Origin of the sequence: Bradyrhizobium sp. LA6.1 (assembly GCF_040547805.1) — a bacterium.
In the GTDB taxonomy this organism is placed as follows: Bacteria; Pseudomonadota; Alphaproteobacteria; order Rhizobiales; family Xanthobacteraceae; genus Bradyrhizobium; species Bradyrhizobium barranii.
Genome location: NZ_JBEPQK010000006.1, coordinates 337,169 through 451,427 on the forward strand (window position 1 = coordinate 337,169; position 114,259 = coordinate 451,427).

Annotated in this window: 104 protein-coding genes and 1 pseudogene (1 of these 105 only partly in view); 44 read left to right on the forward strand and 61 right to left on the reverse strand. The window is 63.2% G+C overall.

Annotated features, from left to right (window positions below):
• On the reverse strand, positions 1-824 hold the beginning of the coding sequence (locus tag ABIB99_RS18450) for a cache domain-containing protein (protein WP_354176938.1). It extends 940 nt beyond the left edge of the window; only the first 824 of its 1,764 coding nucleotides appear in the window; the start codon lies at positions 822-824; its stop codon lies off the left edge, out of view.
• Between the two features lie 465 nt (positions 825-1,289).
• Here ABIB99_RS18450 and ABIB99_RS18455 point away from each other — a divergent pair, with 465 nt between their 5' ends.
• The gene (locus tag ABIB99_RS18455) at positions 1,290-2,147 is read left to right on the forward strand and encodes a hypothetical protein (RefSeq protein ID WP_063984030.1); all 858 of its coding nucleotides are present in this window, start codon (positions 1,290-1,292) and stop codon (positions 2,145-2,147) included.
• A 76-nt stretch (positions 2,148-2,223) separates the two neighbouring features.
• Here ABIB99_RS18455 and ABIB99_RS18460 read toward each other — a convergent pair whose 3' ends face one another.
• The gene (locus ABIB99_RS18460; RefSeq protein WP_354176940.1) at positions 2,224-2,409 is read right to left on the reverse strand and encodes a hypothetical protein; all 186 of its coding nucleotides are present in this window, start codon (positions 2,407-2,409) and stop codon (positions 2,224-2,226) included.
• Positions 2,410-2,665: 256 nt separating this feature from the next.
• Here ABIB99_RS18460 and plsY point away from each other — a divergent pair, with 256 nt between their 5' ends.
• Both plsY and ABIB99_RS18470 read left to right on the forward strand, forming a co-directional pair.
• Positions 2,666-3,352: a glycerol-3-phosphate 1-O-acyltransferase PlsY gene (plsY, locus tag ABIB99_RS18465; protein WP_354176942.1), complete on the forward strand. Its 687-nt coding sequence runs from the start codon at positions 2,666-2,668 to the stop codon at positions 3,350-3,352.
• Positions 3,353-3,683: 331 nt separating this feature from the next.
• Positions 3,684-4,286, forward strand: coding sequence for a TrbC/VirB2 family protein (locus tag ABIB99_RS18470; RefSeq protein ID WP_354176944.1), 603 nt, complete (start codon positions 3,684-3,686; stop codon positions 4,284-4,286).
• Positions 4,287-4,411: 125 nt separating this feature from the next.
• Here the strand turns inward: ABIB99_RS18470 and ABIB99_RS18475 are convergent, their stop codons facing one another.
• From ABIB99_RS18475 to ABIB99_RS18490, 4 genes are all read right to left on the reverse strand, one after another.
• Positions 4,412-4,756 carry a YunG family protein gene (locus ABIB99_RS18475; RefSeq protein WP_354176945.1) on the reverse strand — a complete coding sequence of 115 codons (345 nt, stop codon included), beginning with the start codon at positions 4,754-4,756 and terminating at the stop codon, positions 4,412-4,414.
• A 524-nt stretch (positions 4,757-5,280) separates the two neighbouring features.
• A complete protein-coding gene (locus ABIB99_RS18480) occupies positions 5,281-6,372 on the reverse strand; it encodes a TRAP transporter substrate-binding protein (protein ID WP_014496209.1) in 1,092 nt (363 codons plus the stop codon).
• A gap of 193 nt (positions 6,373-6,565) precedes the next feature.
• A complete protein-coding gene (locus ABIB99_RS18485; RefSeq protein ID WP_166094096.1) occupies positions 6,566-7,708 on the reverse strand; it encodes an Mrp/NBP35 family ATP-binding protein in 1,143 nt (380 codons plus the stop codon).
• 108 nt (positions 7,709-7,816) lie between these two features.
• Positions 7,817-8,254: a VOC family protein gene (locus tag ABIB99_RS18490; protein WP_354176947.1), complete on the reverse strand. Its 438-nt coding sequence runs from the start codon at positions 8,252-8,254 to the stop codon at positions 7,817-7,819.
• A 205-nt stretch (positions 8,255-8,459) separates the two neighbouring features.
• Here ABIB99_RS18490 and ABIB99_RS18495 point away from each other — a divergent pair, with 205 nt between their 5' ends.
• The 6 genes from ABIB99_RS18495 (at position 8,460) to ABIB99_RS18520 (ending at position 14,216) form a co-directional block, all read left to right on the forward strand.
• Positions 8,460-9,332, forward strand: a complete 873-nt coding sequence (locus tag ABIB99_RS18495) for an NAD(P)-dependent oxidoreductase (protein WP_354117347.1) — start codon at positions 8,460-8,462, stop codon at positions 9,330-9,332.
• 22 nt (positions 9,333-9,354) lie between these two features.
• Positions 9,355-10,632, forward strand: coding sequence for a sodium:proton antiporter NhaD (gene nhaD / locus ABIB99_RS18500; RefSeq protein WP_071915184.1), 1,278 nt, complete (start codon positions 9,355-9,357; stop codon positions 10,630-10,632).
• Between the two features lie 137 nt (positions 10,633-10,769).
• Positions 10,770-12,365 (forward strand): sensor histidine kinase, encoded by a 1,596-nt coding sequence (locus ABIB99_RS18505; RefSeq protein WP_166352131.1) that lies wholly within the window; start codon positions 10,770-10,772, stop codon positions 12,363-12,365.
• A gap of 44 nt (positions 12,366-12,409) precedes the next feature.
• On the forward strand, positions 12,410-12,613 hold the full coding sequence (locus tag ABIB99_RS18510) for a DUF1289 domain-containing protein (protein ID WP_028146760.1): 204 nt from the start codon (positions 12,410-12,412) through the stop codon (positions 12,611-12,613).
• A 28-nt stretch (positions 12,614-12,641) separates the two neighbouring features.
• Complete coding sequence (locus ABIB99_RS18515; protein WP_063984038.1) at positions 12,642-13,181, forward strand: TIGR02281 family clan AA aspartic protease; 540 nt, start codon at positions 12,642-12,644, stop codon at positions 13,179-13,181.
• 366 nt (positions 13,182-13,547) lie between these two features.
• Entirely contained in the window at positions 13,548-14,216 is a 669-nt protein-coding gene (locus tag ABIB99_RS18520; RefSeq protein ID WP_038943855.1) for an outer membrane protein, read from the forward strand.
• Between the two features lie 53 nt (positions 14,217-14,269).
• Here the strand turns inward: ABIB99_RS18520 and dusA are convergent, their stop codons facing one another.
• Entirely contained in the window at positions 14,270-15,265 is a 996-nt protein-coding gene (dusA, locus tag ABIB99_RS18525) for a tRNA dihydrouridine(20/20a) synthase DusA (RefSeq protein WP_354176949.1), read from the reverse strand.
• 132 nt (positions 15,266-15,397) lie between these two features.
• On the opposite strand from dusA, the gene ABIB99_RS18530 reads away from it, so the two are divergent.
• The 3 genes from ABIB99_RS18530 to ABIB99_RS18540 all read left to right on the forward strand — a co-directional run bounded on the left by ABIB99_RS18530 (position 15,398) and on the right by ABIB99_RS18540 (position 17,195).
• Positions 15,398-15,973: a hypothetical protein gene (locus tag ABIB99_RS18530; protein ID WP_354176950.1), complete on the forward strand. Its 576-nt coding sequence runs from the start codon at positions 15,398-15,400 to the stop codon at positions 15,971-15,973.
• Positions 15,974-15,982: 9 nt separating this feature from the next.
• A complete protein-coding gene (locus ABIB99_RS18535; protein WP_354176952.1) occupies positions 15,983-16,492 on the forward strand; it encodes a site-specific integrase in 510 nt (169 codons plus the stop codon).
• 310 nt (positions 16,493-16,802) lie between these two features.
• Positions 16,803-17,195 carry a hypothetical protein gene (locus ABIB99_RS18540; RefSeq protein ID WP_354176953.1) on the forward strand — a complete coding sequence of 131 codons (393 nt, stop codon included), beginning with the start codon at positions 16,803-16,805 and terminating at the stop codon, positions 17,193-17,195.
• A 252-nt stretch (positions 17,196-17,447) separates the two neighbouring features.
• On the opposite strand, the pseudogene ABIB99_RS18545 reads toward ABIB99_RS18540, so the two are convergent.
• The 7 genes and pseudogenes from ABIB99_RS18545 to ABIB99_RS18575 form a co-directional block, all read right to left on the reverse strand.
• Positions 17,448-17,597 (reverse strand): annotated as a pseudogene (locus tag ABIB99_RS18545) (DUF3088 family protein); the annotation flags it as partial.
• Positions 17,598-17,625: 28 nt separating this feature from the next.
• Positions 17,626-17,946: a 4Fe-4S dicluster domain-containing protein gene (locus ABIB99_RS18550; protein WP_071915201.1), complete on the reverse strand. Its 321-nt coding sequence runs from the start codon at positions 17,944-17,946 to the stop codon at positions 17,626-17,628.
• Entirely contained in the window at positions 17,943-19,571 is a 1,629-nt protein-coding gene (locus ABIB99_RS18555) for an FAD-dependent oxidoreductase (RefSeq protein ID WP_354176954.1), read from the reverse strand. The genes ABIB99_RS18550 and ABIB99_RS18555 overlap by 4 nt, the downstream gene beginning before the upstream one ends.
• A 24-nt stretch (positions 19,572-19,595) precedes the next feature.
• On the reverse strand, positions 19,596-20,378 hold the full coding sequence (locus ABIB99_RS18560) for a MetQ/NlpA family ABC transporter substrate-binding protein (RefSeq protein WP_354176955.1): 783 nt from the start codon (positions 20,376-20,378) through the stop codon (positions 19,596-19,598).
• A gap of 41 nt (positions 20,379-20,419) precedes the next feature.
• Complete coding sequence (locus tag ABIB99_RS18565) at positions 20,420-20,665, reverse strand: hypothetical protein (protein WP_259257967.1); 246 nt, start codon at positions 20,663-20,665, stop codon at positions 20,420-20,422.
• 29 nt (positions 20,666-20,694) lie between these two features.
• Positions 20,695-21,492: a MetQ/NlpA family ABC transporter substrate-binding protein gene (locus ABIB99_RS18570; protein ID WP_354176957.1), complete on the reverse strand. Its 798-nt coding sequence runs from the start codon at positions 21,490-21,492 to the stop codon at positions 20,695-20,697.
• 35 nt (positions 21,493-21,527) lie between these two features.
• On the reverse strand, positions 21,528-22,847 hold the full coding sequence (locus tag ABIB99_RS18575; RefSeq protein ID WP_354176959.1) for an O-acetylhomoserine aminocarboxypropyltransferase/cysteine synthase family protein: 1,320 nt from the start codon (positions 22,845-22,847) through the stop codon (positions 21,528-21,530).
• A gap of 250 nt (positions 22,848-23,097) precedes the next feature.
• On the opposite strand from ABIB99_RS18575, the gene ABIB99_RS18580 reads away from it, so the two are divergent.
• A complete protein-coding gene (locus ABIB99_RS18580) occupies positions 23,098-24,504 on the forward strand; it encodes an LLM class flavin-dependent oxidoreductase (protein ID WP_354176961.1) in 1,407 nt (468 codons plus the stop codon).
• A gap of 12 nt (positions 24,505-24,516) precedes the next feature.
• Here the strand turns inward: ABIB99_RS18580 and ABIB99_RS18585 are convergent, their stop codons facing one another.
• Complete coding sequence (locus tag ABIB99_RS18585; RefSeq protein WP_354176963.1) at positions 24,517-25,371, reverse strand: LysR family transcriptional regulator; 855 nt, start codon at positions 25,369-25,371, stop codon at positions 24,517-24,519.
• 178 nt (positions 25,372-25,549) lie between these two features.
• On the opposite strand from ABIB99_RS18585, the gene ABIB99_RS18590 reads away from it, so the two are divergent.
• Together ABIB99_RS18590 and ABIB99_RS18595 are read left to right on the forward strand one after the other, a co-directional pair.
• Complete coding sequence (locus ABIB99_RS18590) at positions 25,550-27,181, forward strand: MFS transporter (protein ID WP_354176964.1); 1,632 nt, start codon at positions 25,550-25,552, stop codon at positions 27,179-27,181.
• Positions 27,182-27,340: 159 nt separating this feature from the next.
• Positions 27,341-28,306 carry an aliphatic sulfonate ABC transporter substrate-binding protein gene (locus ABIB99_RS18595; protein WP_354176965.1) on the forward strand — a complete coding sequence of 322 codons (966 nt, stop codon included), beginning with the start codon at positions 27,341-27,343 and terminating at the stop codon, positions 28,304-28,306.
• 8 nt (positions 28,307-28,314) lie between these two features.
• On the opposite strand, the gene nikE is transcribed toward ABIB99_RS18595, so the two are convergent.
• From nikE to ABIB99_RS18620, 5 genes are read right to left on the reverse strand one after another with little or no spacing between them, the layout of a single operon-like run.
• Positions 28,315-30,024, reverse strand: coding sequence for a nickel ABC transporter ATP-binding protein NikE (gene nikE / locus ABIB99_RS18600; RefSeq protein WP_354176967.1), 1,710 nt, complete (start codon positions 30,022-30,024; stop codon positions 28,315-28,317).
• Positions 30,021-30,935, reverse strand: coding sequence for an ABC transporter permease (locus ABIB99_RS18605; protein ID WP_084795211.1), 915 nt, complete (start codon positions 30,933-30,935; stop codon positions 30,021-30,023). Before ABIB99_RS18605 ends, nikE begins: the two co-directional genes overlap by 4 nt.
• The gene (locus tag ABIB99_RS18610) at positions 30,932-31,849 is read right to left on the reverse strand and encodes an ABC transporter permease (protein ID WP_063984167.1); all 918 of its coding nucleotides are present in this window, start codon (positions 31,847-31,849) and stop codon (positions 30,932-30,934) included. The genes ABIB99_RS18605 and ABIB99_RS18610 overlap by 4 nt, the downstream gene beginning before the upstream one ends.
• A gap of 3 nt (positions 31,850-31,852) precedes the next feature.
• A complete protein-coding gene (locus ABIB99_RS18615) occupies positions 31,853-33,463 on the reverse strand; it encodes an ABC transporter substrate-binding protein (RefSeq protein ID WP_354176969.1) in 1,611 nt (536 codons plus the stop codon).
• Positions 33,450-33,716, reverse strand: a complete 267-nt coding sequence (locus tag ABIB99_RS18620) for a hypothetical protein (protein ID WP_354176971.1) — start codon at positions 33,714-33,716, stop codon at positions 33,450-33,452. The genes ABIB99_RS18615 and ABIB99_RS18620 overlap by 14 nt, the downstream gene beginning before the upstream one ends.
• 69 nt (positions 33,717-33,785) lie before the next feature.
• Between ABIB99_RS18620 and ABIB99_RS18625 the strand changes: the two genes are divergently transcribed.
• Positions 33,786-35,126: an LLM class flavin-dependent oxidoreductase gene (locus ABIB99_RS18625; RefSeq protein ID WP_354176973.1), complete on the forward strand. Its 1,341-nt coding sequence runs from the start codon at positions 33,786-33,788 to the stop codon at positions 35,124-35,126.
• 13 nt (positions 35,127-35,139) lie between these two features.
• Here the strand turns inward: ABIB99_RS18625 and ABIB99_RS18630 are convergent, their stop codons facing one another.
• Positions 35,140-36,231, reverse strand: coding sequence for an LLM class flavin-dependent oxidoreductase (locus ABIB99_RS18630; protein WP_354176974.1), 1,092 nt, complete (start codon positions 36,229-36,231; stop codon positions 35,140-35,142).
• A 417-nt stretch (positions 36,232-36,648) separates the two neighbouring features.
• Between ABIB99_RS18630 and ABIB99_RS18635 the strand changes: the two genes are divergently transcribed.
• The 6 genes from ABIB99_RS18635 to epsC are packed head-to-tail and all read left to right on the forward strand — an operon-like array spanning position 36,649 to position 41,902.
• Entirely contained in the window at positions 36,649-37,374 is a 726-nt protein-coding gene (locus ABIB99_RS18635) for an ABC transporter permease subunit (protein ID WP_354177106.1), read from the forward strand.
• Positions 37,371-38,099: an ABC transporter ATP-binding protein gene (locus ABIB99_RS18640; RefSeq protein WP_354176975.1), complete on the forward strand. Its 729-nt coding sequence runs from the start codon at positions 37,371-37,373 to the stop codon at positions 38,097-38,099. The genes ABIB99_RS18635 and ABIB99_RS18640 overlap by 4 nt, the downstream gene beginning before the upstream one ends.
• Before the next feature lie 18 nt (positions 38,100-38,117).
• Positions 38,118-39,122 (forward strand): NrtA/SsuA/CpmA family ABC transporter substrate-binding protein, encoded by a 1,005-nt coding sequence (locus ABIB99_RS18645; RefSeq protein WP_354176977.1) that lies wholly within the window; start codon positions 38,118-38,120, stop codon positions 39,120-39,122.
• A 23-nt stretch (positions 39,123-39,145) separates the two neighbouring features.
• Entirely contained in the window at positions 39,146-40,378 is a 1,233-nt protein-coding gene (locus tag ABIB99_RS18650) for an acyl-CoA dehydrogenase family protein (protein ID WP_354176978.1), read from the forward strand.
• Positions 40,379-40,422: 44 nt separating this feature from the next.
• Positions 40,423-40,995 (forward strand): flavin reductase family protein, encoded by a 573-nt coding sequence (locus tag ABIB99_RS18655; protein ID WP_354176979.1) that lies wholly within the window; start codon positions 40,423-40,425, stop codon positions 40,993-40,995.
• A complete protein-coding gene (epsC, locus tag ABIB99_RS18660) occupies positions 40,985-41,902 on the forward strand; it encodes a serine O-acetyltransferase EpsC (protein WP_354176981.1) in 918 nt (305 codons plus the stop codon). Before ABIB99_RS18655 ends, epsC begins: the two co-directional genes overlap by 11 nt.
• Here epsC and ABIB99_RS18665 read toward each other — a convergent pair.
• From ABIB99_RS18665 to ABIB99_RS18690, 6 genes are all read right to left on the reverse strand, one after another.
• Positions 41,899-42,765, reverse strand: coding sequence for an ABC transporter permease (locus ABIB99_RS18665; protein WP_354176982.1), 867 nt, complete (start codon positions 42,763-42,765; stop codon positions 41,899-41,901). The two genes, epsC and ABIB99_RS18665, sit on opposite strands and share 4 nt — an antisense overlap.
• Positions 42,758-43,615 carry an ABC transporter ATP-binding protein gene (locus ABIB99_RS18670; protein WP_354176983.1) on the reverse strand — a complete coding sequence of 286 codons (858 nt, stop codon included), beginning with the start codon at positions 43,613-43,615 and terminating at the stop codon, positions 42,758-42,760. The genes ABIB99_RS18665 and ABIB99_RS18670 overlap by 8 nt, the downstream gene beginning before the upstream one ends.
• The gene (locus ABIB99_RS18675; protein ID WP_354176984.1) at positions 43,612-44,670 is read right to left on the reverse strand and encodes an ABC transporter substrate-binding protein; all 1,059 of its coding nucleotides are present in this window, start codon (positions 44,668-44,670) and stop codon (positions 43,612-43,614) included. Before ABIB99_RS18675 ends, ABIB99_RS18670 begins: the two co-directional genes overlap by 4 nt.
• Before the next feature lie 22 nt (positions 44,671-44,692).
• Positions 44,693-45,619 (reverse strand): TauD/TfdA dioxygenase family protein, encoded by a 927-nt coding sequence (locus ABIB99_RS18680; protein WP_354176986.1) that lies wholly within the window; start codon positions 45,617-45,619, stop codon positions 44,693-44,695.
• Positions 45,620-45,916: 297 nt separating this feature from the next.
• Complete coding sequence (locus tag ABIB99_RS18685; RefSeq protein WP_354176988.1) at positions 45,917-46,591, reverse strand: hypothetical protein; 675 nt, start codon at positions 46,589-46,591, stop codon at positions 45,917-45,919.
• Positions 46,588-47,391: an FAD-dependent oxidoreductase gene (locus ABIB99_RS18690; protein WP_354176989.1), complete on the reverse strand. Its 804-nt coding sequence runs from the start codon at positions 47,389-47,391 to the stop codon at positions 46,588-46,590. The genes ABIB99_RS18685 and ABIB99_RS18690 overlap by 4 nt, the downstream gene beginning before the upstream one ends.
• Before the next feature lie 335 nt (positions 47,392-47,726).
• Here ABIB99_RS18690 and ABIB99_RS18695 point away from each other — a divergent pair, with 335 nt between their 5' ends.
• The 6 genes from ABIB99_RS18695 (at position 47,727) to ABIB99_RS18720 (ending at position 52,058) form a co-directional block, all read left to right on the forward strand.
• Positions 47,727-48,563 (forward strand): class I SAM-dependent methyltransferase, encoded by an 837-nt coding sequence (locus ABIB99_RS18695; RefSeq protein WP_354176990.1) that lies wholly within the window; start codon positions 47,727-47,729, stop codon positions 48,561-48,563.
• A gap of 33 nt (positions 48,564-48,596) precedes the next feature.
• Positions 48,597-49,940 (forward strand): LLM class flavin-dependent oxidoreductase, encoded by a 1,344-nt coding sequence (locus tag ABIB99_RS18700; protein WP_354176992.1) that lies wholly within the window; start codon positions 48,597-48,599, stop codon positions 49,938-49,940.
• A gap of 45 nt (positions 49,941-49,985) precedes the next feature.
• Positions 49,986-50,801: a MetQ/NlpA family ABC transporter substrate-binding protein gene (locus ABIB99_RS18705; protein ID WP_354176993.1), complete on the forward strand. Its 816-nt coding sequence runs from the start codon at positions 49,986-49,988 to the stop codon at positions 50,799-50,801.
• A gap of 9 nt (positions 50,802-50,810) precedes the next feature.
• A complete protein-coding gene (locus ABIB99_RS18710; RefSeq protein WP_354176995.1) occupies positions 50,811-51,137 on the forward strand; it encodes a hypothetical protein in 327 nt (108 codons plus the stop codon).
• Between the two features lie 213 nt (positions 51,138-51,350).
• The gene (locus tag ABIB99_RS18715; RefSeq protein ID WP_155795282.1) at positions 51,351-51,503 is read left to right on the forward strand and encodes a hypothetical protein; all 153 of its coding nucleotides are present in this window, start codon (positions 51,351-51,353) and stop codon (positions 51,501-51,503) included.
• Between the two features lie 45 nt (positions 51,504-51,548).
• Positions 51,549-52,058, forward strand: coding sequence for an Lrp/AsnC family transcriptional regulator (locus ABIB99_RS18720; RefSeq protein WP_354176996.1), 510 nt, complete (start codon positions 51,549-51,551; stop codon positions 52,056-52,058).
• Between the two features lie 320 nt (positions 52,059-52,378).
• On the opposite strand, the gene ABIB99_RS18725 is transcribed toward ABIB99_RS18720, so the two are convergent.
• Entirely contained in the window at positions 52,379-53,149 is a 771-nt protein-coding gene (locus ABIB99_RS18725) for a hypothetical protein (RefSeq protein WP_354176997.1), read from the reverse strand.
• A 12-nt stretch (positions 53,150-53,161) separates the two neighbouring features.
• Here ABIB99_RS18725 and ABIB99_RS18730 point away from each other — a divergent pair, with 12 nt between their 5' ends.
• From ABIB99_RS18730 to ABIB99_RS18745, 4 genes are read left to right on the forward strand one after another with little or no spacing between them, the layout of a single operon-like run.
• Positions 53,162-54,814, forward strand: a complete 1,653-nt coding sequence (locus ABIB99_RS18730) for an ABC transporter substrate-binding protein (protein ID WP_354176998.1) — start codon at positions 53,162-53,164, stop codon at positions 54,812-54,814.
• A 38-nt stretch (positions 54,815-54,852) separates the two neighbouring features.
• Positions 54,853-55,863, forward strand: coding sequence for an ABC transporter permease (locus ABIB99_RS18735; RefSeq protein WP_354177000.1), 1,011 nt, complete (start codon positions 54,853-54,855; stop codon positions 55,861-55,863).
• Positions 55,860-56,708 (forward strand): ABC transporter permease, encoded by an 849-nt coding sequence (locus ABIB99_RS18740; RefSeq protein ID WP_354177001.1) that lies wholly within the window; start codon positions 55,860-55,862, stop codon positions 56,706-56,708. The genes ABIB99_RS18735 and ABIB99_RS18740 overlap by 4 nt, the downstream gene beginning before the upstream one ends.
• Positions 56,687-58,384 carry an ABC transporter ATP-binding protein gene (locus ABIB99_RS18745; RefSeq protein ID WP_354177003.1) on the forward strand — a complete coding sequence of 566 codons (1,698 nt, stop codon included), beginning with the start codon at positions 56,687-56,689 and terminating at the stop codon, positions 58,382-58,384. The genes ABIB99_RS18740 and ABIB99_RS18745 overlap by 22 nt, the downstream gene beginning before the upstream one ends.
• A gap of 43 nt (positions 58,385-58,427) precedes the next feature.
• Here the strand turns inward: ABIB99_RS18745 and ABIB99_RS18750 are convergent, their stop codons facing one another.
• Together ABIB99_RS18750 and ABIB99_RS18755 are read right to left on the reverse strand one after the other, a co-directional pair.
• On the reverse strand, positions 58,428-59,441 hold the full coding sequence (locus ABIB99_RS18750; RefSeq protein ID WP_354177004.1) for a DUF2891 domain-containing protein: 1,014 nt from the start codon (positions 59,439-59,441) through the stop codon (positions 58,428-58,430).
• A complete protein-coding gene (locus ABIB99_RS18755) occupies positions 59,438-60,361 on the reverse strand; it encodes a hypothetical protein (RefSeq protein WP_354177005.1) in 924 nt (307 codons plus the stop codon). Before ABIB99_RS18755 ends, ABIB99_RS18750 begins: the two co-directional genes overlap by 4 nt.
• A gap of 89 nt (positions 60,362-60,450) precedes the next feature.
• Here ABIB99_RS18755 and ABIB99_RS18760 point away from each other — a divergent pair, with 89 nt between their 5' ends.
• Positions 60,451-61,365, forward strand: coding sequence for a LysR family transcriptional regulator (locus ABIB99_RS18760; protein ID WP_354177006.1), 915 nt, complete (start codon positions 60,451-60,453; stop codon positions 61,363-61,365).
• Positions 61,366-61,390: 25 nt separating this feature from the next.
• On the opposite strand, the gene ABIB99_RS18765 is transcribed toward ABIB99_RS18760, so the two are convergent.
• The 13 genes from ABIB99_RS18765 to ABIB99_RS18825 all read right to left on the reverse strand — a co-directional run bounded on the left by ABIB99_RS18765 (position 61,391) and on the right by ABIB99_RS18825 (position 77,359).
• The gene (locus tag ABIB99_RS18765) at positions 61,391-61,792 is read right to left on the reverse strand and encodes a VOC family protein (protein ID WP_354177008.1); all 402 of its coding nucleotides are present in this window, start codon (positions 61,790-61,792) and stop codon (positions 61,391-61,393) included.
• Positions 61,793-61,926: 134 nt separating this feature from the next.
• Positions 61,927-62,709, reverse strand: a complete 783-nt coding sequence (locus ABIB99_RS18770; RefSeq protein ID WP_354177009.1) for a class II aldolase/adducin family protein — start codon at positions 62,707-62,709, stop codon at positions 61,927-61,929.
• A gap of 16 nt (positions 62,710-62,725) precedes the next feature.
• The gene (locus ABIB99_RS18775) at positions 62,726-63,718 is read right to left on the reverse strand and encodes an NAD(P)-dependent oxidoreductase (protein WP_354177011.1); all 993 of its coding nucleotides are present in this window, start codon (positions 63,716-63,718) and stop codon (positions 62,726-62,728) included.
• 600 nt (positions 63,719-64,318) lie between these two features.
• Positions 64,319-66,016 (reverse strand): GMC family oxidoreductase, encoded by a 1,698-nt coding sequence (locus tag ABIB99_RS18780; RefSeq protein WP_354177012.1) that lies wholly within the window; start codon positions 66,014-66,016, stop codon positions 64,319-64,321.
• A 63-nt stretch (positions 66,017-66,079) separates the two neighbouring features.
• Positions 66,080-67,411 (reverse strand): MFS transporter, encoded by a 1,332-nt coding sequence (locus ABIB99_RS18785; protein ID WP_354177013.1) that lies wholly within the window; start codon positions 67,409-67,411, stop codon positions 66,080-66,082.
• Positions 67,412-67,481: 70 nt separating this feature from the next.
• Positions 67,482-68,288 (reverse strand): enoyl-CoA hydratase/isomerase family protein, encoded by an 807-nt coding sequence (locus ABIB99_RS18790; protein WP_071915238.1) that lies wholly within the window; start codon positions 68,286-68,288, stop codon positions 67,482-67,484.
• 29 nt (positions 68,289-68,317) lie between these two features.
• Positions 68,318-69,862, reverse strand: coding sequence for an AMP-binding protein (locus ABIB99_RS18795; protein ID WP_354177015.1), 1,545 nt, complete (start codon positions 69,860-69,862; stop codon positions 68,318-68,320).
• Complete coding sequence (locus ABIB99_RS18800; RefSeq protein WP_354177016.1) at positions 69,855-70,373, reverse strand: (2Fe-2S)-binding protein; 519 nt, start codon at positions 70,371-70,373, stop codon at positions 69,855-69,857. Before ABIB99_RS18800 ends, ABIB99_RS18795 begins: the two co-directional genes overlap by 8 nt.
• Entirely contained in the window at positions 70,370-71,185 is an 816-nt protein-coding gene (locus ABIB99_RS18805) for an FAD binding domain-containing protein (RefSeq protein WP_354177018.1), read from the reverse strand. The genes ABIB99_RS18800 and ABIB99_RS18805 overlap by 4 nt, the downstream gene beginning before the upstream one ends.
• A complete protein-coding gene (locus ABIB99_RS18810) occupies positions 71,182-74,181 on the reverse strand; it encodes a xanthine dehydrogenase family protein molybdopterin-binding subunit (protein ID WP_354177020.1) in 3,000 nt (999 codons plus the stop codon). The genes ABIB99_RS18805 and ABIB99_RS18810 overlap by 4 nt, the downstream gene beginning before the upstream one ends.
• A gap of 143 nt (positions 74,182-74,324) precedes the next feature.
• Positions 74,325-75,164, reverse strand: coding sequence for a helix-turn-helix transcriptional regulator (locus ABIB99_RS18815; RefSeq protein ID WP_014496257.1), 840 nt, complete (start codon positions 75,162-75,164; stop codon positions 74,325-74,327).
• 127 nt (positions 75,165-75,291) lie between these two features.
• Positions 75,292-76,713, reverse strand: coding sequence for a UbiD family decarboxylase (locus ABIB99_RS18820; protein ID WP_354177107.1), 1,422 nt, complete (start codon positions 76,711-76,713; stop codon positions 75,292-75,294).
• A gap of 25 nt (positions 76,714-76,738) precedes the next feature.
• Positions 76,739-77,359 (reverse strand): UbiX family flavin prenyltransferase, encoded by a 621-nt coding sequence (locus ABIB99_RS18825; protein ID WP_071915243.1) that lies wholly within the window; start codon positions 77,357-77,359, stop codon positions 76,739-76,741.
• A gap of 173 nt (positions 77,360-77,532) precedes the next feature.
• Between ABIB99_RS18825 and ABIB99_RS18830 the strand changes: the two genes are divergently transcribed.
• Complete coding sequence (locus ABIB99_RS18830; protein ID WP_354177109.1) at positions 77,533-78,504, forward strand: LysR family transcriptional regulator; 972 nt, start codon at positions 77,533-77,535, stop codon at positions 78,502-78,504.
• Between the two features lie 212 nt (positions 78,505-78,716).
• Complete coding sequence (locus tag ABIB99_RS18835) at positions 78,717-79,757, forward strand: Bug family tripartite tricarboxylate transporter substrate binding protein (protein WP_354177021.1); 1,041 nt, start codon at positions 78,717-78,719, stop codon at positions 79,755-79,757.
• Between the two features lie 75 nt (positions 79,758-79,832).
• Here the strand turns inward: ABIB99_RS18835 and ABIB99_RS18840 are convergent, their stop codons facing one another.
• The 3 genes from ABIB99_RS18840 to ABIB99_RS18850 all read right to left on the reverse strand — a co-directional run bounded on the left by ABIB99_RS18840 (position 79,833) and on the right by ABIB99_RS18850 (position 82,600).
• Entirely contained in the window at positions 79,833-80,669 is an 837-nt protein-coding gene (locus tag ABIB99_RS18840) for a bifunctional allantoicase/(S)-ureidoglycine aminohydrolase (protein ID WP_063986500.1), read from the reverse strand.
• Between the two features lie 62 nt (positions 80,670-80,731).
• Positions 80,732-81,241, reverse strand: coding sequence for an ureidoglycolate lyase (locus tag ABIB99_RS18845; protein WP_063986501.1), 510 nt, complete (start codon positions 81,239-81,241; stop codon positions 80,732-80,734).
• Positions 81,242-81,268: 27 nt separating this feature from the next.
• Positions 81,269-82,600: a C4-dicarboxylate transporter DctA gene (locus ABIB99_RS18850; protein ID WP_063984202.1), complete on the reverse strand. Its 1,332-nt coding sequence runs from the start codon at positions 82,598-82,600 to the stop codon at positions 81,269-81,271.
• Positions 82,601-82,825: 225 nt separating this feature from the next.
• On the opposite strand from ABIB99_RS18850, the gene ABIB99_RS18855 reads away from it, so the two are divergent.
• On the forward strand, positions 82,826-83,731 hold the full coding sequence (locus ABIB99_RS18855; RefSeq protein WP_063984203.1) for a LysR substrate-binding domain-containing protein: 906 nt from the start codon (positions 82,826-82,828) through the stop codon (positions 83,729-83,731).
• A 178-nt stretch (positions 83,732-83,909) separates the two neighbouring features.
• Here the strand turns inward: ABIB99_RS18855 and ABIB99_RS18860 are convergent, their stop codons facing one another.
• On the reverse strand, positions 83,910-84,791 hold the full coding sequence (locus ABIB99_RS18860) for a LysR substrate-binding domain-containing protein (protein WP_063984204.1): 882 nt from the start codon (positions 84,789-84,791) through the stop codon (positions 83,910-83,912).
• A 181-nt stretch (positions 84,792-84,972) separates the two neighbouring features.
• On the opposite strand from ABIB99_RS18860, the gene ABIB99_RS18865 reads away from it, so the two are divergent.
• On the forward strand, positions 84,973-85,341 hold the full coding sequence (locus ABIB99_RS18865) for a nuclear transport factor 2 family protein (protein ID WP_063984205.1): 369 nt from the start codon (positions 84,973-84,975) through the stop codon (positions 85,339-85,341).
• A gap of 51 nt (positions 85,342-85,392) precedes the next feature.
• A complete protein-coding gene (locus ABIB99_RS18870; protein WP_354177111.1) occupies positions 85,393-86,202 on the forward strand; it encodes an MBL fold metallo-hydrolase in 810 nt (269 codons plus the stop codon).
• 38 nt (positions 86,203-86,240) lie between these two features.
• Here the strand turns inward: ABIB99_RS18870 and ABIB99_RS18875 are convergent, their stop codons facing one another.
• From ABIB99_RS18875 to ABIB99_RS18885, 3 genes are read right to left on the reverse strand one after another with little or no spacing between them, the layout of a single operon-like run.
• Positions 86,241-86,672 carry a RidA family protein gene (locus ABIB99_RS18875; RefSeq protein ID WP_354177024.1) on the reverse strand — a complete coding sequence of 144 codons (432 nt, stop codon included), beginning with the start codon at positions 86,670-86,672 and terminating at the stop codon, positions 86,241-86,243.
• Between the two features lie 18 nt (positions 86,673-86,690).
• Positions 86,691-87,869 carry an acyl-CoA dehydrogenase family protein gene (locus ABIB99_RS18880; protein ID WP_354177026.1) on the reverse strand — a complete coding sequence of 393 codons (1,179 nt, stop codon included), beginning with the start codon at positions 87,867-87,869 and terminating at the stop codon, positions 86,691-86,693.
• A 16-nt stretch (positions 87,870-87,885) separates the two neighbouring features.
• A complete protein-coding gene (locus ABIB99_RS18885; protein ID WP_354177028.1) occupies positions 87,886-90,204 on the reverse strand; it encodes a bifunctional salicylyl-CoA 5-hydroxylase/oxidoreductase in 2,319 nt (772 codons plus the stop codon).
• 290 nt (positions 90,205-90,494) lie between these two features.
• Here ABIB99_RS18885 and ABIB99_RS18890 point away from each other — a divergent pair, with 290 nt between their 5' ends.
• On the forward strand, positions 90,495-90,998 hold the full coding sequence (locus ABIB99_RS18890; protein WP_028149405.1) for a MarR family winged helix-turn-helix transcriptional regulator: 504 nt from the start codon (positions 90,495-90,497) through the stop codon (positions 90,996-90,998).
• 12 nt (positions 90,999-91,010) lie between these two features.
• On the opposite strand, the gene ABIB99_RS18895 is transcribed toward ABIB99_RS18890, so the two are convergent.
• From ABIB99_RS18895 to ABIB99_RS18925, 7 genes are read right to left on the reverse strand one after another with little or no spacing between them, the layout of a single operon-like run.
• Positions 91,011-92,672 carry an ATP-dependent acyl-CoA ligase gene (locus ABIB99_RS18895; RefSeq protein ID WP_354177030.1) on the reverse strand — a complete coding sequence of 554 codons (1,662 nt, stop codon included), beginning with the start codon at positions 92,670-92,672 and terminating at the stop codon, positions 91,011-91,013.
• Positions 92,673-92,681: 9 nt separating this feature from the next.
• The gene (locus tag ABIB99_RS18900; protein ID WP_354177032.1) at positions 92,682-93,839 is read right to left on the reverse strand and encodes an ABC transporter substrate-binding protein; all 1,158 of its coding nucleotides are present in this window, start codon (positions 93,837-93,839) and stop codon (positions 92,682-92,684) included.
• Positions 93,840-93,896: 57 nt separating this feature from the next.
• Complete coding sequence (locus ABIB99_RS18905; protein ID WP_354177033.1) at positions 93,897-94,679, reverse strand: cyclase family protein; 783 nt, start codon at positions 94,677-94,679, stop codon at positions 93,897-93,899.
• A 34-nt stretch (positions 94,680-94,713) separates the two neighbouring features.
• A complete protein-coding gene (locus tag ABIB99_RS18910) occupies positions 94,714-95,955 on the reverse strand; it encodes an SDR family NAD(P)-dependent oxidoreductase (RefSeq protein ID WP_354177034.1) in 1,242 nt (413 codons plus the stop codon).
• Positions 95,952-97,130: a thiolase family protein gene (locus tag ABIB99_RS18915; protein ID WP_354177035.1), complete on the reverse strand. Its 1,179-nt coding sequence runs from the start codon at positions 97,128-97,130 to the stop codon at positions 95,952-95,954. The genes ABIB99_RS18910 and ABIB99_RS18915 overlap by 4 nt, the downstream gene beginning before the upstream one ends.
• A 24-nt stretch (positions 97,131-97,154) precedes the next feature.
• Positions 97,155-97,583 carry an organic hydroperoxide resistance protein gene (locus tag ABIB99_RS18920; protein WP_354177112.1) on the reverse strand — a complete coding sequence of 143 codons (429 nt, stop codon included), beginning with the start codon at positions 97,581-97,583 and terminating at the stop codon, positions 97,155-97,157.
• Between the two features lie 16 nt (positions 97,584-97,599).
• A complete protein-coding gene (locus ABIB99_RS18925; protein ID WP_063984212.1) occupies positions 97,600-98,382 on the reverse strand; it encodes an aspartate/glutamate racemase family protein in 783 nt (260 codons plus the stop codon).
• A 619-nt stretch (positions 98,383-99,001) separates the two neighbouring features.
• Here ABIB99_RS18925 and ABIB99_RS18930 point away from each other — a divergent pair.
• From ABIB99_RS18930 to ABIB99_RS18950, 5 genes are all read left to right on the forward strand, one after another.
• Positions 99,002-100,150, forward strand: a complete 1,149-nt coding sequence (locus ABIB99_RS18930; protein ID WP_354177036.1) for an ABC transporter substrate-binding protein — start codon at positions 99,002-99,004, stop codon at positions 100,148-100,150.
• 43 nt (positions 100,151-100,193) lie between these two features.
• Positions 100,194-101,237: a branched-chain amino acid ABC transporter permease gene (locus ABIB99_RS18935; RefSeq protein WP_085404201.1), complete on the forward strand. Its 1,044-nt coding sequence runs from the start codon at positions 100,194-100,196 to the stop codon at positions 101,235-101,237.
• Positions 101,234-103,003, forward strand: coding sequence for a branched-chain amino acid ABC transporter ATP-binding protein/permease (locus ABIB99_RS18940; RefSeq protein WP_354177037.1), 1,770 nt, complete (start codon positions 101,234-101,236; stop codon positions 103,001-103,003). Before ABIB99_RS18935 ends, ABIB99_RS18940 begins: the two co-directional genes overlap by 4 nt.
• Positions 103,000-103,713, forward strand: coding sequence for an ABC transporter ATP-binding protein (locus tag ABIB99_RS18945; RefSeq protein ID WP_354177038.1), 714 nt, complete (start codon positions 103,000-103,002; stop codon positions 103,711-103,713). Before ABIB99_RS18940 ends, ABIB99_RS18945 begins: the two co-directional genes overlap by 4 nt.
• A 643-nt stretch (positions 103,714-104,356) precedes the next feature.
• Positions 104,357-107,716, forward strand: coding sequence for an AAA family ATPase (locus tag ABIB99_RS18950; RefSeq protein ID WP_354177039.1), 3,360 nt, complete (start codon positions 104,357-104,359; stop codon positions 107,714-107,716).
• Positions 107,717-107,779: 63 nt separating this feature from the next.
• Here the strand turns inward: ABIB99_RS18950 and ABIB99_RS18955 are convergent, their stop codons facing one another.
• From ABIB99_RS18955 to ABIB99_RS18970, 4 genes are all read right to left on the reverse strand, one after another.
• Entirely contained in the window at positions 107,780-109,042 is a 1,263-nt protein-coding gene (locus tag ABIB99_RS18955; RefSeq protein ID WP_354177041.1) for a patatin-like phospholipase family protein, read from the reverse strand.
• Between the two features lie 425 nt (positions 109,043-109,467).
• Complete coding sequence (locus ABIB99_RS18960; RefSeq protein ID WP_354177042.1) at positions 109,468-110,544, reverse strand: hypothetical protein; 1,077 nt, start codon at positions 110,542-110,544, stop codon at positions 109,468-109,470.
• 994 nt (positions 110,545-111,538) lie between these two features.
• The gene (locus tag ABIB99_RS18965) at positions 111,539-111,757 is read right to left on the reverse strand and encodes a DUF1127 domain-containing protein (RefSeq protein WP_479696458.1); all 219 of its coding nucleotides are present in this window, start codon (positions 111,755-111,757) and stop codon (positions 111,539-111,541) included.
• A 1,245-nt stretch (positions 111,758-113,002) separates the two neighbouring features.
• Positions 113,003-113,407: a nuclear transport factor 2 family protein gene (locus ABIB99_RS18970; protein ID WP_354177044.1), complete on the reverse strand. Its 405-nt coding sequence runs from the start codon at positions 113,405-113,407 to the stop codon at positions 113,003-113,005.
• Positions 113,408-114,259: the final 852 nt, after the last annotated feature.

The following is a 114,259-nucleotide window of genomic DNA, read 5'->3' on the forward strand; positions in this document are numbered from 1 at the left end:
GCTTCGGATAGCGGCTGCACGACCACGACTGTCCAGTCGGGGCCCTGTACGGGAGCAGCGCTGGCGGCAACATAGTGTCCTTGTGCATCCCGGCTCGTTGCGAAGCCCGCTTTCGACCCTATCGCGTCCCGCACGGCCCGAAATGGCTTTGAGGTTGCTTCCTCCGCCCCGCGGAGCACGAGGCTGATGTCGGGATGGGCGATCAGGCGACCCGATCGGTCCAGGACGAAGGCGGAGCCGGTCTTTCCGACCTTGATCGCCGAGATCACGTCCCAAATCAGCTTGAGGTTCACTTCGGCTATGGCTGCGCCGACAGCCGGTCGGTTGCCGGCAATCCCAACCGTCAAGTACGGTTCGGAGCCTCGATTGTAGCTGACGTCGCTGAACCAGATCTGAGCTGCGCGGGCGCCAACCAGGGCGGGATCGGCTGATCGGTCCGTGCGGCTCTCGATACGATTGAGGCCGATCCGCGAGATGTAGAGACGCTCCAGGCCATTGCCGTCGAGGAGTGTGAGACTGACGATGGCGGGCGCTTGTCGAAGCAGGCGCAACGCGTCGGTCCGCCGGCGTTCGTCGAACTCGTCACTCCATGGAAGCTGAACCAGCCAGCCAAGCTGACTCGTGATGCCGTGGATGAAATCGTGAATTTCGGCGGCTGCGGATGCGGACTGGAGGCTAAGCCACTGGTCGAGCCTCGCGCGCTGATCGCGATAGCCGAACCACGCTTCAATAACGCCGTTGAATGCAAGTGGGATCGCGACAGCCACGAAAAGCGCGAACAGATATTTATGAAAAAGGCCGCGAAACCGATCCTGAGGAATCATGATCCGGTCTCCTGATAATCACATAAATACAATGAGCCAGAATAACATGTCGCTCCGCCGTCGGGTGGAGTTCATTCGAACCCGAGCGTACCGGTGCACCCTTCGCGCTTTCTAGGGCGGACCAGCCACGCGGTCAGGCGACAAATTGGCGCCATGGCTGAATTGTCCGCCGATGTCAGCCTCCGGCTGACTGGCCTTCGCGCCGCACGCCGGCTTTTGACCACCCTAAACGGGCATTGCTGCCGGGCAGACGTAGCATGCGCCGCAGCCACGTTGATCTAGGTCAAGCATCACCCCCGCCTTTGGCCTCACGTCATGTCCAGCCCCATTCGAGGCGGCGACGTCGCCTTTCAGTTCGCTGGCGCCCGGCAAATTCCAGCTCGGCGTCGCATTCTTCCAGTGGCCTCCTCTCCCTCCTGATCCTGCAGCAGGCTTACTGGGGGTTCGTCGACGAGGACCTTGCTCATGATAACAATTCCAGAACTGACGTCCCAGGCGCTCGGTGCGTTCCTCATCTCGGAGACAAAAGGCCGCTTCGGCTCATCGCATGCCAGCTTGCCGGAATTGCTCCCTTACGCGGCGAAGCTGGCCCTGGAATGTATCGGCAACAGCGATGCATTGTATCACAACGTGGAGCACACCCTGTTGGTCACGCTGGTGGGGCACGACATCCTGATCGGCCGCTCACTTCTGAGGCAAACCACGGCCAGCGATTACGCTCACTTTATCCTGGCCTGTCTGATCCACGACATCGGCTACGTTCGGGGCGTCATCTACGGAGACCAGGAGGGCGCCTATGTCGTTGATGGTACCGGCCGAACGGTTGAGTTGCCGGTCGGCTCCTCCGATGCAGCGCTTGCGCCCTATCACGTCGATCGCTCAAAATTGTTCGCGGTGGAGCGCCTCGACGCAGTCGACCAGATCGACGCCGCGCGCGTTGCCCAAGCCATCGAATATACCCGCTTTCCCTATACAGACGCACCAACGAGCGAACTCAAGGATGATCTGGACGAGGAAGAAGGTTTGTTGCTGCGCGCCGCTGATCTGATCGGCCAGCTCGGCGATCCGAACTACATGAAGAAATCAAATGCGCTCTTCTATGAATTCGAAGAGATAGGGCTCAACAAATCGCTCGGATACGCCACACCCGCGGACGTGGTGCACAAATATCCGCAGTTCTACTGGACCAAGGTCGCACCGCAAGTCCCGACGGCGATCCGTTATTTGAACGTAACCTCGAGCGGAAGACAATGGATCAGCAACCTGTATGGCAATGTCTTCCGCGCCGAGCGAGAGGTTAGACTGTCTGGTCCGCAGCTGTAGATCGGCGTTCGCATCAGTGCGTAGAATGGTGGAGCGAAACGAAACCCACCCGCCAATGATCCGCGCGTATCGCGCATCAGGGCTGTTCGTCGGGACACCAGCGCGCGGTCAGGAACGAGCCACCCGCCGCTCCGGCAAACAGGAGCGCCACGGCGAGGATACTCGTGAACACCGAGATCAAACCGCGCTGATAGGCGTTGATCGTGGCGGCGCCAAACGTCAGCCAGCTCCCTGTCGCGACAACATTCGACACAGCCTGCAAGATCACACACCGCGTCACCGGCCTGTAGTTCAGGAACCTCCAAAGCAGCGGCCCGCCCGCGATTGCGAGCGTAGCGATCCATGCAAAGATCAGCGTTGGTATGTGAAAAAGGCCGGTCAAGCTGGGGGACAAGGCAAGCATCCTGAAGCGTCCAGAGTTTGACGTTCCTGGCCGAGATGAGGTTCAAGAGCATCCCCATGGCGGTCAAACAAACCCCGCGATAGAACACTGATTGTGGAAATTGGAAATCGAACCCATGGTCTTCTGGACAGCGAGCGCAGCCGGGTTGGTGGTCGCCTATCTTTTCGGCTCGATACCCACGGGCTATCTGGCGGGGAAATTCCTTAGGGGCATCGATATTCGAGAGCATGGCTCCAAATCCACCGGGGCGACGAATGTCTTGCGCACTCTTGGAAAATGGCCTGCGTTGGTGGTGCTCATCGCCGATGTGCTGAAAGGCGCGGCGGCCATCCTCGTTGCCCGCTCGTTCTGTCCCTGGCTCTCTACGGAGCTTTCACCGACGCCGCCGGCAGCGCTTGATCTGCAAGTTTGGGTGCCATGGGCTGTTGGCCTGGCCGGAATTGCCGCGCTGCTGGGGCATAGCCGCTCGATCTGGCTGAACTTTACAGGCGGCAAATCCGCCGCGACCGGGCTGGGCGTCTTGCTGGCGATGTCGTGGCCGGTGGGATTGGGTGCTGCGACGGCCTTTGGCATCGTGCTGGCGATGACCCGGATTGTTTCCCTTGGCTCGATCCTCGCTGCACTGACGGCGATCGCCCTCGTCTGCGGTTTCGAGCACCCGTTGCCCTATCGGCTGCTGGTGATCGGAGGCGGCATCTATGTGATCGTTCGCCATCGTGCCAACATCCAACGGCTGTTGGCAGGGACGGAGCCGCGCCTGGGTCGAACTGGCTCGGATACGAAAGCAGGCGCGCAGGTCTAGCCTATTGCGGCCCCAGGAGCCGCCAATCTCCGTTCCGATATTCGATGGAAGCCTGCACGTGTCTTTCCAGTGCTCCAAGTGCTGTCGCCGTCATCTTGACGCGGTCACTGCCGTCCCAGCCAGCAAATGCGTAGAGCCATTGGCTCTCATCCGGGTTGCGATAGTGCCACTCTTTGATGGCGGCATGCGCCCTGCACCCGCTTCATTCAAAATTGAGCATTCCGCGCATTATCGGTTGTGTCAATTTCCTGTACAACCTAATCACGCTTGAGCGGTTCATCATCGACGGGTGCCGCGCGGACGTCCGCTGCGGCACCTGGGGTCCAGTCACATGAAGCGAAAGCTGGTTTGGAGCAGCGCACTGAGCCGGATCGTTCTTGCTCTCGCCGCAACGATTTGCATCGCATCGAACAGCCATGCGCAGTCCGGACAATCGAATGCTGCCGCGATTTTGCCGGATGTCGCGATGCTCATTCATGGACCGTTCGGTGAGGATTCGTACAAGCTGACGAATACAGCGGATGATTCCGTCACACTCGAAGAGTTCGGCGACCGGCGCATGCGTCTTGAGATACGGCAGATTCCAGACAAGAAATGCGTCTTTCTTTCCACAAGTCAGGAGAAGGATGGCTTCAACGTTGTGCAATTGGATTTTACGATGTTCGACGGGACTTATCAGCTGTGGGAATCTTGCCGCGGGCCGGCCGATGCTCCGCCTGACAACAGATGCACCTATTCTCTTCATTTCGGTTCGCAGAAGCGGGCGTTCTGTAATTCGCAGCGTCTACAGCTGGACTCCGACGTGAGCAAGATGTCGTTTCCCGATGAGGCCTGCCAGCCTTACGCACTCGGTGCGCGGGCAAAGAAATCCTACACCAAATACATCGACGCCTTCGAGCGCATCAAGGAGCAGTGTGGGGGTGACAGCCGATGACCGACGACGAACAGAAGCGACACGTGGTCTGCCAAGACAACAATCGGGGTAGCATGTTTGATCACCCGGAGTGAGATGATGGGTTTCGCTGCGCTCTACCCATCTTACGGTCTGCTTACTCTACCTCACTTGCCGCGGTGCCTCTGAAACACCGCCCTGAGCTCAGCCAGTTGCTTACTCGTTGCGCCCAGCTCTGCGTCGGCTCGATCTGTGAGCAAGTCGACGTAGGCAATCGGCTGATCGAACTGGCTCGCTGTGAAGTCGTACCGCCGTCCTTCGATCCGATTGTAGAAATGATCGCCCGCCGGCAGAGGCGTCTTCAGCAGCTCGCCGCCGAAGAGTTCGTGAACGAGCAGCGCCGTGACGTTGCACTGCCCTGCCGCCGGATTGTTCGGCGTCCATTGGCTGGAAGTCGACAGCGACCATGCCTTGCGCAGCACGCTTTGAACCTCATCGGGATCGAAGCTCATCGTCACCTCGCGGAATCGGCACCGAAGCTGCAATTTCGGATTATACGATTCTAGCCTTTTGCCACTGTTTTGCCCGACGTGTCAAACGGGTTCGTTGCTGGGTTGAGCCCCAACTCCATCCACCCGTCATTGCGGGCGTAGCGACTTGTCCGCCGAAGCCTCGGCGAAGGCGGAAGCAATCCAGAGTCCATCCGCGGTGACAGTCTGGATTGCTTCTTCCCAAAGGCTCTTCGCAATGACGATGCGGGAACGGACGCGCGGCAAATGACGATGTCATTCCAGATGCCGCGATCAGGCAAAATCGCCGCGTTGGCCCCGGTCGCGCGACGATTGCCCCTTCCTGCTGATTTGCCCCAACGGTCCAGATGGTTGGCAGCATTCACAGGGCAACCTGCCCTCATCGCGCTTCTACTGTGCATGGGGTTGTTTTTCATATTTTTGTTTGGACGGCCGCTGGCTGCAAAAGAAAAAGCCCGGCCTCGCGAACGAGGCCGGGCTCTGTCGTCTTGCGACGTTTCGAAAGATCAGCCGCGGGTGCGCGAGCGGATCATGAAGCTGTCGTAGGTGTATTCGGCGACCTGCCACCACAGATATTCGTCGGAGCGGTAGGCCTGCATGGCGTCGATCGACTTCTTGAAGTCGGGGTTCTTGGCCGAGATCTCGCCCCACAGCTCGTTGGTCGACTTGAGGCAGGCCTCGAGCACTTCGTTGGTGAAGGGACGAAGCTGGGTGCCGCCGGCGACCAGACGCTTCAGCGCCGCCGGGTTCTGCATGTCGTAGCGCGCGGCCATCCAGCTGTTGGCGTTGGCCATCGCGTTGGTGAGGATCGCCTGGTAGTTCTTCGGCAGCGAATTCCACTTGTCCAAATTGGTGAAGGCGTGGACGGTCGGACCGCCTTCCCAGAAGCCGGGATAGTAGTAGTACTTGGCGACCTTGGCGAAGCCGAGCTTCTCGTCATCGTAGGGGCCGACCCACTCGGCGGCGTCGATGGTGCCCTTCTCCAGTGCCGGATAGATGTCGCCGCCGGCGAGCTGCTGCGGCACGACGCCGACCTTCTGGAGCACCTGGCCGGCGATGCCGCCGATGCGCATCTTGAGGCCGGAGAGGTCCGCAACGGTCTTGATCTCCTTGCGGAACCAACCGCCCATCTGGGTGCCGGTGTTGCCGCAGGGCTGACCGATCACGTTCGACTTCTTGAAGAACTCGTTGCCGAGTTGCTCGCCGCCGCCCTGGTACCACCAGGAGTTCTGCTGGCGCGCGTTGAGGCCGAACGGCACCGAGGCGTAGATCGCCCAGGTCGGGTCCTTGCCGACATAGTAGTAGGAGACGGTGTGGCACATCTCGACCGTGCCGTTCGAGGTCGCGTCGAGCGCCTGGAGGCCGGGGACGATTTCGCCGGCGGCGAACACCTGGATCTGGAATTTGTTGTCGGTCATCTCGGCGACGTACTTCGCCAGCTGCTCGCCACCGCCATAGATGGTGTCGAGCGACTTCGGGAAGCTCGACGTCAGGCGCCACTTGATCTCGGGCATGGACTGCGCGATCGCCGGCGAGGCCACCGCGGCGGTCGCCGCCGCGCCTGCTGCCGACACTTTCAGGAAATCACGACGCTTCATCTTCAGGTCTCTCCTTGTTGGGGCGTTTCCCCTAAACTTCCTCGTTGTCGCCGCTCGTTCCGGCGACGCGTTTTTGTCGCGTCGAACCGAAGGGGCTTGACTGCCGTGGCCTTTAACACGGAAGCCCCGCTTTCGGAACGCGACAATGGCATGACGGGGCTCTACGAAAGTCGCATGTCCCCAAAAGACCGGCTCAGGCCGCGGCGATAACGCCTTTGAGCTGGTCCCGGACCTGCCCCGCAATGGCGCGATAGATCGCCGCATGAGGGCCGTCCGGCTCGCTGTCGACCACGGGATTACCGGCATCCGAGGTGGCGCGAATCGCCATGTGCAGGGGGATCTCGCCCAGGAACGGTACCCCGAGCTTCTCGGCCTCGTGGCGCGCGCCGCCATGGCCGAAAATATCCGATTTCGTGCCGCAATGCGGGCACTGGAAGTAGCTCATGTTCTCGACGATGCCGAGAACGGGCACGTTGACCTTCCTGAACATCGCAAGCCCCCGCCTTGCATCGATCAGGGACAGGTCCTGCGGGGTCGAGACGATCACGGCGCCCTTGAGCGGCACGTTCTGCGCCAGCGTGAGCTGGGCATCGCCGGTGCCCGGCGGCATGTCGACCACGAGCACGTCGAGGCTCCCCCATGCGACGTCGCGCAGCATCTGCGTCACCGCCGACATCACCATCGGACCTCGCCAGATCATCGCGGTCTCTTCCTCCACCAGGAAGCCGATCGACATGATGGCGAGGCCGAAACGCTTGAGCGGAATCATCTTGCGCTCGCCGTCCAGCGCCGGCTTCTCGTGGAGGCCCGTCAGCCGCGGCACCGAGGGGCCGTAGATGTCGGCATCGAGCAGCCCGACCTTGAGGCCGAGGTCGCGCAGGCCCAGCGCCAGGTTGAGCGCGGTGGTCGACTTGCCGACGCCGCCCTTGCCCGAGGCAACAGCGATCACGGCAGCGACACCCGGAATCTCGGACTGGCGAGCCATCGGCGATTGGGCGCCGCCCTGCGGCGGTGGCTTGTGGGCGTGGACCGGCTGCACGCCCGGCGTGCCGCGGCTCGGCGTTGGCGGCGGAGGCGGTGCGGCACCCGGCTTGCGCTCGGCGGTCAGCGCCACCATCACGGTGGTGACGCCGGGAATGGCGCGCACCGCGGCCTCGGCCTCGGCCCGGACGGATTCCCAGGCCCGCGCCTCGGCGGCATCGACGTTGATCGAGAAGAACACCTTGCCGTCGGCCGCGCTGATCGCGCTCAGCACATTGGCATTGGTGAGCGCGACCCCGCGGGGCGACTTGATCCTGGCGAGGCTGTCGAGAACCTGTTGCTGCGTCACGCTCAAAGCGCATCTCCTGAACAGAGCATGATCCGGAAAAGTGTGGAGCGGCTTTCCGATCAGATCACGCTCAAGGCTTGAGGATGCCCCATTAGAGCGGAAACGGCCAAAAGGCTACTGCTTGCCGATATCGTCTGCCATCTCCGCGGGGGCAGCCCCCTGCTCCGCAGCGGCCTCGTAATTGAGCTCGATCATGACCCCGTTGGGGTCGTGGACGAAGATCTGCCAGAGGTCGCCGCCGGGCACCTGGCGGGAGTCGAATTTCATGCCCTTGGAGGCCAATCGCTGCTTCATGCCGTCGAAACCGCGGCTGACGAAGGCGACATGGTGGACAACGCCGGAATCCGGCTTTTGTGGCTCCGAGGTCGGGGAAATATCGACGAGGTGCACCACCGCCTTGCCCTCGCTGTACATCCAGGCCCCCGGGAAGGCGAAATCGGGCCGGGCGCCTTTTTCCAGGCCCAGCACGTCCTGATAGAAGCGGACCGTCTCGGCCAGATTCCGGGTCCGGATGTTGAAATGATCGAGGACACCAACGCTCACGCCGCCCATGCTTTCGCTCCCTTTTTTATGTAGGACCTTAATTTATGTAAGACCTTAAGTCCCGCCATCCTAGCACAGGCGGCTGCCAAACGAAGCCGTTGCCCTCTGGCCTCAAGGGTTTATGGTGCGCTCCTAATCCGCCCTCATAGCGGAACCAGGCGCCCCCTCGCCCGGCAAAAACCGTAAAACCCAAACTACGGACAAGGTACCACACATGGCTAAAGTCGCTTTCCTCGGTCTCGGCGTGATGGGCTTCCCCATGGCCGGACACCTCGTGAAAAAAGGGGGCCATGAGGTCACCGTCTACAACCGCACCGCGGCCAAGGCGAAGGAATGGGCGGACAAGTTCGGCGGCAAGACCGCGGCGACCCCGAAGGCCGCGGCCGAGGGCCAGGATTTCGTGATGTGCTGCGTCGGCAACGACAATGATCTGCGCGCGGTCACGATCGGCCCCGACGGCGCGTTTGCCGGCATGAAGAAGGGCGCGACCTTCGTCGATCACACCACCGCCTCCGCCGAGGTCGCACGCGAGCTCGACGCTGCCGCCACCAAGGCCGGCTTCAAATTCATCGACGCTCCCGTCTCGGGCGGCCAGGCCGGCGCCGAGAACGGCGTGCTGACGGTGATGTGCGGCGGCGCCGAGGGCGCCTATGCCGGCGCCGAGCCAATCATCACAGGCGCCTATGCGCGGATGTGCAAGCTGCTCGGGCCCGCCGGCTCCGGCCAGCTGACCAAGATGGTCAACCAGATCTGCATCGCGGGCCTGGTCCAGGGCCTCTCCGAGGGTATCCACTTCGCCAAGAAGAGTGGCCTCGACGTCGCCGCCGTGATCGAGACCATCTCCAAGGGCGCAGCGCAGTCCTGGCAGATGGAGAACCGCTACAAGACCATGAACGAGGACAAGTATGATTTCGGCTTCGCGGTCGAATGGATGCGCAAGGACCTCTCGATCTCGCTGGCCGAAGCCCGCCGCAACGGCGCCAATCTGCCGGTGACCGCGCTGGTCGACCAGTTCTACGCCGAGGTCGAGAAGATGGGCGGCAAGCGCTGGGATACGTCGAGCCTGCTCGCGCGCCTGAACCGCTGACACCTGTCGAACTGATCCCGCCTTGCTGATCGCGATCGCCGTCATCTTCGTTCTGGCCTATGCGGCGATCGCGCTCGAACACCCACTCCGGATCAGCAAGAGTGCCACGGCGCTGATCGGCGCCGGGCTGCTCTGGGCGATCTACGCGGCCACGATCGGCGACCACGCCATGGTCGGCCGGCAGATCGACGAATCCGTCGTTTCCACCGCGCAGATCGTGTTCTTCCTGATCGGCGCGATGACCATCGTCGAGGTGATCGACGCCCACGACGGTTTCGAGGTCATCACCTCCCGCATCAGCACGACGAGCCAGGTCCGCCTGATGTGGCTGATCGGCTTCGTGACCTTCTTCCTCAGCGCGATCCTGGACAATCTGACCACCACCATCGTGATGGTCTCGCTGATCCAGCGCCTGATCGCGAGGCGCGACGACCGCCTGCTGTTCGCCTCCCTGATCGTCATCGCCGCCAATGCCGGCGGCGCCTGGACCGTGATCGGCGACGTCACCACGACCATGCTGTGGATCGGCGGGCAGATCACGCCGCTGAAGATCATGGGCTCGGTGTTCCTGCCCTCGCTGGTCAATCTGCTCGTGCCGCTCGCCTTCATCAGCCTTCTGGTGAAGGGCAAGACCATCGCGCCGCCACCCAAGGACGACGGAGTTCAGCTCGTCGGGTCGTTCGAGCGCAACCTGATGTTCTATCTCGGGCTCGGCGTATTGATCGCCGTGCCCGCCTTCAAGGCGGTCACGCATCTGCCGCCCTTCATGGGCGTGCTGCTCGGGCTCGGCATCGTCTGGCTGGTCGGCGAGGTCGTTCACCGCGACAAGGACGAGCATGTTCGCCGTCCGCTGACGCTCGCGCATGCGCTGACGCGGATCGACATGAGCTCGATCGTGTTCTTCCTCGGCATTCTGCTGGCGGTCGCCTGCCTCGAACATGCGGGCCTCCTGTCGATGCTGGCGCGCTGGCTGGAGGCGACGATTGGCCGCCAGGACGTCATCGTCGTCGTGCTCGGCCTGCTCAGCGCCGTCATCGACAACGTGCCGCTGGTGGCGGCGACCATGGGCATGTACGACCTCGGCCACTACCCGACCGACAGCTTCCTCTGGGAGTTCATCGCCTATTGCGCCGGCACCGGGGGCTCGATCCTGATCATCGGCTCGGCCGCAGGCGTCGCCGCCATGGGGCTCGAGCGGATCGAGTTCCTCTGGTACGCCCGCCGCATCGCCATCCCCGCGCTCGCGGGCTATCTGGCGGGCGCGGTGGTCTACGTCGCCCAGCATGCGGCACTGCACTGACCGGCACTGCGCGCGTTCAAAATTAACGCCGGGTTAACGTAATTCTTTAGCTCCTTAAGTCACCTCTTAAGGATTTCTTGCCAGAGATAGACAATGCAGAAGGCCCGCCTTTGCGCAGGCAGGAATGTTGTTGTTCGATGAGTAAACCCGCTGAAAAGCCAGAGGTCGTACAGCTTCCGGCCGAGCCGGTGAGCGCGCCATCGGCGAGCAGCCGACGGGCTGCGTCGCAGCGGGTACGCGAGGCGCGCGACAAGTTAACGTCGACCAGCGGAACCCGGCCGGCTTTCGACGCCGAGATGCTGCGCCAATATGCCCAGACGCGGCTGTCGGCCTCCTATGTCGTGATGCTGCTGGTGGTCGCCACCGGCGTGCTGTTCGGGCTGTGGATGCAGCCGATCCCGGCCGCGGCCTGGACTGCCGGCATGCTCTGCATCCACGCCGCGATGATCCGCAGCTGCCACCGTTTCCTGGCTGAAGCCTCCTCGCCCGCGGCGACGCGCACATGGCGCACGCACTTCGTCGTGCTCGACCTGCTCTATGGCCTGTGCTGGATGGCGATCCTGATCCATCCCGTGCTCGACATGGTCACGGAAACGCTGATGATGTTCCTGATGCTGCTGGTGATCGCAGTGTCGAGCATGCTGGCCGCCAATCTGCCGATCGCCGCCCTTGCCGCCACGGCGCCGGTCGCGGTCGCGATGGCGCTGAGCTTTGCAATCACCGGCGCGCTCGACAATTACATCCTGGCGGCGCTCGCGCTCGCAGCCGAAGGCTATTTCGTGCTGCTGGCGCATCGCCTGCACTCCTCGACCTTCGCCACGCTCGAGGCACGCGCCGAGAAGGACGCGCTGATCGGCGAGCTCGAACAGGCCAAGGCGATCTCGGACGAAGCGCGCCACCGTGCCGAATCCGCCAACGTCGCAAAATCGCGCTTCCTCGCGCAGATGAGTCACGAGCTGCGCACGCCGCTGAACGCGATCCTCGGCTTCTCCGAGGTGATGAAGAGTGAAATTTTTGGTGCGCACGCGGTGCCGGTCTACAAGGAATATTCCGCCGACATCCATAATTCCGGCGTGCACCTGCTCAACCTCATCAACGAGATCCTCGATCTGTCGCGGATCGAGGCTGGCCGCTACGAGCTCAACGAGGAAGCGGTGTCGCTGGTCGGCATCGTCGCCGACTGCCATCATTTGATGAAGCTGCGCGCCTCGAGCCGCGGCATCACCATCCACGAGGTGTTCGAGCAGGCCATGCCGCGGCTCTGGGCCGACGAGCGGGCGATCCGCCAGGTCGTGCTCAACCTGCTCTCCAACTCGATCAAGTTCACCCCGCAAGGCGGCGAGATCTGGCTCAAGGCCGGCTGGACCGCTTCGGGCGGGCAATATCTCTCGGTGAAGGATTCCGGCTCCGGCATCCCCGAGGACGAGATCCCGATCGTGCTCGCCTCGTTCGGCCAGGGCTCCAACTCGATCAAGTCGGCGGAACAGGGCGCAGGGCTCGGCCTGCCCATCGCCAAGAACCTGATCGACCTGCATGGCGGCACATTCACGCTGAAATCGAAGCTGCGCATCGGCACCGAAGTGATCGTCACCTTCCCGCCGGAGCGCGTGATGAGTGCGCTGGCGCCGATGTCGGACGATTCTCCGCCGCTCCAGCCGGACAGTTCCGCGGTGCCCGACGAGAAGCGCCGGCCGCGCCACAAGCCGATCATGAGCGCAGGTACGGGCTCTTAACGAGATGCTTGCAGACATGCCCGACGATCCCCCACTATGGCCACATGAGCAAAGAAACGCCGTGCGTCGCCGTCTGCATGATCGATCCCAAGACCAGGCTGTGCTTCGGCTGCGGCCGGACCTTGCCGGAGATCGCGCGCTGGCACGCCATGGAGAGCACGGAACGGCTCGCGGTGATGGCGCTGTTGCCGGCACGCATGGCGGACGCGGGTTTGCAGCCGATCGCGGGATCGCCGAAACGCGCCTGACCGCCCTGCGTCGCCTCGGAGGCGCGCAATGATCCGCTTCCTGCTCGTTCTCGTCATGCTCGCCGGCACGGCCGGTGCCGTCGTCGCCTATGGCGATCCCGACCGGATCGCGCGCGCGAGCAACAAGGTCTCGCACATGTTTCGCGCGCAGATCGCCTCCCCGGCCCCGGCCGTGCAGATCCAGCGCGGCCAGGGCGGCGAATTCGCGCTACGTGCGAAGATCAACGGCGTCGCCGCACCGATGGTGATCGATACCGGTGCGACCTCCGTGGTCCTGACCTGGGAAACCGCGAAAGCGATCGGACTGCCGCTCGAGATGCTCGAATACGACGTCGATCTCGAAACCGCGGGTGGCCACACCAAGGCAGCCCGCCTTACGCTCGACCGTCTCTCCGTCGGCCACCTCGTCGAAAAGTCGGTGCCGGCCCTCGTCGTGCCGCGCGGGCAGATGAAGACCAATCTGCTCGGCATGAGCTTCCTCGACCGCCTGGAGAGCTGGGGTGTGCGCGCCGACAAGCTGATGCTCACAGGCTACCCGGAATTGCCCGATCGCCGCGCGCTCCGATAATTCGCTTCGCTGCGCGCCTCATGCGCACGATCAAGGCCCAATCAGCCGGGACTGCCTGAGCCGCACAACGCGATCGGCGCTTGTCAAATCGCTCCTTGGCCGCTCTGGCGCCAGTCAAACTGACGGAGCCGCTCCATTCAGGCAGCCCCGCTTGATCCAGTCCGCGAGGCCACCTTTGCGCCAGCGCGCTGCGCAACATCGGCGCGCCTGCCGGCCAACCGCCTAACCCCGAGCCCCGCGAACAATCCATCGATGTGGCATTTCCTCTATTTACAAACCGTCTAGTCGGTTTATAACGACCCCATTCCCGGATCGGGGTTGACAAGGCTGCTCCGTGAGGTGCGGCCAAGTGGGAGATTGAGAATCATGACTGCCAGAGCCGCCTTACGCCGCACGATGCGCGCCCTGCCCTTTGCCGCGGTGTTCGCCGCGAGCAGCGCCTGCGCTGCCGACCTGTCGCCGCGCTACGCCGCGCCCTCCTCGGCCTACACGGCACCGCAGCCGGTGTATTCGTGGACGGGTCTCTATGCGGGCTTCAACGCCGGCTACGCAGAGAGCGGCGACGACGCGTTCAATAATCTCGTCGGCATCAGCGGCGGCAAGGTCAAGGGCGCCGTCGGCGGCGTGCAGATTGGCTACAACTACCAGCTCTCGCCGATGTTCGTGGTCGGCATCGAGAATGACTTCGAGGGCGGCGACATCAAGAACCACGACGCGCTCAACAGCGCCGCGGTGAGCATCCCCTGGTACATGACCGGCCGCGCCCGCGCCGGCATCGCGACGATGGATTCACGGCTGCTGTTCTTCGGGACCGCGGGTCTTGCCACCGGCGAGTTGAAGGACGGGCCGATCAACAAGATGAAGATGGGCTGGACCGCGGGCGGCGGCGTCGAATGGGCGTTCCTGCCGAAATGGTCGGCCAAGGCCGAATATCTCTACACCGAATTCAAGCACGACGATCTGCCGGACTGGAACGCCGCCAAATTCCACACCTTCCGCGTCGGCGTGAACTATCATTTCGATCTGCTCCGCTGAGGCGGATCGACGAGGAGCCGGATTTTCACGATCCGGCTCTTCACCCGTTTGGGCTAGGCCGCGGCCTCCGCCGGCGCGCGCGCACCGACACGCGCGATCGCATCGCGCAGCACGTCCACACCGGCGCCCGGCTTCACCCCTTGCTCGGCAAGATGGCGGCGGAAGGCGCGCGCGCCGGGCACGGCGTGGAACGCCCCGACGAAATGCCGCGTGATCGCATGCAGCCGCGTGCCCCGCGCGAGCTGCTGCTCGATATAGGGCATCATCGCTTCGAGCGCGTCCTGCATCGTCGCATGCGGCGCCGCTTCGCCGAAGATGTCTTGATCGACGGAGAGCAGCCGCCATGGCTCCTGATAGGCGGCGCGGCCAAGCATCACGCCGTCGACGTGCTCGAGATGCGCTTTCGCCTCGTCGATGCCGGGGATGCCGCCGTTGATGATGATGGGCACATCAGGCATCGCGCGCTTGAGGCGATAGACGCGGTCATAGTCGAGCGGCGGGATGTCGCGGTTCTCCTTCGGCGACAGACCGTTGAGCCAGGCCTTGCGGGCATGCACGATCAGCGCGTCGCAGCCGGACGCGACCACTCCGCGCGCAAGCGTATCGAGCGCGACCTCCGGATCCTGATCGTCGATGCCGATGCGGCATTTGACGGTGACGGGAATGGAAACCGCGCCCTTCATCGCGTCGACACATCGCGCCACAAGCTCCGGCTCCGCCATGAGGCAGGCTCCAAAGCGGCCATCCTTCACACGATCCGACGGGCAGCCGACATTGAGGTTGATCTCGTCATAGCCGAACTCTTCGCCGATCCGCGCGGCCTGTGCGAGCTCGCGCGGATCCGACCCGCCAAGCTGAAGCGCCACCGGATGCTCGACCGCGTCGAACCCCAGCAGCCGCTCCCGGTCGCCATGAATGATGGCGCCGGTCGTCAACATCTCCGTATAGAGCAGCGCCCGCCGCGTCAGATGGCGATGGAACACCCGACAGCGGCTATCGGTCCAGTCCATCATGGGCGCCACAGAAAAGCGATAGTCTTGATATTTCAACAGTTTATCTTACTCTTCAATGGGATGAACCGCGAACGTGTGCACTCCAAACTAGACGAAATTGCACACGTTTGTACCCGTTTTGACCTCTCAGTGCACACATGGTGCACACGAAAGTCGGAGTGCACACGCGTGGCGACCTTCACACAAATGGCATCCGGAAACTGGCGCGTCCAGGTCCGCCGCAAGACCCGCTATGTGGCCGAGACATTCCGACGACGCAAGGACGGCGAAGAATGGGCGCTCGAGATGGAGCGCAACATCGACCGCAACGGATCGTCCAAGCCACGCGCAGCGCGGGACGTCCGCACGTTTGGCGATCTGATCGACCTGCACGATGAAGACATGCACGAAGTTGGAAAGCCCCCTCGCCGGTCAAAAGCAGCTGTGATGGCGTCGCTCAAGACTGCGCTCGGCAGCGTGAAGCTTTCCGCGCTCAATCGAGAACGGCTGATCGAGTTCGGAAGGAAGCGCGCCAAGGAAGGCGCTGGCCCCGCAACGTTGGCCATCGATTTGTCTTTCATTCGGACGATCATAACGCATGCGGCTGCGGTGCACGGCATCGAAATTTCAGCCGAGGAAGCCCGCCTCGCACGCGTCGCATTGAGCCACCTCAATTTGGTTGGAAAGGGCAAAGAGCGTGACCGACGGCCCACACAAGACGAACTCGACGAGCTAATCGAATACTTTGAGACGAACCCTCGGTAATTCATACCGATGGGACGGATCGTTAGGTACGCCGTCGCAACCACATTGCGCCAGGAAGAGATTTGCAAACCCGAGTGGCCACTGGTTGATATGAAGAAACGACTGGTGGTCATTCAAGACAGAAAGGATCCGAGGAATAAGGACGGAAATGACCAGAAGGTACCCCTGCTCAATCTAACGGGCTATGACGCGTGGGAGGTCGTGCTTCAGCAGCGGATTGTGACTCGAGGCTATGGACGCATCTTTCCCCATAACCACAGATCTGTAAGTGCAGCATTCACCCGGGCATGCGATGAACTCAAGATCGAAGACCTGCACTTCCACGATTTGCGTCACGAGGGGACGAGCCGTCTATTTGAGGCAGGACTTCCAATCGAAAAGGTAGCGTTGGTCACCGGCCACAAAGATTGGCGACAGCTTCAGCGCTATACCAATCTGAAGGTCGAAGATCTTCTTAAGCTCCAATACGCGCAGCAGCCGTCGATGGAAGAGTTCATAGAGACGTTAGCTGCCTCCTAGAGGTCCGCAATGTGCGAGATGGTCGCGAACATCCATCTGTAGGAGCGGACTCAGCCCGCTGCTCTCTGTCGAGAGTCCCGAAGCGTTCATAAAAGAATCGGAAGATCCGAATACCTCCGAGTGGACTGATAAGCTTTGCGACCAAAGCTTATCAGTCAACTAACCGAGCCCCACTCTTTGGGCCTTTACTCTCAATCGATGTCACCTTTGGCACTGGCACCGGACATTGCGCGCGGCCGTGATCGCGACGCTTATTTTCGATTCCGCGACGCCGTCGCCTCCAAATGTCTCGCGACGATCATTTCGCACATTGCCACTGCTCACCCATCTGTCGAATCTCAATCGCGCGATCGTCGCGGGCCGTGGTAGCGCCGAACTCTATCAGGCGCTGCGCCAGCGCGGCTTCACCCGAATTGGACTGCCCTCCATCTTCTTGCGTAAGCCGGCCTTTTCCGTCGGCCTCATCACCGTGCAAGACATGTTCAGTGAGTTCGAGATGGCGCTGTCCCAGATCGCACCATCTCTCGGCACGACCGCTGCAATCGCGGTGCTGATCAAGTCGAACGAGGCGGGCTTCGCGCTCAAGGTCCGCAAGAAGCTCGAACAGCTCGGCTTTCGAATCGAGGCCGGGGTCAGATGCCGTCAGGGCTTCGTCATGTCCGCCTATCGGCAGGATTCTGCCCAGATGAAACGGGCGGCCTGAAACGCGGAGCTGCGGCTGATTCCGTCTATATGAGTTTCCTACGCGGCGACGCCGCAGGCGCTCTCGCTTTCCTACATCCAGCACGTCATCCTGCCGCAGCAGGCACGTTGCGGCGAATGATCGCGATGTATTGGGAGCTTCATGACGTCGCCCTACTACCTCGCCATGGCCGCCTTGTTGGGCCTGGTGACAACGTCCTCCTCCCTGATCGGCGCCGCGATCGGACTTCACGCTCCCTTTTCAAAACGTCCCCAGGCGCAGCACCTCACTCTGTGTTGCCAGCCCTGGAAACGACGCCAGCACCCCCTCAATCGCATTGCAGTGCGAGCAGACGAAGAAGCGGCCCGGCTGCTCGGGATCCTCAAATCCGGGCCTCAACAGGAACAGGCGATCTCCAGTCATGTCCGTTCTCCCGAAGTCGTCGTAAACTTCAATGGCCGAACAGCCGGTAGCTCCGATCCGCATCGCGCAAGTGCCGGCTCTCATTGGTCCAGCCTACTGCACGCCGATAGCTGCCGAGCACTGCGGCTTCCTTCAACGCGGCGACGTCGACCTGTTGCGGCGCGTCGGCGAATGGCGAGACGAACAGCGCGTCCTCGGGGCAGTAGAGCTCGCACAGGAAGCAGGTCTGGCAATCGCTCTGGCGCGCGATCCTTGGAATGTCGTCGGTCTTGTCGAAGACATTGGTGGGGCACACGTTGACGCAGATGTCGCACGCCGTGCAGCGCTCGACATCGATGACCTCGATCATTCCGCGGCCTCCGCGTACTGAGAGGAACGCAGCGGGCGCGCCGAGGTCCAGACGTCGTCGAGCCCTCCGGTCGTCACGTAGTGGCGATAGCGGTCGTCCTGCTCGGGATAGTCGTCGCGGCGATGCATTCCCCGGCTCTCCTGACGCGCCAGCGCGCTCCGATACATCCAGCGCGCCGTTGCGAGCATGGCCGTGGCCTCACGTGCGCGAAGCAGATCCTGCTCGTCTGACGCGCCGGCATTCGATGCCTCAGACCAGAAGCCGTCCAGACGCCATAACGCCTCGCTGAGGCGCCCGGCTTCGCGGAAATAGTTCAGCTCGTACGGAAACACCTCGTCCTGAACGTTCCGGGCGAGCTTGTCAGCCTGAAGCGGTCGCCCACTGCCGGAGCGAAGCGCAACGCTGCCGCGCCGAAATGCCTGACGCCCGCTTGTGGTGCCCAGTTGATGCGCGAATTCGGCGGCACCCTGACCGGCCCAATACCCCGACGACATCGCCCAGGCCGCATTGTGGCTACCGCCCCCGGTGAAACCACCGCAGATCAGCTCGCGGGTTGCCGCGTCGCCCGCAGCGTAGAGACCTGGAACGGTAGTCGCGCAGCTGTCGTCAACGATCCGCAGGACCCCCGTGCCGCGGACGGTCCCCTCGAGGCGAAGCGTGATCGGAAAGCGCTGCGTGAACGGATCGAGGCCGGTCCGGTCGAACGGCAGGAAGAAGTTCGGCTGAGATACCCTCATATGCCGCTGGGTCTCGGCGTCGGCCTCGTCGAGCCGGGCGTACACCGGGCCCTTGCGCAACGCACGAGCAATAATCGAACGGCCGCCCTTGGATGACGCCCCTGGGATCACACTGCCTTCCTCGTCGGTGAAGCTCGACCAGCTGTAGAACAGGGTCTTGGTCACGGAGCCGAATGCCGGCGAGATAGCGTAGGCGTTGGAGAACTCCATGCTGGTGAATTCCGCGCCGGCCTCGGCCGCCAGGAGATAGCCATCGCCGGTCAGAACGTTCGAGCCCAACGTCTTGCTAAGGAAGGCGCATCCGCCGGTGGCGATCACCACAGCCTTCGCATTGAGCACCCAACGGTCGCCTTTCTGCCGTCGCAGGCCTGCGGCGCCGGCCACCACGCCGTTCTCATCCACCAAGAGCTCGAGCGCCGGCGAGTGATCCAGAATGGTGACGCCGGCTTGCTTCGTTCGCTTGCGCATCAGCCGCATGTATTCCGGACCCTGGAGCGAATTCCGCTGCGGCTTGCCGTCGTCATCCGAAGGATAAGGATAGCCCCAATCGGCGAGCTGGTTGCTCTGGGCGTAGGTCCGGTCCAGCACGCGCGCCATCCAGCGACGGTCCTGGAGGTGGCCACCGAGTTTCTCACGGCTGGCCATCGCGGCCTCGCGGCGCTCCGGAGCGGGGTCGACGTACCAGACACCGGTGCCGGCCGCCGCGGTCGCGCCTGAGGTGCCGCAAAACCCCTTGTCCGCCAGCACGACGCGCGCACCACGCTCGGCGGCGCTTATTGCGGCCCATGTGCCCGCGGGACCGCCACCGAGCACCAGCACATCCGCATCGAACACGACGGATCCTGCCGAACTCGATAGCTTCTCGGCACGGCCAGGTGGGTTTGTCATCGCTCGTCTCCGGATTGAATCTGTTCAGAACGCGGGTAACTGACCCGGCAGCTTGTCCTTGATGGTCTGGCGGACCGTATCGTTCTGATAGGCACGCACCAGCTTCGCGACCCAGGGAGCATCCTTGTCCTTCTCGCGAACGGCGATGAAGTTGTTGTAGGGATTGTTGACCGAGGATTCGATTGCGATGGAATCCTTGCCGGGAATGAGGCCGGCGGGGACGGCGTAATTGGTGTTGATGACCGCAGCATCGACGTCGTCCAGGCTGCGCGGCAGTTGGGCGGCGTCGAGTTCACGGATCCTGAGCTTCTTTGGATTCGCGGTCACATCGAGCGCGGTCGGCAGGATCCCCACGCCGTCCTTGAGCTCGATCAGCTTTTCGGCCTGAAGCAGCCGCAGGGCCCGGCCACCGTTCGACGGATCGTTGGGGATGCCGATCGACGCCCCCTCCTTGATCTCGGCAACCGACTTCGCCTTGCGGGAATAGAGCCCGATCGGTGCGACGATCGTCTCGCCGACGGCGACGATCTTGTATCCCCTGGTCTTGATCTGGTTGTCCAGGAACGGCTTGTGCTGGAAGGCATTCGCATCGAGATCGCCGACATCCAGCGCGGCATTGGGCACCAGATAATCGTTGAAGACGACGACCTGCACATCGAGGCCGTCCTTGGCCGCGATCTCCTTCACCTTCGCCCAGATGATTTCGGCATCGCCACCCGATATCCCGACCTTGATCTTCTGATCCGCGGAGGCCGGCGCGGTGAATAGTGCAAAGGCGGCCATCACGAGCAACAAGCGACGTCTCATGGTCTACGATCTCCTTATCGAGCGATTATCTGTTCCGACGTCTAGCCGACGCGGGCAACCAGGACGTCCGCCGTGGCATCCGCGAACTCAGACGACATGTCGTTGAAGAGAGCAAGTTCCTGAACCGTCGCAGCACGCGGACGATGGTTCGAACCCTTGGAGCCTTGAAGGAAGAAACGATCCAGAGCCTGCACAAACCCCGGCGAGCCTGCAATCTCCGATGCGTGCCTCTCACTTCCCGCCACGAAGGCAAAGCTCATCTGATTGACGTCGACGACATAGATCATGGTGCAGCTTCCCAACGGACGGCGCTCTCCTAGCTGCTGAACCCCGCCGGGATGAAGGCCGGGATCTTCTCTTCGATGAACTGCTTCACTTCCGGCGAGTTGAACACCTGGATAAATGCCTTCAGGCGCGGATCGTCCTTCTTGTCGGGCCGGGCCGTGAAGCGCAGCACGAGCCCGTCATCAACGGTGCGGTCGATGATGAGCGCAGATTTGGGATCCCCGCCGGCCGGAATGAGGTAGGTGATGTTGACGAGCGCCAACGTTACGTCGTCGAGCGACCGATAGGTTTGGGCGGGGTCGAGCTCGACGATCTTGAGGTTCTTTGGACTCTCGATGATGTCGAACTTGCTGACCGAGAAGCCCTTACCGGGCGCCAGCTTGATCAGCCCGGCCCGCTCGAGCAGGATTAGCCCGCGTGCGCCGTTGAGCGGCTCGTTCGGAATGGCGACGCTGTCGCCGGACTTGATGTCGTCGAGCTTCTTGATCTTCTTCGAGAACAGGCCGACCGGCGCAATGACGCCGACCTTGTCGACCTGCACAAGGTTGAAGCCGCGTTGCCTATTCTGAAGCGCGAGATAGGTTGCATGCTGGAACAGATTGGCGTCGACATCGCCGCTGTTCACGACCTCGTTCAATGCCACCCAGTCCGACAGCTCGACGATCTTGACGTCTTGCCCTTTCTCCTTGGCGAGCTTGGCGGCAAAGGACGCCAATTGCCCAACCGGGCCGGCGCTGGTCGCGATCTTCAGCGGCTCGCCGGCGAAGGCGGCCGCCGTGAGAGCAAGCCAGAGACCTGCGGCCTGGGCGGTGCGACGAAGAATTTTCATGATCTCAAGTCCCATTACGATTCAGATGATGTGCCTTACGCAGCCTTGCGCGCCCCAACGTCGGCCTGTGCGAGCGCCTGACCGAGATCCGCCAAGATGTCGTCGGGATGCTCGATCCCCACCGACAGGCGTACGTAGCCGGGCGTGACCCCGGCGGCGAGCTGCTCGGCTGCGGTCAGTTGCTGATGCGTCGTCGATGCAGGATGAATGGCTAACGACCTGGCATCGCCGATATTGGCGACGTGATAGAACAGCTTGAGCGCGTCGACGAAGCGACGGCCGGCCTCGACGCCCCCTTTCAGCTCGAAGCCGACCAGCCCGCCATAGCCGCCCTTCAGATAGGCGTCCGCCCTGCGCCGGTTCTCTCCGTTTTGCAGACCGGGGAAGATCACGTTCGAGACCGAGGCGTGTTTGGCGAGGAAGTTCGCGACCTTCACCGCATTCTCGTTGTGCTGGCGGATGCGCAGCGGCAGGGTTTCGAGGCCCTGGATGAACTGGAAGGCATTTTGCGGCGCGATCGATGCGCCGAGGTCGCGCAGCAGCTTGACGCGGGCTCGCAAGATGTAGGCGATCGGGCCAAGCGGCTTCGCGGCCTCAGTCCAGATCGCGCCGTGGTAGGCCTCGTCGGGCTTGTTCAGAAGCGGAAAGCGATCGGCATGCGCGGCCCAGTCGAAGTTGCCGCCGTCGACGATGGCGCCACCGATCGCGGTGCCGTGGCCTCCGATATACTTCGTGGTCGAATAGACCACCACCGCAGCGCCATGCTCAAACGGGCGTGCGATCAGCGGCGACGCCGTGTTGTCGAGGATCAGCGGCACGCCAAGCGAGCGGCCAATGTCCGCGACCTCCTTGATCGGGAATACGTGCAGCTTGGGATTCGGAAGCGTCTCGCCGAAATAGGCGCGCGTCTTGGCGTCGGTCGCACGACGGAAGTTTTCGGGATCGGCGGGATCGACAAAGCGCACTTCGATGCCGAACTGCTTCAGGGTCTGCGATAGCAGCGTCCAGGTGCCGCCGTAGAGATCGGTCGAGGACACGATATTGTCGCCGGCCTGGGCAATGTTGAAGATCGCGAAGGCGGAAGCCGTCTGTCCAGAGGCAACTGCGAGGGCGGCCGCCCCGCCCTCGAGTGCAGCAAGCCGATCCTCAAAGGCCTGCTGGGTAGGATTGCCGATACGGGTGTAGATCGGTCCGAGCTGCTCGAGTGCGAACAGGCGCGAGGCGTGATCGGCGTTCTCGAACTGGAACGACGTGGTCTGATAGATCGGAACCGCGACCGCGCCGGTGGCGGGGTCGGAGCGGTAGGATCCGCCATGCAACGCCAGCGTCTCGAAGTTCCGGGTCTCCAAGGTCATCTGCAATTCCCTTTCGATCTCGAGAGCGCGCCATGCGCGGCAAGCCGTGCTTGTCGACGAAAATGATGCGGTCGGATTCTGCTGCTGTCGAGCGTGTCTGAAAAATAGCGATGCGCGTGCTGCGTCATTGCAGCTTCGCAACGCGTTTGTTCCCGGTCCTTCGCTGAATTGGAAACAAACTCGCTGGCGCAAAATGTTAAAAATGCTCACGCGAAGAGATGTTCTTTGCGATTGACGATTGGGCCCGACCATGACGAGACCGCGCGAGCTGCGCTTTAACGCTTTCAACATGACTGCGCCCAGCCACAATTGGGCGGGCCTGTGGTCTCATCCGCGCGATGCGTCCATCGACTACAACACGCTCGATTATTGGGTCGACTACGCCAGGACCGCGGAACGCGGACTGCTCGATGGCATCTTCCTGGCAGATGTGTTCGGCGTTTACGACGTCTATGGCGGCACGGCCGATACCGCCGCCCTGCATGCCGTGCAGCTTCCGAACGCGGATCCGACGCTGCTCGTATCCGCCATGGCGCTCGTCACCAGCCATCTCGGCTTCGGCATCACATCGAACCTTACCTTCGAGCATCCCTATCAACTCGCACGTACGTTTTCGACGCTCGACCATCTCACCAAGGGCAGGATCGGTTGGAACATCGTCACGGGCTATCTCGACAGCGGCGCGCGTGGGATGGGCCTTCCGGCTGGCCGCGCCCATGACGAGCGCTATGACGCGGCCGAGGACTTTCTGACCGCGGCTTACAAGCTATGGGAGGGAAGCTGGGAGGACGATGCGGTTCGCCGCGACCGCGGCAGCCGCGTCTTCACGGATCCCGCTAAGCTCCACCGGGTTCTGCATGATGGTCCCTACTTCAAGGTTGACGGCATCCATCTCGCCGAGCCCTCGCCGCAGCGAACGCCGTTGCTGTATCAGGCCGGCACCTCGAAGCGCGGCCGCGCCTTCGCCGCCCGGCACTCGGAAGCGATCTTTCTCAACGGTCAGACCAAGCCAATCCTCGCACGCGCTGTCCGCGAGATTCGAGAAGCGGCCAAGACCTATGGCCGCGATCCCTACGACATCCGCCTGTTTGCCGGCGCGACCGTGATCGTGGCGCCGACGCGGTCCGAGGCGAATGATCTGCTCGAGGACTACGCACGGCATGTCGATCAAACCGGCCAGCTCGCCTTGTTGTCGGGCTGGACCGGCATCGACTTCTCGACCTACCGGCCCGACCAACCGATCGAATATGTCGAGAGCAACGCCATCCAGTCGATGGTCGAGAATTTCACGGTGCGGAGCGACCGGCCGGTCAATGTCGGCGACCTCGCCAGATTGAGCCGCGCCGGCGCCCGCTCGCCCTTCGTGGTCGGCTCGCCGCAGGACGTCGCCGACGAGCTGATCGCCTGGGCTGACGAGACCGACGTCGACGGGTTCAACCTGTTCCGCCTGGTCGCGCCGGAGTCGCTGAACGCCTTCGTCGACCTCGTGGTGCCGGAGCTGCAATCGCGCGGCGTCTACAAGACCGCCTATCGCGACGGCACGCTACGCGAAAAGCTGTTCCCGGGACGCGGCCCGCGGTTGCACACGACACATCCCGGCGCGAGCTTCCGGCCCGCGCCTTCGACGACTGCGCTCCAATCCGACGCCGCCGAATAGCAAGGACGGAGCTCACGCCTGCGTCCGATGCTCGCGGAACGCGGCTGCCAGCGCCCCCAAGGCGGCCCGTGACCGCCGATCGGTCAAGGACGAATGAAGCACGACCTCGGACGGCGGCAGCTTGGGAAGCCCAAGCTTCTCGCCGATGTCGATCGTGCCACTCGGCGCGATCCGATACGACAGCGGCGCGATGGCGAGCCCCGCCACGACGGCGGCGTGAACCGCCGAAGAGCCGCCTCCCAGGAACACCTCGATCCATTTGATGCCGACCGCATCCAGCGCCTGCGTGGCTACGTTGCGCACGCCGCAGGTCGGAGCCAGCGCAGCCAGACGTAAGGGCTCCCCCGGCCTCTGCTCGAACCCCTGCGCCGCAAACCAGCCGAAGCGCTCACGCGTCAGCGTCTCGCCATCACGACGATCGTCCTCGCGCTGGACGATGGCCGCATCGAGCCGTCCCTGGTCGAACAGGTCGAGGAGGTTGCGCGAATTGTCGAGCTGGACCTCGATGGTCAAGTTCGGATCGTGCGCGTGGAGACGTGACAGCAGGGCTGGGACTTCCGGCCCGGCGACATGCGCAGCGATACCGAGTCCGAAGTGACGCGGAGACGCATTGAGCCCCGCGATCGCGCGTTCGTGAGCAACGATCAGCTCCCGCGCGCCCTGCAGAAAGGCCGTCCCTTGCGCAGACAGCCGGACCGATCGCGGCGTCCGCTCGAGCAACCGATGCCCGATGCGATCCTCGAGCCGCTTCAGCTTGACGCTGATCGCGCCTTGCGTCGTCCCCAAAGCCTTGGCGGCACGCGTGAAGCTGTGAAGGTCGGCCACCATCACAAAGGCTCTGACGGCATCGACATCGAGCGAGAGCATTCCATCATCCGGCTTTGTTGTCTCTGAAATCTATATCGATCGGATTTTGTTGTGGTCAAGGGCCCCCTATGTTCGCTCAGCCTGACGCGGGCCTAAGCGCACGGGACGCCAATCCCTCCCGGAGCGAGCGATCGCGCATGCGTGCTGGCAATCGACACCATGATTGGAGGTCACGGCCTTGACGGTCTTATCATCACGACGAAACACGATCGCCCTGGCTGCAGCGTGCCTCGCGTCCCTCATGTTCGGCCTGGAGATATCCAGCGTACCGACGATCCTGCCGACGCTCGAGACGGTGCTGCACGCCAGCTTCCAGCAGCTGCAGTGGATCATGAATGCCTACACCATCGCGGTCACGACGGTGCTGATGGCAACCGGCACGCTGGCAGATCGCTATGGCAGAAAGCTTGTATTCGTGGTCAGCATCGCCGTGTTCGGTCTCGCCTCCCTGATCTGCGGTCTGGCGGAAGACGCGCTCCTCCTCATCGTCAGCCGCTTCTTCCAGGGCATGAGCGGTGGTGCAATGCTGATCTGTCAGGTCGCGGTTCTCTCCCATCAATTCCGGGAAGGCCCCGAGCGCGCACGCGCCTTCGCCGCCTGGGGGATCATCTTCGGCATCGGTCTTGGTTTCGGACCGATCATCGGCGCGACGATCGTCGCGGTCTCCGGCTGGCAATGGGTGTTCCTGATCCACGCATTCATCGCAATCGTCACGATCGCGCTCGCCGTGACCGGCGTGCGGGAGTCGCGCGATCCTGAGGCAAAGCACCTCGACATCGCAGGCATTGCGACGCTCTCGACGTCGGTGTTCTGCGTCGCCTTCTATATCACGGAAGGCCCCGACTTCGGCTTCACTGGCCCAACCGGCCTTACGGTCGCCGCGACGGCCGTTCTGAGCTTCATCGCCTTCGTGTTGGCGGAGTTGCATAGCGCCCGCCCGATGTTCGACTTCTCCGTGTTCCGGATACGCGCCTTTTCGGGCGCGCTGCTCGGATCGGCCGGCATGAATTTCAGCTTCTGGCCCTTCATGATCTACCTACCGATCTTCTTTCGCAGCGCCCTCGGTTACGACAACGTCGCAGCTGGCCTTGCGCTTCTCACTTACACGCTTCCGGCGCTTGTGATTCCGCCGCTCGGCGAACGGATATTGCTGAGGTTCGGCGGCGGCATCGCCATTCCGGTCGGCCTGTTCGTCATCGGACTTGGCTTCATGCTGATGTGGGCCGGTAGCGGCGTTGAGCATGTTACCTGGTTGACACTGGCGCCAGGATGTCTGCTTGCGGGCGCTGGCCTTGCCCTCACCAACACACCGGTGACCAACGTCACGACGGGAGCAGTGTCGAGCACGCGAGCCGGCATGGCATCGGGCATCGACATGAGCGCCCGCATGATCGCGCTCGCCATCAACATCGCCTTGATGGGCTCCATCCTGATCGCCGGCATTTCCTCCCGGCTGAGCAGCGCGCTTCCCGGTGCGCTCGATGCCAGCCATCTGCAACACCTTGCGGAGCGGATCGCCGGCGGCACCGCAGGCATCTCCGATTTCCCCGAGCTGAGCCTCCTGCCGGCAGCGGAAACTGCCGTGCAAGATGCGCTGATCCACGGCTTCAGGCTGATGATGCTCTATGGCGGACTGTCCGTCTGGATCATGGCGCTGGTAAGCTTCGCGATTTCCGGCGAGAGCTACGCCGCACGGAAGCGCTCCGCGCAGAACAGCGATGAGCCAAGCTGTGTTCCCCGCTCATCGCCCTCGCCCTGCTCGGATGCGTCCAGGCAGTGCGCCACGACAGCATCCTTTCCGCGCCGATAACTCCATTCTCAATTCCGAACGCACGAGAGAATGTTCGTTCCCTTCTGCGCCCGACTGCGAAATTGCCACGCGGACCCGTTTGCCGTCAAAGTGAGCCGTCCAATCTCCCCAAACAGAGGTCGAGACGGCAAGGCAGTTTCGTTGAACAGGATACCCGAAATGCATCATTTCACGTTCCGCCTGCGAGCCCTTGCCGTGGTTGCGCTCGGCTTCCTGGCCGTGGCGTCCGTTCAGCCCGCGAGGTCCGATGAGATCCGCATCGGCTATCAAAAGTCCTCGACACTAACGGCGATCCTGAAGACGAACGGGGAGCTGGAGAAGGCGCTGGCTCCGCTCGGCATCACCATCTCCTGGCACGAATTCACCAGCGGCCTGCCGCTGCTGGAAGCCATCAACATCGGCAGCATCGACTTCGGCGCCGACGTCGCCGACACCGTGCCGATCTTCGCGCAAGCCGCGGGCGCCAAGCTCGCCTATATCGCGGAGGAAGCAGCCTCGCCGGCTGCGCAGGCGATCGTCGTTCCACAGTCTTCAACTATCAAGACCATTGCTGAGCTCAAGGGCAAGAAGATCGCCGTCACCAAGGGCGCCGGCAGCCACTATCTGCTGCTTGCGGCGCTGGCGAAATCCGGGCTCAACTTCAAGGACATCACGCCCGCTTATCTGACACCCGCCGACGGCCGCGCTGCGTTCGTTAGCAACAACGTCGATGCCTGGGTGGCCTGGGATCCGTTCCTGACCAGCGCCTTGCACCAAACCAAGGGCCGAATCTTGTCCGACGGCAGCAATGGCCTTGCAAGCTACAAGCGATACTATCTCGCCTCGGCCGCTTATGCGGACAAGCATGCCGAAGTCCTCGACGTGATCTTCGCCAAGCTCTCGGTGACCGGCAAATGGGTGAAGGCGCAGCCGAAAGACGCGGCCACGTTGCTGGCGGGCCTCTGGGGGATTGACGCGGCGACCGTCGAAGAGGCCAACAGCCACCGTTCCTATCAGGTTGGCGCGGTGACCGGCCCGGGCCTGTCCGAGCAGCAGCGCATTGCGGATGCATTCCACGCCGAGGGCCTGATCCCCGTGAAGATCGATACCACGGCGATCAAGATCTGGGCGCCGAAGGGGTCCTGACTTCCGGCTTAGGCCGCGCTCAAGCCACGCTGGATGTCCGGCACGGATGCCAGCAGGCTCTTTGTGTAGGCGTGCTGCGGTTGCCTGAGCACGGCCTCGGCGCCACCCTGCTCGACGATGCGGCCGTTCTGGAACACCAGCACGCGGTCGCACAGATGCTCGATGACGCCGAGATCATGCGAGATGAACAGCAGCGCCGTTCCGAGCCGCGATTGGAGCTCGGCCAGGAGATCGAGCACCTGGGCCTGGATGCAGATGTCGAGCGCCGAGACCGGCTCGTCGCAGACGATGATGGCGGGTTCAGCCGCTAGCGCCCGCGCGATCGACACCCGCTGACGCTGGCCGCCGGACAATGATCGCGGCACCCGATCGAGATGATCGGCACTCAGGCCGACCAGTTCGAGCAGCGACACGATCCGGTCCAGGCGCGCCATGCGGCTATCGGCGCCCGGAAGATTTTCCGCAATGATGTTCCTGACGCGATAGCGCGGATCGAAGCTGCTAAGTGCGTCCTGCGGGATGTATTGCAGCTTGCGACGAAGCCGGCGGCGCCCGGCTTCCGCGACCGAGGACCAGGGCTCTCCGAGCAATGTTACCTCACCGTCATCCGGGTGAAGCAGCCCGAGCACGATCTTGGCACAGGTGGATTTTCCCGAGCCGGATTCGCCGACGATGCCGACGACCTCGGCGGCCCTGACATCGAAGCTGATGTCCTGCAGGACCACCGACTTCGCCCGTCCGGCGGCTTTCGGCGCAATGAAACTCTTCGAGATCTCCTTGACTTCGAGCACGACCTCGCCTGCCGCCTGTCGCTGCGGCAAGGGCTCCCGCACGATGGAGACCGCCGTCGCATCACCCGCACCGGGCTCGAACCTCGCCGACGCGAGCCTGGACCCGCGCGACCGCCCCGACGGAACCGCCGCGATCAACTGCCGCGTATAGGGATGGCGCGGATGGGTAAGGACATCGCGAGTCGGCCCGCTGTCGACCACCCTGCCGTCACGCATCACGATGACACGGTCGGCGATGCCGGCGACCACCGCGAGATCGTGACTGATGAGCAGGAGACCCGCCCCCTCCCGGATTCGCTCCGCCAAGACCTGGAGCACCTGCGCCTGGACGGTGACGTCGAGCGAGGTCGTCGGCTCGTCCGCGATAATGAGATCGGGGTCAGCCGCGATCGCCGACGCGATCAGCGCACGCTGGCGCAGGCCACCGGACAATTGATGCGCATATTGCAGGGCACGATCAGCGGGGTTGGGAATGCCGACCTTGCCGAGCGTCTGCAGCGTCCGATCCCGGATAGCGCCTGCATCGGTCAGAATGCGATGGCTCGAAATGACCTCGGCAACCTCCTGGCCGATCGTGCGCAAGGGATCGAGCGAGACCAGAGCATCCTGCATGACGAGCCCGGTCACGGTCCCGCGCAGCTTGCGCCAGTCGGCTTCGCCGAAGCTGCGAGCGTCGCGTCCCTTGATCTCGAACCGGTGCGCGGCGGTCTTCGCACCGTCGCCGGCGAGATTGAGCAGGCTTCGCGCGGTGATGCTCTTGCCCGAGCCGGATTCACCGACCAGGGCAACGCATTCGCCGGGCCCGATCGTCAGATCGAAATCAACAACGATCGGCTTGCCACCATTGGCGCCGGCAAAGCCGATGCTCAGTCCCTGCACCTCGACGATCGGCGCTGCCAGATCTATCTGCGAACCTACGCTGCTCATGCGAGCCGCCCTTCAAATCTCTGTTGTAGGTGATTGCCGATCACGCTGAAGGCGATCACCGTCGCGGTGATGGCGAGGCCCGGGAAGACTCCAGGCCACCAGGCGACGCGCAGCACATCCCGGCTCTCCGCCAGCATCACGCCCCATTCCGGCGTCGGCGGCTGCGGTCCGAGCCCGAGGAAGCTCAGGCCGGATACGATCAGGATCGTCGAGCCGATATAGACGGTGGCGATGATCGGGATGGCAACAAGGACGTTGGGCAGGACGTGCCGGATGAACACTTGGCAGCGGCTCAACCCGTAGATCGCGGCCTGCGTCACGTAATCGGCATCGCGTATCAGCTGGGTCTGCGCCCGCACCACGCGACCAAATTTCGGGATGCCGGCGATGCCGACCGCGATGGCGATGTTGAGCATGCCTTGGCCGAGGAAGGTCACGATCAGCATGGCGAGCAGCACGCCGGGAAATGACGACAGCATATCGAACAGGCGCGACACGGCCTCATCCAGAATGCGATTGCGCTGGCCCGCGATGATGCCGAGGACAATGCCTGATCCGAGTCCGACCGCAACACCGCCGAACCCGATCAGGAGCGAGTAGCGCGTGCCGAAGACGGTCCGCGCGAAGACGTCGCGGCCGAGCCGATCGGTCCCGAACAGATGCGCCCAGCCCGGCGGCTTCAGGCCCTCGCTGAAATCGCCGACGAGCGGATCGAAGTGCGTGAACAGCGAAGGCGCGATCGACGCCGCGATCAGGAACGCGACGAAGACGAAGGACAGGACGAGCCCGAACGGCAGACGGCGCCGAACAGCGATTGCAGCCAGAGAATGTGACGCCTCAAAGCCAACGAGGTCTTGCGGGGCCTCGAGCGGTACGGCCGTGTCGAAGGAGCGATGCGACGGCGCGGTCATTGGGCCCTCAATCTCGGGTCGATCAGCACATAGAGGATGTCGAGCAGCGTGGACGCGGCGACGTGGATGAAGGCTGCGAGCAGCACGACGGTGAGCACGACCGGCACGTCGTGGGTCAGCACCGCGCCCAACGTTACCGTGCCGAGGCCTGGCCGGCCGAACACCTTCTCGGTGATGACCGCACCGCCGAGCAGGCCGCCGATCAGCCAACCGCCTAGCGTCACCGCCGGCAAAAGAGCGTGCCGCAACACGTGACGCCAGCGAATGACGAGTTCGCCGACGCCGCGCGACCGCACGGTCGTCACGAAAGGCTGGTCGAGCGTCTTCTCCATGGCTTCACGCAGAACCTGCGTCAGCAGGCCGGCGGTCGGCAATGCCAGGGTGATCGCCGGCAGCACGAGGGAATTCCACCCCTCCGCACCCGACACGGGAAACCAGCGCAGATTGAACGAGAATGCCATCAGCAGGAGGATGCCGAGCCAGAAGACGGGCGTCGAGGCGAACACCAGTTCGACGAACGAGGCCAGCTCGCGCGAGAACCGCCCTCGCCCCGCAGTCAGCAGCGCGATAAAGCCGGCAATCACGATCGCAAGCACGCCGGCCGTGAGCGCAAGCTCGACGGTCGGCAGAAGCTGCGATCCGACGACCTCGATCACCGGCTGGCGCAGCACATAGGACGTGCCGAAATCGCCGCGGAGGATGCGCGACAAGAACTCGACGTACTGCTCGGGCAACGAGCGATCTAGGCCCCATTCGGCTGCGATCGCCTCACGGAGGCCGGGATATTCGACGTCACCGGCGAGGATGTCCTGAATGCGGCCCGGCAGCGCATGCAACGCGAGAAACGTTGCTGTCACGCTCGCCCAGGCCACCACCAGGCTGGTGAACAGCCTTGAGACGATGCGGGACCACATGGCCTACTTCTTCGCGATCCAGAAATCGTAGGCGCTGGACGGCGAGTCGAGGCCGGCCTCGAAGCCCAGACCGTTGACGTTGCTCTTCGCCGCCAGGAACCAGCTCGGCGCGAACAACGGCACGATGAAGGCCTGGTCCACACCCCGCTTCTGAATCGCGTCGGTGAGCTGCCGCTTGCGGACCGGATCGGTCGTCCGCAACGACTCGTCGATTTGGCTCGTGATCTCCTGGTCTGGATTGGGAATGTTGGAATAGAGGAAGCCCTTCGATCCCAGCATGTCCCAGAGCTCGCGGGCAGGATCGGACGGATTGTCCGTATTGGGATAGATCACCCAGGTGCCGTTGGCGTTGTTTTTGGCGTATTCGCCCGCCGTGATCAGGCGCAGGTTGAGATCGAGGCCGACATTCTTGCGCAACGCCGCCTGGACGCCCTGGATAAGGATGTCGCGATTGTCGCGCACATAGGGCTGCGGATAGCCGACCTCGATCGAGAGGCGCTTGCCGTCCTTGGTGCGGAAGCCTTCGGAATCGCGGCCAGTCCAGCCGGCTTCGTCGAGCAGCTTGTTGGCGCCAGCAATGTCGTTGCCCCAGGAACCGACCAGTGCCTTGTTATAGGCGGGATTGGCCGGGCCGATGATCGACCAGGCGCGCGGCACGGTGCCGAGATAGACCTGCTTCACGATCGGCTCCAGATCGAAACCGTCGCGCAGCGCGCGGCGCACGCGAACATCGTCCGCCGGCGGGCGCGTGTAGTTGATGTTGAAGGTGAAGGACGTGCTGGCGCCGGACGGGCCGGTCAGCAGCTTGAAGCCCGGCTGCTCCGCGAACAGCGGCGCATCGGTCGGCTGCACGCCCTCGATCAGATCCACCTGCCCCGAGGTCAATGCGCCCGTGCGAACGGCATATTCGGGGAGGAAGCGGAAAGTGACGCGGTCCAGATGAGCAGGTCCGTTATGCGCGGCATTGCCAGGCGCCCAATTATAGGCCGCGTTGCGCGCGAACACCGCGGACTGGCCGCGCGTGTAGCTCTCGAACACGAACGGTCCGGTGCCGGCCAACCCGCGTCCACCTCCGCAGAGATCACCCTTCGCCAGCGATTTCGGCGAGATCAGGCCGAGCTTCACATTCGAGGTCGACTCCAGGAAACTCGAATCCGGCGTCGACAACACCAGTTTGACCACATAGGGCGAGACCACTTCGGCACGATCGTAGGCCTGGAGCAGCGAGACCGCGGTGACCGCGTTCTCGGGCTTCTTGACGAAATCGTAGTTGGCCTTGACCGCTGCTGCGTCGAATTTCTCCCCGTCGTGGAAGACGACGTCTTCCCTCAGCTTGTATGTGTATTCCTTGCCGTCGGTCGAAATCGACCACTCGGCCGCAAGCCAGGGTGCGAACGTGCCATCCGCCTTCTTCGCGATCAGCGAGTCGATGTAATTGCGGGCCACGAAGAACGCAGCCTGCTGTGACGAATAATGCGGATCGAAGCATGATGGCTCGGTCGTCACGCCCCACCGCAACGCGCCTCCGGAAACCGGCTTGTCTTCGGCATACGCGACATTCGACGCGAGCAAGGCAATCGCCACGCCGCTCACCAGCAAATTATTCTTCTTCATCCGCGTCACTCGCAATCGTTTCTGCTGCTGCCCCTGCAATCGACGCATCGAACATCATCAATTGAAGGATGACGTTCGTTTGCGCTTCATCCGATCTGCACGAGGCGTTATCTCTTGTTGCATCGCGATGTAATTCGTCGTCGCGCGCAAACGCAACATGCAAACGGTCGCGACGGCGGCTGCACATGAAGTTTGAAAAATTATTCGAGCCCTCACGCCGACGGTGGATGAAATCGACGACATCGAACGCCAATCCGACAATTCGATGCTGCACGATCGTTGCGCATCGTGACCCGACAACCAGCTGACCTTTGGAATCCCCATGTCGCCACGCCAATTGCACCTGAACGTCAACCTGCTTCACTCCGGCGTATATCCGTCAGCCTGGCGACTGCCCGACAGCGATCCACGCGCCTTCTTCGATCTCGGTCATTATGTGCGCGTGGCTCAGATTGCCGAGCGCGGCAAGTTTGACGCAATCTTTCTGGCGGACTCGCCTGCCGTGAACGACCGCATCGACTACCGGTCGTTCACGTCGATGGAGCCGACCATCGTGCTGGCAACAGTTGCCGCAACGACCAGGCGCATCGGTCTGATTGGGACGGTGTCGACGACCTACAACGAGCCCTACAACATCGCACGCCGTTTCGTGACGCTCGACCACGCCAGCGGCGGCCGCTCGGGATGGAACGCGGTCACCACGGCAGATGCCGCTTCAAGCCGCAACTTCGGCCTCACGGGTGCACTGGAGCACAAGGCCCGCTACGAGCGCGCCAAGGAGTTCACGGAAGTCGTCCACGCATTGTGCGACAGCTGGGAGGACGACGCCTTTGTGGGCGACAAGGCGAGCGCGCGATTTGTTGATACGTCGAAAGTGCACCCGATCGCGCACCGCGGCCCGCATTACTCGGTGGCCGGACCTCTGAACGTCCCACGCTCGCCGCAGGGGCGACCGGTCACGGTGCAGGCGGGTGGCTCGAATGACGGGCGCGATTTCGCGGCAGCTTATGCAGAAGCCGTATTCACGCTGGCGCAGAGCATCGAGGAAGGCGTCGCGTATGCGCGCGATCTGCGCGCACGCGCCGCGTCCTATCGTCGTTCCGGCGATTCCATCGTCATTCTGCCCGGGCTCGCCACCGTCATCGGCAGCACCGAGGCCGAAGCCAAGCGGCGACAGGACGAGCTCTGGGAACTGGTGCCGATCGAATACAGCCTGGCGCGGTTGGCCGGCACGCTTCAGATCGACCCTACCCTCCTCGAGCTCGACAAGCCCCTGCCGGATCCCCTGCCGCTTCCGGTCAATGCCAACCACACCATGTTCCAAGGCACCGTGAATATCGCACGTCGTGGCAATCTCACAGTCCGACAGCTGATCCGCGCGCTCGGAGGCGGCGTCGGACATCGCATCATCGTCGGCACGCCGGAGCAGATCGCCGACGACATCGAGGCTTGGTTCAAGGCGGGTGCCGCCGACGGTTTCAACCTCATGCCAGACGTACTGCCGTCCGGTCTGGAGACCTTCGTCGATACCGTCGTGCCCATCCTACAGAGTCGCGGGCTGTTCCGCACCGAGTACGCCGGCTCGACGCTGCGCGATCATTTTGGCCTGCAACGACCAGTGAGCCGATATGCGAAGCGGGCGTCGGAGGTCGCATCAGCCTAGCTGTCCCGACTATCTATCCCAGAGATCGATCCCGCCCGTCGGCGGGCTTGGCCGATCGCCTGGCCCGCACGCGCGGAATTACCTCGAGTGCAAATCGCCGCATCTCGGCCTCGAACGGCTGGAATTGCAGCATGAAGAGCTCGATGCCGGCCGCATGGAACGCCTCGATGCGCTCCGCCACCTCGTCATAGCTCCCGACTAGCCCCGCGGCAGTACCGCCATTGCTGCCAACACGCGGCGTCTTCTGCATGGTCTGCATCATCACGACCTCAGGGTCGGTGTTGTGCTTCTGGATCGCCTTCATCGGCGCATCCTTTGCGGCGAGGCTCAGCAACCGCTCGTAAGCGGCCTGCGCCAGCTCCCGGGTTTCGCGTGCGACGACGAAGGCCGACAAGCCGAAACGGAGCGGCGGCGCGGCATCGCGCGGGCGCACTGCGACATCGGCAATCAACCCGGCCACATCCTCCAGCGGCTGGCCATTGATGAACCAGACGTCGCCATGGCCTGCAACGAGGCCGCGCGCCGGCTCGGACTCACCGCCGACATAGATGGCCGGACGCTTGCGATACAGGCTGGTCGGGCGCAGGGCATAGTCCGTGACGTTGAAATGCTCGCCCGCATAATTGAGACGTTCGCCTTCCATGAGGCGCGAGACGACAGATATCCACTCGCGGCCGTAGGCATAGCGAGCGTCATGGTCCGGGAAGCCGATCCCGGCCTTCTCCAGTTCGGGACGGTTCCAGGCATTGACCAGATTGATCGCAAACCGGCCACCGCTGATGTTCTCGATCCCGAGTGCGAGCTTCGCCAACACGACGGGGTGATAGAGATAGGGCTTGATCGCAGCAATGATCTCGATGCGCTTGGTCAGCGCCGCGATCGCTGCCGCGGCACTCCAGGCCTCGAGCTGATCGAGGTCTTCCTGATGCGGGTTGATGGTGTGCTGCGCGATCAGCGTTGAATCATAACCGAGCTCTTCGGCTGCAAGGATGAGATCGCGATTGCGCTCCCAGGACGCATCATAAGGCTCTTCGGGATCCTGATGCGCCGCGCGCGGCCCATGCACCAGCGCCCAGATGCCGAAGCGAAGAGGTGCAGTCGCCATCGTGCTCTCCTGTAACTTTCTTTGGTCATGCTATCGATCGGTACCTGTTCTCGCCAACGGCTGATGCGAGATCAAGCACATCCGCCTCAAAAGATTTTCTTTGTCGTGCAGCGGCGCCGCAACGACAGCAGATCACTCCGTATCGAATGACAATTGAAATAGCGCTCTATTTCTGTCGGGCCGATTTCGTGGGACATTTTCCGCGGACGGCAAGTCATTGGCGTCGCACCTCCCGGATCGGATGCAGGAGGTGGAACGAGGTCTCGCGTCTTGAGCAATATCGAACTGAGCCAAATCGACAGTACGGCGATCGGCGCGGCTAACGCGCCGTCAACGCAGGGCAGCGTTCAATCGCCGGCGCGAGCAAGCAAGCTTGGTGCTCGCGGCCTTCAGCTCCTGTCCTGGATCGCGCCCGTGATGCTCGTGATTGTCTGGGAGGCGCTTGCACAGGCGGGATGGCTTTCGCCACAGGTTCTGCCCGCGCCGAGCAAGGTCATCCGGACAGCGTTCAAGCTTGCGACCACCGGGAGTCTGTTGAACGACCTCGGCGTCAGCCTCCTGCGTGCCACAGCCGGCTTTACGATCGGTGCTGCGGTTGGCGCCACGCTGGGCGTTCTTGTCGGCTTCTCGCGGGTAGCGGAAGCCGCGATCGACCGCAGCGTGCAGATGATCAGGGCCATCCCTTTCCTCGCCGCGCTCCCCCTCGTCATCGTCTGGCTGGGCGTCGGCGAAGCGGAAAAGATCTTCCTTGTCGCACTTGGCGTCACGTTCCCGATCTACATCAATACGGTGCTCGGTATCCGCCAGGTCGATCCCAAGCTGCTCGAGCTGGGGCGCGTCCAGGGCCTGAGGTCGCTTCAACTGATCCGCCGGATCATCCTTCCCGGCGCGCTGCCGTCGATCCTGACCGGGGTTCGTTACGCTCTCGCCACGGCGTGGCTCGCGCTGGTCGTGGCTGAAACCATCGGCGCGCAGTCGGGGATCGGCTTTCTCGCGATGGATGCGCGCGAATTCCTGCGCACCGATGTGATCGTCCTGACGATCGTAATCTACGCGCTGATCGGCGTCGCGGCCGACGCCATTGCGCGCTTTCTCGAACAGCGCCTCCTCGCCTGGCATCCGAATTACGGAGCAGCGAGATGAACGTGCACGTCGCCCCGCAGCCCTCCGCGCCGTTCGAATCCGGACCGGCCGTCGTTGTCCGCAACCTCGTCCGCAGCTACGGCAGCCGCGTCGTGATCGAGAAGCTGAACCTGCGCATCGATCGTGGCGAATTCGTCGCCCTGCTCGGCGAGAGCGGGTGCGGCAAGACAACATTGTTGCGGGCGCTGGCCGGGCTCGACCCCATCCAGGGGGGCCGTATCGTGGCGCCCCGCCGGCCGGCCGTGGTGTTTCAGGAGCATCGGCTGCTGCCGTGGGACAATCTCTGGCGCAATGTGGCGCTCGGCTTGCAGGTTCCAGATCCTCGCGAACGCGCCGCCGAAGCGCTCACCGAGGTCGGCCTCGGTGATAGGCTCGAAGACTGGCCCCGAAATCTCTCCGGCGGGCAGGCCCAGCGCGTCGCCCTCGCCCGCGCGCTGGTGCAGCAGCCCGAGCTTCTGCTGCTCGACGAGCCGTTTGCCGCGCTCGATGCGCTCACCCGTATCCGCATGCACGAGCTGGTCCGCGAGCTGGTGGCCAATCATCAGCCCGGCGTCCTGCTCGTCACCCACGATGTCGACGAAGCCATCGCGCTGGCCGATCGCATCCTCGTGATGCGCAACGGCGCAATCGCCTACGAGCATCGCGCCGGGCGTGGAAGCTCGGCATCCATCTCGCGCGCCGAACTCCTTAGCGAGCTTGGCGTGGTCTCCCATTCTCCCAGCTAGGTCATCCGGAAGGAAAATATGTCCGACTCATCGATCGCCAAACCATCTCGGCGCAGCTTCCTCGGCTCCGCAGCTTTTGGCATTGGCGCGCTCGCTGGTATGAACATCAGCGAATTCGCCCAGGCCGCCCCTGGCCGTACCACCGATACGGTGCGCCTGACCTGGGGCCTGAGCGGCCTCAATCTGATCGCCAAAGAGCGCGGCGAGTTCGAGAAGACGCTGGCCAAAGACGGGATCAAGGTCGAGTGGCTTGGACCCTTCCCGAACCACGCCCCGACCTTGCAGGCGGTCACCGGCGGCAGCGCCGATTTCAGCTTCGGCGGCAGCACCACGCCGGCGCTCGCCGCAATCATCGCCGGCTCGCCGCTGGTGTTCACGCAGTTCGTGGTCTACGAGCCCCGCACCACGGCGATCATCGCCAAGGACGGCTCGGGCATCGACAGGATCGAAGACCTCGTCGGCAAGTCGGTCGCGGTCAATCGCTCGGGCCTCGGCGAGTTCCTGCTGGTCGCAGCGCTCGAGAAACACAAGGTCGACCGCTCCGCGGTGAAGTTCGTCTATCTCAATCCGCCCGATGCGGCGCCCGCACTCGCCTCAGGCAAGGTCGACGCCTGGTCGATGTGGAGCCCGGGCGTCGACATCGCCCGGCTCGAATACAAGGCGCACGACATCTTTCTGGAAGGCCGCGATCTCGAATTCCAGATCGACTACACCTCCTACCTCACCACCCGCAAGTTCGCGACCGACAATCCCGCGCTCGTCCGCGCCGTGAATGACGCGTTCCGCGCCGAGGGCAAGTGGATCTCGGAGAACAGCAAGGACGCCGAGTACATCGCGCAGAAGGCCGGGAAATACAGCGATCAGGTCCGCGACCAGTTCATCGCGATGAACCGCAAGTATCGCTACTTCGCGGTCAACGACGAGCAGTTTGTGGGCGAGCTGCAAAGGGCAGCCGACTGGCTCGCGGCCCGCAAGGTTCTACCCGAGCCGGTCAAGGTGACCGACCATCTCGCCCAGCTCTGAAACGCTACCAACAGGCCAAGACAATGAACAAGACTGTATCCACCCCCTCTCTCGGCACATCCGAGCCGATCAAGGCTGGCTCGCCGGAGCTGGAGGCTCTGCTCAACCAGATCGCCGAGGGGGCCAGTGACCGCGAGCGCGACCGCATCCTGCCGTTCGAGGTCATCGATCTCATTCGCCGGGCCCGCCTTGGCGCGTTGCGGCTGCCGTTGAACGCCGGTGGCGCCGGCAGCACGATCCGCGATCTCTTCGCCTTCGTCATCCGCCTCGGCGAGGCCGACGCCAATGTCGCGCATATCCTGCGCAACCATTTCAGCGTGGTCGAGCGCCTGGTACGTACGCCCAAGGACGAGCAGAGCCGGCAATGGCAGAAGGCGGTCGCCGAGGGCGCCATCATCGGACTTGCGACGACCGAGCTTGAAAGCCCGCGCGTCGGCAATGTCACGCCGGGGACGACGTTCACGCCCGACGGGAACGGCGATTATCTGCTGAACGGCACTAAATATTACAGCACAGGCACGTTGTACTCGGATTATGTGCTGGTGCGCGCGGCCGATCCGTCCGGAGCGACGGGCGCCACGATCGTGCCGATCAAGCGCGAGGGAATCGAGCTGGTCGACGACTGGGACGGGCTCGGGCAGCGACTTACCGCAACCGGCACGACGCACTTCCGTAACGTCAAGGTCAGGCGCGAGGAAGTGGTGTTCGACACGCCGGACGGCGGTTATGGTGTGCCCTATTCCAACACGTTTGCGCAGCTGTTTCTGACGGCGATCGTCGCGGGTATTGCGCGTGCGACGCTGCGCGATGCGACAGCCCTGGTCCGCTCGCGCAAGCGTACGTTTTACTACGCGCCCACCGAGATCCCGACCGACGATCCGCTCCTGCAACAGACGGTCGGCCAGATCGCGAGCGGCGCTTTTGCGGCCGAAACGGTGGTGCTGGCGGCCGCCGAGGCGCTCGACATTGCAACCGATGCGTTCGACGCCGGCGCGGCGAACGCTACAGAGGCGGCGCACACCGCCGCGCTGCTCTCGGCAAAGGCCAAGATCATCGCCGATGATTTCGCCATCCGAGGTGGCAGCCTGCTGTTCGATGTCGGCGGCGCATCGGCGACCAAGAAGGTCACTAACTTCGACCGTCACTGGCGCAATGCGCGCACGCTCTCTTCGCACAATCCGACCACCTACAAGGCGCGTTCGATCGGCGAACACGAGATCAACGGCACGCCGTTGCCCGCGAAGGGCTTTTTCTGAGAGCGAACAGGCCGATCCACGGCGTCCGATGCGAGGAGCGACAGATGGGAAAGTCCGACATTCATCTGGTCAGCGGCGATGACGAGGTCGAGCATCAGTTTCGAGCCGTGATGCGGCGCCTGGCCGGCGGCGTCACCATCATCACGGCCGGCCGCGACGAGGACATCACCGGCATGACGGTGACGTCCCTGACATCGCTCAGCGCCAGTCCGCCCCGGCTACTAGTCAGCGTCAACCGGCAGGCCTCGTCCTTTGTTCGAATCGCGCGTTACGGCGTATTCGGCGTCAACATTCTGGGATCGGATCAGCAGGCCCTCGCCGGGCGCTTCAGCGACGGAAGCTTGAAGGGCCACGAGCGCTTCGACGGGATCAGATGGTCCGCGGGGGCGGCCGGCGTGCCGCTGCTTGGCGACACTCTCGCAACCATCGAATGCAAGGTCGAGGAAATCATCGAACGGCACTCGCATGGCATCATCATCGGCAGCCTGTTGAGCTTCGAGCTGTCCCGCGAACTGTCGGGCCTGGTGTACTGGAACGGCCAGTACATCAGGATCACCCATGACCTCGACCTCGACCTCCTCGCCGAGATCAGCATTCCGTTGGCCCATGTCAGATAACCCGCCGGAATCGCCCAGCGGCGGGCGCTGGCAGCTTGACAGGATTGTCGCCGAGCTTCGCCTCTCGCGCGAAGAAACACACAGCATAAGGCGCGACGGAGAGGCGCGACGCGCTCCCTCGCGCGAGGCGCTTCAGGCCATTCTGGATGGCCTCACCGAGGCGCTGTTTCCGAGGCATTACGGTCAGTTCGACCTCGACGGCGAGAATATCGACTATTTCGTCGGCAATCGCCTGAGCATCGCCCTCGACGGCCTTTGCGACCAGATCCACCGCGGCGCACGATTCGTCGGTGACGAGCTGATCCCGGGCTACCGGCGCGAGGACGCGGTCGAGCTGACGCGGCAGTTCGGCGAGCGCCTGCCGGTCGTGCGTGGGCTCCTGATCTCCGATCTGAGAGCCGCCTTCGTCGGCGATCCCGCAGCCAGGAATTTTCCGGAGATCCTGATCGGATATCCGGGCATGACGGCGATCATCCATCACCGGCTGGCACATATCCTTGATGGGCTCAATGCGCGCTTGATCGCCCGACTTGTCGCGGAGATCGCTCATACGAGAACCGGGATCGACATTCACCCCGGCGCCAGCATCGGATCCGGCTTCTTCATTGATCACGGGACTGGTGTGGTCATCGGGGAGACCGCAATCATCGGCGACAATGTCCGTATCTATCAGGCTGTGACGCTCGGCGCGCGCCACTTTCCAACCAACGACGATGGCCATCTGATCAAGGGCGATGCACGGCATCCGATCGTCGAGGACGACGTCGTGATTTATGCCGGCGCAACCATCCTCGGGCGGATCACGATCGGCCGGGGCGCGACGATCGGCGGCAACGTCTGGGTCACCCAGGACGTGCCGCCGAACAGCATCGTGACGCAGGCCACCGCCCGCAACAAGCAGGGCTAGACGGCCGGCGCCTTCCAGCGCATCAGGCGGCGTTCCAGCGCCTCCAGGATCGCGTTGAAGACGAGGCCGATCACGGTAATGCCCAGGATGCCAAAATACATCTGCGGGATCAGGAAGCTGTATTGGCTGTTGATGATGAGATAGCCGAGCCCGGATTTCGCGCCGACCATTTCTGACGCCACCAGGACCAGCATCGCGGATGCGCTCGCCAGACGGATGCCGACGAAGATTGTCGGCAATGATGCCGGCAGGATCACCTTCCGGAACGACTGGCTCGGTGTCGCGCCCATCGTCCGCGCTGACTTGACCAGCAGCGGATCGACCTGGCGTACGGCCGCGATCGTATTGAGCAGCAGCGGCCAGGCGCAGCTATAAACCACCATGGTGACCTTCGAGAGCTCTCCGATCCCGAGGAGCAGGATAAACACCGGCAGCAGAGCCAGCGGCGCCGTGTTACGGGCGATCTCGATGATCTGGTTCAGGAAGTCGCCGAGCCGGGCGTACCATCCCGTCAGCACACCCAACGGCACGAACAGGACAATGGCGATCAGGAAGCCGCTCAGGGCTCGAAGCAGGCTTGCACCGACGTCGTCATAGAGCTCACCACTCTGCGCGAGCTGCCAGCCAGCGGCTATCACCTCGGAGAACGGCGGCAGGAACGTCACGTCGATCAACCCGAAACGCGGCGCCGTTTCCCAGACGGCCAGGAACACCAGCAGCAGCAGGGATCGTTGCCCGATGATGCCGAACCATCGCACCAGGCTGCCCGTCGCGGCGGCAACCGCGCCGGCGCGTGGTCTGGCCCGGTCTTTCGGGCTCCCCTCGGCCAGTTCGAGCAGCGTCAGGATTTCCAGATTAGACATGGGCCAACTCCTTCTTTCCTGCGCGCTCGCCGTCCGGCGCGGGCACCTGGGAGCCCTGCGCCTTCAACACTTCGTCGCGCAGCAAGGACCACACCTCGTGCCTGACCTGCCCGAACTCGGGCAGCGAGCGGACGTCCTCGGTCTCGCTGTGCAGCTCGGCGGGAATATCGACAATCTGCTTGATCCGGCCGGGGCGCGAGGTCATCACGGCCACGCGCTGGCCGAGCACGACGGCCTCGTCGATGCCGTGCGTGATGAACAGGATGGTTTTCCCGGTCCTGCGCCAGATCCGCAGCAGCTCGCCTTGCAGCGTCTCACGCGTCTGTGCGTCGAGCGCGGCAAAGGGCTCGTCCATCAGCAGCACCTCCGGATCGTAGGCAAGGCTTCGCGCGATCGCGACGCGTTGCTTCATTCCGCCGGAGAGTTCGTGCGGATAGCGGTCGGCAAAGCCGGACAGTCCGACCAGATCGAGATAATGCAGAGCCCGCTCGCGCCGCTCCCTGGCTTTGAGACCCGCGATGTCGAGCCCGAACTCGACGTTCTGAGCGGCTGTGCGCCAGGGAAACAGCGCATATTGCTGGAACACGATGCCGCGGTCGCGCGCCGGGCCCTCGATGACCTTGCCATCGAGCAGGATGCGTCCGCTGCTCGGCGCCGTCAGTCCGCCGAGCAGATCCAGCAAGGTCGACTTGCCGCAGCCGCTCGGCCCGACCAGCGCCAGGAATTCGCCGGCACGAACATCCAGCGTGATATCATCGAGCGCGGTGAAGCTCTGCGCCGGCCCGCCATCCTTGCCGCGGACCAGGAACTCCTTGCGGGCGTGCTCGAAGCGGATCTTGGCCATGGTCATTTGGCCTCCGCGGTCTTGCCGGGGCGGAAATGGTTGAACTCGTTGGTATAGATGTCCGATGGCTTGAGCTGGTCCTGCTTCAACAGACCGTCCTTGACCAGCCAATCGATCCACACCTGGAGCTCAGCATCGCCGATCACCCCTCCCCTGGTCGCGACACCCGTGCTCTTCCAGTATTTGATGGGTGTTGCGTCCTCGTTGCGCTTGCGCTCGGCGATGATGCGTTCGAAGCGGGCGCGGACCTCCTCGGGCGGCGTCGTCTGCGCCCAGGCGATGGCACGGGACACGCCCTCGATCAGCTTGCGGGAGGAGTTGGGGTTGTCCTTGATGAACTTGTCTCGCAAGACATAGGAGCCGCCAGTGAAGTTTCCGAAGATGTCAGAGTCCGAGAACAGCCTGCGGATGCCGCCGCGCTCCAGCGCCTTGTCGCGCAGCACGCCGTTCAGCGTGCTGACCTCGACCTGCCCCTGCCGCAGCGCCTGCTCACCGGTGACCGGCGGGATCGCAACCAGCGTCACTTGCTTCGCCTCCGCCGGCGTCAGGCCATTGCGGGCCAGATACTCGCGCAGCACGAATTCGAGATGCGCCCCCAGCGTGTTCACCGCGACCTTCTTGCCGATCAGGTCGCGCGCGGTCTTGATCGGACTGTCCTCCTTCACGTAGTAGCCGTTGTAGGTGTTGTCGTCCGAGCCATAATAGCCGACAACAGCCTTGATCGGCGCCCTGGCTGCGATCAGCTTGATGATCGCGCCATAGAACGCACCGCCGATATCGATGTCGCCGGTGACGACGGTCTGGATGTCCTGCGGACCGCTGATGGTGTTGCCGACCCATTTGAGCTTGAGCGGCGCGAGATAGCCGAGATCGTCGGCCAGTTCGATGAACGTCACCTGCCCGGCCCAGCCCTGGTAACGAATCTCGGTCTTTTCGAGCTGCGCCTCGGCCATGGCACTGCTGGCGAGAGCCGTCAGGCCGAGGCCGGCCAGACCGAGTTGCCGCCCTCTTGCCCGCAGGCCGGCAACCAGACGACGCAACGCAGAGATAGCGATCTTCATTGTGTTCACTCCATTGCTCGGTTCAGGCGGCCTTCGCCTGGGGCTTCGCCGCCTTGACGCGGGTCACGCTGCTGCGGCCGTCGATGCTGACCGGCACCTCGCCATCGATGGTGGCACGCCGGACCACGCGGTGCTGGTCGCCGTAATCGTTGACCGCGTAGTGCTGGGTCGCGCGATTGTCCCAGATCACCACGTCACCTTGCCGCCAGCTCCAGCGCACGGTGTTCTCGGGTGCGGTGATGTGCGACTGGAACAGGTCGAACAGTTTCTGGCTGTCGTATTTCGACAGGCCGACAAAGCGCTGGACGAAATTGCCGAGCACCAGCGTCCGTTCCTCCGTTTCGGGATGGACGCGAACGACGGGATGCTCGGTCTCGTAGACGGTCGCCGTGAAGACCTCCTCGAATTGCTTCCGGTCAGCCTCGCTCGCACGGGTCTTGACTGCATAGTCGTAGGCATTGCTGTGCACCGCCCACAGCTCGTCCGCGAGCTTGCGCAGCGGAGTCGGCAGATCCAGATAGGACGACGCCGTGTTCGACCAGATCGTGTCGCCGCCGAACTCGGGGATCACGACGCCGCGCAAGACTGAGATCTTCGGATAAGCGTCGACGAATGTGACGTCGGTGTGCCACTGGTCGGCGCGCCCGCCTCCGCGCGCGGAGTCTAGTTCGAGGATCGAGGCCGTTCCCTTGGTGGCGCCGACCGTGGGATGTGGCACCAGCTTTCCGAGCCGATGGGCAAAACGCTCCTGCTCGGCATCGTCGAGATGATTCTGGTCACGGAAGAAGATGACTTTGTGCTCGAGCAGCACCTGGTTGATCGCCGCAATCGTCCGATCCGGAAGATCGCCCGAAAGCTTGATGTTCCTGATTTCGGCGCCGATACGGGCCGATCGCTTGACGATATCCGAACGCGGAATGACGTTGTCGATGTTGATTCCGTCTGTCATGTCATCTTCCCCGAGACCGCGATCCATTTGAACAAGGCTCCGCCGTTCGCCGATCGCTGCTGCGATGGCGGAGTGAAAGGCAGTGATGTTGCGATCGATCCTCTTGCGAGACCGCCGTCTGCTCTGACGACAATCGCGTCTGGCGGGATCTTCCCCAGGGGCTGCATCGATGCAGCCCCTTGTTCAGTCACAGGATGCTAACTCAAGGACTTCGGAAATAGCTTCCAAAGTTCGAGGCCGTTAAGAAACAGGCGCATCCACGATCATGGCGTGTCCAGTTGCTACTTGCACTCTGCTCTATTCTGCCGCCACGATATTCGGCGACCGCCAGACGGCCGACGCGTAAAGGGCCGGCTCGAAGTCGTCGGCGATCGGCCCGTTGATCCGCGCCTCGTGCGCCGGAAGGTCGTCAAGGAACAGATCCCTGCTGATCCGCGCCACGACGCCCGGAATATCGCGCTTGAAGCTCGGCACGTCCCCAATCGGCAGGCCGAAGCTGACGAATGCCGCGGGGTTGAACACGTGGATGTTCCGCAAGTAAGGCGCGCGGCCGGGCTCCTTCTCCAGGAATTCATGGCCCGCACCGAGATAAGGGTGTGCGCCCAGGGCCTCGTCCTGCTCGTCCGCGGCCGGAGAATAGCGGTCGCGCCATAGCAGGATCTCGTCGGAGAAGGCGGCGAGCTCAGGCCGCTTCGCTAGATCGACCTGGTAGCCCGTACCGGCGATGACGAAATCGAATGCGATGTCGCCCTGCGGCGTGGTCGCGAGCAGCCGCCGTCCGAACGGCTTGGCTGACGTCCACGACGCTGCCAGATGAAGGTGGAAATTGGGGAACTTGACCGCACGCGCGATTGCATCGGGCGGCGGCGTCGATCCCGCGCGACGGAAGCGAATGGCCTGATGCCAACGCACCGCGTCCGGGAGCGCCCCGTAATTGTCGTATGCGCCCGGATATCCACGCGTCCTGATCACCGGCTCCGAGGCCACCCTGCCGCGGCGTGCAAAGAGATGCACCTCCCTCGCCCTGCTTCGAGCGCAACTGCCGCGGCATCGAACGCGGAGGCCGCACTGCCCAGCACCGCGACCGACTTGTCGCGGAGCCTGTCGAAATCGATCGCCTCCAACGTATGCGCGTAAAGCTCCTTTGACAGATTGCGGGAGAGCACGTCGGGGACGGACGGACCGCCGTTGCTTGGGAAACCGCCGGCCAGGATAATCTTGCGGGCGGTCTCGATCCTTGCCTCGCCGGCGACGTCGAGATGAAGCAGCAAATGATCCCCCGCCGGCTCGATGCGGAGAAGCTTCGCCCGGTAGCGCACCTCAATACCAAGAGTCTTGCGGTACCAATCGAGGTAGGCGGCCCAATCCACGCGAGCAATGCGATCGATCGCTTCATACGCGGCCGCGCCGTGGCGGGCCTCATACCAGGACTGGAAGCTCAGTCCGGGTAGGCCGAGCTCGGGTCCGGGCAAGCTCTTCGGCGTGCGCAGCTTGTGCATGCCCGCGCTGCTCAGCCATGGACCGGACGACGCCGCGTCATGTGATGCATCGATCACCGTGACCTTGCCGATGCCGGCACGACGCAATGCAAAGGCGAAAGCGCTTCCGGATTGCCCGCCCCCGATGATGGCGACGTTGTGGTCGCCCCCGTGACGATCCGGAACCCAGTTCTGCGGATCTGGACCAATCAGACGCAGGGTTTCTCGAGCCGCGTCATCGACATCAGACTGAAACATGTTGCACCCGGATTTGTCTGCATCAGATGCGACCAAATCGTAGAAGCCAACGACACTCAGTCAATGAAATGGAATCGGCTTTGTTTGGCGGCCCGAACAACGAACCCACCGCGAGGGCACGCGGCGTTGAAAGATTTGCGCCGACAGCGGCGCGAGCCAGAAGACACGACCGGCCATTCGCTCGCCAGATCGACTTTCAGTGAGACGATCGGTTCGCGACGTCATCTACTGAATGCGCTCCCGCCGCTAGATTCATGCTCGCGTCGCACCGAACAACGCAAATCCATTTCATCGACTTTTCTTACCCCGGCAACATAGAGTTCGTCCCGATCAAGCCATCTCGACGGCTGTTGGAGATTTTGGAAAGCACGATGTCGACCGCCGGCGTCATCAGCCTTGAACGGGACACGCCCGAGCTTGCACGGACTTACGAGCAGGCCGGCGTCCTCCAGTTTCACCATGGCAAGTTTCTCATCGGACCGCTGGCTTTGAAGTCCGGGGATCGCGTGCTCGATATCGGTGCCGGCACCGGCCGCCTGACCGAATTCGTCGCGGGACTTGTCGGCCCGACCGGCCGCGTGATCGGCATCGATCCGCTGGAGAACCGGATCGCCATCGCGCGCCGGCGCGCCTCGGGGACGCTGACCTTCGATGTCGGCCGTGCCGAGGACCTTTCGCGCTTTGGACCCGCGGAATTCGACGCCGTCTACCTCAACAGCGTCTTCCACTGGATCGCGGACAAGCGGCAGGCGCTGCGTGAGATCGAACGCGTCCTCAGGCCGGGCGGCCGGATCGGGCTGAACGTTCAGGATCCGACCAAACCTCACGAGTCGCGAACCCTGCTCCGCCAGGCGATCGAACAGGCCGGCTTCGGCGAGAGAAGCAGCGAGTCGCATCGCGTGCTCGGAGCAACCGACGACGAGCTCAGAGCCCTGTTCGCCGAGGTCGGGTTCGTCGATTACCGAAGCGACCTGCGCTCGCTCGTCGATCTGCACGGCGACGTGACGTCGGTACTGGGATGGTCCGAGGCCAGCGCCTTCGGCAACTTCCTTGGCGGCTTTTCGCCGGCGGAGCGGGCAGCGATCGACGCGTCCTTTGCAGCGCTAGTCGAGGCGAGGCGTACCCCGGAGGGCCTGCGCCTGGAGCGATATCTGCGTTTCGCCTTCGCGCGAAAGTCGAGGTCGCGAACGGCTCCATCCGCCTCCTAATTTCTCCGGCAATCGCATCTGGACATTCGAACCATGGGCAATCAACGGCAGCTTGTTCTCAATCTCTTCATCTATCCCGGCGGCCACCACGAAGCCGCGTGGCGCTACAAGGGATCGTCAGCGGAACGCATCCTCGACATCAACTTTTATCAGGAGCTGGCGCAGCGGGCCGAGGCCAGTAAATTCGACGCCATCTTCTTTGCCGACGGTCCGGCCCTCGCCGACAACGTTCGCTATGCCCAGCGCTTTCGGTTCGAGCCGATCACCTGGCTGGCTGCGATTGCCGCAGTGACGAAACGCATCGGCCTCATCGCAACCGCGTCGACCACTTATACCGAGCCTTACAACCTCGCGCGCCTGTTCGCCTCGCTCGACCATCTGAGCCAGGGTCGCGCCGGCTGGAATATCGTGACGACCAGTGCGCCACAAGCAGCGCAGAACTTTGGCCTGCCCGAACACCCCCCGCATCACGAACGCTACGAGCGCGCCCGCGAATATCTCGACGTGATCTCGCGGCTCTGGGACAGCTGGGAGGATGACGCGCTCGTCAACGACCCCATCTCGGGCATTTTTGCCGATACCAGCAAGATCCACACGCTCGACCATGTCGGCAAACACTTTCGCGTGCGCGGCCCGCTCAATATTTCGCGCGTGCCGCAAGGCCGGCCGGTCTATGTCCAGGCCGGCGCCTCCGACGACGGCCGTGCCTTCGCCGCCCACTTTGCGGAGGCGATCTTTACCGCGCATCAAACCGTGGACTCGGCGAATGCGTTCTATACCGACATCAAGCGTCAGGCCCGCGCCTTCGACCGCGGTCCGGATGAGATCAAGATCCTGCCGGGCATTAGCCCTTTCATCGGCAGCACGCAGGCCGAGGCGGACCGGCTCCAGGACGAATTCAACGCGCTGATCCAACCGGAATATTCCCTGACCCAGCTGCGCCAAATGATCGGCGTCGATCTCACCGGATATGATCTCGACGGCCCCGTCCCGCGCCATCTCATCGACACCGCGAGCGCGCGCGGCGTTGCCAGCCGCTTCAAGCTGGTGGTCGACATCGTCGACCGCGAGAAGCCGACCATCCGGCAGCTGGTGCAGCGCCTCGCCGGCGCGCGCGGCCATTGGGTGATTGCGGGCACGCCGGAAAAGATCGCCGACAACATCCAGACCTGGTTCGAGGGCGGTGCGGCGGACGGATTCAACGTGATGCCACCCTGGCTGCCCGGCGGCTTCGACGTCTTCGCCGAGCAGGTCGTCCCGATCCTGCGCAAGCGCGGCCTGTTCCGCGAGGACTACACCGGTACGACGCTCCGCGAGCACTACGGCCTGGCGCGTCCCGCCAGCATCTACTCCAACGCGGTCAAGGCGATCGCCTGACACCGCTTCCGCACTGACATCCCAACTCGAGACCAGTAAGAAGACATGAAGACAGCGTTGTTTCTCCTCTCCGGCCTTTTGGCTCTTTCCCCTTTCGCCGCCGAAGACGCCTTGGCACAGCAGCCCGCGAAGCCGGAGCTCCGGGTCGGCTTCGTGCCGGGGCCGTATATCGACGAGTTCAAGGTCGGCGTCGAGCCAGAGCTGAAGAAGAAAGGCTACAAGATCCGCTATGTCGAGTTCTCGACGGGCCTTGAAGCCAACAATTCGGTATTCAAATCCGAGATCGACGCCAATGTGATGCAGCACACGATCTTTCTCGATTCCTACAACGAGCGGCAGAAGACCGATCTCGTCGGCATCGTCCACGTCCCCACCCCGCCGATGGGCCTCTATTCGAAAAAGCATCCGCTGGGCACGCCGATCAAGCCGGGCTCGAGTGTCGCCGTGCCGAACGATCCGGTCAATCTCCAGCGCGCCCTGTGGGTGCTGCGCGATCTCGGCCTGATCGAGATCCGCGACAGCAAACCGGTCGACGTCACCGAGCTCGACGTCATCAAGAATCCCGGCGGCATCAAGATCGTGCCGCTCGAGGCCGCACAGGCGCCACGGGCGCTCGACGACGTCGACTTCGCCGCCGTACAGGGCAATTTCGCGATCTTCAGCGGGCTGAAGCTGACCAATGCCTTTGCGCTGGAGAAGATGACGACGCCCTACATCAACGTCCTCGCCGTGAAGAAGGCGAATGCAAACGCAGAATGGGCCCAGGACATCGTCGCCGGCTACAAATCGCCTGGGTTCAAGGCGGCGATCCAGGTCGACCGGTTCTATGACGGCTTCACTTTGCCTGATTACATGAAGTGAGCGAAGCGCATGTTCGATTTCACGCTTGAATGGGCCAGCCGCCGCTCCGCCGCCGAGCGCGCGATCGACGCGCGAGCGATGACCGATAAGCTTCGCTTCCAGGAGGCTTTCGTCCTCCCGCTGGTCTTGCTGATCATCTTCCTGTTCGCACTGGGCATCATGACAGGAGCTCATTTGAACGGACGAGCAAACCACGCTTTGCCGTATCTCGTGTCGGGGGGCATGGGTATGCCCATGCTCTATCCCGCATCGGAGTCCTGTCGGAGGCCATCGAACCTCGGTTCCGTGCCGCGGCTCCCGCAGGCTGAAGTGCTTGCGCTACTGACGGCCGACTAGCGGCAAGACTATGCCTTCCATGCTTTCGGCGCGGCGATGGATATCAAAATCATCCATCTCAGCCGAGCATCGTGGAATTTTCCAGCCGCGCTCGCGACGACGCCAGCATGATTCAACCAAACTGATTCCGACGAGTGTGTAGCAATGTTCAATTCCACCCCTGCCGTGATAGCTTTTCCGGGTTCTCGTCCTACACCGTCGTCCGGAGTGAACATGAGCTACGTCATCTCGCTGCATTCAGGCTTCGCTCGTTTGATCGAACAGGCACGTGGATGGTTCCGGCGCTCGCTGCGGCCACGGACAGGCGGCTCGGACAACACGCAGGACGATCTCTACGAGATCTTCCTGTTCGGGCCCCACGGCTGACGCCCGGCAACGCGTCCAACTTTTCATAACACCGAGGTTTATGACATGACCGACGCTGCGTTGCAGCTCGCCGAGACTGGCCGCCGCCTCGACGCCATCGACCGCAAGATCCTGACGGTGCTTCAGGAGGATGCTTCGCTCTCCGTGGCCGAAATCGGCGACCGGGTCGGCCTGTCGTCCACGCCCTGCTGGAAGCGCATTCAGCGGCTCGAAGCCGACGGTGTCATCGTCAAGCGCGTTGCGCTGGTGGACCAGAACAAGATTGGCCTCGGCCTTTCGGTGTTCGTCTCGGTGGAGAGCGCGGATCACTCCGACGTCTGGCTGAAGCGTTTCGCCTCAGCAGTCAGCGCAATGCCAGAGGTGATGGAATTTTACCGGATGGCCGGCGACGTCGACTACATGCTGCGCGTCGTCATTCCGGACATGCCGAGCTACGACGTGTTCTACAAGAAGCTGATCCACGCCGTCCCGCTCAAGAACGTCACCTCGCGCTTCGCGATGGAGAAGATCAAGTCGATCACGGCGCTGCCAGTGCCGCCGATTGCCGTGGAATAAGAGCCAACAAAAGACGAGCCAATTCCACGCGACGAATTGACAGATCGCGAACCGAGGCATCCTTAGACGACGGCGCCGCAAATCCTCTCGTTTCTGGTTGGATTGGAGTGCGTGGTGAGATTTGGCGCTACTATCTGCGCACTACTGCAATCGCCCGCCGCTACGCCACATGTACCCGATCTCAGACATTCGTATCGTAGCGCCTGCTGAGCGCTTCGATCCACCTTTGGACGCCCGCTCACACTGGCTTTGATGGGATTTTTCTTGATCTCCCGGTGCACACGTCGTGCACACGCCACTATCTAACCTATTGAAGGACTTTAATTCTCGCTCCGGTCCATCATGGGCGCCACGGAAAATCTGTGATTTAAGCTATTCATATTACTGAGATATTCCAGCTCCAATCGACCCGTATCGATTGAGAAATCTGATTTGGTGAGGCTTCCGCCATCAGGCTCTTCTAGGGCCATATATGCATGAATTGGAAGCGGAAATCGCGTCTTCGGATTCTCCGGGCGCACGTCGCGCCCACTAGAACAAGGCGTTCGCCTGGCTTCCGGAACTGCCCAGGACTCATCGCCGAGATGAGCCGGCACGACATTTGTCTCGATCGCATTCGAGCGAACCAGGCATCCGCCGCCTCGTCCGATGCGGCTTCCAACGTCAGCGATCTCGTCGGCACGAGCAATCGCATCGAAGGCCGTGTCCGGCCTGTTCCGTTTCGCCAAAGACCGCGCCACCGACGCAAGCTTCGCGCGTAATACGATAGCAGCAACATTCATTTTTCGATCGCCAGCATGCCGTTCTCCAGCGCTCGGCTTTCTGCAGAATGTCTTTTCAATTTGGTGATGCGCCACGCGAATGAAGCCGCAATCGTTGCGCTGTTCGGTCACGGGCAAACCTAGATCGGGCGCGTTCGCAATGAAAACAAAATGACCATCGCGTCCACTGCCCCGCCTCCGACGCTTTTGTTGTCTGTCCCAAGTGAAATTTGGAATGGCCAGGTCCCTTTGTTTCGCTTCTCCTACGAGGAAACGCTGATCGTGCCGTAACGCTTTCGCGAAACGGTGACCTGATCGCGCATCAATCATCAGGGGCTCTTCATGACCGCACGTTTTCCAATGTTCTCGCTCTCCCGGCGCCGCCTCCTCGCTGCGGCCTCCGTGATTGCAGCAGCGACCTTGACGGCGATGGCAGGTCTCTCTCCGGCTCAAAGTGCCGGCGCTCCACCGAACGGCGGCGACATCACCTTCCTCATCGACTCGCTCGGCAGCACCTGGATTCCGAACAACAGCGCGATCTCCAGTTTCCAAGGCCACATCTGGGGCCACGTGACCGACAAGCTCGTCTATGTCGATGCTGACGGCAAGGTCAGCCCCTGGATCGCCGAAAGCTGGGAGCAGAACGGCGAGGCCACACAGTTCACCCTGCACCTCAAGAAGGGTGTGACCTTCTCCGACGGAACACCGCTCGACGCGTCAGCCGTGGTCGCCAATCTCGACATCTGGTACGCAGGCCGGCGGAACGAGGGGATCAATCCGATTGGCCTCTTCCCGAAGACTTACGACCACGCCGAGGCGGTCGATGCAGCCACCGTGAAGGTTGTCTTCAAGGCGCCGACGCTCGGGTTTATCCCGACGCTCGGCTATCACGGCTCGATCCTCATCTCCCCGAAAACGATCGCGCAGCCCGCCGCGCAGCAGGCTGATCTGGCCAAGACATCCGGCAGCGGCCCGTATGTGGTCGCTTCCTGGAAAGAGGGCGACTTCGTCAAGCTGGTCAAGCGCAAGAACTACAATTGGGGGCCGGCAGCCGTCGGCCACACCGGTCCGGCCTACCTCAACTCAATCACCTACAAACTCGTGACCGAGCCGTCGCTGCGGGTCGCCGCTGTCCAGTCGGGACAGGCCGATGTCGCCTACAGCCCCTCTCCGCAGGAACTGAAATCGCTCAAGGAAGCGGGCTTCACGGTCGCGACCCCGCGCTATCTCGGTTTCGTCAACGGCCTCGCGATCAACACCAAGCTGGAGCCATACAATGACGTGAAAGTGCGCCAGGCTCTTCAGGCCGGCATCAACCGGAAGGAGATCATCGACACCGTCTATACGCCTGACTGGAAGCTGGCGACGTCTTTCATCCAGAGCAACGTGCCGGGTGCGACCGACCATAGCGAGCTCCTGGCCTACAACCCCGGCAAGGCGGAGAAGCTTCTCGACGAAGCCGGCTGGATCAAGGGTGTTGGCGGCATCCGGACCAAGGACGGCAAGCAGCTGTCGCTCACGCTCCACTCCAACCCCTATCTTGCGACGGCAAAGTCGATCGACGAGCTCATCGCCCAGCAACTCGGCAAGCTTGGCTGGAAGGTCACCATTCGCGCCTACGACGTCGTGACGTTCGGCGAGAAGGTCCGGTTCGGCGGGCCGGCCGTGCCGGCCTACGAGGTGACGCGCAGCTTCATCGACGCCGGCACGGTGGCCAGCATCCTCACCGACGCCAACAACGGCGAGAACTGGTTCAACCTCGGCGACAGCGACAAGAAGCTCAATGAACTGCGCGACAAGATCGCCGGCGCCGCTTCTTTCGACATTCGCAATCCGCTGCTCGACAAGTTGCAGACCTACGTTCTCGAGCAGGGCTATTTCATCCCGCGCACGCAGATCGTCCAGCGGATCTACGTGCAGTCTCCGAAGCTCAAGGGGGAGGTCTACAACGGCATCGCCTACGCCAGCTATTACACGGCAACGATCGGCGAGTAATCCGCAGTGCAAACAAGCAGCGTGAGGAGGCGACCGGCATGAGAAGCGCCTACCTGTCCTATGCCGCGAAGCGCTTCGCCCAAGCCGTCGTCGTCATCCTGCTGGCTTACGTCTTCACCTTCGTCGTCGTCAGTATTTTGCCTGGTGACCCCATCACCAACGTGCTGCGCGACCCGCAGAATGGATTCAGCGAGGATCAGATCAAGGAGATCATCGCCGCCCAAGGCCTGGACCGGCCAATTCCGATCCAGCTCTGGGCGTCCTTGTCCAACTTCGTGACCGGCGACCTCGGCCTGTCGATGCGATCCAACCGGCCTGTGACAACCCTGATCGCCGAGGTTCTCCCTTCGACACTGATCCTTGCATCCGCAGCTTTCGCCATCGCGCTGCTGCTGGCGGCTACGATCGCCTACGGCACCCAGTTCCTTCCGAAACGGTTCGGCCAGGGCTTGCTGCGTGGCTTCCCATCGTTGTTCCTGTCGGTGCCGAACTTCGTGATCGGCCTGGTGCTGATCCACATCTTCGGCTTCCAGCTCGGGCTATTTCGCGTAATCGCGCCGGACAGCTTCTGGGCGACCTTCTTCGCCGCGGTCGCGCTCGGCATCCCCATCTCCGCGCGGATCACCGAGGTGCTAATCGCGAACCTCGACAACGAGTCCGAGCAGGAATACGCCGCCGTTGCGCGCAGCCGTGGGCTCGGGCAGATGCGCCTCTTTGCCAAGCACCTGCTCAAGCCGTCTTCGCTCCCGGTCATCACCGTCATCGCACTCGCCATCGGTGAGCTGCTCGGCGGTTCGCTGATCACCGAGACGGTGTTCGGACGCACCGGCATCGGCAGCCTGGTGCAGCGTTCGGTGAGCACGCAGGACCTGCCTGTCCTGCAAGCGGTCGTCTCGCTTGCGGCAGTGGTGTTCGTGCTCGTTAACCTGATCGCCGACCTCGTCTACCCGCTGCTAGACCCGCGCGTGAAGCTGATCGGCGGTCGCAAGGTCCGCCCGACCACCGCCGACGAGAGCTCCACCAATCTTTCCCAGGCGGTGACGCCATGACCGTCGCCCTCGTCTCGCCGGCCTCGCGCATCACGGCGATCAGCCGGCTGACAGCCCTTCGGGTGCCGCCAACCGTCGCGCTCGCCTTCGCGGTCATCGCGATCGTAATCGCCTGGTCGCTCGCGCCGAGCTTGTTCACGAGTCATGATCCCGCCGGCGGCGTCCCCGCTGACAAGCTGCTCAGCCCCAGCGCAGCGCATTGGTTCGGCACCGATCACCTCGGTCGCGACCTCTATACCCGGGTCGTCTATGGCACGGCCTCCTCGGTGACGAGCGCGCTCATCGCGGTCGTCATCGCCGCGGTTGCCGGTGGGCTCATCGGCCTCCTGGCCGGCTTCCTCGGCGGCTGGATGGACATCCTGCTCGCCCGCCTGGTGGATGTGCTGCTGGCGATCCCGAACTTCCTGCTGGCGGTCATCGTCGTCACCGCGATCGGTTTCGACACCACGAACGCTGCGGTTGCGACCGGCGTCTCGGCGGTCGCCGTGTTCGCGCGGGTGATGCGCTCGGAAGTGATCAAGACCCGGCAGGCCGTTTTCGTCGAGGCATCGTTCCTGATGGGTGGCTCGCGCTGGCACATTCTGTTGCAGCACGTGCTGCCGAATGCATCGCGCTCGGTGCTCCCGCTCGCGGTGCTGCAGTTCGGCCTGTCGATCCTGGTGATCGCCAGCCTTGCTTTCCTCGGCTACGGCGATCCCCCTCCCGCCTCCGACTGGGGCCTGCTGATCTCGATCGGCAAGGACTACCTCAAATGGCCGTGGCTGGTGTACGCGCCCGCCTTCGTCACGATCGCGACCGTCCTCTCCGCAAACAGGATCAGCCGATGGCTCCGCAAGACAGACTGACCGCCACGTTCACCCGCGCCGAACGCGTTGCGCCGACGCCGCTGCGGTCGATTCCGCAGCTCCGGGTCGACGGCCTGTCGGTCTCCTATGGGCCGCACGAGGTCGTGACCAACGTGAGCTTTGAACTCGGCCGCGGCGAGAGCCTCGCCCTCATCGGAGAGTCCGGCTCCGGCAAGTCGACGATCGCCCGCGCGGTGCTGCGGCTGCTCCCCAGCGGCGGGCACGCCACCGGCCGCGTCGCGTTCGACGGCCAGGAGGTGCTCGGGATTTCCGAGCGCGGCTTCCGGCCGCTGCGGGGACGAGCCATCGGGTTCGTCCCGCAGGACCCCGCCAACTCACTCAACCCGGTGCGGACGATCGGTGCCCAGGCGCAGGAGGCGGCTGCGCTGCTCGACGAGCCCGACAAGGCGATCCGCAAGCAGCTCATCCTGGAGACGTTCGCCCAGGTTGGGCTCGACACCCCCCTGCGTGTCTACGACTCCTACCCGCACCAGCTGTCCGGCGGCATGCTCCAGCGCGTGCTGATCGGCCTTGCGATCCTGCCACGGCCGGCACTGCTGGTCGCGGACGAGCCGACCTCGGCGCTCGACGTCACGATCCAGAAGCGGATCCTCGACCTGCTCACGCGGCTGCAGCACGATCTCAAGATCAGCCTGCTGCTCATCACGCACGACCTTGCGATCGCCGCCGAGCGAGCGGACTCGCTCGTGGTGCTCAAGGACGGCGTCATCCAGGAGGCCGGCCGGACAGCTTCCGTCTTCTCCTCGCCGGCGTCGGCCTACGCAAAGAGGCTGCGCGCGGATGTCCCAGCCCTCAACCCCGACCGTTACGCCGCACTGCGCGACACGGGCTTCCGTTCCCTCAAGACCGGCCAGGCACCGAAGATCGAGGTCAGCGCCGTCACGAAGACCTTCACAGTCGACGGCAGGGCGCTGACGGCCGTCGACGATTTGTCGTTCAGCGTCCCTGCTGGCACCACGCACGCGCTGGTCGGCGAATCGGGCTCGGGCAAGACCACGACGGTCCGGCTGCTGCTTGGACTGGAGGGACCCGACACCGGGAGCATCTCGGTCGCAGGCGAACAAATCACCGGCCGCTCGCCCGAGGCACTGCGGACGGCGTGGCGCCACCTTCAGTTGGTCTACCAGAACCCCTTCACCTCGCTCGATCCGACCTGGACGATTGAGCGGCTCGTGCGCGAGCCGCTCAATCGATTCAAGATCGGAACGCGAAAGGAACGGGATGAGCGCGTCCGCGAAGCGTTGGCCGATGTCGGACTTGGCGAGCACCTGCTCTCCCGCAAGCCCGGGGCCCTGTCAGGTGGCCAGCGCCAGCGCGTGGCCATCGCCCGGTCGCTGGTCCTCAAGCCCGACGTGATCGTGCTTGACGAACCCACCTCCGCGCTCGACGTCAGCGTCCAGGCCGGCATCGTCGAAGTCCTGCTCTCGCTACAGGCTAATCTGGGCCTGACCTACGTGTTCGTGTCTCATGACCTGGCGCTGGTGCGTCAGCTCGCCCACACCGTCTCCGTGATGCATCGCGGACGCATCGTCGAACACGGGACCGTCGCCGACATCTTCGACAACCCTCAGCAGCCCTATACGAGGTCGCTGCTGGCGTCGATCCCGTCGGGTGGCGACGATGTCGCGCACATTCGCACGCGCGCCTTCGGTTGATCATGACCGCAGATTGAATGAGCCGCGGAAGGCCCCTGCCCGCTCAGTTCTCATCATCCAGTGCAAGCACGGCAAAGCTCGCGAGCCAGTGCTCTCCCATGTAGTGACCGGCGATATGGGGGAGGCCTGCGGCCAGATGCTCGCGCGCCGCTTCATGAGCAACGACGCGGCGGGGGTCGCCTGCCGGCAAGGCGTCGCCGAGAGAGCGCCAGCACCAGGCGCGGCTGAGATTGAGCCCGTCGAGATGAGCGATCTTGCCGTCGGTGCGATCGGTGACCGTCGCAGGCCCGAACAGTGTTGCCGGCCGTCGTTCGACCAGCCGCGGCAGAAACCGATCGAACCAGGGCAGGAACGCGTCCGGAGGCAACAGGCGCCGCATGCACTCGGCCTCGATAAGAGCCGAGGACTGGAAATCGTCGCCGCTCGGCTCACCCCAGGCGGGGCAGTCGGTGTCCTCACCATACCAGCGCTGGCCAGTCTCGTGCAGCAACCTGGCGAGCGCTTCATCCTTTTTGATGCCGGCGTAGTCTGCCGCCATCCGCAGGCCAAACGCCGTATTGAAATGCGTGCCGACGCGTACGGGATAGAACGCCAACGGCAGGAAGTCGCGAAAGCGTTGCGCGATGATTTCGGCCAGCGGCGCGAGATTGCGGCTCCAGCGATCGTCAGGATGGAGCGCCAGTTCAGTCGCGAGCTTCAGGAGCCAGGCCCAGCCATACGGCCGCTTGAAGCCGCGGGCAGTCGGGCGGGCGAAGTAAGCACGTTCGGCGGCGACCTTCTCGGGCACGAATTGCGTATCGAAGAGAGCGCGGATGTCGGAGGCTGCCGCAAGGTCGGGAAACCTGCGCAGCAGTCGCGCCAGCATCCAATAGCTGTGGACGCAGGAATGCCAGTCATAACTGCCGTAGAAGATCGGATGCAGCTGGCTCGGCGTGCGGGCATCCGCAGGTTCAGCCAGCGCGTGATCAACGTTATTGGGATATTCGCGCCCGACATGGCCGAGCGCGATGTTGGCAAAATGCGAGGCATGTTCGCGGGTAAGACGGGGCGTGGTCACGGCTTGGCCTTTCCAGTGTTCCGGCCGATCAATGTCTCGATCAGGCGCGGCAGGAGGTAGATCGGAAATTGCGTCGCGGCGAAGTATAGCGCCATGCGTGGCGAGGCGGCAGCACCCAGCGCCGACCAGACCAGGCCGACATTGCGGTTGCCGAGGATGAGCCCGACGGTCAGCCGCTGGCTCAAATTGCCCGGCAGCAGCACGACACCAGCTGCTTGAAGGGCGATATTGCATGCAAAGGCGAGCCCAAGGCAGAGCGTGGCGGCCCGCACATCCGCCGCGATCTGCGCGCGAATGTCAGCCATCGTCGCCACCGCAAAGACGAGGAGCGCCGCGACGATGATCCCGTCAACCATCCCGCCATGGGCCGCCAGCACCGGGGCTGCGTGCCGGCGGACCAGGAAAGCCACTCCTTCGGCGCCGCCGATCAACAGCGCCAGACGAAGCGCGAGCTCGAGCGCGCTGATCTCAAGTCCGCCGAACCAGCCTGCAAGAAGCGGCACGGTGACCGGAGCCAGCACCATGGACAACACCGTCACCACGAGCGGCACCGCCCCGTCGAGCCCGAGCATGCGTGCCACCGCTGCCGTTCCGCTCGATGGCGGCGCCGAGACGGCGAGCACCGCCGCAAGCGCGATCTCCGGACCAAGGTTCAAGGCGTGACCGGCAACACCGATCACGAGTGGACAGGCCACCATGACGACAGCCGGCAAGAGCACGGAAAGCGATGGCCGTCGCAGCGTTGCGACGACGGCCTGACTGTCGATCCGCAACAGCGTTCCCAGCACGATCAGGAAGATCGTGGTTGCCATCAAGGGGCGAGCCAGGTCCGCAAGAGCCGGAAAGACCAATCCAAGCAGGACGCCAAGCGCCAGCAATGTCGGTCCGCGCGGGATGAAGTGCAGGAGTGAGGATCGCATACGCCGCGCCCAATCATGTCGTCTCCGCCAGGAGACCACACCCCGCATCATTCTTGAAATCGATTATTACTATATCTATCATCGTTCAAATGAATTTGGCTTCCGTCGACCTCAACCTCCTGGTCGCCTTCGAGGCGCTGATGGAGGAACGCCATGTGACCCGCGCCGGCCAGCGCATCGGCCTGGCGCAACCGTCCATGAGCAGCACGCTGACGCGGCTGCGTGCGCTGTTTGGCGATGAGCTCTTCGTGCGCTCGGCCTCCGGCATGCAGCCGACGGCCAAGGCGCTGGCGCTGGCGCGGCCGATCAGCGACGCTCTGGGGCAGATCCGGGGCGTGCTCGAACCCACATCAGCCTTCAATCCGGCAACAGCCCGCCATCGCCTGTCTATTGCGGCGACCGACTATGGCGACCTCGTCGTGGTGCCGCGACTGGTCGAGGCGTTGCGACGGGAGGCGCCTGGTATCGATCTCGTGGTGCGCCCCATCATTGATCCGGCCGCGAGTGTCGCGGGCCTGGAACACGGCGATGTAGACGCGCTGATAGGTGGCCATCTTCCCGCTTCCCCGCGCATCATCCGATCCACGCTTTTCGCGGAGAGATTCGTCTGCATTCGCGACGCCAAACGCGCCAAACTGAAAGCCCGTCTCACCAAGGACGATTACACGCGGCTTCCGCATGTGCTGTTCTCCTCCGCCGGCGGCGACGGGCTTCCCGGCGCAATCGACACGATGCTGAGCCGGCACGGACGCAAGCGCCGGACCGCGATCACGCTCGCCCATGTCGTCGCGGTGCCGTTTGCCGTCGCCGGCACCGATCTCGTGGCAACCATGGCCGAGCGCGTCGCGCGCCGCTTCGCGACAGCCGCCGGCGTGTCTGTCGTTCCGATTCCCTACGATGTGGAGCCATTCACCATCGACCTTCTCCACACGCGCCGCGCCATGGCCGATCCGGCGTTGCGCTGGTTCATCGAACTGGTCAATCGCGTCTGCGGGACGCTGTAGCGATCGGCGGGCCGGCAGCAGGCTGCTATTTCCGCTCAATCAGCTGCGCGATCTCCCAGACATGGCCTGAGGGGTCGGAAAAGGACGCAGTTCGTCGCCCCCACGGACGGTCGATCGGGCCATTGAGCAGATCGACGCCAATCTCCCGCATGGCTGAGCAGACCTGATCGACGTCGACGACCCTGATCGTCAGGAGTGCGCGCGCCCCTGCGGAGGACTGCGCGACACGCAACGGCTCGACAAGCGGCGGTGCCTGAGACGCGTCGAGAAGATTGACCAAGAGCCCACCAAATCGAAGCACGGATGAGACCGCATCTTCCCAGACCGTCTCGGACGCGAAAACCTTGGCATAAAACGCTTTCGACGACGCAATGTCATCGACGAACAATGTGATGACTTCAACTTCGCTTGGCAGACCATTGACCATGTCGCCCTGCTCCTCACCGTTGCTGCGGCTGCCTGCACAAGCGTGACAAGCCGCCTGCCGCTATATCTCACGATGTTAGAGCATGGCGCAATTCGGCGAGCCGGGTCATCGGCCCGGCTCGGAAGCCTCGATCCCTAATTGAATAGATCCGGTTCCGCCTCGGTGATCCAGTCCCACAACGGCTGGAAGCTGAAATAGCCGCCCTTGTGCGTTCCGACCTGCCGCGAGGTCCGGCTGGCGATCTCGTGCGGGATCGGCTTTGGCGTTCCGGCGGCTTCCGCAAGCAGCTGGGCGCGCGCAGCATTGTCCATGGCGATGTACCACCAGGCGGCAGCCTCGATGGTCGGTCCGACCGTGAGCAGGCCGTGGTTCTGCAAGATGGCCGCCTTCTTCGATCCCAGCGCCTGCGCGATCTTGCGGCCCTCTTCCGCCTCCAGCACGACGCCGGAGAACGGATCGAACAGCACGTGATCCTCGTAGAAGGCGCAGGAATCCTGCGTCAGCGGATCGAGCAGGCGGCCGAGCGCCGACCAGGCCTTGCCATACGTCGAATGGGTATGGGCGGCCGCGATCACTTCCGGATGCGCCGCATGGATCGCCGAATGAATGACAAAGCCGGCCTGGTTGATCGGCTTGTCGCCGATCAGGATGTTGCCGTCATGGTCGACGAGTTGAAGGTCGGAGACCTTGATCTGACTGAAATGCTTGGACAGCGGATTGATCCAGAACCGCTCGGGGAACTCCGGATCGCGCACGGTGACATGGCCAGCGAGCCCCTGATCGAAGCCGTAGCGCGAGAACAGGCGGAATGTTGCGGCAAGCCGCTGTTTGCGGTGCAGCCGCTCTTCCTCGAACGTCGCGGCCGGCGTGCGCTCGACCAGGGAGTACTTCTTGGGCTTCTCGACGACCTTGTTCATTATTGCCTTTCCTTTTTTAGTATTCGAGATTCTTGTCGAAGACGTCGGCCAGCGCCACGCCATGGGCGTAGGCGTCGAGGTTGACCAGCGTCTTGTCGGCCAGCCGCTTGGCATCCTCGCCACCCGTCCATGACACATGCGGGGTCAGGACGACCTTGGGATGGCGATAGATCGGATCGCCCTCCGGCGGCGGCTCGGGATCGGTGACGTCGAGCGTCGCGCCGGCAATCCGCCCCTCGTCGAGCGCCTGCAACAGCGCACCCTGATCGACGATCCGCCCACGCGCGACATTGATTAAGTGCAGCGACGTCTTGGCCCGCGCCAGCACATCGGCGTTGATCAGACGCGCGGTCTTGGTCGTCGCCGGCAAAGCAAGGACGAGATGATCGGAAACCGCGACCAGCTCCTCGATGCTATCAACCGGCTGGATGCCCGGAAGGACATATGGCCAGGCCGAGCGCCTGAGAACCCTGATGTTGACACCGAACGGCTTGGCCCGCTCGGCGACTGCGCGGCCGATCGCGCCGAAGCCGGCAATCCCGATCGTCTTGCCGGTGAGCGAGCCCAGCGGGCTGATCTTCCACTGCTCGCGGCTGCGCGGCCGGATGTCATGGATGCGCTTCTCGAAGCCGAGAATCGCCGCAAGGACGTATTCCGCGATCGGATCAGCCGAGATGCCGCGGCCGACCGTGACCACGGGACCGTCGAGCAGCCACGTCGGAAAGAAGTCGACGCCCGTCGAAGCGGTCTGGATCCAGCGCAGGCCGAACGGCCAGCCGGCCGGCTTCTCCGCAGGCGCCTTGTGCCAGCCCACTAGCGGCCGCGTCAGCAGCACGTCGGCTTCGGGAGCAACATCCCAGGGCGCGCGATCGGCGGGATGATCGATGATCAGCGGGCGCGACCAGTGATCGACCAGCGCCGCACGAATGTCCGGGCCAAGCTGATTGACGATGATCGGCGATCGCACGCTGGTGGAGGCGCGCTGGTTTTCAACTCGGGGAGTGTTCATGTCACGCAGTCACGATGGCAACGATCCGGATATGCTAGGCGTTTGCGGCAAGATAGTCCTTTCAAAGATGACGGGTGTCTTGCAACAAGAGGACGACGCGCTTCGGCAAGACAAAAGGATTTGTCTCTGGAGCCCTGGCGCCTCTGCGGGGGCTCGCGCCCGACGCGGCAAAGGCTCGAACCCGAGCCCCGCTGATTAAGAGCCAGTTGGTCCCATCCCAAGACGTCGCGTCATTGATCGAATAGGTCGCAGTTAGCTGCGTGAGTGCAAAGCAGCTGCGCTTTCCGCGACCAATCCGCCTGCTTCAAAACGCCTGCTCACGTTGGCCTGCGCAAGATTTTTCTTGATCTCCCGGTGCACATGTCATGCACACGCCGCCCATTAGCTGATTGAAGCAATCTAACCCTCGCTCCAATCCATCACGGGCCACTTTCGGCTAATAGCAGCGAAGACGATCGAGCCCGGTCTAACGTGAACCGCTCGATGCCGCAGTCGGTCGTCGCGGCGCTTCCTGTTCAGGAGTCGAATCCAACGGAGTGACCTCGTGGAACTCGAATACCTAACGCAGGAGGGCGTTTCCGCGCTGGCGCAGCACAAAGCTTAATTTCGCGACAGCAGGGCATCACTGATCTTCTCGGCCGCCATGATCACGGGGATGTTGGTATTGGCCGTCGGCAGCCGCGGCATGATCGAGGCATCCGCCACAAAGATGTTCTCGCTGCCGATCACCCTGCCCCCGGGATCGACCACCGCCATCCGGTCGGCGGGATCGCCCACGCGGCACGTCCCCACTGGATGCCAGACTCCGAACACGCTTTGCCGTACGAAAACTTCGAGGGCACGGTCGTCGGCAAGCGTCGCCTGGAAGGCCGTGCCGTTGAGCAGCACGAGCCGGATCACAAGCGCCCTGAGGCCCGCGGGTATGTCGAGCATTGGCCCGAGGATGGACGCAACGATGCGATTGACGGTGCCGTACCGGCTCAGCCGCTTGATCCGCGGAGAAAAGGAGGCCGGGAAGAAATCGCCCGCCTCCGGGTTGAGCGCGGGATGAACGACAAGCTTCGCGAGCAGCCGGACGGCCGCGACCATCCGTTCGAGATCGCGTCGGTCGGACAGCAGGTTGAAATCGACAACAGGATAGGTTTTCGGATCGCTGCTCGCCAGCGTGAGCGAGCCGCTCGAATACGGCCGGTTGCACCAGAGAAAGTAGAGACCAAGCCGCGTGCCCAGCGCATGCCACCCGCCGCGCGCCGAGGCCGTGATGTACATGTCGGAGGCGTCGCAGCCGGGATGATCGGACGAGAAGCGCATCGCCGCGAAATTGGGACGCCGCCGGGCAAGCGGCAACCGCAACCGCCGCGGTAAATATTGACAGAAGGTCAGCGCGGGATGATCGCGCAGATTGCTGCCGACGCCGGGCAGATCGATCGCCACGGGAATGCCGAGCGCTTGCAGCGCCGCACCCGGGCCGATGCCCGCCCGCATCAGGATCGCCGGCGATTGCAGCGCACCTGCGGTCAGGATCACGCGGCCGGCGGCGACGGCGAGCTTCTGCCCGCCCCGCGCGACCACGACGCCCGTCGCGCGGCGGCCATCGAGCTGGAGTTGTTCGACCTCGCTGTCCGCCCAGATGGTCAGGTTCGGCCGCGCGCGCGTTGCTGCGTCGAGATATCCGGCGGCGGTCGAGACGCGCCGGTCGTTGCGATTGGAGAAGGCCGGCGGAAAGATGCCGTCCTCGAACTCGCCGTTCTGGTCCTTTCGGAACGGCAGGCCGGTCGCCGACAACGCTTCGCCGACGGCGTGGCCAAACGGCGGCATCGCCTCGCGCGCGATGCGGCGGATTGGGATTGGGCCGTGCTTGCCATGCAGCGGGCCGTGGAAATCCAGGTCCGTTTCGAGCTTGAGGAAGTACGGCAGCACATCCGCCCATCCCCAGCCGCGCGCGCCGAGATCGCGCCATTCGTCATAATCACGCGGCAGGCCGCGATTGGCCGATTGCACGTTGATGCTGGAACCGCCGCCCATCACCCGCCCCTGTTCGTAGGCGCGAACGACCGGCTTGCCCTCGGCATTGCGGCCGGCGGCCGCTGACAGGCCCGGCCAGATGTATTTGTCGCCGAAGAACAGCGTCATCGGATAGCTGTCAAGGATTTCCGGCGGCGTTGCCTCGGGCGGCGTGTCCATCCCGGCTTCGATCAGAAGCACGCGGCGGCTTCCGTCTGCGGAAAGCCGATTGGCGAGCACGCAGCCCGCCGATCCGCCACCGACGATCACGTCGTCGAAATGCAGCCCATCCATTCCCGTCTCATCGCGCAATTCGATGGATCGGCGCGGCCACGAATGCGGCCGCGCCGATTTGGCTCAGCGGAAGTTACCCTTGGTCTCGGGGATCACGACCGCACCAATCAGGTAGATCACGAACACGCCGACTGCGAAGTAGGCCAGCGACATCGGGATCTCCGCGGGGCTGCCGCTCACCAGCGAGACGAAGGTCGGCATCATGCCGCCCAGCGCAAAGCCGATGTTCCAGGACAGACCCGTGCCGCTCGCGCGCAACGCGGTCGGAAAACGCTCGTTGAGGAAGATCAGCACCGGCGCATAGCCGGCATTGCCGATGAAGGCGATGGCGAGCGCATAGAGCGTGATTTGGGTCGTGTCCTTGGTCGCCGCGAGATTGAGATAGCACAGCGGCAGCAGCACCGCGGCCAGGACGCCGATGATGAGGAACGTCTTCTTGCGGCCGATACGATCGCTCAGCGCGCCGACCAGCACGGCCGAGAAGAACGCCGACACGCTCGCGCCCATCAGGATCAACGACGAGGTCTGGTTCGGGACCGCATTGATGACTTTCAGGAAGCTCGGCAGGTAGCCCGAGGTCAGGTAGTAGCCGGCGCCGCCACCGAAGGTGATGAGAAGGTTGACCAGCAACACGCCGCGATATTCGCCGGAGAACACGTCCTTGACCGGCGCCTTCGAGACCTTCGCCTGCTTGTTACCCTGCTGGCGCTTGAGCTCCTTGAAGTAAGGCGACTCCTCGAGGTTGCGGAAGATGAACCAGCCGAGCAGCGAGCTCAGCAGCCCCGAGAAGAACATGAAGCGCCAGCCCCACACCGCGAAGGCATCGCCGGGGAAGATCGACGACGTGATCAGGAAGATGAAGGACGCGAGCAGCGCACCGATGCCGGCGCCACCGCCGCCGACCAGGCCCGACATCGCGCCGCGCCATTGCGCCGGCACCGACTCGGTGCCGATGGTGTGGGTGGAGGCCACGACGCCGCCGACGAAGATGCCCTGCACCAGACGCAGGATCAGGAAGAGGATCGGCGCGATCACGCCGACCTGGGCGATGGTCGGCAGCAGGCCGAACGCCGCCGTGCTGATGCCGACGCCGATGATGGCGATCAGCATGGCCTGCTTGCGGCCGTGCACGTCGGCATAATGCCCGAACACCGCCGAGCCCAGCGGCCGCATCAGGAGCGTCACGGCGAACGAGCCGTAGACCGCAGCCAGCGACAGCGCTGGGTTGCTCGACGGAAAGAACAGCGCGCCGACGACCGGCGCCACGTAGAGCAAAATGAACAAATCGAACAGATCCAGCGCCCATCCGAGCACCGATGCGATGATCGCATTGACCATCTGCTTGTTATCCGCCGACGCTTGCGCGCCCGCGACCGGCATATCCATCTCAGCCATGTTTTTACCTCCCCCGTTTTGATAGAGCCGCGGCTCGCGTCATTGCGAACCGCGGCAGTTTTGTCGCGTATCAGCGCCCGGTGAACTTCGGCGGACGCTTGGCGTTGAAGGCTTCGACGCCTTCCTTGAAGTCTTCCGACTGCCGAAGGCGGCTGTAGCAATGGCCTTCGAGCTCGATCGCGATAGCGAGCGTCGAATCCTCGGTGTCGTTGAGGAGCTTCTTGGCGGTACGTTGCGCTAGCGGCGAGAAGGTGCGGAGCTCGTCGACCAGCTTGTCGGTCGCCTTCTCCAGCTCTGCATCCGGCACGCACTCGGTGGCGATACCCCAGTCATAGGCCTGCTTGGCCGAGATACGCTTGGAGCGCATCACGATGTCCTTGGTGCGGGTGATACCGACCATCTTCTGCAGACGGGCCGAACCGCCCGAGCCCGGGATCTGGCCGAGCTTCTGCTCCGGCAGCGCGTATTGCGTGGTCTCCGAGGCTATGCGGAAGTCGCAGGCGAGTGACAGCTCGAAGCCGACGCCGAAGCAATAACCGCGGTTGGCAACGATCACGGGCTTGGCGCAGCGCGCAGGCGCGGCGATGTTCCAGGCGAGCTTGGAGACGTGCTCGGGGCTCGCCTCCATGAAGCCGCCGATATTGCCGCCGCTGGAGAAGTGCTCGCCCTCGCCGCGCACCACGATCACGCGGACACGCGGATCCTCATCCAGCGTCTCGAAGGTCAGCCGCAGCTGGTCGCGCTGCGGCATCGCCACGACATTGTAGGGCGGCCTCCCTAAGATGATGTCGGCGCGCTCATGCGCCTCGTCGATTTCGACCTTGAACCCGTCAAGCTTGGCGAGCCGGGGATCGGCAAATGTGTAGGGTGACGGCATCTGTGCTTCCTTCTGTTGATGGTTATTGATCAGGCGGCGCCTGATGGCGGCAGGCGCTCGGCTTCGTATTCACCGGCGACGAGCAGTCGCCGCAGCAGTTTGCCGACCGGCGATTTGGGAATGGCGTCGACGAAGACGTAACGGCGCGGCCGCTTGAAATTGGCAAGGCCCGTGGTCCGGCAGAACTGCTCCAGCTCGACGTCCGACACAGGGCGATTGCGCTTGACGAAGGCGGCGACGACCTTGCCCCATTTCTCGTCGGCAACGCCGACCACCGCGACCTCGTCGACAGCGGGATGCAGCGACAGGCAGCTCTCGATCTCGACCGGCGAGACGTTCTCGCCGCCGGTGATGATCATGTCGTCGACGCGCCCCGTGACGAACAGGTCGCCGTCGGGATCGACGAAGCCGGTATCGCCCGTAAAGTACCAGCCCTCGCGCAGCGACTTGGCGTCGGCTTCAGGGCGGCGCCAGTAGCCCTCGAAGGCCTCGTCGCCAGCGAGCGTCGCGATGATCTCGCCCTCCTCGCCGACCGCAGCAAGCTCCGCGACCGACTTCGCGCCGATGCGCACGACCTTGACGTGCTGGTTCAGCCCCGCCTTGCCGGCTGAGCCGGGCTTTGCGGCGGCGTTCTGGTCGATCGTAAAGGTGTAGATCTCCGAGCTGCCGTAGTGATTGACGAACAACTCTGGCTTGAACGCCTCGTTCAGCTTCTTGAGAAGGCCGTCGGTCATCGAGGCGCCGGCAAAGCCGAGCTTGCGGACGCTGGAGACGTCGGTCTTAGAGAAGGCCTCGTGATGAACGAGGTCGTGATAGAGCGTCGGCACCAGATAGAGGTTGGTGATTTCCTCCTTCTCGATCAGGGCCAGCGCCTGGCGGCTGTCATAGCGCGGCAGGCAGATGAAAGTGCCGCCGATCAGCGACATCGCCAGCAGCGAGCGGACGCCCATGGTGTGGTAGAGCGGCATCACGCCGAGCGTGCGCTCGGCGCGGCCGTAGAGATTTTGCGCGACATGGGCGATCGCGGCAGCACGTTCGGCGCGATGCCGCCGCGGCACGCCCTTCGGCCGCGAGGTCGTGCCTGACGTGTAGAGCATGATCGACCAGGCATCGGTGCCGACACGCGGCTCGGCGTCCGGCGCGCTGTCCTTGATCAGATCGGCAAAGCTGGTGGCCTCCCCCGTCCCGGGATCGACGGAAACACGCAGCAGCTTGCCTGCCAACCCCGAGCCCTGCACCGCCTCGGCAGAGATATCCTGATAGACGATCGCGCAGGCTTCGGCGTTCTCGATGCAGTAATCGAGCTCGTCGGCCTTGGCGCGCCAGTTGACCGGCGTAATCACGAGCCCTGCGAACTGGCAGGCCCAGTGCAGCGTCGCCGCTTCCCAGCGGTTTTGCAGCAGCGTGACGACGTGATCGCCGGGCTTGAGGCCAAGGCGGTCGAACGATGCCACGAGCGCGGAGATCTTGCCGTACCATTGCCGGTAGGTCAGGCGCAGATCACCGTCGACAAGCGCAATCGCATGGGGATCGCGCGCGGCACTGGCGATGAAGCTGCTGGCGAGATCAAGCATCGGACGTCTCTTTTTTGGATGAAGCGAGTTCGGCGGCGGCTTCGAGCGCCGCCTGGATGATCGGTGTGTAGCCGGTGCAGCGGCAGATATGCCCGCTGAGGAGGGCGCGGATCTCGGCCTCGGTCGGCGCCGGGTTCCTGGCGAGATAGTGGTCGAGCGACATCAAAATGCCGGCGGTGCAGAAGCCGCATTGGAGCGCGTGGTTGCGGCGGAACGCCTGCTGCAGCACGCCGAGCCGGTCCGCCGACGGTGCGAGGCCTTCGACGGTCCTGAGCTCGCAACCATCGACCTGCGCAGCGAGCGTCAGGCACGACCGCGTCAGCATGCCGTCGACGACAACAGTGCAGGCGCCGCAGACGCCGTGCTCGCAGCCGACATGGGTGCCGGTCGCTCCCAGCTGGTGGCGCAGGAAATCGGAGAGCAGCATGCGCGGCTCCGCCTCGCCCTCGACCGGCTTGCCGTTGAGCGAGAAACGGACGGCATGGCGCTGATCTGCCTTGAGACGGGTCATTGCAGCACCTCGCCGATCAGATCGCGACCGATCATGCGCACGAGGTCGCGCCGGTAGCGCGCGGTTGCGTGGACGTCGTCGCGGGCACCAAGTTCGTAGGCAAAGGCATTGAGGGCATCGTCGAGCGCGCTGCCCTCCAGCCGCGGCCAGTCGCGCACGGTCGGAACGTCGGCGACGCCGCCAACGGCGATACGCACGCCCGTCGGTGTCTCCATCGCCGCGCAGGCGACAATGGCAAAATCGCCATGGCGTCGCGCGACCTCGCGGAAGGCGAAGCGCGATCCCCTGACGGCGGGCAGCGAGATTCCTTCGATCAGTTCGTCATCGGCGCGCGCGGTCAGCATCATGCCGGCGAAGAAGTCCTTGGCGGCAACGCGCCGCCGCCGCTTGGCGCTGCGCAGCAACACCTCGCCGCCGAGCGCAACCAGCGTCAGCGGCATCTCGGCGCTGGGATCGGCGTGCGCGAGCGAGCCGCAGATGGTGCCGCGGCTGCGGGTCTGCACGTGCCCAACCCATGGCAGCGCCAGCGCGACCAGCGGCAGCGCCTCGGCGAGGTCAGGCCATGCCAGGAGGTCAGCCTGGCGCACGCCGGCGCCGATAGTGACGGCATCGCCCTTCCGCTCGATCTGGCGCAGCTCCCTGATGCGCATGATGTCGATCAGCAGTTTTGGCTTGGCGAGGCGCATGTTGAGCATCGCCATCAGCGACTGCCCGCCCGCGAGCACGCGCGCGTCGCCGCCCTGCTGCGCGAGTCCTTCGAGGACATCGCCAAGGGTTTCGGCACGGAGATAGTCGAATGCGGGCGGTTTCATCGGCGCCCCCCGAACAGGCTCGCCACCTTTGCCAGCAGCGCGAACAGCGAGAAGCCGCCCTCCGCACCACCACCGCCGGCCTTGCGGGCCAGTGCGGTGAAGAACTGGCCTATGATGACGCGCGTCGCGCCGTCGAGCAGGCGACCGCCGATGCTCGCGACCTTGCCGCCGATCGCGGCGTCGTAGCTGTAGATCAGCTTTGTGCCGCCGTTGCCGTCGGGCACGAGCGTGATACGTCCCTCGGCATTGCCGAATCCGAGTGCGCCAGTGGCGCCACCGCGCAGGGTGACCGCGCGCGGCGGATCGAGATCGAACAGCTCGACATCGGCACGATAACGCCCGCTGACGGGACCGATGCCGAGCGTGACGTCGGCGCGGAAATGCGTGTCGGTGATCTTGTCGACGCGCTGGCAGCCGGGAATGACCGATTGCAGGGTGGCGGGATCGAGCAGCATCGCCCAGACCTGCTCGGGCGCCCCCTTTACCGAGGCCTGTCCCTCACCGCGCAGCCGCCGGTCGCCTTCGCGCACAGGCGCAGCAGTCGCGCCGCCAGCGGGAGGCGGCGGTTCGGCGCCACGCACCAGCTCAGCAAGCCGCGCCGGCACCAGCGGCAAGGTGATATCGGCAATGCCGAGCGCGTCCGCGACTGCATTGGCGAGGCAGACGGGTGTGGACATGCAATTGCCCTCACCGACGCCTTTTGCGCCGAGCGGCGTGAACGGCGACGGCGTCTCCATGTGGATGATCTGCGGCTCCGGCACCTCTGTCGTGGTCGGCAGCAGATAATCGGCGAGCGTTCCCGTCAGAAAGCTGCCGTCCTCGGCGTAGGCATATTCCTCGTAGAGCGCGGCGCCGAGCGCTTGCGTAAAGCCACCGCGGATCTGGCCGTTGACCATGGCGGGATGCAGGATGGTGCCGCAGTCGTGCATGGTGACGTAGCGATCGATCCGCGTCTCCAGCGTCGTCGGATCGATCTCGACGCCGCAGAAATCGAAGATGAAGCCGTGGCAGAGCGAAGAGTTGATGCGGTCGTCCTCGTCGGGCGGCGTCAGCTCCGGCGGCGTCCAGAACACGGTCTCGCGGATGGTCTGGCCGGCATCATCAGGCAGCGAGCCCGGCGACCAATGGCTGAGGGCGGCCACACGTGAGAACGCAATCCGGTTCTCCGGATTGTGTTTTGATGCGACGAAACCTCTTGCAAACACAATGTCGGCGGCTTCGACGTTCAACTGGCTGGCGGCGATGCGGGCAAGACGGCCGGCGACGCGCTCAGCGGCGAGCCTTGCCGTGCCGGCCACGGCTGCTGCGAAACGGCTGGCGTAGTTACCGGACGCGATGGACCAGGCATCCTTGGCGGTGTCGATCTCGGTGTTGACGCGGATATCCCTGGGCTGGAGGCCGAACACGTCGGCGACGACCTGCGACAGCACAGTACGATGGCCCTGCCCCTGCGGCACGGAGGCGACGTGAACGGTGACGCTGCCGACCGGATCGAGGCCGACGGTTGCGGTTGCCTGCGCGCCGTTCTTGGGACCCGCCTTGCGGCGCTCGGCCGCCGTCAGCACGGTGGTGATGTAGCCCATGTTGGAGACGCTGGGCTCGACCACCGCGGTGAAGCCGATCCCGTAGAGCCGCCCCTGCGCCCGCGCCTCATCGCGCTTCGCACTCAGCTCCGCGAGCCTGCCCTGCTCGACTGCGAGCGCAACGGCGTCCTGGTAGTTACCGGAATCGAGCAAGGCACCGGTCGCCGTGCGATAGGGAAACGCGCCGGCGTCGATCAGATTGCGCTTGATGACATCGAGCGGATCGAGGCCGAGGCCGATCGCGATCCTCTGCACCAGGCGCTCCAGTGCGAAATAGACCTGCGGGCCGCCAAAGCCGCGGTTGAGACCGGTCGGTGTCTTGTTGGTGACGACGACACGGTTGCGGATCTTGACGTGGCGGATGTCGTAGGCGCCGGTCAGATTGCCGTGCATGCGGTAGAGCGTGGCAGGCTCAGGCGCGCGCAGATGCGCGCCGCAATCCTCGACCTGGTCCCAGTCCAGCGCGAGGATCTTGCCGTCGTCTGCAACCGCCGCCGACAGCGTCGTCGCGCGGTTGGTCGCCGACACCGATGCGGTGAGATGCTCGAGCCGGTCCTCGATCCACTTGACGGGCCGGCCCGTGACACGCGCGGCCGCGGCGATCAGCACGATATAGGGAAACACGCCCTGCTTGACGCCAAAGCTGCCGCCGGAATCCGGCGGCGTACGCAGCCGCAACCGGTTGCCCGGCACTTTCAACGCGCGCGCAATCACGGTGTGGATGCTGAACGGGCCCTGGAAATTGGCGAGCACCTCATAGGCATCCTCGCCGGCATCGTGCGAGGCGACGACGCCGTAGGTCTCGATCGGCGTGCAGGAATTGCGGGGATAGCGTATGTCGATCGAGAAGCGATGCGGCGCCTCCGCAAAGGCCTTTTCAGGATCGCCGTAACGGAAATGGCGGTCGCTGGCGAGATTGCCGGGAAAGCCATCGTGGAGCACGGGCGCGCCCAGTGCGAGCGTCCCAAGCGGATCGACGACAGCAGCCCGCGGGCGATATTCGACATTGATCAGCTCGGCTGCATCCTCGGCGTGCGCACGGTCAGTTGCGACGACCAAAGCGACCGGCTCGCCGACATAGCGCACGCGGTCCATCGCGATCGGCCAACACTCCACCGGCGCCTTCACGCCGACGACGAGGCTCGTTGTGACGGCCTTGACGTCGCTGCCGGTCAGAACCGCGGCGACGCCCGGCAGACGCTTCGCGGCTTCAACGTCGATCGAAAGAATATCGGCATGCGCATGCGGCGAGCGCAGGATCGTCGCGTGCAGCGTGCCGGGCTGGACACCGAGATCGTCGATGAAGCGGCCGCGGCCGCTGAGCAGTGCGGCATCCTCGACGCGCTCGATCGAACGCCCGACCCACGGCTCATCGCCACTTCCCGGATTTGCGGATTTGACCGCCTGCAACATGTCCCGGCATACCTCCCGACGCGTTCTTTGACGCGACGATGACGTTTGTCAGGACTGGGGGTGCGGGAGCCATACCGCCCGCTCTCACGACTTACCAAATCGTCTCATTCGAGAGCGTGCAGCGCAATATCAGCCCGCAAGACTCAACCCGCGAGACGCGAGACGTTGCGAAACTCGCGCGGGCTGACGCCGGCATGATCCCGGAAGAAGCGCGTGAAATGCGCAGGCTCCGGAAACCCAAAGCGCTCGCTGAGCTCGCCGAGCGGCGTGTCCTCGCGCATGACAGCATCGAGCGCGCGCTCCATGCGGACGACGTTGAGATAGAGCTTTGGCGAGACGCCGAGCGAGGTCTCGAACAGGCGGAAGAACTGCGCGCGCGAGAGGCCTGCGCCCTTCACGAACTGATCGACGTTGGCATAGGAATCGTGCACGCGCATCGCGTCCATCGCGCGGCGGATGCGCCAATCGCAGCTCACCGCGCTCATGCCGCGGATCGAGGTCGGGAAGCTGCGCCAGGGCGTGAAGCGCTCGATCACCGCAATCATGAGATCCGAGAGCGTCTGCTCGTGGGTCCGCACCGCATCCGGATTCGCCATCATTTCGGCCGCCAGATGCAGCGTGAGCTGACGGATGCGCGGCGACACCTCGCCCGACGGCCGCTCGAAAAAGCCCGGCGCACCACTGGCCGCCCAGCCGGGACGGAACTCCTTCAGCCATTCCGGCTCGATATAGAGCGCCATGATCAGCGTGCGCGGACGGTTGGCGTCGTGCACATAGGCATGCGGCTTCCAGCCGTCGACGAGCACGGCGGCGGTGTCCGTCAGCGGCGTGACCTGGTCGCCCACAAGAAACTGCGTGTCGGAGCCCTCGACCTTGAGCAGGACGTGGCAGTGATGATGAGCGTGGCGGACCAGCGAACGGTCCATGTCGAGCAGAGCGACCCTGCCGAAAGCGCCATGAGCGATGCGCAGGGCCGTCGACATCAGTTCCTTCCTCCCGGCAGCGTTGCGCTGCAAAATGATTGCTTCATCGGCGCGGCACTATAAGCAGCACCCACTTCATATTCCAACGGCGCAAACCGACGCAAGTTGCTTCCGAGCGGTAATCCGCTCATGCGCGCGTCTCCGAAAGAAGCCGCGCGACCGCAGCGCCGGGGTCGGCCTGCAAGGCAGTGGCGAGATCAACGTCCTCCTCACCCTTGACGCGAATGCGCTTGAAAGCGAGCTCGGGCGCGTTGACCGGCGCGGTCGCATCGAGACCCATCTTGGCGCTGATGCCGTTGTCGGTGGTCGGATCGAGCTTCGAGCCGAGCGCGCCTGCGACGACCATGAGATCGCGGTCGGCCTGGAAGCGCGTCGCCACCGCCCATTCGATTTCCTCGGACGAGGAGATGTCGACGTCCTTGTCCACCACGATCACCTGCTTGATGTCGTAATGGGCGCCGAAGGCGCACATCATGATGTTCTTCGGCTCACCGTCGTTCGCCTTGTCGATCTTGATCGCGAGGTGGTAGCGGCAGGTGCCGCCGCGCGTGAGGCGGACGTCGATTACGCCAGGAAAACTGCGCCGCAGATGCTGGAGCAGCGTCGCCTCGCGCGGCACGCCGCCGAGGATCAGGTGCTCAAAACCGCCGCCCACGATGGTATGGAAGATCGGTTTCGCACGATGCGTGATCGCATCGACCTCGATCACCTCGCGATTGGCGCGCGGACCATAATATTGGGGGAATTCGCCGAACGGACCTTCCGGCTCACGCACGCCCTGAAGAATACGTCCCTCGATGACGATCTCCGCGTGGGCGGGCACGCGGACTGAATTGGTGCGGCACTTCACGACGTCGACGGGCGCGCCGAGCAGCGCGCCCGCAATCGCCATCTCGTCCTCGTCCAGCGCGGCAATCGCCTGCGAGGCCAACATCAAGGCCGGATGCGCGCCGATCACGATCGCGATCTCCAGCGCCTGGCCCAGCTCCTCCGCGAGGCGGTAGTAGGAGAAGGTGTGCCGCGGCAGCAGCAGCACGCCGATGCGGTTCCTGCCAGAGATCTGGCAGCGGTGGATCGAGACGTTCTGTACACCGGTCTTCGGGTTGCGCGCGATCAGCAGGCCCGCGGTGATGTATGGGCCGCTGTCGCGCTCATTGTGCTTGGGCACCGGGAGTTGGCGCAGCAGATCGACGTCCTCGTGGACGACGTCCTGCACCGGTCCGCTCGCGACCTCATGCGTCGGCAGTGGATGGTTTGCGGCAGCCAGGAACCGTGGCAGCAACTGGTCCTCGGTCACGCCGATGGAATCGGCGACCCAGTCGCGTCCGGCGAAGAGATTGGCGACGACGGGAATTTCATGCCCGTCGGGGCGCGGGAAGAGCACCGCGCTGTCGCGCTCCAGCCGCTTGGCGACGGCGGCGAGCTCGTCAGCGAGCCCAATGCCCTCGCGGGCGATCGCGAGCTTGCCGCGCTCGGCGAGAAACGCGAGCCAGGCGCGCAGATCGGCGGGCGCGTTCGCGCCTCTCCTCGCAACATTTTCCATTCGCATACGGGTCATTCCTCAGGTCTTCAGGTCAAGGCGCGATCTTGCGCAGCGGCGGCGAGCGGCGCTTGAGCGCCTCGTCCTCGCCCCAGCGGCGCACAACGCCGATATCGATGTCGAACAGGTCGAGCACACGGCCGACGGTGTGCTCGACCATGTCGTCGAGGTTCTCGGGTTTTGCGTAGAAGGCCGGCACGGGCGGGGCGATAATCGCGCCCATCTCCGACAGGGCCGTCATCGTCCTGAGATGCCCGGTGTGCAGCGGCGTCTCGCGCACCATCAGCACCAGGCGCCGACGCTCCTTGAGCACGACGTCGGCAGCGCGGGTCAAAAGCGTCGTGGTCACGCCCGAGGCGATCTCGGACATCGAGCGCATCGAGCACGGCGCCACGATCATGCCGGCGGTGCGGAACGAGCCGCTGGAGATCGCCGAGGCCATGTCGTCGATCGCATGGCAGACATTGGCGAGCTCCCTCACCTCCGCGATCTTCAGGTCGGTCTCGTAGGCAAAGGTCAGCTCAGCGGTCTTCGACATCACCAGATGCGTCTCGACGCCGGCATTGCGCAGGAGCTGAAGCAGGCGAACGCCATAGGTGACGCCGGAGGCGCCGGAAATGCCGATGATCATCCGTTTGGGTGTGGCGTCCTGCATATGTCTGATTTCGCTCCCAGACGGCGCGGCCCTCGAGGCCTCGCGGTCCGCCACGAGACTAGGCAATCCCACCCATCACTACAAATAATGATTGATTATATCATCCATCATCTGTGATGATGGCCGCGCGCAAGGAACAGCGAACAAAGGACAGCTCCGTGGAACTCAGGCAGATGCAATATTTCCTTTGCCTGGCCGAGGAAAAGAACGTCACCCGCGCCGCGCGCCAGCTCAACATCGTGCAGCCGGCGCTGAGCATGCAGATCGCCAAGCTCGAGGCCGAGCTCGGCCAAAAACTGTTCGACCGCAGCGTCCAGGGCATGACTCTGACCAGCGCCGGCGAGGCGCTGGTGCGGCTGACCGCGCCGATCGTGCGTGACGCCGAGTACGCGCGGCAGGAGATGGCGCAGCTCGGCGGGCGCATTTCGGGGCGGGTCTCGGTCGGCCTCATCACGTCGGTGGCGCAGAGCACTATGGCCAGTTCGTCGGCGACGGTCGCCAGTCGTTATCCCGAGATCACGCTGTCCGCCTGCGAGGGCTATACCGAGACGCTCGTGGACTGGGTCAACACCGGCCAGCTCGATTTCGCGCTGATCAACGTGCCGCGCCGGAAGACGCCGCTGGCCGCGCATCACATCATGGATGAGGAGATGGTGTTCGCCTGCCGCAAGGACAGCCCGGTCAGGCCACCGGCAAAGCTGCGCTTCGACCACATCGCGAATTTCGACCTCGTGCTGCCGTCCAAGCGCCACGGCCTGCGGCTGATCCTGGATGAGCACGCCGCCGCCATCGGCATCGACCTGCGGCCGCGGCTCGAGCTCGACACCCTCCCCGCGCTCTGCGACGTGATCGCGACCACCGACTTTGCCACAGTGCTGCCGACCATCGCGCTCCGGCAATCGCTCGCGAGCGGCGCCATCCGGGCGCATCGTTTCGACCAGCAACGGATCGTGCGCTCGATTGCCTGGGTGCATCACCCGCGGCGAGCGGTGTCGGTCGCGGCCAAGGCGGTGCTCGACGTCATCAGCCACGATCTTGCGCAAGCGGCCGCCGTGGCGCGAGAGTTTGTGGAGCCTTTCATTGGCAGCACGACCTCATCGCCTCGCAAGGCGCGCAGCAAGACGCGGCGGAAAGCGATCTCTTGAGTGCAGAATTCCTGCTCGGACAAGATGTCGCGCCCACTGCAAAATGAGACGGGTTGGTAAGTTTTGAGACGTGCAGGCATGACGGTCGTAGCGGCCTGCTAACTACGGTCCAGGCGCAGAAAAACGCGACCTGGCGCTCATCCCCGACGACTCCCGTCCCGGACGCTCCCTGGGCTCGCAGAACAAGACACAGTCGGGAGATTCAGTCCGAGATGGCACGGTTCGGTCGCAGCAAGATCACAGATGGCGCTCACCAGGAGAGCGAGGGATTTCGTCCTGACCGGAGGTCGCTGCTCACGCTCGGTGGTGGCGCCCTGCTCGCAGCAACGGGAATGCGGCATGCAAACGCGCAAGACTATCCGACCCGCCCGGTCCAGGTGCTTGTGCCCTTCGCCGGCGGCAGCGCCAGCGACGTCATCACCCGCATCCTGCTCAACCGCATGTCCATGTCGCTAGGGCAGGCCTTCGTGGTTGACAATCGTCCCGGCGCCGGCGGCAATATCGGCACCGCTGCTGCGGCGCATGCAGCACCCGACGGCTACACGCTGCTTATGAGCACCTCCGGTCCGCTGGCCGCGAACAAATCGCTGTACAAGGAGCTGCCCTACGATCCGCAGAAGGATCTCGTCCCCATCGGCCTGTTCGCGACGCTGCCGAATGTCATCGTGATCAATTCGAGGCTGCCACCGAAATCACTGAACGAGCTGATCGACTATGCCAAGGCGCATCCGCGGGAGCTGAACTACGGAACGGTCGGCGTCGGCTCGTCGCAGCATCTGGCGGCCGCCTATTTCGAGCAGCTCACGGGCACCGAGATCACGCACGTTCCCTATCGCAATATCGCCGCCTACACGCCGGACTTCATCGCGGGCCAGGTCCCGCTTGGCTTCCAGCTCTTGCCGAACGTCATCAGCCTGATCAAGAGCGGCGATGCACGCCCGCTCGCGGTGGCCAGCGACAAGCGCATGACCGCGCTGCCGGATGTGCCGACCGCGGCGGAGGCGGGCCTCAAGAATTACGAGAGCGCCGCTTGGCTTGCTCTGCTCGCGCCCGCGAGCACAGGCAAGGCCGTGCTCAACAGGCTCTATGCGGCGATGGCGGAAGCCGTGAACGATCCGAAGGTGCGCGCCCTCTTCGTCGAGCAAGGCGCCGAGCCCATGGTGATGGACCCACAAGGCCTGAAGGATTTCATGACATCGGAAACGACGAAATGGGCTGCGGTCATCAAGAAGATCGGCATCGAGCCGATGTAACCCCGAGCTTTTGTGCAATTATCAGCATCGTCCGGATGATCCGTCCGCGATAGCTCGCCAAAAAGCGCCTCCAACTTACGCTGCCGTGAAGGGCCGCAGATCCATGTGCCGGTTGACATCCTTATAGAGGAGATAACGGAACCGACCTGGGCCCCCGGCGTAGCACGCCTGCGGACAGAACGCCCGCAGCCACATAAAATCTCCTGCCTCGACCTCGACCCAGTCCTGGTTGAGCCGGTAGACGGCCTTGCCCTCCAAAACGTAAAGACCGTGCTCCATGACATGGGTCTCTGTGAAGGGAATAGATGCGCCCGGCTCGAACGTGACAATATTGATGTGCATGTCATATCGGATATCGGCCGGATCGATGAAGCGTGTGGTCCTCCATCTCCCATCCGTATCTGGCATTAGCGTCGGTGCGACCGAGTCCTCGTTGGTCACGATGACGTCGGGGTGAGCAAGCCCCGGTACGCCCTGATATAGCTTGCGGATCCAATGAAAATGAGCGGGGCTCGAGCTGCGATTGCGAATGCTCCAGCCGCGGCCGGGTGGAAGATAGGCAAAGCCCCCGGGTCGCAGCTCCCGCTCCTTGTCCGCCACCTCGAGGCTCAATTTGCCACCCGCGACGAACAGCGCGCCTTCGGCATCCTTGTCCGGCTCCGGCAGCTCACTTCCCCCACCCGGTGCCACCTCCATAAGATAATGGGAAAATGTCTCGGCGAATCCGGAGAGCGGTCGCGCCAGCACCCAGACACGCGTGTTATCCCAATGCGGCAGATGGCTGACGACGATATCGCGCTGCACACCGCCGGGTATGACCGCATATGCGTTCGTGAAGACCGCCCGGCCGCTCAAGAGCTCCGTCTGGGCCGGATGGCCGCCCTGCGGCACGTGATAGGTTTGCGATCGCATGGTCGTGGCCTCCGATAGGTTTCCCGTGTGGTATGTCATTGCGCGGCTCTGCTTGCCGCACGTCATTTCCCGAGAATGCTGTCCGGCGCAAAATCGAGCTGCACCATCTCTTCCAGCCAATATTCCTCAAGATTGTCGCCCCCGCCCTTCCGGTCGACGACGAAGAACGGACTGGAGTCTTCCAGAACAAGCAGCGGATGGTGCCAGCAGTTGCGGGCATAGTTTACGCCCTGGTATCCCGTTGCAGCGAAGGCCCGATAGGTCGAGGCGATATGCGGATCCGTGCAGACGACGATCAGCCAGTCCTTGCGGTTCAAGGGCATGAACAATTGACTTCCAAGCGGATGGCGCTCCATCAGCCGGATCGCGATCGGCGCAGGCCGGGTGGAGGCGACAAACCAACTGATGTTGATCTGTCCGCCTTCCGCGGTGACGTCGATCGTGGCGAGATCGTTGAAGCGCCGGGCAAAGCCTTCGTTGATCGGCAGGGGCGTCAACCCATCCGTATCGACGACCTCGCCAAACGGCGCAAATGCCTTCCTCGTTAGACGCTCAATCGAAAGCGTCAGCATCGCCATATTCCAACCAACACTCGCGTTTCACGCCGTCTGTGCACTCGGGACGGGCTCATCTCCGCCGACGGCATCGACCAGCCCCTCACTTGAGGGATCAATCTCGCCGTTCAGGATACGATGCGCCTTTGCCCTGTCGATGTCGCCTTCCCAGGACGCGACGACGACGGTGGCAACGCAGTTTCCGACATAATTGCCGAGGGCGCGGGCAATGCCGATGAACCAGTCGACCGACAGGATGAGCACAAGGCCAATCGCCGGAATGGCCGGGATAGCGGCAAGCGTCGCGGCGAGCACGACGATGGCCGAGCCCGGAACGCCGTGCGCGCCCTTCGAGGTGAGCAACGCGATGCCAAGGATGGCGAGGAGATCGCCTGTCGCAAGCGGCGTGTTGGTCGCCTGTGCGATGAAGACTGCGGCCAGCGTCAAGTAGATGGAGAACGCGTCCAGATTGAACGAGTATCCGGTCGGTATAACGAGACCAACCGTCGACCGCTTGATGCCGAGCTGCTCGAGCTTTCGCATGGTTTGCGGCAGAACGCTGTCACCTGCGGCGGTGCCGAGAACGATCATCAACTCTTCGCGCAAGTAGGCGAGCAACTTGAACAGGCTGAAGCCGGACAGTCGCATGATCGCGCCGAGCACCACGATCACAAACAGGACCACGGCCAGATAGAACAGGCCGACGAGCCCGCCGAGTTGCTTGAGCGAACCAACACCGTACTTCCCGACCGTGAAGGCGATGGCACCGAAGACGCCGATCGGCGCGAGCCGGACGACGAAATTCATCATCTTGAAGATGATCTCGTTCACGCGCTCGATGAACTCGACGACCGGCTTCGCTCGCTCGCCGCACAAGGACACGGCGCAGCCGAACATGATCGAGACGATCAGCACCTGCAGGACGTCGCCGGAGCTGAAGGCCCCCACAATCGTCGAGGGGATGAGCTTCATCAGGAATTCGGAGACGCCGCCTCCCGCGACCTGAGCCGCGGTTTGGCTGAACCCGCTAAGGGCCTTGGCGTCGAGCGTCTTCGGGTCGATGTTCATTCCTGCGCCCGGCTCGAAATAGTAGGCAAGCCCAATGCCGAACACCAGTGCGACGGTGGTGACGATCTCGAAATACAGGAGAGAGCGGATGCCGACCCTTCCAACCTTCGACAGGTCTCCCGCCGCGGCGATACCGTGCACGACGACGCAGAACACGATCACAGGCACCAGCATCTTGATCAGCTTGATGAAGCCGTCGCCGAGCGGCTTCATCTGAAGGGCGAGGTCGGGATTAGCCATGCCGAGGGCGATGCCCAGCATGAGCGCAATGACGACCTGGAAGAAGAGTGACTTGAAGATCTTGGGCACGGCTTTTCCTCGCTTGGCTGGTCTTCGACTGACGCGGCTTGGTGGGCCTTCAGGCCTCCGCCTATCTTGTTGTTTGATGGTGACGTGTCGTCGTACGCACGATGGAGCGCGCTTGCCCGTGATCGCGGACCGCGCCCGGCTCGCAGAGGGCTCCGTCGGGCATTCGTTGACCATCGCGGATCTCAAGTCCAATATATAGAACGACACGATTGATAGGTTTTCCAAATGGATCTCCGCCAGCTCCGATATTTCATCGCCGTCGCCGAAGAGCGCAGCTTCACCCTCGCCGCTCGGCGACTGAACCTTTCCCAACCACCGCTGAGCCAGCACATCCAGACGCTGGAGGCCGAGCTCAAGACGCAGCTTCTCCACAGGACCAGCCGAAGGGTCGAACTGACTAAGGCCGGTGAAGCCCTGCTGGGCAGAGGTCGCGCCATTCTCCAGCAGATCAAGCTCGCGGAAGACGAAGTTCAGTCGATCGGCGCCGGCCTTATCGGCACGCTTGACGTTGGTGCGACCGGCTCCATCTTGCGCGGTCGGCTGGCGGAACTGCTTGCCGCCTACCGAAAGGTTGCTCCATCGGTGAAAACCACGGTGCATGAGCAGGCGCCTGCATTGCAGATCGCAGCACTCCTCAACCGCACGACCAACATTTGTCTTATTCGCAGCGTTCCGACCGAACACGGCCTGACCAGCAAGCTTGCTTGGCGGGAAGAGGTGGTCCTCGCACTGCCGCACGCGCACCCGTTGGCCGGGCGCAAGCGCGTTGCGCTTAGCGAACTAGCATCGGAGGATCACATCGTCCTCGACCCCAATAGCTCGGAGTTCGCACGCTACATCCAGAAATGCTGTGTCGATGCCGGCTTTTTGCCGCGGGTATCCCAGCAGGTCGTCGACGCCCAGTCGATTCCGAGCCTGATCGTGGCGGGCTTCGGCGTGGCACTGGTGCCGCAGTCCATTGCGCGCTTCACGACAGCCGACATTGTATTCCGGCCCATCAGACCCTCACCACCCTCGGCCGATGTGTTTTTGGTGTTCCGAGAGGATGAGACGTCGATGGTCGTGCGCAATTTCATCAAATTGGCCGTTCGGTACCTAAGCCACCGCAAAAGCCCGAGGCAAGCCTCCTGAAAGAGCACGACGGTCGTCGTCGCCATCGGCGGTCGGGTCTGGGTGGCTTCCGGACATCCCGGCGTTGAACGCTCGACGGATTGTCGACTGCTGCATCGCGACCCACGCGGGCCCTGATGGCGTTCGGATTCGATTTCAGCGACGGTGCCACCATACAGTTCGTCGCGTCGAATTGTGGTTAAGAGGCTCGCAGCACGTTCGTCAATGCAGACAGCGCAGCCGGCTGATGCTGACGACTGGGGTAATACATGAAGAAGCCGGGAATTGGCGGCGTCCAATCTTCCAGCACACGGATAAGGCGACGTTTCGCAACATGCTCTGCGACCTGCTCTTCAAATGCGAGCCCCAGGCCGGCGCCAGCGAGTGCCGCCTGAATCACCAGGTGGGTATCATCGATGATGAGCGGGCCATTCACGCCGACCGTGACCGCCTTCCGTCCCTTCTCGAATTCCCACCTGTATGGACCGCCCGGAAGACGCAGGCTTATGCATCGATGGTCATTTAGATCCTTGGGTTTCCGGGGAATGCTTCGTGATGAAAAATAGCCGGGCGATCCGACCACCGCCAATCTCAACTCCTGGGTGACCCGCACCGCGATCATGTCTTTCTGAATGTACTCGCCAAGTTGAATACCGGCGTCGAACTCACCCGCAACGAGGTCGACGGGGCCAGTGACGGTAACAACGTCAAGAACGATGTCGGGGTAAGCTTCCGCGAATGCCGTGAGCCGCGGCAACAATACCATCACGGCAGCCGACCGGGACATGACAATCCGAAGGCGGCCTGCCGGCCGGTGCCGAACGTTTCGGGCCTCGTTGATGGCACGAGCAATCTGCTCAAGTGCCGGAGACAATTCCTTCAGGAGAGCTGCGCCTGCGGCGGTTGGTGCGACGCTTTTGGTCGTTCGAGCAAGAAGCTGCAGCTCGAGCCGTTGCTCAAGTCCCCGGATTGTGTGGCTCAGGGCAGACTGAGACACACCGATCTTTGCCGCAGCCCGCGTAAAGCTCCGTTCTCTGGCGACGATTGCAAACGTAGCGAGTTCGTTCAGTTCGTTTCTCATGGTTTATGAATATTCCTCATAAGCTCAAGTTGTCCAGCACGCCTATCCTCATAAGCTACTTTGTCCTAGGTTCGGTCAGCAAGGAAGACTTGAGGCAACCTTCTGCAGGTTTCGGCCGGAGACCACGCTTTCCAGCCACGCGCAGCTTCTTCCCATTCCCAAGCTGATGGATAACAGGCCTATGGATACCGATGCTCGTGCCTTGCGCTCCCTGGCGCAGACCTATTTCGACAGTGCCTATGAAATGGATGCTGACAAATTCGCGTCTATATTTCATCCCTCGAGTTCCGTGACCAAGGTCGGCGACGATGGCAACGTGAGCGTGACGCCAATTGCGACGTGGCTGGCAGCTGTCCGTAATTTGAAAGCTCCGAAGCAACAGGGCCTGGAGCGCCAGGATCAGATCCTCTCGATTGACGTTGAAGGAGAGCTCGCGCTTCTGAAGCTGAAATTGCAAATTCCGCCGCGCTACTTCACCGACATGCTGTCGTGCTTGAAGGTCGACGGAACCTGGAAGATCGCTCAGAAAGTGATGACTTCGAAACTCTGACGGTTTCGGTACCGTTTTGAGAAAGTGAATCAAACGCTTGTCAGGTTGTCCGTGAAAGCTCTGTCACAAAGCGCCAACACCTTGGGCTGCGCTTCGGGATCATGGAGGATTTGGTCACTCTCTGATGGATATGTCGACCTGCCCGCCGAATCCCTCAAGTATCCAAACGACAAAGTAGGCAGGCAGACCGAACCGCCTCAGCGGGACGCTTCGCTGGTTCGATTATCGGTCAACTGCTTCCTATTCGATCGCTCTGGCATGGATCGCGTCTTGATCGATTGTGGAGCGGGCGCGAGTTGGGACCCGTCCATGGGTCACCTCGCGGAGGCGATGGCGGAGGCAGGCATCGACACGTCATCGATCACGATGATCGCCCTCACTCATGCTCATGGCGACCACATCAATGGTCTCCTGATGCCTGACGGTCGACGAGCATTTAATGGCCTGAGGAAGATCGTGATAGGGGCAGACGCCATCGAGGAGTTTCTTGCCGAGCCCGTGCTGGAGCAGTTTCGTTCGCTCCTTGCCCCCATTAACGGAGGAGATCGGCTGGCCGATCATTTACTGGCGGTGGATATACCTGGGCACGCTCGGGGCCATATGGGTTATCTCCTCAACACTGACGAAGACGATCTCTTATTCTGCGGCGACCTTATCCACGTTCCCGCCGCACAGTTTGCCCGTCCCGAGCTTACCTGGGCCTATGACGATGACGAAGCCGTGGCGAGGGCTACCCGGATCAGGTTGCTCCGGGACGCAGCAAATGCGCAGACGTGGCTGGCCGGCGCTCATTTAGGTCGACCAGGCATCGGCAGAGTGGTCGAAGACGCGAACGGATATGCGTTCATTCCGGTCGCGTAGCGGCCCATGAGCCCGCACGACGGGCGGCAGCACCCTCATCAGCGCGGGACGACGGCAGTCGCTTCGATCTCGACGCGCGCGGATGGCTCGACGAGGCGCACCACCTGCACGAGCGCCATACTGGGGTAATGGGTGCCGACCACCTCGCGATAGGCCTTGCCGAGCGCCTTCAGATTCGTGGTGTATTCATCCATGTCGACGACATACCAGGTCAGGCGCACGAGATGGTCCGGCCGGGCGCCGCCTTCCGCCAGGATCGCAACGATGTTTTCGAGCGTCTGCCGAACCTGCGCGACGAACCCGTCGGCGAACCGACCTGCGATATCCCAGCCGACGACACCACCCGTCACAACGAGACGTCCTTCGGCCATGATGCCGTTGGCATATCCCTTCGGCTGCGGCCAGCCGCCGGGCTGAAGCACTTGCAGACCGCTCGTCGCGGGGGCCTCTGGCTTTTTCATCGTACTCATGCGGAGTTATCAATCCTCTCAGCGCGGCTTCAGGAGATCGCGCGCGACAATCAGCTTCTGGACCTCGGTCGCGCCCTCGTAGATGCGCAGCGCGCGGATTTCGCGGTAGAGGCTTTCGACGATCTCACCCTTGCGCACGCCGCGGCCGCCGAACATCTGCACGGCGCGGTCGATGACGCGCTGCGCGGTCTCGGTTGCCGTCAGCTTCGCCATGGCAGCTTCGCGCGTCGTCGGAAGCTTCTGGACGTCGCGGCGCCAGGCCGCGCGGTAGGTCAGGAGCGCGGCGGCGTCAGTCTCCGTCGCCATGTCGCCGAGCGCGGCCTGGGTCAGCTGGAGATCCCCCAGCGTCGCACCGAACATGTGCCGGCTGCGCGCGTGCGACAGCGCTTCGTCCAGTGCACGACGGGCAAAGCCGAGGGCTGCGGCTGCGACAGACGCCCGGAAGATATCGAGGGTCTGCATCGCGAGCTTGAACCCGCCGCCCGGCGCGCCGAGGCGACGGCTCGCCGGAATCCGGCAATTGGTGAAGCGCAGCGTCGCCAGCGGATGCGGCGCGATGACGTCGATGCGGTCGGCGATGCCGAAGCCGGGATCATCCGGGAAGACGACGAAGGCCGAGATGCCGCGGGCGCCTGGGGCCTCGCCCGTTCGCGCAAACAGCGTGTAGACATCGGCAATACCGCCGTTGGAGATCCAGGTCTTTTCGCCATCGATAACGTAGTCATTGCCGTCGGCCCGCGCCGTGCAGGACATCGCCGCGACGTCCGATCCCGCCTCCTTCTCGGACAGCGCGAAGGCCGCCAGCCATTCGCCGGCGCGAACTTTCGGCAGCACGGCCTTGCGCAGGTCCGCCGAGCCGCCGAGCGCGATCGCGCCGGAGCCGAGCCCCTGCATGGCGAAGGCGAAATCGGCGAGACCATCGGCATAGGCCAGTGACTCCCGCGACAGGCAGATCGAGCGGGAATCGATCGTCGTCGCATCGCCGTCGGGCGCCGCGACGGCGCAATCGAGCACCCCCGCCTCGCCCATCGCGCGCATGAGCTTGCGGCAGGCGCCATCGACATCATTGTGATCGATTGTGTCGAGTGCTCCCGACTGCACGAAGCGGTCGAGCGCCTCGCCGACCGCATGATGACGCGGCTCGAAGAACGGCCAGTCGAGCCATTCGCGCCGGATCACTTTCGCCGTGGAGTTCATCTGATCCCTCCTCCGCTCATTGCCCGGCCGTAGCCGCGGCGCGCGCCAGATTGGCTTCGTATTGTCCCTTGGCGGACAGATACTGCTTCGGCCACTCGACCTTGGTGATGCCGATGCGCGCGGCTTCGTGCAGCGTCCAGGCCGGGTCGGCAAGATGCGGCCGCGCGATGGCGCAGAGATCGGCGCGGCCAGCCGCGAGAATCGAATTGGCGTGATCGGCCTCCGAGATCGCACCGACTGCGATGGTCTCAATGCCGACCTCGTTGCGGATCAGGTCGGCGAACGGCGTCTGGAACAGGCGTCCATAGATCGGCCGCTCGTCCTTCCAGACCTGCCCCGACGAACAATCGATCAGGTCCGCCCCGGCCTCCTTGAACATGGCGGCGAAGACCGCTGCATCGGCCGGCATGTTGCCGCCGTCGGTCCAGTCATGGCAGGACAGGCGCACCGACATCGGCCGGTCGGACGGCCACACCGCGCGCATCGCCTCGAACACCTCCAGCGGAAAGCGCGCGCGGTTTTCATGGCTGCCGCCGTATTCGTCCGTACGCCGGTTGGTCAATGGCGAGAGGAAGCTCGACAGCAGATAACCGTGCGCGCAATGGAGCTCGAGCCACTCGACGCCGGCGGCAGCGGCACGACGTGTTGCCGCGACAAAATCGTCGCGCACGCGGTCCATGTCGCCGCGGTCCATCGCCCGCGGCATCTGGCTGTGCGGCAGATACGGCAAGGCCGACGCGGAGATCAGCGGCCACTCTCCGGATTCAAGGGGTTGATCGATCCCTTCCCATGGCACCCTGGTCGCACCCTTGCGCCCGGCATGGCCGAGCTGAATCCCCACCTTGGCATGCCCGACGCCATGGACGAGCTCGACCAGGCGGCGCCACTGCGCCGCTTGCGCATCGTTCCAGAGCCCAAGGCAGCCCGGCGTGATCCGCGCATCCGGGGAGACGCATGTCATCTCGGCGAAGACCAGCGCGGCGCCGCCCATGGCGCGCGCGCCGAGATGAGCGACGTGGAAGTCGTCGATGAGCCCGTCCTGCGCCGAATACATCGCCATCGGCGAGACCATGATCCGGTTCGCAAGCGTCAGTCCCCGCACACGGTGCGGTGTCAGCATCGGCGGCGGCACCCGCTCGCCATCCTTGACCGCAATGCCCGACCGCGCGGCGAACCAGCGCTCAAAACCTTCCAGCCAGGTACGATCACGCAGGCGAAGGTTTTCGTGGCTGATGCGCTGCGAGCGCGTCAGCATCGAATAGAAGAATTGCGGCGGCTCGAGCGTATCGGCATAGCGGTGGCCGACCACCTCGAACCATTCCATGGCGTTGCGCGCAGCGTTCTGGATGCGCGCCACGTCGACGCGGCGCACCTCCTCGTACGCGTCGAGCACGGTTTCGATGCCGGCGCGACCGTGGCCATGGCGATCAAACTGGTTGGCGAGCTCGATGGCGTCGTCGAGCGCGAGCTTGGTGCCCGATCCGATGGCGAAATGCGCGGTGTGCGCGGCGTCCCCCATCAGCACGACATGAGACTTGCCGTTGAACACGCTCCATTTGCCGCAGATCAGGCGGCTGAAATTGAGCCAGGCCGAGCCGCGCAGATGGCGCGCGTTGGTCAGGAGCTTCGCGCCGTCGAGAGTCTCGGCGAAGATTTTTTCGCAGAACTCGATCGAGGCCTGCTGATCGAGCTCGCCAAGCCCGTGGGCGTTGTAGGCTTCTTCAGTGGTCTCGACGATGAAGGTCGAGGTCTCCGCATCAAACTTGTAGATGTGCGCCTGGAACCAGCCGTGCTCGGTCTTCTGAAAATCAAATGTAAAGGCGTCGAACGCCTTCTTGGTGCCGAGCCAGATGAAGCGGTTGGGCCGGATCACCATGTCGGGCTGGAACTGCTCGGCATAGCGAGCGCGGATCCTGGAATTGACGCCGTCACAGGCGACGATCAGGTCGGCGTCTGGGTATTCGAGATCGGATTCGACCTCGCGCTCGAAGACGAGCTCGACACCCAGCGCTTCACAGCGCCGCTGAAGAATATTGAGCAGATGCTTGCGCCCGATACCGATGAAGCCATGGCCCGTCGTGCGCTGGCGCGTCCCCTTGAAGACGAGCTCGATGTCGTCCCAGTGATTGAAGGCGTCCTCGATCTCGGCCGCGCTCTCGGGGTCGGCAAGGCGCATCGCGGACATCATGGCATCCGAGAACACGACGCCCCAGCCGAACGTATCGTAGGGCTTGTTGCGCTCGACAACCGTGATGACGTGCTCCGGGTGCCGGCGCTTCATCAGCAGGCCCAGATAGAGACCGGCCGGGCCGCCGCCGATACAGACTATGCGCATGATCCCTCGCTTTCGCGCGTCGCGCCGTGTGCCGAGCTTTCACCCAAATTATTTTAAGCATAAAATATTTCCTCGGCGCGCGTCTTGTCAAGGCGGTTCTGCAAAGACCCGGCCCACGGGCTGGTCTCCGCGGCGTCGATCTGGAGATTCAGTGTAAATTGGACACACGGCAGCGCCGATTCCGAGCCGCTCGGGCGCAGCCTTGAATTTACTTTTGGCACGAACTATCTTGCCAATGACCACGACAGCTGCGCCGGCTTTCGTCAGGCCACCAAGCCCGGGAGATTCGATTGGCACTCGCGAAGGAGTCCACGCCTGTTTCAAAGAATGGGGCGGATCAGGACGCCGAGTACAGGGCTCAAACGCGGGTCTGGCTCCGGCTGCTCGCCTGCACGACCCTGATCGAAGGCGAGTTGCGGCGCCGGTTTCGCGAAGAGTTCGATTTCACGATGCCCCGCTTCGATGTTCTGGCCCAGCTCGACCGCGAACCGAGCGGGCTTGTGCTGGGAGAATTGCCCAAGCGCCTGATGGTCTCGGCCGGGAACCTCACGCCGATCGTGGACCGCCTGGTCGAGGACGGATACATCACGCGCACGCCCTCGAACCTCGACCGCCGCGTGCAGATTGTCTGCATGACGGTCGAAGGCCGCAAGACCTTCAGACGGATGGCCAAGAGCCACGGCGCGTGGCTTGCCGAGCTGCTGGCGGATTTCCCGGCGGACCGGTTCGACGGATTGATCGGCGAGCTCGACGACCTCAAGGGTGCCGTCAGGGACGCCCTGCAAAAACCCTGAGCGGACCGACAGTCAGCGCCGCACCTTCACTCCGGCCGCCTCGCGATCCCAGGTATCCGTGGTGATGCCCGCCTCGCGCAGCACGCCCTTCTTGATCTTGCCGTTCTCAGTCAACGGCATCTGGCTCAGAATGCGCACATAGCGCGGGATGGCGAAATAGGCGATCTGCCCTTCGCAATGCCTGACGATGTCGACGGGCTCCAGCGATTGGCCCGGTTCGAGCAGGATCGCAGCCGCAACCTCGTCCTCGCCCAGCTCCGACGGCAGCGGGTAGATCGCACAGGCGGCGACCGCGGGATGGGACTGGATGGTCTGCTCGACCTCCCATGAGGATACGTTCTCGCCGCGCCTGCGGATCGAATCCTTCATGCGGTCGATGAAGCGATAATGTCCGTCAGCATCTCGAACGACCCGATCGCCCGAGTGAAACCACAGATTTCGCCAGGCCTCGACCGTCTTCTCCGGCATGCCGAAATAGCCGGTGGCGAAAGCAAAGGGTTCTCCGGCGCGAAGCACGAGCTCGCCGGCCTGTCCGTCAGGAAGCGCTGAATCGTTTTCATCGACGATCCGCGCCTCGATTCCGTCGGCCAGATAGCCCATCGTTCCCGGACGATCGGACAGGATCGTACCCGCGAACACGAAGTTCGTCTCGGTCGACCCGTAGCCGTCGACCAGCGGCACGCCAAACCGCTGAAGGAACGGACCGTGGATTTGCGGCGGCACGCCGCCTCCAAGCGCAACGCGAAGACAATGCGTCGAGTCGTCGGCATTCGTCGGCTGCGCCAGCAGCATCGACGCCATCGCGCCGAGCAGATAGCCGACCGTCGCATTGTGCCGTTGCGCGGCCGCCCAGAATCCGGACGCGGAGAATTTCGGCTCCAGCACGTAGGTGCAGCCGTTCAGGAGCGCCTGATAGAACGCGTTGAGCGCGTTGGTGTGAAACAGCGGCAGTGTCGTGAACAGCACATCGCCCTCGCGGATGCCGAGCGCTCGCGCCGAATAAATGCCCCACCAGAACAGCTGCGCCTGCGGACAGCACACACCCTTCGCTGGCCCCGTCGTGCCCGAGGTGTAGAGGATCGCAACGGTGTCGCCGGGACGCACGGCACCCGCCGGGGCCGCGGCTCCCAGCGCCGGCAACGGTACGGCGGAAAGCCGGGCATCGACTGCAACGGCGGCAGCTCCGACGATCCAGGTGCGAGGTGGCAGGTCGACACCCGCCTCGACGCTCTCGATCGCGTCGACGAACTGAGTCTCGACGACAAGGAGCGCGGGACGCGAGTTGCGGAAGATGTGGGAGAGCTGGAAGCCGCGCAGCGCGGTATTGATCGGGACCGCGATGGCACCAAGCCACGCGCAGCCGAGATAGACCTGCAGGAACTCCGGACGGTTCGAACACATCAACGCAACTCGATCGCCCGGCCTGATCCCGGCATCCACGAGCGTCTGAGCCGACGCGGCCGCGATCGCCGCGGTCTGCGCAAAGCTCCAGCGCGTCTCACCGGCGACAAGCAGCACGCGCTCGCCATAGCGCTCGGCCTGCCGCGTGAGGATCGTTGAGAGGATGCGGTCCGACGGCGGAAACGACGTCACTGCACACGCCCAGGCCGGCGTCACGTTCTCCCGGCCGACCGCGTCGCTGACGTTCACCGGCGCGTTCTCCGTCACGGTCATGCTCCCGTCTCAGGGCAACAGCTTGTACTTGCCGTTCTCGATCTGGACCAGGACGCGCGAGCGATCGTCGACGCCATGCCGATCCGCCGGTGTATAGGTGTAGACGCCCTGCGTCCCGACGACCTCCTTGGTCGTGAACAGCGCCTGACGAAGCGCGGTGCGGAATTCCGGCGAACCGGGCTTGGCACCGGTTGCCATCGCGCGCTTGGCGGCATCGGCGAAGACGAGCCAGCCGTCGAAGGAATAGGACGAGAATGAATCCGTCGGCGCCTCGCCGTTCGCCTTCTCGAAGGCAGCGCGGAAATCCAGGGCCACCTTCTGGATCGGATTGCCGGACGGAAGCTGCTCCGCCGCCGTCACGGGTCCAGTCGGGCAGATGATGCCGTTGGCGGCCTTGCCGGCGAGACGCAGGAAATCGGCGCTGATCAGCCCATGATTGCCGTATAGCGGCCCTTTATATCCCCGCTCGGACAAGGCGATGACCGGCAGCGCGCCGGGCGTTCCAGTGCCGCCGAGCATGATGGCGTCGGGACGTGCGGCGAGTGCGCGCAGCACCTGAGCCGTGACCGAAGAATCCGATCTGGCGTAGCGTTCGTTCGCAATGATCTTGATGTCGGTCGTCTTCACACTCTGCTCGAGCGAGTTGTACATGAGGTCGCCGAACGCATCGGAGAATCCGATGAACGCGACGGTCTTCAGGCCCTTCGCCTTCATGTGATCGACGATGCCTTGCACGAGAAGCGGCGTCGGTTGCGGCGTCTGGACGACCCAGGGGCCGCCGTCGCCCGGCGGCACCGGCGCGATCGGCGATACCGCGATCATCGGCACTTTCATCTCGATCGCGGCGGTCGCCATCGCCAGGGTCTGCGGCGCACCCGACGTTCCGATCAGGATATCGACCTTCTCCTGCTCGACGAGCTTGCGCGCGTTGCGCGCCGAGGCGGTGGCATCGGAAGCGTCGTCGAGTTGGATGACGCGGACCTTCTCGCCGCCGATCTCACCGACATAGGCCTCTCCCGCGGCGATGCCCTTCGCATTCGGGATGCCGATCGACGATACCGGCCCGCTGAGACCGGTGACGAAGCCGACGAGGATCTCGGCCTGCGCAAGTTGCGGGACGGCGAGAAGCAATGCGGTGGAAGCCAGCAGGCTCTTGATCAAGTTCATGGCACCTGTCTTTCGTGAGGATGTCTTGTTCCGATTGGCAAGCGCCATGGATTGGATTCAGGTTGACGCAACCAGCGCGATGACGCGAAGCGGACTGCCGGAGCCGTTCTGGATCTTCAGTGGCGAGGCCACGATGACCGCCCCGGTGGGTGGAAGCTGATCCAGGTTGCACAGGCATTGCAGGCCGTAGCGTCCGGCGCCGTGCAGGAAATGATGCGCTGGATAAGGCGGCTCGAAATGACCGGCCTGGCCCGCATCCGTACCGATGGTCTCGGTGCCGAACCCGATGACGCCGCGCTCCTCCACCAGCCACTTCATGACGGCCGCGTTGGGGCCCGGCGTGTGTGCGCCGTCATCCCTGAGATTGGAATAGTCGCGCCAGCCCTTCTTCGACCAGTCGGTCCTGAGCAGCACCCAGTTCCGCTCGGGGATCCGGCCGTGCTTTGCTTCCCAGGCCTCGACGAGCGGGACCGTCAGCAGGAAATCGGGATCCTGCGCCGCCTGCGAAGAGCAGTCGATCACGCAGGCCGGCGCGATCATGTCCTTGGTCGGCATCGTGTCGACGGCATTGTTCGGCAGGTTCTTGCCCGTGAACCAGTGAATCGGCGCGTCGAAATGCGTGCCGGTGTGTTCGCCAAACGTGACGTTGTTCCAGTACCAGGCCGGACCGCGACCGTCATAACGCGAGATTTCCTGGATACGGACCGGCGCGGCCTGGCCGAACTCCGGCGGCAGCACGATGACCGGAAAATCCGGACTGAGCGTAAACGTTAGATCGACGACGCGCACCGCGCCGGAAGAAACCGCACCCGCCAGCTCCAGGAGATTGTTGCTCTGCATCGTCACGTCCTCCGGCTTGGTTGAAATCCCGATGTCACCTGTCGAGCTCGCGCTCGAGCGCTTTCGGATTGGCCGCGAGACGTTGCCGGATCTCTTCGGCGACATCTCCGACATACATCTCCTCGAGCCCGCCTCTCAGCCCCGACACGATCGCCTGCGCGATTGCGCGCGGCGCAACCTTCGGCGGCGGTACGGTCTGGAACCACTCGGTGTCGACGGGCCCGGTGAACAGATTCATCACCCTGACGCCGCCGGGCCTGAGCTCGGCGCGAAGGCAGTGCGAGAGCGACAGGCACGCCGCTTGCGAGGCCGAGTAGGCGCCAAAGGCAGGCCAGTTCGCCAGCGCATGGACCGACAGAATGTTGACCCACGCGGCACTGTTGTTGAGGCCATCGGCACCGCGCATCCGCATGGCGGGGCCAAAGGCCTGTGCGAGGTTGACGAAGCCGAGATAGGCCTGGTCGATCTCGTCGCGCGCGATGCTCGTGCCCCTGCGGTCGAGCAGGCCGCCCGGCCGCACATACTCCGTCGTGTTGACGAGGATATCGACCTTGCCGCCGATGTCGGCCGCGAGATCGGCCGCAGATTTCTCGTCGGCGGCGTCAAGGGTCACGATCTCGATTCCGTCCTGGCCGCGCAGCAGCTGCTCGCCGGCGAAAGGCCGCCACGGTTCGGCAACCCCGACGAACACCGTCTTGGCGCCTGCGGCCTTCAAGGCGGCGACGGCCTCCTGACCGATCACGCTCCGACCGTTGGTCACCAGCACGCGCCGGAATTTCGGATCGGCCGTCATTTCCCGCCATTGCTTGTCGTCTGCCATGTTGGGAGTCTCCCCCTCGGGATGGGCAAAAGCCACCGCCTGGCCGCTCTTGTCGAGTTGAAACGACATGCGGACGGGTGCGCCCTCCACGCAGTCGGCATGGAGGTGCGTCACAATCGTCGGACCGCAATCCATCTTCACGAGGCCGATGCGCCAGGGCGCCCGCTCGCGGAAATAGACATCGCTCGGCACGCGCGCAGTCGTTTCGGCAAGAAGAACACCTCGTCGTGGCGCATCGACGAAGGCAAGTCCGGCCGACAGGCAAGACGGACAGGCCTCCCGCGCCGGATAAGCAAAAGTACCGCAGGCGTCACAGCGTTGCAGCATGAAGCGGCCCTCGGCGGCTGCCCGCGTAAACCCATGCGACGTTCTGCTGCGCGGTCGCGGCGGCGAAGCAGGCAACCGCGTCCGCAACAGCGGGTTCTTGCGCCGGGGCGGCTTGATCGGCTCTATCATCGCGACGGCCCTGCAAAGATCGCGGCGCCCGAGGCGAGACCACGGTCATAGTTGATCATACCGAACCCCGAGGCCAAGGCGAGGCTCGCATTCCCGACCTGGGTGGGGCCTGCAGTCCCCAGAACCTGCCGAAGTCCCTCGACGAGACCGAGATAGGCGCCGGCGGCGCCGGCCTGCCCAGCCGAGAGCTGTCCGCCCGAAGTATTGTGCGGAAAGTCGCCGTCGATGGTGAGATCGTGCTGGCGCACGAACTCGGCCCCCTCCCCCTTGTTGCAGAAGCCGAGGTCCTCGAACTGCATCATCGTGATGACGGGGTAGTCGTCATAGGTCTGCACGATATCGAGATCGTCAGGCTTCACGCCGGCCATCGCATAGAGCTCGCCGACGTCCATTGCCCAGCCGCCGCGAACCTGCATCGGATCGTCGGCAAAGGCATTGTGCCGCTCGATCGTCGAAAGCAGCCGTGCTGCTGTCAGCCCGAGCGAAGCCGCGGTCTCGTCTCGCATCACCAGGAAGGCCTCGGCGCCGGCGCATGGCATCACGCAATCGAAGAGATGGATGGGATCGGAGATCGGCCGGGCCGCCAGATACTGCTCCATCGTCAGCGGCGTCTTCATCAGCGCATGCGGGTTGCGCAGGGCATTGGCGCGCTGGGCGACGGCGATCCTGCCGACATCTTCACGCGTGACGCCGAAGGTCCGCATATAGTTGCGGGCAATCAGCGCGAAGCTCGCATTGGCGCCACCGGCGCCGTAGGGATAGACGGCATCCTGGTTGAAGCGCGAGAAATTCTCCAGCGTCAGCCGGAAGGAATCGACATGGTTGGTATCGCCGGCGATGCACGCCACGATGTCGGCGTCGCGCGCCTGAACCGCGCGCGCCGCTTTTCGCAAGCCTGCGATGGCGCTGGCGCCACCGAGCGGAATCGTATCCAGCCAACGCACGCAGAGCCCGAAATGCTGCGTCAACCCCACCCCGCTGTCGGTGCCCATGGTGAAGCTGGAGACGCACAGACCGTCGATGTCGGAAGCCTTGATGCCGGCCTGCGCAACGAGCGTACTCAGTGCCCGGCCGATCCACCACTGCGCACTCTCGATGGAGTAGCGCACATAGGGAATCGTGACGGGCGCCGCAATCACGACGCCGTCGTAAGGTGTGCGCAAGGTTTTGGTCACCAACCGCCCGCCTCGTTCATTGTCTCAGATGACCGTCAGCTTCACGGCAATATTGCCGCGGGTTGCATTCGAATAGGGACAGCGCTCGTGCGCGCCGGCGACGACCTCCTCGGCCACCGACCTCTCGACACCGGGCAGATTGACCTTCAGTTCGACGGCGAGCGCATATCCGACGGGAACCGGCCCCATCGCAACCTTCGCGGTCACTGACGGCTCAGCGGATGGGACGACCTTCCGGCTACGCGCGACGAGCTTGACCGCACCGAGAAAGCAGGCGGCGTAACCGGCCGCAAAGAGCTGTTCGGGGTTGGTGCCTTCGCCCCCAGGGCCGCCCAGCGATTTCGGCACGGACAGCGATACCGACAACAGGCCGTCGGCGCTAGCGGCCTTGCCGTCCCGGCCGCCGATCGCCGTCACCTCGGTCTCGTACAGGATCTTTTCGGGAGTCATCATCATTCACTCTCCAGTCCTAGCGGCTGTTGCGAGCAAGCAGTGCGCGGAAATCGTCGCGCGCCTGGGCGCTGGCCCGCTTGAAGCTCGGCCCGCGGCTGGGCTCGGTGCCATTGAGCTGCCGGAGCTGCACCCACATCTCGGCGCTTTTCAGCGCCACCGCCGCGCAATTGACCACCGGCGCGTGCCCGACCTTCAGGCCATGCTCCCTTCCGATCAGAAGGCCCGGCAGTACACCGGCGGGGATCACGACGTCGGCGCCGTGCTCGATCAGCGGGCGTGCGCAGGCGACAAAGTCCTTGATCATGCGGGCTTGCGCGGCCTGATCTCCGTCAAAGGCATCGGCGAAATCCGCCGGCTTGCAGCCAAGGCCGGTCACATGGACCACGCGATCGCCGAGGCCATAACGCTCGGCCTGCTCGTAGTGCCAGACCTCGAAGACGGGATCGAGCGTCACAAGGCCGAGCCTCCGGCCGAGCTGAGAGGCCGCCAGCAACGTCGCCTCGCCGGTCCCGATCACGGGAATGTCGAGCGTCGAACGCAACTCGTAGAGTCCGGGATCCTGGAAATGTCCCATCACGAAGGCGTCGAACCCGCCCTCCTCGGCCGCGATGCCGTTGTCGATCGCCTGGACGGCGCAGCGCAATTCCGCGAGCCGTCCGAACTCCCGGTCGGGCGGCGAAATGCCCTCGACGTGAACTGTCGTGCCTGATGCAGCGATGTTGTTGAGGTATTCCGACAGCCGCGCCATGTAGGGCGCGTTCACGCTCGCATCAACGAAGCTCTGCCAGAAGATGCGCATCGTCCTTCTCCTCAGGCGGTGATCGGAGGATCGGTCGTCGACGGCCGATAAATATATTTCAATCATAAACTAATTCACGCGTCAAATGCGCTCGGCGTCGCCGCCGACGGCCACCGCCACCGCAAGGGAAGCCCGGCCATTTTGTACGCTCGATCGGCACTGAGGCGCCGCACTCTGACGAAATTGTATGCAACAACATTTTTTCTGACAGAGCCGTGACACGTGTTGACGGCTCCACCAACAATACTTTAGGCTTTAAGTAATTCCTCGCCGGCCAGGGACCGGTGGATGTTGCAGGGCACCGATTTTGAGAGACTCGATCGTGTGGACAGTCGCCGTGCTCGAACAGCCGGCAGCAACAGCATCGCCGGCCGCGCATCGCGGCCGGACAAACGGCCTTTCGTTGCTTCAGGAAGGTCCCGCCCGCATCTGCCGATGGGCCTGTCGTTCGAGCGGCAACCAGCGCCATGGCCGCTGAGATCCGGCCGAGCAAACCCTCTTCGGTCGCGCCCGGATTTCGGCGCTGCAGCAATGCTTTCAATCGGTTCGTTCGTCGTTCGGGCTCCCCGCACGGCAGTTTCGAGGCATTCCTATCCCGCACCAACGGAGGAGAACGCGTATGCGCAAGACTCGGAGCCTACTCGCACTTGTCGCCGGACTCTTCGCAGCGCCGGCTGCGCAGGCCGACATCACCATCGGCTTCGTCACCTCGCTGAGCGGCAACGGCTCGTCGATCGGAATCCCCTATGGGCGCGGCATCAATGCCGCCTATGAATACAGGAAGACCATCAATGGCGAGACCATTCGCCTGATCCAGCTCGACGACGGCTCCGACCCGTCGGCCGCGACCCGCAATGCGCGCAAGCTGGTCGAAGAAGAGAAGGTGGACCTCCTGATCGGCACGGCCACGGCGCCCTCGACCATCGCCATGGCGGCGGTGGCGAGCGAGCTGAAAGTGCCGATGATCGCGGTCTCGCCGATCGGCAAGCTGCCGGATACGCCGGAGCAGTGGGTGGTGTCGGTGCCGCAGCCGGCCTCTCTCCTCGTCAAGATCGTCGCCGACCGCATGAAGCGCGACGGCATGAAGAACATCGGCTATGTCGGCTTCTCTGACGCCTGGGGCGACCTCGTCTACAACGGCGCCAAGGCCGCCGAAGCCGCCGGCGACATCAAGATACAGACCAACGAGCGCTACGCCCGCACCGACACCTCGGTCACCGCGCAGATTCTCAAGGTGATGGCCGCACGTCCTGACGCCGTGCTGGACGGCGGCTCGGGTACGCAAGGCGCGCTGCCGCTCCTCACGCTCGCCGAGCGGGGCTTCAAGGGAAACACCTACGGCACGGTGGCACTCGTCAATCCGGACTTCGTCAATGTCGGCGGCAAGGCGGCCGACGGCATTCAGGTCTCCGCGGGTCCCGTGATCGTCGCCGAGCAGCTTCCCGACGAGCATTTTGCCAAGAAGATCGCGCTGGATTTCCGCAGCGTATACCAGAAGACGCATAACATCCCGACCACCGACGGCTTCTCCGCCTATTCCTTCGACGCCTGGCTGATCTTCGCCAACGCCGCCGAGCGCGCGTTGAAGACCGCCAAGCCCGGAACGGCGGAATTCCGTACGGCGCTGCGGGACGCGATCCTCAGCACCAAGGAGCTGCCGGGCGTGCATGCCGTCTACAATTTCAAGCCCGGTGCGGTCACCGGCGTCGACGAGCGCTCGCTCGTCGTGGTGCGCCTGACCGGCGGCGCCTGGAAGTACGCGCCATAACCGGATCAATGGCCCCGGCATCACAGGGAGCAACGACGTCTCAATGACGAGCGACATTGCAGCCATTCTCGCGATCGACGGGATCGCCACCGGGGCCGTCTATGCCCTGGTGGCGATCGGGACCGTCCTGATCTTCACGGTGACGCGCGTCATCTTCATTCCCTTCGGCGACATCGCGGCCTTCACCGCGCTGACGCTTGCCGCCCTCGACGCGAAGCGCTTTCCGGGCACGGGAGCGCTGGTCGTGATCCTGGCCTGTCTTGCGACCCTGATCGAGATCATCTCGCTGGTGCGCTCCGGCGAACTCCGGCTGCTGCCCCGTGCGCTGTCGTTCTATCTCCTGCTTCCGCTCGCCGTGGTCGGTGCAGCCTGGCTTGTCATGCGCCTGGACCCGCCGCTTGCCGTCAGGCTCCTGCTGGCGCTGATGCTGATCACGCCGATCTCGCCGCTTCTGGATCGGATCGTCTTCCGTCCCATCGCTGACGGCACCGTGCTGCTGTTGCTGACGGTGTCCGTGGCGCTGCATTTTGCGCTGGTCGGCCTCGGCCTGTTGTTCTTCGGGCCCGAAGGGGTCCGAACCGAGCCGCTGACCTCGCTCTCGACCGAGTTCGCGGGCGTGCTGATCTCGGGCCAGACCATGCTGATCGTGATCGCGGCACTCGTTTTCAGCGGCCTCCTCTACCTCTTCTTCGACTTCACACTGGTCGGAAAATCGCTGCGCGCCACGGCCGTGAACCGGACCGGCTCCCGGCTGATGGGAATACGCCCCGCCCGCGCCGGCACGATCGCCTATCTGCTGGGGTCGCTGATGGCCGGCGTATCCGGCATCCTGATCGCTCCGGTGAACACCGTGTTCTACGATTCCGGCTTCCTGATCGGCCTCAAGGCCTTCGTCGGCGCCATCGTCGGCGGCATGACCAGCTATCCCGGTGCGGCGATCGGCGCCGTCGGCGTCGGCATCCTCGAGAGCTTCGCCTCGTTCGAGAGCAGCGCGCTCAAGGATGTCATCGTTTTTTCGCTGCTGATCCCGATCCTGATCTGGCGATCCCTCGCCTCGCTGCATTCCGAGGAGGAGATCGAGGAATGACGCGCCTCCACATCCAGCTTGCCGCCGTCCTCGCCGTGCTGTGTCTCGCGGTGGCTCCCTTCGTGCTCAGTCCGTTCAGCATCACGCTGATGAACTATATCGGCATCTATTCGCTGGTCGCCATTGGACTTGCACTCCTCACCGGCGTCGGCGGCATCGTGTCGTTCGGTCAGGCGGCGTTCGTGGGTGTCGCGGCCTATGCAACCGCGTGGGTCTCCGCGCTGAACGGGTACTCCCCGTGGCTCGGCCTCGTGTTCGGCGTGGTGCTGACCTGCAGCGTCGCAACGGTTCTCGGCGTCGTCACCCTGCGGCTTCAAGGCCATTTCCTGTCGCTCTCGACCGTCGCCTGGGGCCTCGCGATCGGCTTCCTGTTCGGCAATGTCGAAGGGCTCGGCCGCTTCAACGGCATCTCGTCGATTCCGCCGATCAGCTTTGGTTCGATTGCGCTGGTCACGAGCGCCCAGATCTATTTCCTGATCTGGGGCATCGTCGCCGCGGTGCTTTTCCTCGGCTACAACCTGCTGGACTCCCGGCTCGGCCGCGCCATGCGCGCGCTCCGCGGCGGCAATACGCTGGTCGAGAGCCTCGGCATCAACGCTTTCCGCATCAAGCTCGTGACCTTCGTGATCGCGGCCTTCCTCGCCTCGCTCTCCGGCTGGCTCTATGCACATATGAGCCGCTTCATCAGCCCGGGTCCGTTCGATGCCGGCATGGGCATCGAATATCTGATGATGTCGATGGTCGGCGGCGCCGGCAGCCTGCTCGGCGGTGTCGTGGGTGCTGCGGTCGTCACGCTGCTCAAGAACAGCGTGCAGGATTATCTGCCGCTGATCGCCAAGGGTGCCTCCGGCCAGCTCGAGATCGTCGCCTTCTCCGCATTGTTCATCCTGTTCCTGCAATGGGCCCGGCAAGGCATCGTTCCCTTCGTCGCCCGCTATCTGCCCAAGGCCAGGCGCGAGCGACCTCAACCTGCGCCGCCCCTGCCCCGTCGCGCGCAACCGACGCCCGGGGAGCTGCTTCTGAAGGTGGATGGCGCCGAGCGCCGGTTCGGCGGCCTCGTCGCGGTCAACAATGTCAGCTTCGAGGTCCGCGCCGGCGAGATCCTTGCCGTCATCGGCCCCAACGGCGCCGGCAAGAGCACGATGTTCAACTGCCTGACCGGCGCGCTCCGGGTCAACAAGGGTGAGATCGTCTTTGCGGGACGCCCGATCACGCATGACGCGCAGTCCCGCATCGCCAAGGCCGGCGTCGCCAGGACCTTCCAGCATGTGAAGCTGCGCCCGCGCATGAGCCTGCTGGAAAACGTGATGCTCGGCACCTATGCGCGCACGAGCACCGGCCTGTTCGCCGGCGCCTTCCGCCTCAACGGGCGTGAGGAAGCCAGTACCCGGCACGAGGCGCTGATGCAGCTCGAACGGGTCGGGCTCGGCGACAAGCCGTTCGAGCTCGCGGGCAACCTGCCGCTCGGCAACCAGCGCATCCTTGAGATCGCGCGTGCGCTCGCCGCCGACCCTGCGCTGCTGGTGCTGGACGAGCCGGCCGCCGGCCTTCGCCGCCAGGAGAAGCTGCGGCTCGCGGAGCTGCTCAGGTCGCTGCGGGCAGACCATCTGACCATCCTGATCGTCGAGCATGACATGGAGTTCGTGATGTCGCTGGTCGACCGCATCGTGGTGCTCGATTTCGGCTCAAAACTCTGCGAAGGCGCGCCAGCCGCGATCCGCAGCGACGAACGGGTCCAGGAAGCCTATCTCGGAGGCGTCGCGTGAGTCAGATGCTGTCCATGACGGATGTGACGGTCTGCTACGACAATGTCGAAGCGGTCCGCAACGTGTCGCTGTCGGTCGAGGAAGGTCAGATCGTCACCGTCATCGGCCCGAACGGTGCCGGCAAGACCACGCTGCTGATGGCGGCCATCGGCCTGCTGGCCTCGCGCGGGCGCATGGTCTTCCAGGGTCACGACATCGGCAGGATGTCGGTCGAAGATCGCGTCGAGCGCCGGCTGTGCCTGGTGCCGGAGAAGCGCGAGCTGTTCTCCGACATGACGGTCGCGGACAACCTCCTGCTCGGCTCCTACAGCCTGCGCGACCGCACGGGCGTCCAGAAGACGCTGGACGAGGTCTATGATCGCTTCCCCCGCCTGAAGGAACGGCAGCGCCAGGCGGCAGGCACGCTCTCCGGCGGCGAGCGCCAGATGCTCGCGCTCGGCCGCGCGCTGATGGCCAAGCCGAAACTGCTCATGCTGGACGAGCCGAGCCTCGGCCTCGCGCCGCTGATCGTGCGCGAGATCTTTCGCACCATCGCGTCCCTACGCGACCTCGGTGTGTCAATCCTGCTGGTCGAGCAGAACGCCCGCGCCGCGCTCGAGACGGCTGACTATGGCTATGTGCTTGAGACCGGCGAGGTCGTGCAGTCGGGCCCGGCCAAGGATCTCATCCACGATCCCCGGCTGATCACGGCCTATCTTGGTGGACACTAGCGCCGGCCGGGATCAGGCTCGGCGAGCCGCACAACAAAGATATCGAAAAACAACCCCATGCACAGTAGCTGGCGGCAGCGATATCAATGGCTTGATACCCAGCAACTGCGGATTTCGCGAAATCGACTTGATGCGTCGGGCAAAACAGTGGCACAATGCCATCATCGCTGCCCATGGATAGCCGATGGCTTCCATCGCCAACTCGGACATCCCAGTTACTAGGGGATCAGCAAGCTAAAGCCCGCCCGCGACAATTGGGAACGGTGGAGCATACCATCACCCGATGAAATGGCGCCGCTCGCGCGCCCACATCTTGGGCGACAGCAAAGGCAAATCAATGATGCTCTAATCAGCGCGATAAATCGAACATCAGTTGCGCTCCATCTTGAATCCGCATCTTGGCACAAAGTGCATATTACGTCCGGCCTCGCCGAGGACCGCTGTTGGCTCATGGCAGACCTATCGTGGCCGTCTGCTTGATGTCGGCTTTTGACCCAACTGCGACATCGCTTGGCAGCATCCAGTTTTCGCCGGAGCCTTTTCAACTGGGCGAGAGGTCCGGCGATCTGCGCTTCCGGCGATAGATGCGCCTTCGCTGGCTATTCCAATGTGCTATTCTTATCGCATAGGCCATAGGTATCCCATGACAGGTACTGCAGAGTGGCTCGCATCGATCGGTTTGGGGGAGTACGCCCAGCGTTTCGCCGAGAACGCCATCGATTTCTCGGTCGTTAGCGATCTCACGGAGCAGGACCTCAAGGACCTTGGCGTCCTGCTTGGGCACCGGCGCAAAATTCTGCGCGCAATTGCAGAACTCAAGAGTGAAGTCCTCGTATCAGCACGAACGGCCGCCAAACCAGCGCCGCGGGACAGTGCCGAGCGGCGCCAACTGACGGTCATGTTTTGCGATCTCGTGGATTCGTCGGCACTTTCGGTCCGACTGGATCCAGAGGACTTGCGCGCAGTCATCGGCGCCTATCACGACTGCATCGCGGATGTTATCGCCCGGAGTGAGGGCGTCATCGCGCGGTACATGGGGGATGGCGTGCTTGCCTATTTCGGCTATCCCCAGGCGCACGAGGACGATGCCGAGCAGGCGACACGCGCGGGACTGACACTGGTCGATGCCGTGGCCAACCTCCAGACAGATATCGGTACGAGACTACAGGTCCGCGTTGGCATCGCCACCGGAATGGTCGTCGTGGGTGATCTGACCGGCGAAGGCGCCGCCAAGGAGCACGCGGTCATTGGTGAGACACCGAACCTGGCCGCTCGCCTGCAGCAGTTCGCCGAGCCCGGTATGGTGCTGATTTCCGAGAGCACACACCAGCTCACCGATGGACATTTCGAGTACCGCGATCTTGGCTCTGTCGCGCTCAAAGGATGGGCGGAACCAATACCTGCCTGGCAGGTGCTCGGGATCAGTGGAGTGGAAAGCCGCTTCGAGGCGCAGCACAAGACGCGGTTGACACCGCTAATCGGGCGTGACGAGGAGATCGAGCTGCTGTTGCGGCGCTGGCGGCATGCCGCGTCAGGCGAAGGCTGCGTCGTGGTTCTAACTGGAGAGCCGGGTATCGGTAAGTCGCATATCGCGCTGGCGCTTCAAGAGCGGCTCCAGGCCGAACCACACATTACGGTACGGCACTTCTGCTCGGCGCACCACGCCAACAGTGCGCTGTATCCATTCATCGCCAACCTCGAACGTGCCGCCCGGTTCGAGCGAGGCGAGACGCCGACGGAGAAGTTTGCCAAGCTTGAAGCTCTGCTCTTGCGGTTTGGCGCCGATGCAGACCGCGTGGTGCCGGCCCTGGCCAATCTTCTGTCGCTTCCGCTCTGCGACCGCTATCGCCTTCCCGAAATGACTCCGCAGACCCGCAAGGACATGACGCTGGCAGCGTTCCTGGCCCAGCTCGAAGCATTGGCGGCGCGTCAGCCGGTGTTCGTCATCTTCGAAGATGCCCATTGGGCGGATCCGACTTCGCTGGAACTGCTCGCGGTTACACTGGAAAAGCTGCCGCGGCTTCGCGTGCTGCTGCTGATCACGGCGAGACCGGAGTTCGCGCCGCCCTGGCCTGGTCATGCCCATGTAACGACGATCTCGCTCACGCGGCTCAGTCGGCGCAACGGGGCAGCATTGGTCGAGCGCGTCACCGCCGGCAAGACGCTCCCCGAGGAGGTCATGCACCAAATCCTCGCCCGTACCGATGGCGTACCCTTGTTCGTCGAGGAACTGACGAAGGCCGTGCTCGAAACCGGGCTGTTGCAGGAGCGGGACGACCATTACACGCTCAGCCGTCCGCTACCATCGATGGCGATTCCGACGACGTTGAGCGCATCGCTGATGGCCAGGCTCGACCGATTGGCTCCTGTGAAATACGTGGCTCAGATCGGCGCCGTCGTGGGGCGCGAGTTCTCCTACGAACTGCTGAGCGCCGTTGCCGAGTTGCCAAGGCAGACGCTGGAGGAAGCGCTTGCCCAGCTTGTCCGGGCGGAGCTGATATTCTGCCGGGGCGAGATACCCCGGGCTGTCTATACTTTCAAGCATGCGCTCGTACGCGACGCTGCCGAATCCGGGCTTCTGAAGAGCCGACGCGCTACGCTGCACGCCACCATCGCGGACGTGTTCGAGCAACAGTTCCCGGAAATCGTGGAGGCTCAACCCGAGACTCTCGCGCTCCACCTCACGGAGGCGGGACTGTTCGAAAAGGCAGGAGAATATTGGCTTCAGGCGGGAAGGAAGGCGGCCATGCGCTCCGCCAACCTCGAAGCTATCGCACACCTGCGGAAGGGCATCGAGGTGTTGGCCCATTTGGCCGACGGTGCTCGGAAGGACAGACGAGAGCTTGATTTCCAGTTCGCGCTGGGACCATGCCTGATCGCTACCCAGGGACCGGCATCGCCACATGCGGTGGCGATCTTCGCTCGCGCGCGCGAGCTGTGCCAGCGCCTCGCCGATCCCCCCGAGCAACTACAAATCATGTTCTGGTTGACCACCGCGAGCGTCATTCGTGGTGAGTTGCCGGTCGCCGAGGAAATGATCTCGGCGCTGCTCGAACTCGCGGAGGCGCGCGGCGATCGACCAACGTTGCTCAACGCGATGCGTGGACAAGGCATGATTCGACTTTTCATGGGACATCTCGAAGGAGCCCACGAAGTGATCGTACGGGCCTTCGAAGCGTTCGAGGCAAGCAACGAGCAGGACAGATTGGCGGCGCGTGCCGCCGGCCAGGATGCGGGCGTGGCCGACCTTGCCCTGATGTCATGGGTGCTCTGGCTGCTGGGCCGCCCCGATACCGCGCTCGCACGACTGGATACCGCCATTCGGCGTGCCGACGCCATTGGTCATCCGCATTCGCAGGCCTATGGATGTTACTATGCGTCCATTCTCCACGCTCTTCGGGGCGAGTTCCTGACTGCGCACGGCTATGCGGAACGCTGTCTTGCCTTGTCGGAGGAGCACGGATTCCGGCAATGGAGAGGATTGGCGCGCGCCGTTCGGGGGATAAGTGCCACCTTTCTTGATCCTTCGTCCGCCGCGCTCGCGGAAATCCAGGGTGCGATGAACGAATATCGCAACGCGGGCTATCAGCTCGGCATCACGGCCCTATACGTGCTCCTGAGCCCGGCCCTATTGTCGAGCCGTCAGCGCGAAGCCACGCTCGAGCTGATCGAACAGGGCCTTGCCACAACCAGCCGCAATAGCGAGCGGATATTTGAGGCCGAACTGTACCGACTGAAGGCGCGCGCGCTGCTCTTCGATGAAGTACCGGGAGCCGGCACCGAGGCGCAATCACTGTTCGAGCGCGCACTGACAACTGCAACAAGCCAACACGCCAAGGCCCTTGAACTTCGAGTTGCAGTGGACCTCGGCGCTTTGTGGGTCGATCAGGGCAGACGCAAGGACGCGCTCAATCTGCTCGCGCCCATCTACGCCGGCTTCGCCGAGGGTTTTGAAACGCAGGATCTAAAGCAAGCGAAGGCACTGCTCGATCGACTGCAGTAATTTTTCCCGGATCACAGATATTGGAGTCTGGTTCAGCGGTCGCAGAGCTACTTGCCTTTGGCACTAGGCATCCGCTCGCTCTTGGCATTTACGATACGTATCTTTCACCTTTTGCCATCCCTCCTTGTCGTTCTTCTCTGGATGCTCATTTATGAAGTGTGGCCCGTCATGCGGCGGAAGGTTTGGATGTGCGCGATACCTCTTGATTGCCTGTTCCGCAGCGGCTCTTCCCAGCTCTCGCCCGTTATAGAGGTTGCTGTGATTCCATTTGAAATTGATGTGCCCCGGCACCTGGATCTCGACGATTATGCCTTCCCATTTGGGTTCGTCGTACTGCACGTGATATTTGAAGATCCTGACGTCGTCTTCGCCAACGGTCGCTGCGAATAATTGGCAAAGATTCGCCAGGGCATCATGAAGGTCTTTCGGTTTGCGGACCTGCTTCGAATCGACGATCCTGCTCACCCATATTTCGTCCAGATCACGGTGCTCCTCGAGCAAGCTCTCGAAGTTGACCGTGTCGATCAGCGCTCCTTCGCAGTACGTAACTCCGTCGATCTCAACTGTTTCTTCGATGAAGGGAAGAGCTGAGCACGCACATAGGCTGGACGCGCTGATTGGCCCTTTGTACTCTTTCTTGTCGGCTTGCTGGATCATTGGTCGGTTGGAAAACAACGCGAGCTTATGGTCATCAAGATTCCAGGCGTTGTGAAATATGACGGGCTTTCCAGGCTCTTTGAGCGCTTCGAACTTTATGCTCTTCATGAACTGGCTATTCGGATAGTTGATCTTGGAGAGGCCAGTGACATGGGACAAGTACATCATTGACGTGAGATAGCGAACGAAGGGATTGGGTGCCAGCACCTGATTAAGGATCCATCTGTTGATGTCTCCGTCGTCCGGGATCGTGAACTTCTGTTGAGGGAACCAGAGCGACATAGAATCCCTGAAGGCATTCACCATGGTCGATGGGTCCCATAAATGCAGATAGTTCTTGGGATCCATGACGAAGCTGGTCAGAGCCCTGCTCATGCTTCCTGCCCAATCCGGACCAAACACGGTGTTTATGGGGAAGCGCTTATAGCCTTCGTCGTCTCGAAACACGCCATTCTTGAAGAATTGATAGGTCTTTTCCGCCCTGGCTTTGTTTTCAACTCCATCAAACTGATTGTAGACGATCCCAACCCAAGCGCCGATGCAGGACAAAGCCCACACGTCAAACCTTATATCTTCGTTGGCAAGGGCTTCCAGAACCCCGATGTGCAATCCTGCTGCCGGACCGCCTCCGCCGAGCGCAATCGCTCTCTTTACCATCGGATCCTCCATCTGATTTTTCGTGTGGCTTATTCTCCAGTCAACTTTCTGAATTGCGTGAAGAGATTGGTCATTCTTGGGCTCTCGGCCGCACAGAATGCCATCGAACCAAACTTGACAGTTCATAGAGCCAGCATTGCGAAATACGATACGTGCGACGGAGCGGTGGACGTCGATATTCGATCTCGAATCCGCTGATCCCACTGGCGCACGAAGAGCCTGCTTAGCCTATCGCGGTCTGAACCGTCCATTTGTGAACCACTTCACGTACGATACTTATTGCCGCCCATGGCCGCGGACCTGTTGTCCAATCGCGACTTCCGTTATTGGCCCAAAGCGGACGCTTTGTAGTCTTTGCTCAGATGTCGGCTTGTGACCCGGAACGGACATATCGAAATCAAAACAGACCGAAACGGACGAGTCGCACCGCGACTCAACTACGGGAGTCCTTTTGTCACCGTAAAGGGATTGAACCCACGTTCCGCGAGGGCAGCCCACGAAGCTGCGCCAAGATGTGACAATCGGAAATAGAGCCGCGGTTTGGTCGGATCGGTGTCCAACACGAACCCAGTCGGCAACTCGCGGGCAGTTGTGGCATAGAACCCACCATCCGGCGACCTCTGGGATTCGACTACAGCGATCAACGAGTCTGCTCTCCCAGTCCTGCCGAGCAATTTCATCAAGAGAGCCATTTGGCCCGTTCCTTCGGTCCACACACCGTCTCGGTCTTCACCGTAAGAAAAGCCCTCATCGACACTCATTCGCTGTTCGGCGGTCGTAATTGCCGATGCAAATTTCTCGACCGCTCCGTGGAGCGCTATTAAAGGCCAGACCTGAGCATCGAGAGCCAAAATCGGATTGTGCGTGACACCGTCTTCAGCGGTACCTGCGGCGAAACAGGCGCATGCCGGATCCCACATCGTATTTACGAAGTACTCAGCGACCGTTGCCTTATCGCGCCAGCGCGAATCCCCTGTACGGATCGCAAGAAGGCCAAACGCGGCGGCGAGGTCAGTATTATGTTCAGTCGATTTCCACGTCCGCACTTCCGGCGTCGGTTCGTGCCCAAACGTACCACCCGTGAAACCGCCAGTACCGCGCGTATCGGCCCATTGCGCGACCCAGGCGCCAAGCCGTGCTGCACCATCGCGGAACCGAGAGCCGGCGTTCACATCATCAAGCGACAGCAACGCCAACATGGCCCATGCCATGTTACCAACATCGCTGCCCACCTGATATCGATCCTCTAACCATTTGTTCTGAATATTGTCCCACCACCCCGGAAGTTTGACGGGGCCATTCCCCACCACGCCCGCGGCGTAAGCGTTCCGGAGCCGTCCATCATGCCAGGTGCGGTCGTTGTCGATGGCCCAGAGAAGCGCCGAGCCAATCCGATACGCTTTGTCTTGCTCACCGCAACCGACCAACGCGATGGCGGCTACCGCATTGTCATAGAGGTAGGCGGCGCCATGCAGAGGCCCCGATTCGACGGTCGGATAGCTGGGCAGGAACAACGGCCCTGATGGCGGTGCCTTATCAATTAGACCAGCGAGGTATCCGCACGCTGACGTTTTTGGTGCTGTTGAGGCTTGCAGTGGAGCGGAGGCCATCATGATTGCGAAAGTCGCGACGATCCAAGTCTGAAGGCAGAGTCCGCGACAACGGCAGAAGCAATAAGTGATTGGTGCCGGTAGCATTTCGCTGCCTCTCGTGTCTTTTCAACCAAGATGGACTTTAGGACATCGGGAAGAAAGCCGGTCAGGATCGAGAAGAAAATGTGCCTTCGTCTTCAATGGCAGCTTGTGGCACTTTTCGGACCTGCGGCGGCAGTGTTCCGATGTCCGCTGTTGAGGGTTGAACGGACCTAAATCAGCCGCGCCCGAAGGTCGCCTTTTGACCCAGACCGGACCACCCGTTCGCCGCGCAGGCATTGGGCTTAGGCTCGACCGGTCCTCGCGTTAGTTTGAAGGACCTCGTGTTGCCAGACAGAGCGGTCGTCCCCATCGTATAGTGATCAGAAACCGCCAGCCACGAAAGACCAGACTACTGGCGATTGCCGCGCTTGCGCCGCCTGCTTGGGCGGAAGGGCGGAGGTACGGGTGCCAGGGCGAGCCCCTGGTACGGTATGGTAATCATCCCTCGACCATGGCCGATGAGTGCCGGTCATGCCAGTCCCGTCGATTATCGAAGAGCTGATCTATGGCCAAAAGCATTCTTGTCATCGTTGCTATTCTCGCAATTTCTACTTCTGGCGCTTTGGCCGCACAGAGGACCCATCATGGCCGCGCGTCGCCTGCGCCGTCGCCGAGCGAGGGGTCGAGGGGGCTGAGCCCATATGCTGTGGGCCCAGGTAATTCCAACAACCGCGACCTGTACATCAAGAACCTGCGCGACTCCGGGTATAATCCGGAGAACAACTTCAACAGGTTCGGGAACGAGCAGGCAGCACCTTATGGGGGCGGCTAAACCTCGAATCCCCTTAACCCGGTACCGGCGCGGCTGCCGTCGCTAGGCCCGCCAAAACGGCTTTTCGAGTTCGTGTGCGATGTCGCTCCGGGAGACGCCGATATCGTGCAGGTCGGGCTCGGTCCAGCGTGCGAGCTCCCGGCGATCGCGATAACGCTGCCGCCAGAGATGAAGGGTCGCGCCAACGCTGGCCCAAACCTCGTAGAGGTTGAGGAGAGCCTTGATATCAGCGGAGATCAGGCGTGTTGAAGCAAACTTCACAGCTTTATCTCCCCCTATAAGTTCGGGAGGACTGTATCGCTGTGCTACTGACAGCATACTGTCAGCAGCAGGTAGCATCTCTGGCCCAAGGAACGGAGATGCCCCGGCTTCGGCTGACAATCACTTTGCGTCATGTATTCTTGGGAAGTCCGATGTTGGCCCATCAGCGAAGTGACGACACCGCTCAAGGAGGTCCGCTTAGCGAGGCGGTGCGGACTGGATTTGCTCGCTCTGAGTTCTTCGCATTTTGACCCGAAGTCGACCTTAAACTCGTAACCAGCGAGAGGCTGATCGCAGCTTAGCAGAGTCCTTGGTGGGACTTAGCACAAGCGGCACGCTCCCCAGGATCCGCAGCAACCCGCGCAACCACCGAACCCCCAGCCACCATACCCCCAGTCATCGAACCCGATGTCGTCATAGAATCCGATGCTGAACCCGCAGCCGCCGCAACCGCAACCACGGAAGCCACGGCAACCACGGAAGCCACCGCAACCTCGGATGCCAACGAACCCGCTACCACCGCAACCTCGAATGCCAACGAGCCCGCCACCACCGCAACCTCGGATGCCAACAAACCCACCACCACCGCAACCTCGGCCGCCAACAAACCCACCACCACCGCAACCTCGGCCGCCAACAAACCCGCCGCCGCCGCAACCTCGGCCGCCGCCGCACCCCCCGCCACCATGGCCGCACCCGCAACCACCGCACCCCCGCGCTAGCTGCACGCCGCCGCCAAAGTTTTCTCTATCGAAAAGATGGAACGTGGCCAGACTGACGTCGGCCATTTCCTCTTCGCCAAGAAAGAAGCGCTGATTTGGCGAGGTGTTGGATTGCGGGATACCGGTAGCGGGCATCGTGGATGCGGATGCGCTACTCGCCAGCGAAAGACCCAGTCCGGCCGCACCTAGCACCTTCACGGTGGCGGCTTTGGCTGTGCGCTTCTGCTTCGAAGCTTGCTTGACCCGTGGCATGATCGCACCCTCCGTAGTTCTTGTGAAAGCGCTCTGCAAGAGTGCGCTCGGCGAAACCGGCGCGCAAGGGTTACCTGTGCCATAAAATGCGAAACATCTCATCGAGCTCCATTCATCTTCAGAACCGAGATCGACACATGACCGCTTTTGGTTGAGCAGAATCACGCCAGCTGACCAGCGCAAGAGGCGTTGCGATGTCGGCTGTCTACGGGAAAGCGGACGTCACACGATGGTTGGGCTGACCGCAGCTTTTGACCCAAAGCGGAAATCACTAGCTCGGTACCCCGCTTAGGTGAAATGTCGTAGCAAGGATGCGCCAGCCGTCGGGGGAGCGAACAAGGTTGTACGACTGCCGCCATTGCCTTGTGACGCTTCCATCCGGTCGGAGGTTTTTCCACGTTACAGTTCCGAGAGCACTGCGTTCGCCTATAGGAACAGCCACTACATCGTGCAGAGTTCCGCTTTCGGCCCCTTCGCGTCGGTAGGTGTCGGCCACTCCTTGGAAAAACCGCGCAATCTCGTCACGTGACTGAAAACAATGTATCGACCCGTCACCCCGCATGGTGATGCTGGGAGCGCAGTAGAGTTTGGCGATTTGATCACCATCCCAGGTGGTGAATGTCTCCATGTATTTGTTGAAGAAGGCAGATATCTCGACTTCAAGCGCTTCCGGCATGATTTGTCTCCAGAGCTTTCATGTTCTGCGACGAGCAAGCCAACCCGAATTGTCTTGGGTTGCGATACAGCGCACGCGGAATTCGGATGGCGACATGCCGTTCAGCCGATCCGCTGCTGGGTCCAACTCCGCGCAACTGGCCTGCTCTACAGTTACGATCTGATCCGCGGCCAACCAAGCTACGATTGGAACTGAAGGGCCAATGATTACGAGATAGGCCAAGCCGAGAGCGGGAGACCAACGTTCAATACCAAGCCCCGTCCGGAAGACCACGGCCATTCCTAAGCCGAAGCACGCGATCCAAACGGCAAGCCAACAAGCAGAGATCATTCGTCTCTCCCCGCTCCAACAGTGTGCGCAATGTTACCGTTGACGCCCATCTCTCGCCAGAAGACAGTTTGCACCGAAGGGGCAATGCACTTGACCGATTCTGGATGGTTAAGCTCACCTGCCCGTCAGGTGTTGATGGAAACGACGAGGTCATTGAATGCAAAAGGCTGATCGGCGATGTCGCCTATTGGCCCCAAGCAGCGGTTGGTGGATGTGTGCTATTCCGCTGCTGTCAGGGGAGAAGCAGACATCCGGCAAACAGGCCAAAAATGACGCGAATGACCCATAGCAGACCTGCACCCGAGCATTCGCCGAGTGGCCGCCTTAACCTCGCAGTGGCAGCGGGATGGAAAGCAGTTAACGCGCGAGTGCACTTCGTAATCTTAATTTGCGCGAAGGCGTCCCACCGAAATTGCTCACCCGCGCCGACGAGTTGATCGAATAACTCGCTCTTAGCTGAGACGCATGGGTCCACACCTAGCCCGAGCCGACTCGCGCAGCGCTTCATCGCACTCCGCTTCC

Coding starts and splice junctions, on each gene's coding strand:
- ABIB99_RS18455 (WP_063984030.1), top strand. CDS start 1,290: ATGATAACAATTCCAGAACTGACGTCCCAGGCGCTCGGTGCGTTCCTC.
- plsY (WP_354176942.1), top strand. CDS start 2,666: ATGGTCTTCTGGACAGCGAGCGCAGCCGGGTTGGTGGTCGCCTATCTT.
- ABIB99_RS18470 (WP_354176944.1), top strand. CDS start 3,684: ATGAAGCGAAAGCTGGTTTGGAGCAGCGCACTGAGCCGGATCGTTCTT.
- ABIB99_RS18475 (WP_354176945.1), bottom strand. CDS start 4,756: ATGAGCTTCGATCCCGATGAGGTTCAAAGCGTGCTGCGCAAGGCATGG.
- ABIB99_RS18480 (WP_014496209.1), bottom strand. CDS start 6,372: ATGAAGCGTCGTGATTTCCTGAAAGTGTCGGCAGCAGGCGCGGCGGCG.
- ABIB99_RS18490 (WP_354176947.1), bottom strand. CDS start 8,254: ATGGGCGGCGTGAGCGTTGGTGTCCTCGATCATTTCAACATCCGGACC.
- ABIB99_RS18495 (WP_354117347.1), top strand. CDS start 8,460: ATGGCTAAAGTCGCTTTCCTCGGTCTCGGCGTGATGGGCTTCCCCATG.
- ABIB99_RS18505 (WP_166352131.1), top strand. CDS start 10,770: ATGAGTAAACCCGCTGAAAAGCCAGAGGTCGTACAGCTTCCGGCCGAG.
- ABIB99_RS18510 (WP_028146760.1), top strand. CDS start 12,410: ATGAGCAAAGAAACGCCGTGCGTCGCCGTCTGCATGATCGATCCCAAG.
- ABIB99_RS18515 (WP_063984038.1), top strand. CDS start 12,642: ATGATCCGCTTCCTGCTCGTTCTCGTCATGCTCGCCGGCACGGCCGGT.
- ABIB99_RS18520 (WP_038943855.1), top strand. CDS start 13,548: ATGACTGCCAGAGCCGCCTTACGCCGCACGATGCGCGCCCTGCCCTTT.
- ABIB99_RS18535 (WP_354176952.1), top strand. CDS start 15,983: ATGGGACGGATCGTTAGGTACGCCGTCGCAACCACATTGCGCCAGGAA.
- ABIB99_RS18550 (WP_071915201.1), bottom strand. CDS start 17,946: ATGATCGAGGTCATCGATGTCGAGCGCTGCACGGCGTGCGACATCTGC.
- ABIB99_RS18555 (WP_354176954.1), bottom strand. CDS start 19,571: ATGACAAACCCACCTGGCCGTGCCGAGAAGCTATCGAGTTCGGCAGGA.
- ABIB99_RS18560 (WP_354176955.1), bottom strand. CDS start 20,378: ATGAGACGTCGCTTGTTGCTCGTGATGGCCGCCTTTGCACTATTCACC.
- ABIB99_RS18565 (WP_259257967.1), bottom strand. CDS start 20,665: ATGATCTATGTCGTCGACGTCAATCAGATGAGCTTTGCCTTCGTGGCG.
- ABIB99_RS18570 (WP_354176957.1), bottom strand. CDS start 21,492: ATGAAAATTCTTCGTCGCACCGCCCAGGCCGCAGGTCTCTGGCTTGCT.
- ABIB99_RS18575 (WP_354176959.1), bottom strand. CDS start 22,847: ATGACCTTGGAGACCCGGAACTTCGAGACGCTGGCGTTGCATGGCGGA.
- ABIB99_RS18580 (WP_354176961.1), top strand. CDS start 23,098: ATGACGAGACCGCGCGAGCTGCGCTTTAACGCTTTCAACATGACTGCG.
- ABIB99_RS18585 (WP_354176963.1), bottom strand. CDS start 25,371: ATGCTCTCGCTCGATGTCGATGCCGTCAGAGCCTTTGTGATGGTGGCC.
- ABIB99_RS18595 (WP_354176965.1), top strand. CDS start 27,341: ATGCATCATTTCACGTTCCGCCTGCGAGCCCTTGCCGTGGTTGCGCTC.
- nikE (WP_354176967.1), bottom strand. CDS start 30,024: ATGAGCAGCGTAGGTTCGCAGATAGATCTGGCAGCGCCGATCGTCGAG.
- ABIB99_RS18605 (WP_084795211.1), bottom strand. CDS start 30,935: ATGACCGCGCCGTCGCATCGCTCCTTCGACACGGCCGTACCGCTCGAG.
- ABIB99_RS18610 (WP_063984167.1), bottom strand. CDS start 31,849: ATGTGGTCCCGCATCGTCTCAAGGCTGTTCACCAGCCTGGTGGTGGCC.
- ABIB99_RS18615 (WP_354176969.1), bottom strand. CDS start 33,463: ATGAAGAAGAATAATTTGCTGGTGAGCGGCGTGGCGATTGCCTTGCTC.
- ABIB99_RS18625 (WP_354176973.1), top strand. CDS start 33,786: ATGTCGCCACGCCAATTGCACCTGAACGTCAACCTGCTTCACTCCGGC.
- ABIB99_RS18630 (WP_354176974.1), bottom strand. CDS start 36,231: ATGGCGACTGCACCTCTTCGCTTCGGCATCTGGGCGCTGGTGCATGGG.
- ABIB99_RS18635 (WP_354177106.1), top strand. CDS start 36,649: ATGCTCGTGATTGTCTGGGAGGCGCTTGCACAGGCGGGATGGCTTTCG.
- ABIB99_RS18640 (WP_354176975.1), top strand. CDS start 37,371: ATGAACGTGCACGTCGCCCCGCAGCCCTCCGCGCCGTTCGAATCCGGA.
- ABIB99_RS18645 (WP_354176977.1), top strand. CDS start 38,118: ATGTCCGACTCATCGATCGCCAAACCATCTCGGCGCAGCTTCCTCGGC.
- ABIB99_RS18650 (WP_354176978.1), top strand. CDS start 39,146: ATGAACAAGACTGTATCCACCCCCTCTCTCGGCACATCCGAGCCGATC.
- ABIB99_RS18655 (WP_354176979.1), top strand. CDS start 40,423: ATGGGAAAGTCCGACATTCATCTGGTCAGCGGCGATGACGAGGTCGAG.
- epsC (WP_354176981.1), top strand. CDS start 40,985: ATGTCAGATAACCCGCCGGAATCGCCCAGCGGCGGGCGCTGGCAGCTT.
- ABIB99_RS18665 (WP_354176982.1), bottom strand. CDS start 42,765: ATGTCTAATCTGGAAATCCTGACGCTGCTCGAACTGGCCGAGGGGAGC.
- ABIB99_RS18670 (WP_354176983.1), bottom strand. CDS start 43,615: ATGACCATGGCCAAGATCCGCTTCGAGCACGCCCGCAAGGAGTTCCTG.
- ABIB99_RS18675 (WP_354176984.1), bottom strand. CDS start 44,670: ATGAAGATCGCTATCTCTGCGTTGCGTCGTCTGGTTGCCGGCCTGCGG.
- ABIB99_RS18680 (WP_354176986.1), bottom strand. CDS start 45,619: ATGACAGACGGAATCAACATCGACAACGTCATTCCGCGTTCGGATATC.
- ABIB99_RS18695 (WP_354176990.1), top strand. CDS start 47,727: ATGTCGACCGCCGGCGTCATCAGCCTTGAACGGGACACGCCCGAGCTT.
- ABIB99_RS18700 (WP_354176992.1), top strand. CDS start 48,597: ATGGGCAATCAACGGCAGCTTGTTCTCAATCTCTTCATCTATCCCGGC.
- ABIB99_RS18705 (WP_354176993.1), top strand. CDS start 49,986: ATGAAGACAGCGTTGTTTCTCCTCTCCGGCCTTTTGGCTCTTTCCCCT.
- ABIB99_RS18710 (WP_354176995.1), top strand. CDS start 50,811: ATGTTCGATTTCACGCTTGAATGGGCCAGCCGCCGCTCCGCCGCCGAG.
- ABIB99_RS18715 (WP_155795282.1), top strand. CDS start 51,351: ATGAGCTACGTCATCTCGCTGCATTCAGGCTTCGCTCGTTTGATCGAA.
- ABIB99_RS18720 (WP_354176996.1), top strand. CDS start 51,549: ATGACCGACGCTGCGTTGCAGCTCGCCGAGACTGGCCGCCGCCTCGAC.
- ABIB99_RS18725 (WP_354176997.1), bottom strand. CDS start 53,149: ATGATTGATGCGCGATCAGGTCACCGTTTCGCGAAAGCGTTACGGCAC.
- ABIB99_RS18730 (WP_354176998.1), top strand. CDS start 53,162: ATGACCGCACGTTTTCCAATGTTCTCGCTCTCCCGGCGCCGCCTCCTC.
- ABIB99_RS18735 (WP_354177000.1), top strand. CDS start 54,853: ATGAGAAGCGCCTACCTGTCCTATGCCGCGAAGCGCTTCGCCCAAGCC.
- ABIB99_RS18740 (WP_354177001.1), top strand. CDS start 55,860: ATGACCGTCGCCCTCGTCTCGCCGGCCTCGCGCATCACGGCGATCAGC.
- ABIB99_RS18745 (WP_354177003.1), top strand. CDS start 56,687: ATGGCTCCGCAAGACAGACTGACCGCCACGTTCACCCGCGCCGAACGC.
- ABIB99_RS18755 (WP_354177005.1), bottom strand. CDS start 60,361: ATGCGATCCTCACTCCTGCACTTCATCCCGCGCGGACCGACATTGCTG.
- ABIB99_RS18760 (WP_354177006.1), top strand. CDS start 60,451: ATGAATTTGGCTTCCGTCGACCTCAACCTCCTGGTCGCCTTCGAGGCG.
- ABIB99_RS18765 (WP_354177008.1), bottom strand. CDS start 61,792: ATGGTCAATGGTCTGCCAAGCGAAGTTGAAGTCATCACATTGTTCGTC.
- ABIB99_RS18770 (WP_354177009.1), bottom strand. CDS start 62,709: ATGAACAAGGTCGTCGAGAAGCCCAAGAAGTACTCCCTGGTCGAGCGC.
- ABIB99_RS18775 (WP_354177011.1), bottom strand. CDS start 63,718: ATGAACACTCCCCGAGTTGAAAACCAGCGCGCCTCCACCAGCGTGCGA.
- ABIB99_RS18780 (WP_354177012.1), bottom strand. CDS start 66,016: ATGGATGGGCTGCATTTCGACGACGTGATCGTCGGTGGCGGATCGGCG.
- ABIB99_RS18785 (WP_354177013.1), bottom strand. CDS start 67,411: ATGGCTGAGATGGATATGCCGGTCGCGGGCGCGCAAGCGTCGGCGGAT.
- ABIB99_RS18790 (WP_071915238.1), bottom strand. CDS start 68,288: ATGCCGTCACCCTACACATTTGCCGATCCCCGGCTCGCCAAGCTTGAC.
- ABIB99_RS18795 (WP_354177015.1), bottom strand. CDS start 69,862: ATGCTTGATCTCGCCAGCAGCTTCATCGCCAGTGCCGCGCGCGATCCC.
- ABIB99_RS18800 (WP_354177016.1), bottom strand. CDS start 70,373: ATGACCCGTCTCAAGGCAGATCAGCGCCATGCCGTCCGTTTCTCGCTC.
- ABIB99_RS18805 (WP_354177018.1), bottom strand. CDS start 71,185: ATGAAACCGCCCGCATTCGACTATCTCCGTGCCGAAACCCTTGGCGAT.
- ABIB99_RS18810 (WP_354177020.1), bottom strand. CDS start 74,181: ATGTTGCAGGCGGTCAAATCCGCAAATCCGGGAAGTGGCGATGAGCCG.
- ABIB99_RS18815 (WP_014496257.1), bottom strand. CDS start 75,164: ATGTCGACGGCCCTGCGCATCGCTCATGGCGCTTTCGGCAGGGTCGCT.
- ABIB99_RS18820 (WP_354177107.1), bottom strand. CDS start 76,713: ATGCGAATGGAAAATGTTGCGAGGAGAGGCGCGAACGCGCCCGCCGAT.
- ABIB99_RS18825 (WP_071915243.1), bottom strand. CDS start 77,359: ATGCAGGACGCCACACCCAAACGGATGATCATCGGCATTTCCGGCGCC.
- ABIB99_RS18830 (WP_354177109.1), top strand. CDS start 77,533: ATGCAATATTTCCTTTGCCTGGCCGAGGAAAAGAACGTCACCCGCGCC.
- ABIB99_RS18835 (WP_354177021.1), top strand. CDS start 78,717: ATGGCACGGTTCGGTCGCAGCAAGATCACAGATGGCGCTCACCAGGAG.
- ABIB99_RS18840 (WP_063986500.1), bottom strand. CDS start 80,669: ATGCGATCGCAAACCTATCACGTGCCGCAGGGCGGCCATCCGGCCCAG.
- ABIB99_RS18845 (WP_063986501.1), bottom strand. CDS start 81,241: ATGCTGACGCTTTCGATTGAGCGTCTAACGAGGAAGGCATTTGCGCCG.
- ABIB99_RS18855 (WP_063984203.1), top strand. CDS start 82,826: ATGGATCTCCGCCAGCTCCGATATTTCATCGCCGTCGCCGAAGAGCGC.
- ABIB99_RS18860 (WP_063984204.1), bottom strand. CDS start 84,791: ATGAGAAACGAACTGAACGAACTCGCTACGTTTGCAATCGTCGCCAGA.
- ABIB99_RS18865 (WP_063984205.1), top strand. CDS start 84,973: ATGGATACCGATGCTCGTGCCTTGCGCTCCCTGGCGCAGACCTATTTC.
- ABIB99_RS18875 (WP_354177024.1), bottom strand. CDS start 86,672: ATGAGTACGATGAAAAAGCCAGAGGCCCCCGCGACGAGCGGTCTGCAA.
- ABIB99_RS18880 (WP_354177026.1), bottom strand. CDS start 87,869: ATGAACTCCACGGCGAAAGTGATCCGGCGCGAATGGCTCGACTGGCCG.
- ABIB99_RS18885 (WP_354177028.1), bottom strand. CDS start 90,204: ATGCGCATAGTCTGTATCGGCGGCGGCCCGGCCGGTCTCTATCTGGGC.
- ABIB99_RS18895 (WP_354177030.1), bottom strand. CDS start 92,672: ATGACCGTGACGGAGAACGCGCCGGTGAACGTCAGCGACGCGGTCGGC.
- ABIB99_RS18900 (WP_354177032.1), bottom strand. CDS start 93,839: ATGAACTTGATCAAGAGCCTGCTGGCTTCCACCGCATTGCTTCTCGCC.
- ABIB99_RS18905 (WP_354177033.1), bottom strand. CDS start 94,679: ATGCAGAGCAACAATCTCCTGGAGCTGGCGGGTGCGGTTTCTTCCGGC.
- ABIB99_RS18910 (WP_354177034.1), bottom strand. CDS start 95,955: ATGATAGAGCCGATCAAGCCGCCCCGGCGCAAGAACCCGCTGTTGCGG.
- ABIB99_RS18920 (WP_354177112.1), bottom strand. CDS start 97,583: ATGATGACTCCCGAAAAGATCCTGTACGAGACCGAGGTGACGGCGATC.
- ABIB99_RS18925 (WP_063984212.1), bottom strand. CDS start 98,382: ATGCGCATCTTCTGGCAGAGCTTCGTTGATGCGAGCGTGAACGCGCCC.
- ABIB99_RS18930 (WP_354177036.1), top strand. CDS start 99,002: ATGCGCAAGACTCGGAGCCTACTCGCACTTGTCGCCGGACTCTTCGCA.
- ABIB99_RS18935 (WP_085404201.1), top strand. CDS start 100,194: ATGACGAGCGACATTGCAGCCATTCTCGCGATCGACGGGATCGCCACC.
- ABIB99_RS18940 (WP_354177037.1), top strand. CDS start 101,234: ATGACGCGCCTCCACATCCAGCTTGCCGCCGTCCTCGCCGTGCTGTGT.
- ABIB99_RS18950 (WP_354177039.1), top strand. CDS start 104,357: ATGACAGGTACTGCAGAGTGGCTCGCATCGATCGGTTTGGGGGAGTAC.
- ABIB99_RS18955 (WP_354177041.1), bottom strand. CDS start 109,042: ATGGAGGATCCGATGGTAAAGAGAGCGATTGCGCTCGGCGGAGGCGGT.
- ABIB99_RS18970 (WP_354177044.1), bottom strand. CDS start 113,407: ATGCCGGAAGCGCTTGAAGTCGAGATATCTGCCTTCTTCAACAAATAC.